Origin of the sequence: Streptomyces sp. NPDC008121, from assembly GCF_042957155.1 — a bacterium.
Taxonomy (GTDB): domain Bacteria; phylum Actinomycetota; class Actinomycetes; order Streptomycetales; family Streptomycetaceae; genus Streptomyces.
The window spans coordinates 98928-211100 of sequence record NZ_JBIBHT010000008.1; the positions used below are offsets into that span (position 1 = coordinate 98928).

104 protein-coding genes, 1 pseudogene and 1 riboswitch are annotated in these 112173 nt (G+C 73.4%); of the genes and pseudogenes, 58 read left to right on the plus strand and 47 right to left on the minus strand.

The annotated features are described in order from the left end of the window. Positions 1–172 precede the first annotated feature (172 nt). Together nagA and ACFZBD_RS25505 are read right to left on the minus strand one after the other, a co-directional pair. Positions 173–1348 carry an N-acetylglucosamine-6-phosphate deacetylase gene (nagA, locus tag ACFZBD_RS25500; protein WP_391143595.1) on the minus strand — a complete coding sequence of 392 codons (1176 nt, stop codon included), beginning with the start codon at positions 1346–1348 and terminating at the stop codon, positions 173–175. Next, entirely contained in the window at positions 1348–2310 is a 963-nt protein-coding gene (locus tag ACFZBD_RS25505) for an ROK family protein (protein WP_391143598.1), read from the minus strand. Before ACFZBD_RS25505 ends, nagA begins: the two co-directional genes overlap by 1 nt. A gap of 239 nt (positions 2311–2549) precedes the next feature. Here ACFZBD_RS25505 and ACFZBD_RS25510 point away from each other — a divergent pair, with 239 nt between their 5' ends. The 3 genes from ACFZBD_RS25510 to otsB all read left to right on the plus strand — a co-directional run bounded on the left by ACFZBD_RS25510 (position 2550) and on the right by otsB (position 5084). Next, positions 2550–3821 (plus strand): extracellular solute-binding protein, encoded by a 1272-nt coding sequence (locus ACFZBD_RS25510; RefSeq protein ID WP_391143600.1) that lies wholly within the window; start codon positions 2550–2552, stop codon positions 3819–3821. A 178-nt stretch (positions 3822–3999) separates the two neighbouring features. Then, complete coding sequence (locus ACFZBD_RS25515; RefSeq protein WP_391144362.1) at positions 4000–4218, plus strand: DUF3263 domain-containing protein; 219 nt, start codon at positions 4000–4002, stop codon at positions 4216–4218. Positions 4219–4241: 23 nt separating this feature from the next. Next, complete coding sequence (gene otsB / locus ACFZBD_RS25520) at positions 4242–5084, plus strand: trehalose-phosphatase (protein ID WP_391143602.1); 843 nt, start codon at positions 4242–4244, stop codon at positions 5082–5084. A 133-nt stretch (positions 5085–5217) separates the two neighbouring features. Here the strand turns inward: otsB and ACFZBD_RS25525 are convergent, their stop codons facing one another. The 3 genes from ACFZBD_RS25525 to ACFZBD_RS25535 all read right to left on the minus strand — a co-directional run bounded on the left by ACFZBD_RS25525 (position 5218) and on the right by ACFZBD_RS25535 (position 8240). Beyond that, positions 5218–6594: a trehalose-6-phosphate synthase gene (locus tag ACFZBD_RS25525; protein WP_391143605.1), complete on the minus strand. Its 1377-nt coding sequence runs from the start codon at positions 6592–6594 to the stop codon at positions 5218–5220. 57 nt (positions 6595–6651) lie between these two features. Then, a complete protein-coding gene (locus tag ACFZBD_RS25530; RefSeq protein WP_391143607.1) occupies positions 6652–7200 on the minus strand; it encodes a hypothetical protein in 549 nt (182 codons plus the stop codon). Positions 7201–7286: 86 nt separating this feature from the next. Next, positions 7287–8240, minus strand: a complete 954-nt coding sequence (locus ACFZBD_RS25535; RefSeq protein WP_391143610.1) for a glucosyl-3-phosphoglycerate synthase — start codon at positions 8238–8240, stop codon at positions 7287–7289. A 121-nt stretch (positions 8241–8361) separates the two neighbouring features. Then, positions 8362–8507: riboswitch (SAM riboswitch) on the plus strand. A 16-nt stretch (positions 8508–8523) separates the two neighbouring features. Here ACFZBD_RS25535 and thrC point away from each other — a divergent pair. The 5 genes from thrC to ACFZBD_RS25560 all read left to right on the plus strand — a co-directional run bounded on the left by thrC (position 8524) and on the right by ACFZBD_RS25560 (position 13361). Next, entirely contained in the window at positions 8524–9813 is a 1290-nt protein-coding gene (gene thrC / locus ACFZBD_RS25540) for a threonine synthase (RefSeq protein WP_391143613.1), read from the plus strand. A 29-nt stretch (positions 9814–9842) separates the two neighbouring features. Beyond that, positions 9843–10121: a MoaD/ThiS family protein gene (locus ACFZBD_RS25545; protein ID WP_361857748.1), complete on the plus strand. Its 279-nt coding sequence runs from the start codon at positions 9843–9845 to the stop codon at positions 10119–10121. 394 nt (positions 10122–10515) lie between these two features. Beyond that, a complete protein-coding gene (locus ACFZBD_RS25550; protein WP_005315736.1) occupies positions 10516–10719 on the plus strand; it encodes a cold-shock protein in 204 nt (67 codons plus the stop codon). 325 nt (positions 10720–11044) lie between these two features. Next, complete coding sequence (groL, locus tag ACFZBD_RS25555; protein ID WP_391143616.1) at positions 11045–12673, plus strand: chaperonin GroEL; 1629 nt, start codon at positions 11045–11047, stop codon at positions 12671–12673. A 220-nt stretch (positions 12674–12893) separates the two neighbouring features. After that, a complete protein-coding gene (locus ACFZBD_RS25560; protein ID WP_391143618.1) occupies positions 12894–13361 on the plus strand; it encodes an SRPBCC domain-containing protein in 468 nt (155 codons plus the stop codon). Positions 13362–13604: 243 nt separating this feature from the next. On the opposite strand, the gene ACFZBD_RS25565 is transcribed toward ACFZBD_RS25560, so the two are convergent. After that, on the minus strand, positions 13605–14042 hold the full coding sequence (locus ACFZBD_RS25565) for a hypothetical protein (RefSeq protein WP_391143621.1): 438 nt from the start codon (positions 14040–14042) through the stop codon (positions 13605–13607). 152 nt (positions 14043–14194) lie between these two features. Between ACFZBD_RS25565 and ACFZBD_RS25570 the strand changes: the two genes are divergently transcribed. Beyond that, positions 14195–15682, plus strand: a complete 1488-nt coding sequence (locus ACFZBD_RS25570; RefSeq protein WP_391143623.1) for an alpha/beta fold hydrolase — start codon at positions 14195–14197, stop codon at positions 15680–15682. Between the two features lie 21 nt (positions 15683–15703). On the opposite strand, the gene ACFZBD_RS25575 is transcribed toward ACFZBD_RS25570, so the two are convergent. The 3 genes from ACFZBD_RS25575 to ACFZBD_RS25585 form a co-directional block, all read right to left on the minus strand. Then, positions 15704–17287, minus strand: a complete 1584-nt coding sequence (locus tag ACFZBD_RS25575) for a PTS transporter subunit EIIC (RefSeq protein ID WP_391143626.1) — start codon at positions 17285–17287, stop codon at positions 15704–15706. Between the two features lie 94 nt (positions 17288–17381). Further along, positions 17382–18305, minus strand: a complete 924-nt coding sequence (gene murQ / locus ACFZBD_RS25580) for an N-acetylmuramic acid 6-phosphate etherase (protein ID WP_391143628.1) — start codon at positions 18303–18305, stop codon at positions 17382–17384. A gap of 94 nt (positions 18306–18399) precedes the next feature. Further along, a complete protein-coding gene (locus ACFZBD_RS25585; RefSeq protein WP_391143631.1) occupies positions 18400–19344 on the minus strand; it encodes an SIS domain-containing protein in 945 nt (314 codons plus the stop codon). Positions 19345–19443: 99 nt separating this feature from the next. On the opposite strand from ACFZBD_RS25585, the gene ACFZBD_RS25590 reads away from it, so the two are divergent. Both ACFZBD_RS25590 and ACFZBD_RS25595 read left to right on the plus strand, forming a co-directional pair. Further along, positions 19444–19800: a hypothetical protein gene (locus ACFZBD_RS25590; protein WP_391143633.1), complete on the plus strand. Its 357-nt coding sequence runs from the start codon at positions 19444–19446 to the stop codon at positions 19798–19800. Between the two features lie 111 nt (positions 19801–19911). Next, the gene (locus ACFZBD_RS25595) at positions 19912–20208 is read left to right on the plus strand and encodes a DUF4031 domain-containing protein (protein ID WP_391144363.1); all 297 of its coding nucleotides are present in this window, start codon (positions 19912–19914) and stop codon (positions 20206–20208) included. On the opposite strand, the gene ACFZBD_RS25600 is transcribed toward ACFZBD_RS25595, so the two are convergent. The 3 genes from ACFZBD_RS25600 to ACFZBD_RS25610 form a co-directional block, all read right to left on the minus strand. Beyond that, positions 20196–23042 carry a hypothetical protein gene (locus ACFZBD_RS25600; protein ID WP_391143635.1) on the minus strand — a complete coding sequence of 949 codons (2847 nt, stop codon included), beginning with the start codon at positions 23040–23042 and terminating at the stop codon, positions 20196–20198. The genes ACFZBD_RS25595 and ACFZBD_RS25600 overlap by 13 nt on opposite strands. A gap of 73 nt (positions 23043–23115) precedes the next feature. Continuing rightward, positions 23116–24330: a Cmx/CmrA family chloramphenicol efflux MFS transporter gene (locus ACFZBD_RS25605; protein WP_391144366.1), complete on the minus strand. Its 1215-nt coding sequence runs from the start codon at positions 24328–24330 to the stop codon at positions 23116–23118. A 185-nt stretch (positions 24331–24515) separates the two neighbouring features. Then, positions 24516–25199 carry a hypothetical protein gene (locus tag ACFZBD_RS25610; RefSeq protein ID WP_391143638.1) on the minus strand — a complete coding sequence of 228 codons (684 nt, stop codon included), beginning with the start codon at positions 25197–25199 and terminating at the stop codon, positions 24516–24518. A gap of 187 nt (positions 25200–25386) precedes the next feature. On the opposite strand from ACFZBD_RS25610, the gene ACFZBD_RS25615 reads away from it, so the two are divergent. The 17 genes from ACFZBD_RS25615 to ACFZBD_RS25695 all read left to right on the plus strand — a co-directional run bounded on the left by ACFZBD_RS25615 (position 25387) and on the right by ACFZBD_RS25695 (position 43149). Further along, a complete protein-coding gene (locus ACFZBD_RS25615) occupies positions 25387–26823 on the plus strand; it encodes an MFS transporter (RefSeq protein WP_391143641.1) in 1437 nt (478 codons plus the stop codon). A 130-nt stretch (positions 26824–26953) separates the two neighbouring features. Further along, the gene (locus ACFZBD_RS25620; RefSeq protein WP_391143642.1) at positions 26954–28177 is read left to right on the plus strand and encodes an aminotransferase class I/II-fold pyridoxal phosphate-dependent enzyme; all 1224 of its coding nucleotides are present in this window, start codon (positions 26954–26956) and stop codon (positions 28175–28177) included. An 82-nt stretch (positions 28178–28259) separates the two neighbouring features. Further along, positions 28260–28796 carry a MaoC/PaaZ C-terminal domain-containing protein gene (locus ACFZBD_RS25625; protein WP_391143646.1) on the plus strand — a complete coding sequence of 179 codons (537 nt, stop codon included), beginning with the start codon at positions 28260–28262 and terminating at the stop codon, positions 28794–28796. Between the two features lie 92 nt (positions 28797–28888). After that, positions 28889–29731, plus strand: a complete 843-nt coding sequence (locus ACFZBD_RS25630) for an SAM-dependent methyltransferase (protein WP_391143649.1) — start codon at positions 28889–28891, stop codon at positions 29729–29731. Next, positions 29728–30771, plus strand: coding sequence for a methyltransferase domain-containing protein (locus ACFZBD_RS25635; RefSeq protein ID WP_391143652.1), 1044 nt, complete (start codon positions 29728–29730; stop codon positions 30769–30771). The genes ACFZBD_RS25630 and ACFZBD_RS25635 overlap by 4 nt, the downstream gene beginning before the upstream one ends. A gap of 198 nt (positions 30772–30969) precedes the next feature. Next, complete coding sequence (locus tag ACFZBD_RS25640) at positions 30970–31863, plus strand: diiron oxygenase (protein ID WP_391143655.1); 894 nt, start codon at positions 30970–30972, stop codon at positions 31861–31863. Between the two features lie 39 nt (positions 31864–31902). Continuing rightward, positions 31903–32790, plus strand: coding sequence for a hypothetical protein (locus tag ACFZBD_RS25645; protein ID WP_391143657.1), 888 nt, complete (start codon positions 31903–31905; stop codon positions 32788–32790). Position 32791: 1 nt separating this feature from the next. Next, positions 32792–33247: a holo-ACP synthase gene (gene acpS, locus ACFZBD_RS25650; RefSeq protein ID WP_391143660.1), complete on the plus strand. Its 456-nt coding sequence runs from the start codon at positions 32792–32794 to the stop codon at positions 33245–33247. 29 nt (positions 33248–33276) lie between these two features. Then, entirely contained in the window at positions 33277–33534 is a 258-nt protein-coding gene (locus ACFZBD_RS25655) for a phosphopantetheine-binding protein (protein ID WP_391143663.1), read from the plus strand. Next, positions 33531–34754 (plus strand): methionine adenosyltransferase, encoded by a 1224-nt coding sequence (gene metK, locus ACFZBD_RS25660; protein WP_391143666.1) that lies wholly within the window; start codon positions 33531–33533, stop codon positions 34752–34754. The genes ACFZBD_RS25655 and metK overlap by 4 nt, the downstream gene beginning before the upstream one ends. A gap of 2 nt (positions 34755–34756) precedes the next feature. Beyond that, positions 34757–35740 (plus strand): PfkB family carbohydrate kinase, encoded by a 984-nt coding sequence (locus ACFZBD_RS25665; protein ID WP_391143668.1) that lies wholly within the window; start codon positions 34757–34759, stop codon positions 35738–35740. Continuing rightward, entirely contained in the window at positions 35737–39198 is a 3462-nt protein-coding gene (gene metH / locus ACFZBD_RS25670) for a methionine synthase (RefSeq protein WP_391143670.1), read from the plus strand. Before ACFZBD_RS25665 ends, metH begins: the two co-directional genes overlap by 4 nt. Beyond that, a complete protein-coding gene (gene metF, locus ACFZBD_RS25675; protein ID WP_391143671.1) occupies positions 39195–40055 on the plus strand; it encodes a methylenetetrahydrofolate reductase [NAD(P)H] in 861 nt (286 codons plus the stop codon). The genes metH and metF overlap by 4 nt, the downstream gene beginning before the upstream one ends. Beyond that, positions 40048–41454 carry an adenosylhomocysteinase gene (gene ahcY, locus ACFZBD_RS25680; RefSeq protein WP_391143674.1) on the plus strand — a complete coding sequence of 469 codons (1407 nt, stop codon included), beginning with the start codon at positions 40048–40050 and terminating at the stop codon, positions 41452–41454. Before metF ends, ahcY begins: the two co-directional genes overlap by 8 nt. Further along, on the plus strand, positions 41454–42116 hold the full coding sequence (locus tag ACFZBD_RS25685) for a maleylpyruvate isomerase family mycothiol-dependent enzyme (protein ID WP_391143675.1): 663 nt from the start codon (positions 41454–41456) through the stop codon (positions 42114–42116). Before ahcY ends, ACFZBD_RS25685 begins: the two co-directional genes overlap by 1 nt. Positions 42117–42214: 98 nt before the next feature. Next, positions 42215–42526 carry a DUF2087 domain-containing protein gene (locus ACFZBD_RS25690; RefSeq protein WP_391143678.1) on the plus strand — a complete coding sequence of 104 codons (312 nt, stop codon included), beginning with the start codon at positions 42215–42217 and terminating at the stop codon, positions 42524–42526. Further along, complete coding sequence (locus ACFZBD_RS25695; protein WP_391143680.1) at positions 42523–43149, plus strand: LysE family transporter; 627 nt, start codon at positions 42523–42525, stop codon at positions 43147–43149. Before ACFZBD_RS25690 ends, ACFZBD_RS25695 begins: the two co-directional genes overlap by 4 nt. A 20-nt stretch (positions 43150–43169) precedes the next feature. Here ACFZBD_RS25695 and ACFZBD_RS25700 read toward each other — a convergent pair whose 3' ends face one another. Both ACFZBD_RS25700 and ACFZBD_RS25705 read right to left on the minus strand, forming a co-directional pair. After that, complete coding sequence (locus tag ACFZBD_RS25700) at positions 43170–43463, minus strand: hypothetical protein (RefSeq protein WP_391143682.1); 294 nt, start codon at positions 43461–43463, stop codon at positions 43170–43172. 49 nt (positions 43464–43512) lie between these two features. Beyond that, positions 43513–44253 (minus strand): PIG-L family deacetylase, encoded by a 741-nt coding sequence (locus tag ACFZBD_RS25705; protein WP_391143684.1) that lies wholly within the window; start codon positions 44251–44253, stop codon positions 43513–43515. Positions 44254–44454: 201 nt separating this feature from the next. Here ACFZBD_RS25705 and asnB point away from each other — a divergent pair, with 201 nt between their 5' ends. The 6 genes from asnB to ACFZBD_RS25735 all read left to right on the plus strand — a co-directional run bounded on the left by asnB (position 44455) and on the right by ACFZBD_RS25735 (position 51573). Next, entirely contained in the window at positions 44455–46287 is a 1833-nt protein-coding gene (gene asnB / locus ACFZBD_RS25710) for an asparagine synthase (glutamine-hydrolyzing) (protein WP_391143685.1), read from the plus strand. Then, positions 46284–47306 carry a PrpF domain-containing protein gene (locus ACFZBD_RS25715; protein WP_391143686.1) on the plus strand — a complete coding sequence of 341 codons (1023 nt, stop codon included), beginning with the start codon at positions 46284–46286 and terminating at the stop codon, positions 47304–47306. Before asnB ends, ACFZBD_RS25715 begins: the two co-directional genes overlap by 4 nt. A gap of 93 nt (positions 47307–47399) precedes the next feature. After that, positions 47400–48137: an SDR family NAD(P)-dependent oxidoreductase gene (locus ACFZBD_RS25720; protein ID WP_391143688.1), complete on the plus strand. Its 738-nt coding sequence runs from the start codon at positions 47400–47402 to the stop codon at positions 48135–48137. A gap of 16 nt (positions 48138–48153) precedes the next feature. Then, the gene (locus ACFZBD_RS25725) at positions 48154–49719 is read left to right on the plus strand and encodes a class I tRNA ligase family protein (protein WP_391143689.1); all 1566 of its coding nucleotides are present in this window, start codon (positions 48154–48156) and stop codon (positions 49717–49719) included. A 146-nt stretch (positions 49720–49865) separates the two neighbouring features. Next, complete coding sequence (gene mshA, locus ACFZBD_RS25730; RefSeq protein WP_391144369.1) at positions 49866–51152, plus strand: D-inositol-3-phosphate glycosyltransferase; 1287 nt, start codon at positions 49866–49868, stop codon at positions 51150–51152. A 217-nt stretch (positions 51153–51369) separates the two neighbouring features. Further along, entirely contained in the window at positions 51370–51573 is a 204-nt protein-coding gene (locus ACFZBD_RS25735; protein WP_391143691.1) for a hypothetical protein, read from the plus strand. A gap of 105 nt (positions 51574–51678) precedes the next feature. Here ACFZBD_RS25735 and ACFZBD_RS25740 read toward each other — a convergent pair whose 3' ends face one another. The 10 genes and pseudogenes from ACFZBD_RS25740 to ACFZBD_RS25785 all read right to left on the minus strand — a co-directional run bounded on the left by ACFZBD_RS25740 (position 51679) and on the right by ACFZBD_RS25785 (position 61496). After that, the gene (locus tag ACFZBD_RS25740; protein WP_391143692.1) at positions 51679–52731 is read right to left on the minus strand and encodes a LuxR C-terminal-related transcriptional regulator; all 1053 of its coding nucleotides are present in this window, start codon (positions 52729–52731) and stop codon (positions 51679–51681) included. A gap of 125 nt (positions 52732–52856) precedes the next feature. Beyond that, a complete protein-coding gene (locus ACFZBD_RS25745; protein ID WP_391143694.1) occupies positions 52857–53891 on the minus strand; it encodes a LuxR C-terminal-related transcriptional regulator in 1035 nt (344 codons plus the stop codon). A 241-nt stretch (positions 53892–54132) separates the two neighbouring features. Beyond that, entirely contained in the window at positions 54133–54564 is a 432-nt protein-coding gene (locus tag ACFZBD_RS25750) for a transcriptional repressor (RefSeq protein ID WP_391143696.1), read from the minus strand. Between the two features lie 71 nt (positions 54565–54635). After that, positions 54636–55532: a methyltransferase domain-containing protein gene (locus ACFZBD_RS25755; protein ID WP_391143698.1), complete on the minus strand. Its 897-nt coding sequence runs from the start codon at positions 55530–55532 to the stop codon at positions 54636–54638. A gap of 292 nt (positions 55533–55824) precedes the next feature. Beyond that, positions 55825–56304 carry a GNAT family N-acetyltransferase gene (locus tag ACFZBD_RS25760; protein ID WP_391143699.1) on the minus strand — a complete coding sequence of 160 codons (480 nt, stop codon included), beginning with the start codon at positions 56302–56304 and terminating at the stop codon, positions 55825–55827. A 126-nt stretch (positions 56305–56430) separates the two neighbouring features. Then, positions 56431–57342 carry a M48 family metalloprotease gene (locus tag ACFZBD_RS25765; RefSeq protein ID WP_391143702.1) on the minus strand — a complete coding sequence of 304 codons (912 nt, stop codon included), beginning with the start codon at positions 57340–57342 and terminating at the stop codon, positions 56431–56433. A 470-nt stretch (positions 57343–57812) separates the two neighbouring features. Continuing rightward, a pseudogene (locus tag ACFZBD_RS25770) lies at positions 57813–58172 on the minus strand (BlaI/MecI/CopY family transcriptional regulator); the annotation flags it as partial. 295 nt (positions 58173–58467) lie between these two features. Next, a complete protein-coding gene (locus ACFZBD_RS25775) occupies positions 58468–58749 on the minus strand; it encodes a metal-sensitive transcriptional regulator (RefSeq protein WP_137994181.1) in 282 nt (93 codons plus the stop codon). Between the two features lie 40 nt (positions 58750–58789). Continuing rightward, positions 58790–61060, minus strand: a complete 2271-nt coding sequence (locus ACFZBD_RS25780; protein WP_391143707.1) for a heavy metal translocating P-type ATPase — start codon at positions 61058–61060, stop codon at positions 58790–58792. 151 nt (positions 61061–61211) lie between these two features. After that, positions 61212–61496, minus strand: a complete 285-nt coding sequence (locus tag ACFZBD_RS25785; RefSeq protein WP_391143709.1) for a cation transporter — start codon at positions 61494–61496, stop codon at positions 61212–61214. A gap of 208 nt (positions 61497–61704) precedes the next feature. On the opposite strand from ACFZBD_RS25785, the gene ACFZBD_RS25790 reads away from it, so the two are divergent. The 5 genes from ACFZBD_RS25790 (at position 61705) to ACFZBD_RS25810 (ending at position 65452) form a co-directional block, all read left to right on the plus strand. Then, on the plus strand, positions 61705–62697 hold the full coding sequence (locus tag ACFZBD_RS25790) for a hypothetical protein (RefSeq protein ID WP_391143712.1): 993 nt from the start codon (positions 61705–61707) through the stop codon (positions 62695–62697). A gap of 51 nt (positions 62698–62748) precedes the next feature. Then, on the plus strand, positions 62749–63438 hold the full coding sequence (locus ACFZBD_RS25795; protein WP_391143715.1) for a copper homeostasis protein CutC: 690 nt from the start codon (positions 62749–62751) through the stop codon (positions 63436–63438). A 166-nt stretch (positions 63439–63604) separates the two neighbouring features. Then, complete coding sequence (locus tag ACFZBD_RS25800; protein ID WP_391143718.1) at positions 63605–63844, plus strand: hypothetical protein; 240 nt, start codon at positions 63605–63607, stop codon at positions 63842–63844. Continuing rightward, positions 63845–64534 carry a phosphotransferase gene (locus ACFZBD_RS25805; RefSeq protein ID WP_391144372.1) on the plus strand — a complete coding sequence of 230 codons (690 nt, stop codon included), beginning with the start codon at positions 63845–63847 and terminating at the stop codon, positions 64532–64534. A 171-nt stretch (positions 64535–64705) separates the two neighbouring features. Further along, positions 64706–65452: an alpha/beta hydrolase gene (locus ACFZBD_RS25810; protein WP_391143721.1), complete on the plus strand. Its 747-nt coding sequence runs from the start codon at positions 64706–64708 to the stop codon at positions 65450–65452. Positions 65453–65468: 16 nt separating this feature from the next. On the opposite strand, the gene ACFZBD_RS25815 is transcribed toward ACFZBD_RS25810, so the two are convergent. Together ACFZBD_RS25815 and ACFZBD_RS25820 are read right to left on the minus strand one after the other, a co-directional pair. Next, positions 65469–67496 carry a UvrD-helicase domain-containing protein gene (locus tag ACFZBD_RS25815; RefSeq protein ID WP_391143724.1) on the minus strand — a complete coding sequence of 676 codons (2028 nt, stop codon included), beginning with the start codon at positions 67494–67496 and terminating at the stop codon, positions 65469–65471. Between the two features lie 276 nt (positions 67497–67772). Continuing rightward, complete coding sequence (locus ACFZBD_RS25820) at positions 67773–69416, minus strand: DNA repair helicase XPB (RefSeq protein WP_391143726.1); 1644 nt, start codon at positions 69414–69416, stop codon at positions 67773–67775. Between the two features lie 138 nt (positions 69417–69554). Here ACFZBD_RS25820 and ACFZBD_RS25825 point away from each other — a divergent pair, with 138 nt between their 5' ends. Further along, positions 69555–70001: a hypothetical protein gene (locus tag ACFZBD_RS25825; RefSeq protein WP_391143729.1), complete on the plus strand. Its 447-nt coding sequence runs from the start codon at positions 69555–69557 to the stop codon at positions 69999–70001. A gap of 32 nt (positions 70002–70033) precedes the next feature. On the opposite strand, the gene ACFZBD_RS25830 is transcribed toward ACFZBD_RS25825, so the two are convergent. Continuing rightward, positions 70034–71158: an amidinotransferase gene (locus ACFZBD_RS25830; protein ID WP_391143732.1), complete on the minus strand. Its 1125-nt coding sequence runs from the start codon at positions 71156–71158 to the stop codon at positions 70034–70036. Positions 71159–71327: 169 nt separating this feature from the next. Further along, positions 71328–73952: a helicase-associated domain-containing protein gene (locus ACFZBD_RS25835; RefSeq protein ID WP_391143735.1), complete on the minus strand. Its 2625-nt coding sequence runs from the start codon at positions 73950–73952 to the stop codon at positions 71328–71330. Positions 73953–74015: 63 nt separating this feature from the next. Between ACFZBD_RS25835 and ACFZBD_RS25840 the strand changes: the two genes are divergently transcribed. Both ACFZBD_RS25840 and ACFZBD_RS25845 read left to right on the plus strand, forming a co-directional pair. Then, the gene (locus tag ACFZBD_RS25840; RefSeq protein ID WP_391143737.1) at positions 74016–75044 is read left to right on the plus strand and encodes a hypothetical protein; all 1029 of its coding nucleotides are present in this window, start codon (positions 74016–74018) and stop codon (positions 75042–75044) included. 59 nt (positions 75045–75103) lie between these two features. Beyond that, entirely contained in the window at positions 75104–75733 is a 630-nt protein-coding gene (locus ACFZBD_RS25845) for an HAD hydrolase-like protein (RefSeq protein WP_391143740.1), read from the plus strand. A 14-nt stretch (positions 75734–75747) separates the two neighbouring features. On the opposite strand, the gene ACFZBD_RS25850 is transcribed toward ACFZBD_RS25845, so the two are convergent. Then, the gene (locus ACFZBD_RS25850) at positions 75748–76017 is read right to left on the minus strand and encodes a hypothetical protein (protein WP_391143743.1); all 270 of its coding nucleotides are present in this window, start codon (positions 76015–76017) and stop codon (positions 75748–75750) included. A 161-nt stretch (positions 76018–76178) separates the two neighbouring features. Here ACFZBD_RS25850 and ACFZBD_RS25855 point away from each other — a divergent pair, with 161 nt between their 5' ends. Next, on the plus strand, positions 76179–76562 hold the full coding sequence (locus ACFZBD_RS25855; RefSeq protein WP_391143746.1) for a cold shock domain-containing protein: 384 nt from the start codon (positions 76179–76181) through the stop codon (positions 76560–76562). Positions 76563–76637: 75 nt separating this feature from the next. On the opposite strand, the gene ACFZBD_RS25860 is transcribed toward ACFZBD_RS25855, so the two are convergent. The 4 genes from ACFZBD_RS25860 to ACFZBD_RS25875 all read right to left on the minus strand — a co-directional run bounded on the left by ACFZBD_RS25860 (position 76638) and on the right by ACFZBD_RS25875 (position 80614). Further along, positions 76638–77495: an MqnA/MqnD/SBP family protein gene (locus ACFZBD_RS25860; RefSeq protein ID WP_391143749.1), complete on the minus strand. Its 858-nt coding sequence runs from the start codon at positions 77493–77495 to the stop codon at positions 76638–76640. Continuing rightward, the gene (locus tag ACFZBD_RS25865; RefSeq protein WP_391144375.1) at positions 77492–78280 is read right to left on the minus strand and encodes a futalosine hydrolase; all 789 of its coding nucleotides are present in this window, start codon (positions 78278–78280) and stop codon (positions 77492–77494) included. Before ACFZBD_RS25865 ends, ACFZBD_RS25860 begins: the two co-directional genes overlap by 4 nt. 214 nt (positions 78281–78494) lie before the next feature. Beyond that, positions 78495–78974 carry a DUF2771 domain-containing protein gene (locus ACFZBD_RS25870; RefSeq protein ID WP_391143752.1) on the minus strand — a complete coding sequence of 160 codons (480 nt, stop codon included), beginning with the start codon at positions 78972–78974 and terminating at the stop codon, positions 78495–78497. A gap of 275 nt (positions 78975–79249) precedes the next feature. Beyond that, entirely contained in the window at positions 79250–80614 is a 1365-nt protein-coding gene (locus tag ACFZBD_RS25875; RefSeq protein WP_391143754.1) for an MFS transporter, read from the minus strand. 390 nt (positions 80615–81004) lie between these two features. Here ACFZBD_RS25875 and ACFZBD_RS25880 point away from each other — a divergent pair, with 390 nt between their 5' ends. Together ACFZBD_RS25880 and ACFZBD_RS25885 are read left to right on the plus strand one after the other, a co-directional pair. Then, positions 81005–81925, plus strand: a complete 921-nt coding sequence (locus ACFZBD_RS25880) for a DUF3027 domain-containing protein (protein ID WP_391143758.1) — start codon at positions 81005–81007, stop codon at positions 81923–81925. Between the two features lie 516 nt (positions 81926–82441). Then, positions 82442–85651 (plus strand): sacsin N-terminal ATP-binding-like domain-containing protein, encoded by a 3210-nt coding sequence (locus ACFZBD_RS25885; protein ID WP_391143761.1) that lies wholly within the window; start codon positions 82442–82444, stop codon positions 85649–85651. A 128-nt stretch (positions 85652–85779) separates the two neighbouring features. Here ACFZBD_RS25885 and ACFZBD_RS25890 read toward each other — a convergent pair whose 3' ends face one another. The 3 genes from ACFZBD_RS25890 to ACFZBD_RS25900 all read right to left on the minus strand — a co-directional run bounded on the left by ACFZBD_RS25890 (position 85780) and on the right by ACFZBD_RS25900 (position 89263). Further along, positions 85780–86316 carry a hypothetical protein gene (locus ACFZBD_RS25890; RefSeq protein ID WP_391143763.1) on the minus strand — a complete coding sequence of 179 codons (537 nt, stop codon included), beginning with the start codon at positions 86314–86316 and terminating at the stop codon, positions 85780–85782. A gap of 107 nt (positions 86317–86423) precedes the next feature. Further along, complete coding sequence (locus ACFZBD_RS25895; RefSeq protein ID WP_391143766.1) at positions 86424–88832, minus strand: HAD-IC family P-type ATPase; 2409 nt, start codon at positions 88830–88832, stop codon at positions 86424–86426. A 140-nt stretch (positions 88833–88972) separates the two neighbouring features. Continuing rightward, complete coding sequence (locus ACFZBD_RS25900) at positions 88973–89263, minus strand: DUF2530 domain-containing protein (protein WP_391143768.1); 291 nt, start codon at positions 89261–89263, stop codon at positions 88973–88975. A 187-nt stretch (positions 89264–89450) separates the two neighbouring features. Here ACFZBD_RS25900 and ACFZBD_RS25905 point away from each other — a divergent pair, with 187 nt between their 5' ends. Continuing rightward, the gene (locus tag ACFZBD_RS25905) at positions 89451–90902 is read left to right on the plus strand and encodes a solute carrier family 23 protein (RefSeq protein ID WP_391143770.1); all 1452 of its coding nucleotides are present in this window, start codon (positions 89451–89453) and stop codon (positions 90900–90902) included. Positions 90903–90962: 60 nt separating this feature from the next. Here ACFZBD_RS25905 and ACFZBD_RS25910 read toward each other — a convergent pair whose 3' ends face one another. Continuing rightward, positions 90963–91154, minus strand: coding sequence for a ribbon-helix-helix protein, CopG family (locus ACFZBD_RS25910; RefSeq protein WP_356891598.1), 192 nt, complete (start codon positions 91152–91154; stop codon positions 90963–90965). A gap of 132 nt (positions 91155–91286) precedes the next feature. Here ACFZBD_RS25910 and ACFZBD_RS25915 point away from each other — a divergent pair, with 132 nt between their 5' ends. Further along, positions 91287–91748 (plus strand): MarR family transcriptional regulator, encoded by a 462-nt coding sequence (locus tag ACFZBD_RS25915; RefSeq protein WP_391143774.1) that lies wholly within the window; start codon positions 91287–91289, stop codon positions 91746–91748. Between the two features lie 195 nt (positions 91749–91943). Continuing rightward, positions 91944–93284 (plus strand): MFS transporter, encoded by a 1341-nt coding sequence (locus tag ACFZBD_RS25920; RefSeq protein WP_391144378.1) that lies wholly within the window; start codon positions 91944–91946, stop codon positions 93282–93284. A gap of 73 nt (positions 93285–93357) precedes the next feature. On the opposite strand, the gene ACFZBD_RS25925 is transcribed toward ACFZBD_RS25920, so the two are convergent. After that, positions 93358–93864, minus strand: coding sequence for a GNAT family N-acetyltransferase (locus tag ACFZBD_RS25925; protein ID WP_391143776.1), 507 nt, complete (start codon positions 93862–93864; stop codon positions 93358–93360). Between the two features lie 79 nt (positions 93865–93943). Between ACFZBD_RS25925 and thpR the strand changes: the two genes are divergently transcribed. Next, positions 93944–94513, plus strand: coding sequence for an RNA 2',3'-cyclic phosphodiesterase (gene thpR, locus ACFZBD_RS25930; protein ID WP_391143778.1), 570 nt, complete (start codon positions 93944–93946; stop codon positions 94511–94513). Between the two features lie 190 nt (positions 94514–94703). Here thpR and ACFZBD_RS25935 read toward each other — a convergent pair whose 3' ends face one another. Continuing rightward, a complete protein-coding gene (locus ACFZBD_RS25935; protein WP_391143782.1) occupies positions 94704–95693 on the minus strand; it encodes an aldo/keto reductase in 990 nt (329 codons plus the stop codon). Positions 95694–95818: 125 nt separating this feature from the next. On the opposite strand from ACFZBD_RS25935, the gene ACFZBD_RS25940 reads away from it, so the two are divergent. Next, positions 95819–96985: an SGNH/GDSL hydrolase family protein gene (locus ACFZBD_RS25940; RefSeq protein ID WP_391143785.1), complete on the plus strand. Its 1167-nt coding sequence runs from the start codon at positions 95819–95821 to the stop codon at positions 96983–96985. A gap of 61 nt (positions 96986–97046) precedes the next feature. Here ACFZBD_RS25940 and ACFZBD_RS25945 read toward each other — a convergent pair whose 3' ends face one another. Continuing rightward, complete coding sequence (locus ACFZBD_RS25945; protein WP_391143788.1) at positions 97047–97565, minus strand: MarR family transcriptional regulator; 519 nt, start codon at positions 97563–97565, stop codon at positions 97047–97049. Here ACFZBD_RS25945 and ACFZBD_RS25950 point away from each other — a divergent pair. Next, positions 97554–98078: a carboxymuconolactone decarboxylase family protein gene (locus ACFZBD_RS25950; RefSeq protein WP_391143791.1), complete on the plus strand. Its 525-nt coding sequence runs from the start codon at positions 97554–97556 to the stop codon at positions 98076–98078. The two genes, ACFZBD_RS25945 and ACFZBD_RS25950, sit on opposite strands and share 12 nt — an antisense overlap. Before the next feature lie 33 nt (positions 98079–98111). Here ACFZBD_RS25950 and ACFZBD_RS25955 read toward each other — a convergent pair whose 3' ends face one another. Then, entirely contained in the window at positions 98112–98477 is a 366-nt protein-coding gene (locus tag ACFZBD_RS25955) for a DUF6083 domain-containing protein (RefSeq protein ID WP_391143794.1), read from the minus strand. Positions 98478–98650: 173 nt separating this feature from the next. Next, the gene (locus ACFZBD_RS25960; RefSeq protein WP_391143796.1) at positions 98651–99169 is read right to left on the minus strand and encodes a helix-turn-helix domain-containing protein; all 519 of its coding nucleotides are present in this window, start codon (positions 99167–99169) and stop codon (positions 98651–98653) included. Positions 99170–99300: 131 nt separating this feature from the next. On the opposite strand from ACFZBD_RS25960, the gene ACFZBD_RS25965 reads away from it, so the two are divergent. Both ACFZBD_RS25965 and ACFZBD_RS25970 read left to right on the plus strand, forming a co-directional pair. After that, complete coding sequence (locus ACFZBD_RS25965; protein WP_391143798.1) at positions 99301–99792, plus strand: YbaK/EbsC family protein; 492 nt, start codon at positions 99301–99303, stop codon at positions 99790–99792. Further along, positions 99789–100568: an SDR family oxidoreductase gene (locus ACFZBD_RS25970; protein WP_391143800.1), complete on the plus strand. Its 780-nt coding sequence runs from the start codon at positions 99789–99791 to the stop codon at positions 100566–100568. The genes ACFZBD_RS25965 and ACFZBD_RS25970 overlap by 4 nt, the downstream gene beginning before the upstream one ends. Positions 100569–100610: 42 nt before the next feature. On the opposite strand, the gene ACFZBD_RS25975 is transcribed toward ACFZBD_RS25970, so the two are convergent. Beyond that, the gene (locus ACFZBD_RS25975; protein ID WP_391143803.1) at positions 100611–101327 is read right to left on the minus strand and encodes a GDSL-type esterase/lipase family protein; all 717 of its coding nucleotides are present in this window, start codon (positions 101325–101327) and stop codon (positions 100611–100613) included. 96 nt (positions 101328–101423) lie between these two features. Here ACFZBD_RS25975 and ACFZBD_RS25980 point away from each other — a divergent pair, with 96 nt between their 5' ends. Next, positions 101424–102428: a WD40 repeat domain-containing protein gene (locus ACFZBD_RS25980; protein WP_391143806.1), complete on the plus strand. Its 1005-nt coding sequence runs from the start codon at positions 101424–101426 to the stop codon at positions 102426–102428. Positions 102429–102600: 172 nt separating this feature from the next. Then, the gene (locus ACFZBD_RS25985) at positions 102601–102966 is read left to right on the plus strand and encodes a hypothetical protein (RefSeq protein WP_391143808.1); all 366 of its coding nucleotides are present in this window, start codon (positions 102601–102603) and stop codon (positions 102964–102966) included. Between the two features lie 99 nt (positions 102967–103065). On the opposite strand, the gene serC is transcribed toward ACFZBD_RS25985, so the two are convergent. Then, a complete protein-coding gene (gene serC, locus ACFZBD_RS25990) occupies positions 103066–104184 on the minus strand; it encodes a phosphoserine transaminase (RefSeq protein ID WP_391143810.1) in 1119 nt (372 codons plus the stop codon). A gap of 172 nt (positions 104185–104356) precedes the next feature. Between serC and ACFZBD_RS25995 the strand changes: the two genes are divergently transcribed. Next, positions 104357–107062, plus strand: a complete 2706-nt coding sequence (locus tag ACFZBD_RS25995; protein WP_391143813.1) for an FAD-linked oxidase C-terminal domain-containing protein — start codon at positions 104357–104359, stop codon at positions 107060–107062. 203 nt (positions 107063–107265) lie between these two features. Here ACFZBD_RS25995 and ACFZBD_RS26000 read toward each other — a convergent pair whose 3' ends face one another. Continuing rightward, entirely contained in the window at positions 107266–108201 is a 936-nt protein-coding gene (locus ACFZBD_RS26000) for a helix-turn-helix domain-containing protein (RefSeq protein ID WP_391144381.1), read from the minus strand. 167 nt (positions 108202–108368) lie between these two features. Here ACFZBD_RS26000 and ACFZBD_RS26005 point away from each other — a divergent pair, with 167 nt between their 5' ends. Then, entirely contained in the window at positions 108369–108962 is a 594-nt protein-coding gene (locus tag ACFZBD_RS26005) for an MBL fold metallo-hydrolase (protein WP_391143816.1), read from the plus strand. A 70-nt stretch (positions 108963–109032) separates the two neighbouring features. On the opposite strand, the gene ACFZBD_RS26010 is transcribed toward ACFZBD_RS26005, so the two are convergent. Next, the gene (locus ACFZBD_RS26010; RefSeq protein ID WP_391143819.1) at positions 109033–109887 is read right to left on the minus strand and encodes a LysR substrate-binding domain-containing protein; all 855 of its coding nucleotides are present in this window, start codon (positions 109885–109887) and stop codon (positions 109033–109035) included. Between the two features lie 123 nt (positions 109888–110010). On the opposite strand from ACFZBD_RS26010, the gene ACFZBD_RS26015 reads away from it, so the two are divergent. Further along, positions 110011–110952, plus strand: coding sequence for an EamA family transporter (locus ACFZBD_RS26015; protein ID WP_391143822.1), 942 nt, complete (start codon positions 110011–110013; stop codon positions 110950–110952). On the opposite strand, the gene ACFZBD_RS26020 is transcribed toward ACFZBD_RS26015, so the two are convergent. Next, positions 110930–112057, minus strand: a complete 1128-nt coding sequence (locus ACFZBD_RS26020; RefSeq protein ID WP_391143823.1) for a hypothetical protein — start codon at positions 112055–112057, stop codon at positions 110930–110932. The genes ACFZBD_RS26015 and ACFZBD_RS26020 overlap by 23 nt on opposite strands. Between the last annotated feature and the right edge of the window lie 116 nt (positions 112058–112173).

Below are 112173 nucleotides of genomic sequence, written 5' to 3' on the forward strand. Positions count from 1 at the left end.
GGGGTTTTATTCTCACCCACCCGGTGGGGGGGGGCGCCCCCCGCCCGCCGGGCGGCCGCCCCCCCCCCGGCCGCCCCCCCGGCCCCCGCCGCCGGGCCCACTTCTCCGTTCCTGCCAGGAGAGGCCGTCGACCGGACCCGACAGCAGGGCGGCGGCGGCGGAGTCGCCGGTCCTACGCCGGCTTCGGCTCCACCACCCAGGCGCCTTTGCGCATCACGCCCACGAGCTCGAACTCCCCGTCCAGGACGACGAGGTCCGCGTCCTTGCCGGTCTCCAGGGAGCCGACCCTGTCGTCGACGCCGAGCAGCCGGGCCGGGTTGACGGAGACGGCGCGGACGACGGACTCGACCGGCAGCCGGTCGACGGTCACCGCCCGCTTGAACGCGCGGTCCAGGGTGAGGGTCGAACCGGCGATGGAGTCGCCCTCGACCAGCCGGGCCACGCTGTCCTTCACCTCGACCTCCAGCGTGCCGAGCATGTAGCGGCCGTCCCCGAAGCCGGCCGCGTCCATCGCGTCCGTGATGAACGCGACCCGGTCCCGGCCCGCGTGACGGAACGCCAACTCCAGGGCGGCCGGGTGCAGGTGCGTCCCGTCGTTGATCAGCTCGACCGTGATCCGCTCGTCCTCCAGGAGCGCGGCGATCGGCCCCGGCGCGCGGTGGCCGAGGGCCGGCATCGCGTTGTAGAGGTGCGTCGCGACGGTGGCGCCCGCGTCGATCGCCTCGACGGTCTGCTCGTACGTGGCGTCCGTGTGGCCGATGGCGGCGATCACACCGTGCTCCGCGAGCAGGCGTACGGAGTCGAGGCCGCCGGGGAGTTCCGTGGCGAGCGTGACCATCTTGGCCTGGCCGCGCCCCGCGTCGATCAGCTTGCGGACCTCGGCCGGGTCGGGATAGCGCAGCAGCGTCTCGTCGTGGGCGCCCTTGCGGCACGGGGAGATGAACGGGCCCTCGAAGTGGAGACCGGCGATCTCGCCCTGTTCGGCCAGTTCGGAGAGGAGGCCCGCGCGGCGGGCGAGGAAGTCCATGTCGCCGGTGACGAAGGACGCGACGACGGTGGTCGCGCCGTGCAGGCGGTGGGTGTGGACGCCCCTGAGGACGTCCTCGACCGTGCCCGCGGTGAAGGAGGCGCCGCCGCCGCCGTGGTTGTGCATGTCGACGAAGCCCGGGACGATCCAGTGGCCGGAGAGGTCGACCGCGGGGGCCTCGCCGGGGCCCGCGTCCTGGGAGGCGCCCCCGGGGGCACCCACCGCCGCGAGGCGGCGGCCCTCGACGACCACGCGTCCGTTCTCGACGATTCCGGTCGGCAGCACGACGCGCGCGCCGGCGAGAACTGTGCGATCGGCCATCAGGCGGATACCTCCGAGTCGGACTCGTTGTCGGTGCGGGTGTCGTGGGAGAGCAGGTCCCAGGCGAGGAGGCCCGCGCCCAGGCATCCGGCGGTGTCCCCGAGGGCCGCCGGGACGATGGCGGGCAGTTTCTGGAAGGTGACCCGTTCCTCCACCGCGGCCCTGAGGGGTGTGAACAAGGTTTCCCCGGCCTCGGCCAGACCGCCACCGATGATGAGCGTGCGGGGGTCCAGCAGGGTGAGTGCGGTGACCAGGCCGTCGGCGAGCGCGTCGACCGCCTCCTGCCACACCCGTACGGCCTTCGGGTCGCCGGACTCGACGGCCTTCGCGCAGTCGGCGGCGTCCGCGTCGGGGTCGCCGGAGGCCTCGGCCCAGGCGAGGGAGACGGCGGAGGCGGAGGCGTACCGCTCCAGGCAGCCGCGCTGGCCGCACCCGCAGTCGGTGCCGCCGGGGCGGACGACGATGTGGCCGATCTCGCCGGCGTAGCCGTGGGCGCCGGCCTCGATCGCGTCGCCGATGCCGATGGCGCCGGCGATGCCGGTGCCGAGGGGCACGAAGAGGAAGCGGTCGGCTCCGTTGCCCGCCCCGATGCGGCCCTCGGCGAGGCCGCCGGTGCGGACGTCGTGGCCGAGGGCGACGGGGATGCCGTCGAGGCGCTCGCTGAGCAAGGCGCGCATCGGGACGTCCCGCCAGCCGAGGTTGGCGGCGTAGACGGCGATGCCGCGGTCGGCGTCGACGATGCCGGGGACGGCGACTCCCGCGGCCGAGGCGGCCTCTCCGTACCGCTCGCGACCGAGGTCCCGCAGCTCGGCGGCGAACCCGAGGATCGTCTCGACGATCGCCTCGGGGCCGCGCTCGCGTCCGGTGGCGCGCCTGGCCTCGTGGAGCAGGGTGCCGTCCGCCCCGACGAGGGCGGCCTTCATGCCGGTGCCGCCCACATCCAGGGCGATGACGTGTCTCACGGGGGACAGTGTCGCGCGTGAACCACAGAAAGGTCTAGTCCACTGAGCGGGATTGTTGCGTGGGCATACAAATGATCGGGCGGGGCGGTCGGCCGTGGTGCGCCGGACCCCCGCCGTGCTCGCGGGTCCGGGAGGCCTGGCCCCGACGATGCCGAAGCGATACCCAAGTGGTGTAGACCTTATGCTTTCTTCCCTGTGAAAATCACAGCTCGACGACGAGCAGAGGGTGGGACAACGCTGTGCAGCGGCGACTCCTTGGACTGACCGCGACCATCGCCGCGCTGGGCCTGACCGTCGCGGTCTCGGGCTGCGGCCTCACCGGCGCGGAAGCCGGCGACGTCACCCTCACGGTGGTCGCCGCCGACTACGACCTCACCGGTGGTGACACCACCAAGAAGTACTGGGACGGCCTCGCCTCGGCCTACGAGTCCGAGCACCCCGGTGTGAAGATCGACGTCCGGATCGAGTCGTGGAACGACGTCGACCGGAAGGTCGCCGAGATGGTCAAGGCCGACCAGGCCCCCGACATCGCCCAGATCGGCGCCTACGCCGACTACGCCGCCGCCGACGAGCTGTACTCCGCCGACGAACTCCTCTCCATACCCGTCCAGGCCAACTTCCTCGCCCCGCTGACCGAGGCGGGCGAGCGGAAGGGCACGCAGTACGGGCTGCCGTTCGCCGCCTCCACCCGGCTGCTCTTCTTCAACGAGGAGCTCTTCGACAAGGCGGGCGTCACCAAGGCCCCGACGACCTGGGCCGAGCTCGCCGCCGCCGCCGGGAAGCTGGAGGACGACGGCGTCCCGTACCCCTTCGCCCTGCCGCTCGGCCCGGAGGAGGCGCAGGCCGAGACGATGATGTGGCTGCTCAGCGGCGGCGACGGATACACCGACGCCACCGACCGCTACAAGATCGACTCCGACGCGAACGTGGCGACCTTCGAGTGGCTGAGGAAGAACCTCGTCGCCAAGGGCCTCACCGGGCCCGTCGCCCCGGGGAAGCTGAACCGGAAGGACGCCTTCGCCGCGTTCTCGCGCGGCGAGGTCGGCATGCTCAACGGCCACCCCTCGCTGATGCAGGAGGCCGAGAAGCGGGGCGTGAAGGTCGGCAAGGTCGCGCTGCCCGGCGTCGACGGCAAGGCCAAGTCGGCCATGGGCGTCGCCGACTGGATCATGGGCTTCAAGCAGAACGGCCACCGCAAGGAGATCGGCGCCTTCCTGGACTTCGTCTTCAGCGACCCCAATGTGCTGAAGTTCGCCGGGGACAACGACCTGCTGCCGCCGACCGTCAGCGCCTACGCCACGATGGAGGCGGAGCCGGAGCACCAGAACCTGCGCGCCTTCCTGAAGGAGCTGCCGAACGCGCAGCTGCCGCCGGTCGGCAAGACCTCCTGGGCGCAGGTCAGCGACGACGTCAAGCGGAACATCGGCAAGGCCGTCGAGCCGGACGCGAAGGTGTCCGAGGTGCTCGGGAAGATCGCACGGGACGCGACGGCGGCCGAGAGCGCGGAATAAGTTGGGTCGTATGACCAACGATGTGAAGCCGGCGGGGCCGGACGAGCCCGCCGCCGGTACGGATGCCTCCGGTACGGATGCCTCCGGTACGGGCGGTGCGAGCGGCGGGGACGCCTCCGGTACAGACGCTTCCGGTGCGGAAGCCGACGGTACGGGCGGCTCCGGTACGGACGGCGGGCTGGGGGAGCGGGAGCGGGCCGTGCTCGCCGTCGAGCGGCGCTCCTGGCCCGGCCCCGGCGCCAAGGAGCGGGCCGTCCGCGAGCGGCTCGGCCTCTCGCCCACCCGCTACTACCAGCTCCTCAACGCCCTCCTCGACGACCCGCGCGCCCTCGCGCACGACCCGGTGACCGTCAACCGGCTGCGCCGGGTCCGTGCCGAGAAGGAGCAGCGCCGCTGAGGCTCCGTCGGTAGGGTCGTCCTATGGTCAGTCTTCCGCATCCGACCACGTCCGCCGGCCGCGACGGCCTGGCCGCGCTCCTCGCGCGGCCCGAGCGCGCCGTCGTCGCCCTCGACTTCGACGGGACGCTCGCCGAGATCGTCCCCGACCCCGAACAGGCGCGCGCCCACCCCGGCGCCGTCGCCGCCCTGGCCGCCCTGGCGCCCCGGATCGCCTCCGTCGTGGTGGTGACCGGACGGCCCGCGGGGGTGGCGGTACGGTACGGCGGCTTCGCCGGCGTCCCCGGCCTCGAACGCCTCGTCGTCCTCGGCCACTACGGCGCCGAACGCTGGGACGCCGTGAGCGGCACGGTCGTGGCCGCCGAACCGCACCCCGGCGTGGCCGCCGTCCGCGCCGAACTCCCCGGCTTCCTGGACCGGGTCGGCGCCTGGCCGGGCACCTGGATCGAGGAGAAGGGCCGCGCGGTCGCCGTCCACACGCGCCGCGCAACCGACCCACAGGGCGCCTTCGAGGCGCTCAAGGGCCCCCTCGGCGACCTCGCGACCCACCACGGCCTCGTCCTCGAACCCGGCCGCATGGTCCTGGAACTGCGCCCGCCGGGCATGGACAAGGGCGTGGCGCTGGCCGAGTACGTACGGGAGTCGGGCGCCGGGTCCGTCCTCTACGCGGGCGACGACCTGGGCGACCTGCCGGCCTACGCGGCCGTGGAGAAGCTCCGCTCGAACGGCACCCCGGGCCTCCTGGTCTGCAGCGGCTCGACGGAGGTCACCGAACTCTCCGACCGCGCCGACCTCTCGGTCCCGGGCCCGGCGGCGGTCGTGGAGTTCCTGACCACCCTGGCGAAGGCGGTCCAGGAGACCGACTGACAGGCCCCCCGCCCCGCACGCCGAGGGCGCCCCGGAACCATCCGGGGCGCCCTCGGCGTACCGCCGCGGTGACGCGGTCGGGTGGTCGGCCCGGCCGGGGCCCTCCAGGCTCGGCCGGGCGGTCTGTGGGAGGTCAGCGGACCTCGCGCAGCGCCTCCAGCTGCTCCAGGAACCAGCGCTGCGGGGGCAGCGCCGTCGCCGCGGCCGCCAGGCGCTTGGAGCGCTCGGCGCGCTCGGCGGCCGGCATCGTCAGGGCCTCGTGCAGTGCCCGTGCCGTGCCCGTCACGTCGTACGGGTTCACCGTGACCGCGTCCTCGCCCAGCTCCTCGAACGCCCCCGCCTCCCGCGACAGGACCAGCGCGCAGCCCTCGTCCGAGACGACCGGGACCTCCTTGGCGACCAGGTTCATGCCGTCCCGGATGGGGTTGACCAGCGCCACGTCCGCCAGGCGGTACGCGGCGAGCGAGCGCGCGAAGTCGTCGTTCACGTGCAGCAGGACCGGGGTCCAGTCCTCCGTGCCGTACTCCGCGTTGATCTCCTCCGCGACCCGCGACACCTCCGCCGTGTAGTCGCGGTAGACCACCAGGTCCTGGCGCGAGGGGTAGGCGAAGGCCACGTGCACCACCCGGCCGCGCCACTCCGGACGCTCCTCCAGCAGGGCCCGGTAGGCGAGGAGGCCCCGCACGATGTTCTTCGACAGCTCCGTCCGGTCCACCCGGACGATCGCCTTCCGGTCCGGCCCGCCGATCTGCTCCCGCAGCGCGGCCAGCCGCTCCTCCACGTCCGGCCGCCGCGACCGCTCCCGCAGGAAGTCCGCGTCGGCGCCGAGGCCGTGCACCCCCAGCTCCGTGCCGCCCGTGCCGCCCACCAGGGCCGTACAGCAGGCGTCGAAGGCGTCCGCCCAGCGCCGGGTCAGGAAGCCGAGCCGGTCCGCGCCGAGCATGCCGCGCAGCACCTGCTCGGCGATGTCGTCGGGCAGCATCCGGAAGTACTCCGGCGGGGCCCACGGGGTGTGCGAGAAGTGTCCGATCCGCAGATCGGGCCGCGCCTCGCGGAGCATGCCCGGGACGAGCGTCAGGTGGTAGTCCTGCACGAGGACCAGGGCGCCCGGGTCCGCCTCGGCCGCGAGGGCCTCCGCGAAGGCGCGGTTGTACGTCTCGTACGACGCCCAGCGGCGGCGGAACTCCGCGTCGAAGACCGGCTCCACGGGCGTCTGGTACAGCATGTGGTGGACGAACCACAGCACCGAGTTCGCGATGCCGTTGTACGCGTCGGCGTGCACGTCCGCGTCGATGTCGAGCATCCGCACGCCCGGCTCGGAGACCCCCCGCCGGACCGCCTGCCGGTCGCCGTCGCCGAGCGCCGCGCACACCCACACACTGTCCTCGGAGGAGACGGCGCTCAGCCCGGAGACCAGCCCGCCACCGCCCCGGCGGGCGTCGAGAGAGCCGTCCTCCGCCACGGCGTACGAGACCGGACCACGGTTGGAAGCCACCAGCACAGAAGCCATGTGGCGAACCTAGCCCGTCCCGTAAACGCTCAAACGTGCGTATACGAACGACGGCGCTCAGTCGCCACGCCGGCCACGCGAGTCCTGCGGGCCCCGCGCGCCGGGAGCGCCGTGCACGGCCCGTGCGGCGCGCAGCGCCGCCGTCGCCACCACACCCGTCGCGGTGAGCGCCAGGGCGAGGCCGCCGAGCAGCCACAGCCGCTCGGTGCGGTGGTCGCCGGCCCGCGCCGTCGAGACGCCGGGGCCGTGCGGCACGGGGACAGGACGCCGCGCCTCCGGCGACGGCAGCCCGGGCGGCCGGGCAGCCTCCCGCACCTGCGCCTCGGCCCCCACCAGCGCCTCGGCCCGCACCTGCGCCTCGGCCCGCACCAGCGCCTCGGCCCGATCCGGCACTTCTGCACGTCCCGGCACTACGGCCCGATCCGGCACCTCCGCACGCCCCGGCGTTTCGGCACGATCCAGCACCTCGGCCGCCGGGACCGGTTCCGGCGCCGCGCCGGAGCCGTGGACGGCCGTGGCGGCCGGGGCGGCCGCCACGAGCGGCAGCGAGCCGGCGAGGAGCCCCGCGGCCCCGAGCAGCGCTCCCTTGCGATGGGTGAACCTCATAGAACGGAAATGTATGCAAAAAGCATCATCATTCGAGGATGCGCCACGCGCCGGAAGGGCCCCGGACACGCCCCGGCCGACACGCCTTAGGCCACCCGGCGGTGCGCGTACTCCGCGATCTCGCGCATCGGAGGCCGCTCCTCGGTGTCCACCGCGTACGTCCGCGGTGTGAAGCCCCCGCCGCCCGCCGTCTCGTCCCGCTCGAACTGGGTCAGCCGGGGCCGCACCAGGTGGCCGCGCGAGAGCCGCAGCTGCGCGGTCCGGTAGATCGCCGCCGCCATCCGCCCCAGCGCCTGGCCGTCCTGGTGCCGGTGCTTGCGGACGCCCACGTCGACCTGGGCGAGCGCGTCCAGGCCCACCGTGTGCAGCGCGTCGACGAGGAGGCCCAGCTCGACTCCGTACCCGACGGGGAACGGCAGCCGCTCCAGGAGCGAGCGGCGGGCCGCGTACTCGCCGCCCAGGGGCTGGACGAAACCGGCCAGCTGCGGCCAGTGCAGATTGAGCAGCGGCCGGGCCACCAGCTCCGTCACCCGGCCGCCCTGGCCGGGCTCGCCGCCCAGCGGGCGGTCGTACATCGCCTTGACGAGGTCGACGCCGGGGTCGGTGAGGAGGGGGCCGACGATCCCGGAGACGAAGTCGGCGGAGAAGTCCCGCAGGTCCGCGTCGACGAAGCAGACGACGTCACCGCGGGTCACCATCAGGGAGCGCCACAGGACCTCGCCCTTGCCGGGCACGGCGGGTATCCGCGGCAGGATCGCGTCCCGCGCCACGACCCGGGCCCCGGCCGCCGACGCGACCTCGGCCGTACGGTCACCGGAACCGGAGTCGATCACCACCAGCTCGTCGACGAGCGGGACCTCGTCCGACATCAGCTCGCGGCGGATCGTGGACACGATCGCGCCGACCGTCGCCTCCTCGTCGAGCGCGGGCAGCACGACGCTGACGGTGGTCCCCCGCTTGGCCGCGAGGATCCGGTCGAGCGGCCGCTCGGCGACGGACCAGGACCGCCGGGCCAGCCAGCGCTCCACTTCATCCAGCAACGTGATCTCCATCTCGCGGGTCGGACGACCATCTCAAGCGTCCATGCCTTCGGTTACAGTCTTGAACAACGCGGATCCCCGACGCATGTCGGGGTGCCACCCGCGTTCTACAACCGAATACCGCTCATCCAGAGGGGCAGAGGGAAACGGCCCGTTGAAGCCCCGGCAACCCTCCAGTCGGTCAGTACGCTCGCCAGCGCGAGGTCCCCGGCTAGGGAAGGTGCCAAATCCGTCTCATGGCGAAATTCGCCATGGGAAAGATGAGGAGAAAGGGCCTCCCTCCATGGCTGTACAGACTGTCGCGAACACCCAGAACTCGGTCGACCTCGGTCCCGCTTCCGGGCTTTCCTGTCGCGAATGCGGCGAAGTCTTCGCCCTCGGTCCGATCTTCGCCTGCGAGCTCTGTTTCGGCCCGCTCGAGGTCGCGTACGACCTCCCCACCGGCGACCCCGAGGCGCTCCGCAAGCGGATCGAGGCCGGCCCCGCCAACATCTGGCGCTACGCCCCGCTGCTGCCGGTCCCCGCCGACGTCGCCGACAAGCCGAACCTGAACCCGGGCTGGACCAAGCTCGTCCAGGCCGACAACCTCGCCCGCGAGCTGGGCGTCGAGCCGGGCAGGCTCTTCGTCAAGGACGACTCCGGCAACCCGACGCACTCCTTCAAGGACCGCGTCGTCGCCCAGGCCCTCGAAGCCGCCCGCGCCTTCGGCTTCACCACCCTCTCCTGCTCCTCCACCGGCAACCTCGCCGGCGCCGTGGGCGCCGCCGCCGCCCGCGCCGGCTTCCGCTCCTGCGTGTTCATCCCGCACGACCTGGAGCAGGGCAAGGTCGTCATGGCCGCCGTCTACGGCGGCGAGCTCGTCGGCATCGAGGGCAACTACGACGACGTCAACCGCTTCTGCTCCGAGCTCATCGGCGACCCGCTCGGCGAGGGCTGGGGCTTCGTCAACGTCAACCTGCGCCCGTACTACGGCGAGGGCTCGAAGACGCTCGCGTACGAGATCTGCGAGCAGCTCGGCTGGGTCCTGCCCGACCAGCTGGTGATCCCGATCGCCTCCGGCTCCCAGCTCACCAAGATCGACAAGGGTCTGCAGGAGCTGATCAAGCTCGGTCTCGTCGAGGACAAGCCGTACAAGATCTTCGGCGCCCAGGCCGAGGGCTGCTCCCCGGTCTCGACGGCCTTCAAGGCCGGCCACGACGTCGTACGGCCCCAGAAGCCGAACACCATCGCCAAGTCCCTGGCGATCGGCAACCCGGCCGACGGCCCCTACGTCCTGGACATCGCCCGGCGCACCGGCGGCGCGGTGGAGGACGTCGACGACGAGCAGGTCGTCGAGGCCATCAAGCTCCTCGCCCGGACCGAGGGCATCTTCGCCGAGACCGCGGGCGGCGTCACCGTCGGCGTGACGAAGAAGCTCGTCGAGGCCGGCCTGCTGGACCCGAGCCTGACGACCGTCGTCCTGAACACCGGCGACGGCCTGAAGACCCTGGACGCGGTGGCCGAGACCTCGCAGGCGACCGCCACCATCCGCCCCAGCCTGGACGCGTTCCGCGACGCCGGCCTGGCCCACTGACCACCCCCGTCACGGAAGGCAGCAACTCCATGAGCGTCAAGGTCCGCATCCCCACCATCCTCCGTACCTACACGGGCGGTCAGGCCGAGGTCCCGGCGGAGGGCGCGACCCTCTCCGAGGTCATCGCCGACCTGGAGAAGAACCACACCGGCATCGCCGCCCGCGTCCTGGACGACCAGGGCAAGCTGCGCCGCTTCGTCAACGTCTACGTCAACGACGACGACGTCCGCTTCGAGCAGGGTCTCGAGACGGCGACGCCCGACGGCGCCGGCGTCTCCATCATCCCGGCCGTCGCCGGCGGCTGCTGAGGCTCCGCATTACCCCGCGTAACCGAATTGCCCTCTCCGCTCCAGAAGCGGAGGGGGCAATTCTGCATGGTTGAGCGGGGTAGAGTTGGGGAAGCCCCCTCCGCTGCCTGTGCCGGACGCATATGAGAATGCGCCCGCACCCGACAAGATGCAGCCAATGTGTTCGAGTGTTGTGTACCTTCTGCGCACTTTGACGGGCCCGACTTGCCCCGTAAATCAGTGAATGCTCCTGAATTCTCCTTTCCGGCGTGCCCAGAATTCTCGTCCGATTGACCTGTTGCAGAGGGCAGTTGGGCAGATACATTCAGCCGCGGTCGACGCGTTCCGGCGCAGGGTCTGACCCGGGGCCGCGAAGTGCGGTCCCGCGCAAGGGCCAGTAATAGGGGAGTTAGGCATGGCTCAGGGCACCGTCAAGTGGTTCAACGCGGAGAAGGGCTACGGCTTCATCGCGGTCGACGGTGGTGCGGATGTTTTCGTCCACTACAGCGCGATCCAGATGGACGGTTACCGCACCCTTGAAGAAGGTCAGCGAGTCGAGTTCGAGATCTCGCAGGGCCAGAAGGGTCCGCAGGCGGACATGGTCAAGCTCGCCGTCTGAGCACGGCGCGAATCGGCCACCACGCACGCACTCATCGCGTTCTCGCGCCGAGGGGTCCGCATCCTGACCGGGATGCGGACCCCTCGTGCGTGTGCCGACACGTTCGCCCGTCGGGTTCCGATCACCGAGAGGCGCTTGCACTCGCATGGGTCGAGTGCTAATCATTGGCGTTAGCACTCTGAAGGTGAGAGTGCTTACGAGGATCGGGCAGACGAGGTCCGTGGCCAGGTGGGGCAAGGAACCGCCGAAGCCGCAGGCCGTCCGTCGCGGGCGTCGGCGCGGTCCTGGAGCGTTATCCACCCCATGTCCGGGAGGACCACTTCACATGGCCAAGATCATCGCGTTCGACGAGGAGGCACGGCGCGGTCTCGAGCGCGGGATGAACCAGCTCGCCGACGCCGTCAAGGTCACCCTTGGCCCCAAGGGCCGGAACGTCGTCCTCGAGAAGAAGTGGGGCGCCCCCACGATCACCAACGATGGTGTGTCCATCGCCAAGGAGATCGAGCTCGAGGACCCGTACGAGAAGATCGGCGCCGAGCTGGTCAAGGAAGTCGCCAAGAAGACGGACGACGTCGCCGGTGACGGTACGACCACCGCGACCGTCCTCGCCCAGGCGCTCGTCCGCGAGGGCCTGCGCAACGTCGCGGCCGGCGCCAACCCGATGGCCCTCAAGCGCGGCATCGAGAAGGCCGTCGAGGCCGTCTCCGGCGCCCTGCTCGAGCAGGCGAAGGATGTCGAGACCAAGGAGCAGATCGCTTCCACGGCCTCCATCTCCGCCGCCGACACCCAGATCGGCGAGCTCATCGCCGAGGCGATGGACAAGGTCGGCAAGGAAGGCGTCATCACCGTCGAGGAGTCCCAGACCTTCGGTCTGGAGCTGGAGCTCACCGAGGGTATGCGCTTCGACAAGGGCTACATCTCGGCGTACTTCGCCACCGACATGGAGCGTATGGAGGCGTCCCTGGACGACCCGTACATCCTGATCGTCAACTCCAAGATCTCCTCCGTGAAGGACCTGCTCCCGCTCCTGGAGAAGGTCATGCAGTCGGGCAAGCCGCTGCTGATCATCGCCGAGGACGTCGAGGGCGAGGCCCTGTCCACGCTGGTCGTCAACAAGATCCGCGGCACCTTCAAGTCCGTCGCCGTCAAGGCCCCGGGCTTCGGCGACCGCCGCAAGGCCATGCTGAACGACATCGCCATCCTCACGGGCGGCACCGTCGTCTCCGAGGAGGTCGGTCTCAAGCTGGAGAACGCCGGCCTGGACCTGCTCGGCCGCGCCCGCAAGGTCGTCATCACCAAGGACGAGACCACGATCGTCGACGGTTCGGGCGAGAGCGACCAGGTCGCCGGTCGCGTGAACCAGATCCGCGCCGAGATCGAGAACTCCGACTCGGACTACGACCGTGAGAAGCTCCAGGAGCGCCTCGCGAAGCTGGCCGGCGGCGTGGCCGTCATCAAGGCCGGTGCCGCGACCGAGGTCGAGCTCAAGGAGCGCAAGCACCGCATCGAGGACGCCGTTCGCAACGCGAAGGCGGCCGTCGAGGAGGGCATCGTCGCCGGTGGTGGCGTGGCCCTGCTCCAGGCCTCCTCGGTCTTCGAGAAGCTCGAGGGCGACCTCACGGGCGACGAGGCCACGGGCGCCGCGATCGTGAAGCTGGCCCTCGAGGCCCCGCTGAAGCAGATCGCCATCAACGCCGGCCTCGAGGGTGGCGTCGTGGCGGAGAAGGTCCGCAACCTGCCCGTCGGCCACGGCCTCAACGCCGCGACCAACGAGTACGTCGACCTCATCGCCGAGGGCATCATCGACCCGGCGAAGGTCACGCGCTCCGCGCTGCAGAACGCGGCCTCCATCGCCGCGCTGTTCCTGACCACCGAGGCCGTCATCGCCGACAAGCCGGAGAAGGCCTCCGCGGCCGCTCCGGGCGGCATGCCGGGCGGTGACATGGACTTCTGATCCTCCCGGATCGGCTGTTCACCGAGGGCGGTACCCCAGCAGGGGTGCCGCCCTCGGGCGTTCCCGGGCCGCCGCGGTCCTCGGGCACGACGGCGGCGGTACGGCGGGGGGTACGGGGGCGGGGGCGGTTCGGGCCGGAGGCGGCCGCCCGGCCTGGGGTGCCGCGGCCGGGCGTTCGGGGTGATGCTGGGGAGAGGACCCCTCACGGCGGGAGCGGACCATGATCACGTTGTTGACGACCCCGACGGACCGCGAGCTGGTCATCACCGGGACCTTCGAGGCCCCGCCCGAACGGGTCTGGGAGGCCTGGACGCGGCCGGAGCACGTGCGCCGGTGGTACGGCGTGGCGGCGCTCACCACGACCGTCTGCGACATCGACCTCCGGGTCGGCGGGGCGTGGCGCTGGGGACAGGAGTCCCCCGACGGGCAGGAGATCGTCTTCTCGGGGGAGTACGAGGAGATCGTCCCGAACGAGCGGCTCGTCTACACCGAGACCTTCGAGCTGATGCCGGGCCCGCCCGTGCACGTCACCCTGGCCTTCGACGCGACGCCGACCGGGGGCACGGCCCTGACGAGCACATCGGTCTGGCCGTCGAAGGAGATCCGGGACCAGGCCCTCGCGACGGGGATGGAGGCGGGGGTCAAGGAGGAGTACGACCGGCTGGCGGAGTACCTCGGCACGATGTGACGCCGCACGGCGACGGCTCCCGACTGATGACTGACCGGCGACGGTTGACGGCTGACGGCTGACCGGCTGGGACCGGCGACGGCTTCCGGCTGACGGCTGACCGGCTGGGACCGCGACGGCTTCCGGCTGACGGCTGACCGGCTGGGACCGGCGACGGCTTCCGGTTGACGGCTGACCGGTGACCGCACGGCGATTCGCGGTTCGTGGCTCCGGGCTCCCCACTCCGGGCTCCCGGCTCCCGGATCACGCCGACGCGGCGCCCCGCCGGCCCCGGAGCGCGAACGCCGACCACAGGACCGCGACCGCCAGGGCCGCTACGGCCATCGCCGTCAGGGCGCCCGCCTCCGGACGCCAGCCGAGGGAGACGCGGGTACCCAGGAAGGCCAGTCCGACGACGATCCGCCCGGTGGCGTAGACGGGGACCCGTGCGGCCGTGGCGCGCAGCACGGCCGCCGAGGCCACCGCCGTCAGGAACCACACGCCCAGGTACGCCCAGACCGGCCCCGGGGCGGCGGGCGGCAGCCCGTACTCCTCCGGACCGAGCCGGAACAGGGAGCCCGACCACCCCAGGCCCACCCCCAGGGCGGCGACGCCCGCCGCCCAGCAGGCGTGGCGCCACAACGGGCCCTCGGCCACATGCTCTTCGGTGGCGGGTTCGTCCGGATCGAGGAAGGCGTTCACGCCTTCAGGGACGTGAGCGGGCGGCCGCGCGTTGCCTCGGCGGGCGGAAATTCAGTCGGCTGCGGCGGCGGCTTCCGACGGGGGGAAACCCCACCCTCCACCCTCCCGGCTGCCGGATGGGACGGTGAGCCGCCGTCAACCAGGCTCTACGCATGACGACTTGGACGCGCAACACCCTCGTGCTCGCCCTCTCCGCCGCCGCCGTGGCCGCCTCCCTCACCGGGGCGCGGGCCGCGCAGCCCGGTGGTGGGCTCGACTGGACGCCCTGTGGGCCCGACGGGCTCGGGCAGGAGTGCGCCACCCTCTCCGTGCCGCTGGACTACGCCGATCCCGGTGGGCGCCGGACGTCGATCGCCGTGTCCCGGATCCTGAGCGACCGGCCGGACGAGCGGCGCGGGACGCTGGTCGTGATCCCCGGCGGCCCCGGCAGTTCCGGAGTGGGCAGGCTGACGGCGAAGGGTGCGGCCCTGCGGGGGGAGTTGGGCGGGACGTACGACCTGGTGGCGATGGACCCGCGCGGGGTGGGCGGCAGTGAGAGGGCGAGCTGCGGCCTCGACGAGGACGACCGCCGACTGGTGAACCTGCGGCCGTGGCCGGCCGCCGACGGGGGGATCGCCGCGAACGTCGCGCGTTCCCGGCGTACCGCGGAGGCCTGCGCACGCGTCGGCGGCGAGGTCCTCGCGAACATGACGACGGCGAACCAGGCGAGGGACCTGGACCGCTTCCGCCAGGCGCTCGGGGAGGAGAAGCTCTCCGCCTGGGGAGTCTCCTACGGGACGTACGTGGGCGCGGTGTACGCGCAGAGGTTCCCGGGGCGCACCGACCGCTGGGTCCTGGACAGCAGCAGCGACCCCGACCCCCGGCGGGTGGCCCGGGGCTGGCTCGCGTTCATGTCGCAGGGTGCCGACGACCGGTTCCCCGACTTCGCCGTCTGGGCGTCGCACCCGGACCGGGCGGCCCAGGGCCTCCGGCTCGCGGAACGCGCCGAGGACGTGCGGCCGATGGTCCTGGCGCTCGCGGACCGGCTCGACCGGGAGCCCAAGGAGTCGACGAAGCCCGGCGTGCCGCTGACCGGCACGATGCTGCGGCAGGCCCTGCAGTCCGCGCTCTACGCCGACGCCGCCTTCCCCGGGTTCGCCCGGCTGGTGCGGGACGCCCGGGACCCGGGCCGTACCCCGGCGCCGACGCCCGACCTCACCGAGGCGCTGTCCCAGGAGGATGCGGCGATCATGATCGGCGTCGTGTGCAACGACGTCGCGTGGCCGCGCTCGATCCCCGCCCACCGGCGCGCCGTTGCGGCCGACCGCGCCCGCCACCCGCTCACGGCGGGCTTTCCCGTGAACATCACGCCTTGCTCCTTCTGGAAGGCCCCGGCTGAGAAGCCGGCCCGGATCACCGACCGGGGCCCGTCGAACATCCTGATGATCCAGAGCCTGCGCGACCCGTCGACCCCGTACGCCGCCGGCCTGCGGATGCGGGCGGCCCTCGGCGAACGGGCCAGGCTGGTCACCGTGGACCAGGGCGGGCACGGGATGTACCTGGGGAACGGCAACGCGTGCGGGGACCGGGCGGTGACGGAGTTCCTCAGGTCGGGCGAACGGCCCGCGCGGGACACGTACTGCGCGAACCGGCCGGGCTGACGGGCGCCGCAGCCGTACGGGTCAGACCTTCGCCGGTTCCGAGGGCTCGGAGGGCTCGGAGGGCTCCGACGACCCTGACGGCCCCGACGGTCCGGGCGCGGCCGACGGCCTCGGGCTGCCGGAGGCGACCACTCCGGCGGCGTCCGTGTCCACGGCGAACTCCTCCAGGAGCGCCTGGCTGAAGCCCCAGAAGTACGTCGCCACGAAGCCCACCACATAGCCGACCAGCAGCCCGCCCGCGTAGATCGCGATCGTCTCGCCCAGGCCCTTGTCCCCGTCGAGGAGCGGGAAGAGGGCCCAGCCGGAGGGGCCGATGGCCGTGGAGCCGACCTCGGCGCCCAGCATGTTGAAGAGCCCGACGAAGCCGCCGCCGAACGCGCCGCCGACGCAGGCCGTGACGAACGGGCGGCCCAGCGGCAGGGAGACGCCGTAGATGAGCGGCTCGCCCACGCCGAGGAAGCCCGCCGGGAGCGCCGACTTGATCGTGCGGCGCAGGGAGCCGTTGCGGGGGAGCTTGACGTACACGGCCATCGCCGCGCCCGCCTGGCCCGCGCCCGCCATCGCGAGGATCGGGAGGAGGACCGTGTAGCCCTGCTGCTCGATCAGCGTGGTGTGGATCGGGATCAGCGCCTGGTGCAGGCCCAGCATCACCAGCGGGAGGAAGAGCCCGCCGAGGACGAACCCGGCCCCGGCGCCCGCGTGGGCGAGCAGCCAGTCGGCGAAGTCGCCGATCGCGGTCGAGATCTCCCCGGCCACGAACATCAGGCCATAGAGGGTGGCGAGGCCGGAGACGAGGACCGTGAGGGTGGGCGTGACCAGCACGTCCAGTGCCTCCGGCACCCAGCGGCGGCACCATTTCTCGACGTACACGGCGAGCACCGCCGCACCCAGCGCGCCCAGGACGCCGCCCTGTCCGGGCGACAGCGTTTGGCCGAACGCGTCGATCTTCGCGACGCCGGGGAAGACGATGATGGCCGCGACCGCGCCGCCGAGGATCGGCGTACCGCCGAACTCCTTCGCCGTGTTGAAGCCGACGAAGACCGCGATCAGCGCCATGAAGCCACTCGCCATCGCCGCGAGCGCGGGTGTGACGGCGGGGAGCAGGCCGAGGTTCACCAGCAGGCCGTTGAGGCCGGCGATGATGCCGCAGCCGATGAGGGCGGGGATCAGCGGGACGAAGATGTTCGCGATCCGGCGGAGGAAAAGCTTGAAGGGGGTGGCGTTGCGCTCCTTCTGCGCCGCCTTGATCGCCGCGCCCTGCGCCGCGAGGCCGTCCGCCGTGCCGGCCGGGGCGGCGCCTCCGCCCTCCATGGTGGCGGGGGCGGGCGCGTCGGAGACCGGGCCCGCCTCGGCGACCAACGCCTCGAACACGGGTGTCACCCGCGCCACCGTGCCGGGCCCGAGGACGATCTGGTACGTGTCGTCCTCCACCACGCCCAGGACGGACGGCAGCGCCCGCAGGGCCTGGTCCTGGACGAGGGAGCGGTCCCGCAGACCGAGCCGCAGCCGGGTCATGCAGTGGGCGACGGAGTCGATGTTCCGTGCGCCGCCGACGAGGGGGAGGATCGCGGCGGCGATGGCGCGGTTCTTGTCGTCAGTGCTCATGGGCCGTGCCTTGCTGTGGGGGGAGTGGGGAGGGGAAGGGGAGGGCGGTGCGGAGAGGGGCCGTGCGTCAGCGGGGAGGGAGCGGGGGCGTGCGTCAGCGGGCGGAGAGGGCCGCGCGCAGATGGCCGGCGGAGTCCGTGAGGCGGCGGGCGGCGGAGGGGGCGTCGATGTCGGCGAGGATCATCAGGATCGCCGTCTTCACCTCGCCGTCCGCGGCGGTGAGCGCGGTCTCGATCTGCTCGTCGGGCGCGCCGGTGGCGAGGGCGACGATCCGCCGCGACCTGGCCCGCAGCTTCTCGTTGGAGGCGCGGACGTCGACCATGAGGTTTCCGTACGTCTTGCCGAGCCGGATCATCGTGATCGTCGAGATCATGTTGAGGACCAGCTTCTGGGCGGTGCCGGCCTTCAACCGTGTCGAGCCGGTGAGGAGTTCGGGCCCGGTGACGACCTCGATGCCGTGTTCGGCGGCGGCCGCCAGCTCGCTGTCGGCGTTGCAGGACAGCCCGATGGTCAGCGCGCCGGCCGCGCGGGCGTGGGCGACCGCGCCGATGGCGTAGGGGGTGCGGCCGGAGGCGGAGACGCCGACCACGGTGTCGCGGGCGGTGAGGCCGAGGGCGTCGAGGTCCTCGGCGGCCAGCTCGCGGGAGTCCTCCGCGCCCTCCACGGCCTTCACCATCGCCGAGGGGCCGCCCGCGATCAGTCCGACGACCTCGGCGGGGTCGGTGTTGAAGGTCGGCGGGCACTCGCTGGCGTCGAGGACGCCCAGCCGGCCCGCGGTCCCCGCTCCGGCGTAGATCAGCCGGCCGCCGTCGGCCATGCGGGCGGCGGTGGCGTCGATGGCGTCGGCGATCCGCGGCAGCTGCGCGGCGACCGCGAGGGGGACGGTCTGGTCCTCCTGGTTCATCAGCGCGGCGATCTCGGCGGTGGGGAGCCGGTCGATCTCCGACAGCTCGGGGCGGAACGCCTCGGTGGCGAGGGTGGCGAGTTGGGCGCGCAGTTCGGAGTACGTAGAGGACACGTGCGGGCTCTTTCGGTGCGTCGTCGTCGTTGACGATCAGCGGGTGCGGGGTGTGGATGGTTCAGCGGGGTGCGGGGTGCGGGGCCGGGGTGGGTCAGCGGGTGCGGGGGGAGTGGCGGTGGGCGAGGGCTTCGTACGAGGCCGCGAGCGCCGGTGCCGCCGTCTCGTAGGTCCGCTGGGTGACGCAGGTGAACAGGCAGTCCACGACGAGGAGCTGGCTCGTACGCGAGGACATGGCGGCGGGGCGCAGTTCGCTCTCGCGGGCGGTGGAGGTCGTGAGTATGTGGTCGGCGTACTGCGTGACGGGCCCGTCCGGGCGGCCGGTGATCGCGACGGTGGTGGCGCCGTGGTCGAAGGCGACGCGGAGGGGTTCGATGACGTCGCCGGTGGAACCGGAGTGGGTGATCGCGAGGGCGACGTCGCCCGAGCGCAGCTGCACGGCGTTGGTGACGGCGAGGTGCGGGTCGCTGTGCGCGTGGGCGAGCAGGCCGATCCGGAGGAGCTTCTGGCCGAGGTCCTGGGCGACGAGGCCGGAGGCGCCGACGCCGTAGATGTCGATGCGGCGGGCGGTGGCGAGGGCGGCGACGGCCGCGCCGAGCTGGACGGTGTCGAGTCCGGCCGCGGTGTCCGCGAGCGTCTGCTGCTCGTCGTAGGCGAGCTTGGCGACGACGTCCGCCACCGGATCGTCGACCGTGATGTCGGCGGTGACGGAGGGCGCGCGTCCGGACTGCTGCTGGGCGGCGAGGCCGGCGAGGGCGAGCCGCAGGTCGCGGTAGCCGGGGTAGCCGAGGAGCCGGGCGGTGCGCACGACGGTGGCCTCGCTGGTGCCGGTGAGCTCGGCGAGGCCGGTGACCGTGAGGGCGGCGCAGCCGGCCGGGTCGCCGGCGACGGCCTCGGCGACCCGCTGCATGGAGCGGGTCATGGACGGCGCGAGGGTCCGCACCTTGGCCGCGAGAGCGGCGGGCGCGGGCGGGGCGTTGCCGGGCGCGGGCGCTGTCCCGGAGCCGCCGCTGAAAATTTCCTTCACGTCATTGGTCACCTCTGAAAGATATTTTCGGTCCGGGGGAGCGTCAAGACCCTGCTCGGTCCGGATGCGGAGGACCTTCGCCGTCGGGGCGTGTGGGGTGACAATGAGTCCATGGACGACATCGACCGCCTGGAGCAGGCGCTGCACACGGCCCGCGCCCTGATTCTCGCCGATCTGGCGGCACGTGAGGTCGCCGCGGCGGAGGTGGTCTCGATGGTCGAGGACGCGGTGACCCACCGGCGGTGGTGGGTGGAGCAGTGGCCCGAGGGCATCACGTACGTCGCCGGGCTCGTCGCCCAGGACGTGCAGGACGCGATCCTGGAGCGGCACGGCCGCTGGCCGATCTGCCCGGTCTGCTCCTCGGGCGACCCGCACGCCCTGGACGTGGAGCCGGAGCTGGGGCCGGACCCGCACTGGGTCTGCGGCAAGGCGGGCGTGGTCGTGGCCCCGGTCGGCGGACTGACGTGAGCGGCGGCCCCGGCGGAACGACGGCGGCCACGATCACCCGCGTCCGCGTCCGCGCCCGTGCGGCGGGGGCCGGGGCCCTCGGCGTGCCGGCTCCGTCGGCGGGTGGCTGAGGTGGCCCTCTACATCGACCCGCCGACCTGGCCTGGCCACGGCCGTATGTGGTCGCACCTCGTCAGCGACGTCTCGCATGACGAGCTGCACGCCTTCGCCGCCTCGATCGGCGCCCCGCCCCGCGCCTTCGAGCGCGACCACTACGACATCCCGTCGGACCGGTACGCCGAGGCGGTGGCGGCGGGCGCCATCGAGGTCGGTTCCAAGGAACTCGTCCGCCGGATCACGGAGGCGGGCCTGCGCCGGCCGAAGGGCCGGCCGGCGCCGGGGGAGGACCTCCCGCGTTACGACGTGTAGTAACCGGCCACGTCGGCGAGGAGGTCGACCGACCCCGCCCGGTTGTAGAAGGCGACCTTTCCGTTGACGACGGGCACGACCACCAGGTTGGGGATCGTCTGGCCCGCGGTGAAGTTGAGGTTCGACGCGCTGGTACGGGTCGTCCCGTCCGGGTACACCGACACGAAGCTCGCCGAGGTCGGGCCGGTGGCCGTGACGTTGAGGACGACGGCGGTGACCCCCGCGGCCGGGATGCCGGGCTTCCCCGCGACCTGGAGGCTCACCGTGCCGCCGGGCCCGACCTTGGCGGCGGGGACGCCGAGCCCGGCGCGGGTGTCCATCAGCCGGGTGGGCGTGACCGCCTTGTACGTGGATCCGGTGCCGTCGGTGGTGTAGTAACCGGCGACGTCGGCCAGCAGGTCCACGGAGCCGGAGTGGTTGTAGAAGCTCACCTTGCCGTTCACGACGGGGACGACCACCAGGTTGGGGATCGTCTTCCCGGCCGTGAAGTTGAGGTTGGACGCGCTCGTGCGGGCGGTGCCGTTCGGGTACACGGAGACGAAGCTCGTCGCCGTAGGGCCGGTGGCCGTGACGTTGAGGACGACGGCGGTGACCCCGGCCGCCGGGATGCCGGAGATCCCCGCGACCTGGAGCGTCACCGTACCGGCCGGGCCGATCCTGGCCTTGGGGACGCCGAGGCCGGCGCGGGTGTCCATCAGCCGGGTGGGCGTGACCGGCCGGTACGTGGAGCCGGTCCCGTCGGTGGTGTAGTAGCCCGCCACGTCCGCGAGGAGGTCGACCGACCCGGCGCGGTTGTAGAAGCTGACCCTGCCGTTCACCACCGGTACGACGACCAGGTTGGGGATGGTCTGGCCGGCCGTGAAGTTGAGGTTCGATGCGCTGGTGCGGGTGGTGCCGTCGGGGTGGACGGAGACGAAGCCGGCGGAGGTGGGGCCGGTGGCCGTGACGTTGAGGACCACGGCGGTGACGCCGGCGGCCGGGATGCCGGCCTTGCCCGTCACCTGGAGGGTGACGGTGGCACCCGGGCCGACCTTGCCCTGGGGGACGCCGAGGCCGCTGCGGGTGTCCATCAGCCGGGTCGGGGTGACCGGCTTGTAGGTGCCGTGCCCGGTGGCGGCCGGTGTCACCGTCAGCGAGCCGCGCGCGTACTCCTTGCCGTACGCCAGGACGCCGAGGGACCAGGTCCCGGCCGGTGCCGTGCGCAGGTCGACCGTCGCCTTCAGGGTCCGCGCGTCCTCGGAGACCGAGACGGTGGTGGCCGTCAGCGGTGCCGGGCCGCCGGTCAGCTTGACCGTGTTGCCCATGCTAAGCGCGGTTCCCTGCACGGTGAGGGTCGCGACCGTACCGCTCGGGACGGTGCCGGGGGTGACCGTGCCGACGGTCGGGTTCTCGGTGCCGCAGGGTGCGTCGACGCAGGTGAGGGCGGCGCGGTAGGCGGTCCGGTCGGTGCCGTCCGGCAGGGAGAGGACGAAGAGGGTCTGGCCGTCGGCCGTGTACTCCGACACGTGGTTGCGCTGCTGGCCTTGACTGCCGTACAGCGTGTGCCGCGCGGGAGACGTCCCGCCGTCGGTGGCCGTGACGCGGGCCGTGAAGCGGTCTCCGGCCACGGTGGGCACCACGACGCACGCCGCGGTGCGCTCCTCCGACAGGGCGCCGGTCACCGGCCCCCAGCCGGCGGCGAAGGCCCCGGCCCGGGGGCACTCGGGAGCCAGACCCGCGGACGAGAAGGTCCGCCAGGCGTCGAGGCGGTACGACTCGGGAAGGGACCAGCCCTCCGGTGCCTGGGTGACGACCTGGTAGCCGGTGGAGCCGGTGGCCACACACGCCTGGGTCTCGAACCAGCACGTGACGCGGCCCTCGGCGTTCATGACAAGGGTGTGGGTGCTGTTCTCCTCGTCGCGCACGTCGATGGAGAGACGGTCCGTCGCGGCGTTCGTCGTGACGCGGTGGCAGCGCAGCGTGCCGTTCTCCCCCGAGGCGGCCTGGACGGCCGGGGCCCCGATGGCGGTCGCTGAGGAGCCGGCGCAGCCCTCCGCCGTGGCGCTCACGTCGCGGTGGACGACGGTGTGTGTGGCGGGCGCGTCCTGGCCTTCCAGCAGCAGGGTGTACGCCTTGCCCGGGTCGAGCGAGCAGCTGCTGAGGACATCGGTGCGGAGCTGCTGGCCCGGCGTCGGGTGTGTGTAGCACTCCGCGCCGTTGCCGTCGGTGTCGATCAGCCGCATCACGTAGTCCGGGAAGAGGTCCCGGTCGTCCGGGAAGGCGTACCGGAACCGGAACAGCTCGGCGGTGGCGTGGGCGTCCGCCGGGATGGTCAGGCAGTGCGAGAACACACCGTCGCCGGTGGCCATCCGTACAGCGGCGGAGTCGTCGGCGAAGGTGCCGGCAGGCAGCACCTGGCAACCGGGCTGGGGGGCGTCCGTACGGACAAAGTGGACGCCGTACGCGCCGGTCTCCGCGGCGTCGACGGCACGGACCTGGGCGCGGAACGGCGCGGTGCCGGTCAGGGCGCACGATCCGGACGAGAGCGCGCTCTCCGTGCACTGGGCGGTGCCGTTGGCGTCGACGACCTGGACCGCGGTACGGACGCCGGCGCCGCCGCGGGAGGTCAGGGCCGCGAGGCGGGCGCCCTGTGGGCTGGGCAGCTCCAGGCAGAGGGCCTGTCCGGCTGTGGTGAACTCGCCCGCGTGCCGGCCCTCGGCGACGGGCACGCACTCTTCGGCCGCCGGCCGCGCGGAGGCGGTCCCGGCCGGCAGGAGAAACGTCCCGAGGACGGCGAGCAGAGAGACGATGACGGCGGAAACGGGGCGTCTCGCGGACGCCGATGCCCTTGGCATGAACCCCCCCATGGGTGTGAACGACGCATGATCGTCGCACACGCCCATGAGCGGGTCGCGGGGTGGTCGGGAGTCAGTCCACCCGGGCCATGGTCGCCTCCGGCCGGGAGGCGGAGGAGGCGACGACGTGGCCGGGGGCCGGGGTGCGGCGGGTCAGGCGCAGGGAGAGGGTGACCGCCGCCAGGGCCACGACGGTCATCGCGGCGCCTGCCCAGGCCGTCGCCGCGAAGCCGAGGTCCGCGTCGATGACGGTGCCGCCGAGCCAGGGGCCGCCGGTGTTGCCGAGGTTGAAGGCGGCGGTGGTCGTGGCGCCCGCGAGGGTGGGGGCGGCGCCGGCCAGGTTGAACATGCGGGCGTTGAGGGCCGGGGCGGTGTAGAAGGCGGAGACGCCCAGCAGGAAGGCGAGCACGATCGTGGCGGCCGGGCTGGAGGCGAAGAGGGCCAGGGCGACCAGGAAGAGCGTGGACGCGGTGATGCCGCTGAGCAGCACCCCGAAGAGGTGCGCGTCGGCGACGCGGCCGCCGATGTACGTGCCGATGAGGGCGCCGATGCCGAAGAGGCCGAGGATCGCGGAGACCCAGCGGGCGTCGATCCCGGCGACGTCCGTGATCACCGGCGCCAGGTACGAGAACGCGCAGAAGACGCCGCCGGCGGCGAGCGCGGTGACCACGACGGAGAGCAGGACCTGGCGGTCGCGGTAGATGACCAGCTCGCCCTTGAGCCGGGGCCGCGTCGCGGGCGGCGGGATGTGCGGGATGCGGGTCACGACGCCGACGAGCGCGATGGCCGAGGCCGCGCCGACCGCCCAGAACGCGGCGCGCCAGCCGAGGTGCTCGCCGAGGAAGGCGCCGGCCGGGACGCCGAGGACGTTGGCAATGGAGAGACCGCCGATCATGACGGCCATCGCCTTGGCGCGGGAGCCGACCGGCACCATCGCGATGGCGACGGCGGCCCCGACGGCCCAGAAGCCGGCGCAGGCGAGGGCGCTCACCACCCGGGAGGCGAAGAGCACGCCGTAACTCGGCGCCAGCGCGCCCGCGACCTGGCCGAGGCCGAAGAGGGTGATCAGGGCGACGAGGGTCGTCTTGCGGGGCAGCCGCAGGGTGGCGACGGCGAGCAGCGGGGCGCCGACGACCATGCCGATGGCGAAGGCGGATATGAGCAGCCCGGCGCGGGGGATGGAGACCCCCATGTCCTCGGCGATGGGCGGCAGCAGCCCGGACAGCATGAACTCGCTCGTCCCGAGCGCGAAGACGGACAGCCCGAGGATGTACACGGCCAGGGGCATCCGCGCGGGGGCGGTGGGGGCGGGGTCGGGATCGGGCGGTGTCGTGGTCTCGGCGGAGGAAGACGGCATGACATGTGTCAACGGGGTGGTTGTGCCTGACATTCCTGGGGCGCGGGGTGTCTTGCCATGTGGACGGGGGCCCGGGGGCGGCGGACGTCGGTCGGGATGTGCCGGCCGCCCCCGCGTCAGGCCTCCGTCAGCTCCTTCAGTTCCGACTCCAGGTTCGCCCGGGCCTTCGACTCCCAGGCCGCCGCGCCGTACGGGGTGCGGAAGAGGCGGGGGAGGGAGAGGAGGTGGCGCAGGACCGCTGCGCGGCCTTCGCGGAAGGCGGGGTCCGGGACGAAGGCGTACTCCGTGCGGACCGCCCTCGCATACCCCGCGTAGGTATCCGGGGCGCTCGCCAGGATCGCGAGGTCGGCGTCGCAGAGGAGTTCGCCGTTGATGTCGCCGTCCGCCGGGTCGTGCGTGATCGTCAGGCGTACCAGGCGGGCCACCTCCGCCACCTCGTGAGCGGTGAGGCCGGCTTCCGTGAGGGCCTTTTCGGCCAGGGCCGCCGAGCGTTCCTCGTTCTCGGAGCGGTCCGGGCGGTAGACCGCGTCGTGGAACCAGGCCGCCAGCCGAACCAGTTCGAGTTCGCCGCCCTCTCCGCCCAGGTCGGCGAGTTCGTCGATGCGGTCGAGGACCGCCCGCAGGTGGTCGACCGTGTGGTACGCGCGCTGCGGCTCGGCCCAACGGGCCAGCAGGTTCAGGCCGTACGGGAGGGGGTCGGGGCCTTCGCGGCCGGCCCGGGCCGCGCGCAGCGTCGAGGTCCAGCGCTGGAGCAGCTCGGGGTCGGGGGCGTGCTCGGCGTGCTCTTCTTCGGCGGTCATACGGGCATTGTGCCGCCTCCCCCTGCCCGCGAGGCCGTCTCGCGCCACCGGCCCGGCGGCTTCGCGCCGCACGGAAGGGCGCCGTCCGACCGCGCTCCCGCAGCGCCCTTACATACCCCCCATGGGTATGCTACGGTGCTCCGCGAAGGTACCCCCTAGGGGTATGTGCGAGCGAAGGAGCAGGGCAATGTCAACCGTCAATCCCCGGCGTTGGTGGGCACTTGTCGTGCTCGCCGCCGCCCAGTTCATGGTCATCATGGACACGTCGATCATCGGCGTCGCCCTCCCCGAGATGCAGAAGGACCTGGGCTTCTCGCAGAGCGAGCTCCAGTGGATCTTCAACGCCTACGTCATCGTCTTCGGCGGACTCCTGCTCCTCGGCGGCCGCCTCTCCGACCTCGTCGGAGCCCGCAGGATCTTCGTCACCGGCTGGGCCGTCATGATCGTCGGCTCGGTCGTCGCCGCCGCCGCGCAGACCGCCTGGGTGGAGATCGTCGGCCGCGCCGTCCAGGGCGTCGGCGGGGCGCTCATCGCGCCCTCCGCCATGACGCTCCTGATGATGCTCTTCATGCACGACCCGAAGGAGCTCGGCAAGGCGATGGCCCTCTACGGTGCCGCCGCCCCCGCCGGCGGCACCGCGGGCGTCTTCCTCGGCGGTGTCTTCACCGAGTGGATGAGCTGGCAGTGGGTCTTCATCATCTACATCCCGATCGGCCTCGCCACCCTCGCCGCGACCAGGCTGCTGCCCGACGTGGCCGCCCGCCGCGGCTCCGTCGACGTCCTCGGCGCCGTCGCCGTCACCGCCGGCCTCGCGCTCGCCGTCTTCGCCGTGGTCCGCGCCCCCGAGACCGGCTGGGGCTCCACCGGCACGGTCCTCCAGCTGGCCGCCGCCGCCGTGCTGCTCGTCCTCTTCTTCGTCATCCAGAAGTCCGTCCGCGAGCCGCTCATGCCGCTCAGCGTGTGGCGGGTCCCGCGCCTGGGCTCGGCCAACCTGGCCATGACGCTGCTCGGCGCCGCCTGGATCCCCATGTGGTACTTCCTCAACCTCTACCTCCAGCAGGTCCTGGGCTACGGCGCCTTCGAGTCCGGTGCCGCCCTGCTCCCCATGACCGTCCTGCTGATGATCTTCATGACGGCCATCACCGCCCGCCTCATGGGCCGGTTCGGCGCCAAGCCGCTCATCGCCGGCGGTCTGCTGGTCCTCGCGGCCGGCCTGGTCTGGCTGGCGGCCGTCCCGCCGACCGGCACCTTCCTCGTCGACGTCCTGCCCGCCTCCCTGGTGGCCGCGCTCGGCATGTCCCTCGCCTACATCCCGGCGATGATCGCCGCCATGTCCGGCGCCCCGCAGGAGCAGGCCGGCCTCGCCTCCGGCATCGTCAACACCACCTACAACGTCGGTTCCGCGCTCGGTCTCGCCGCGCTGACCGCCGTCGCCATGTCCCAGGGTGCCGACAGACTCGGCGACCTGCCCGCCCTCACCGACGGCTTCTCCGCCGCCTTCATCGGCGCCGCGGTCATCGCCGCCGTCGGCGGTGTCGTCACCCTCCTCGTCATGAAGTCCGACACGTCCCTCGCCTCCGCCGCCGCCGCGCCCGCACCGCAGGGCGAGAAGGCTTCCGTGTGACCCACGCGGGGCGTCCGCCCTGCACATCCAGGGGTCGCCCGATGTCCACGACGGACGTCGGGCGACCCCTTTTCCGTCCGCCCGCCGCCGTACGCCCTTACCTCACGTCCGCCCTCCGGGAGGAATGAAGATGGACATCAGCACCCGAGCCGTCCACGTCGTCGACGACCCGCCCGACCCCGGCAGCCGCCCGCTCTCCGTCCCCCTCGTGCAGTCCTCGGCCTTCGCCTTCGACTCGGCCGACGCGCTCGCCGAGGCCATGGCCGGCCCCGACGGCCCGTTTGTCTACGGCAGACGCGGCAACCCGACCGTACGCGCCCTGGAGAAGACCCTCGCCGGTCTCGAAGGCGGCGCGTCCGCCCTCGCCTTCGCGTCCGGGATGGGCGCGATCAGCGGGGTGCTGCTCGCCCTGCTGCGCCCCGGTGACCACGTCGTCGCCCAGCGCTGTCTGTACGGCGGGACGTACGCGGTCCTGTCGGACCTCGCCGAGCGGTACGGGATCGAGGTCACCGCCGTCTCCGGCGACGACGTCGCCGAGTTCGAGGAGGCCGCGCGGCGGCCCCGCACCCGGCTCCTGATGCTGGAGACCATCGCCAACCCCACCGGCCGGGTGCCCGACCTGCCCGGTCTGCTGGCCGCCGCCCGCCGGCTCGGGGTCACCGGCGTGGTCGACAACTCCCTGGCCTCGCCCGTGCTCTGCCGCCCGTTGGAGCTCGGCGCCGACATCGTCGTCCACTCCACCACCAAGTACCTCTCCGGCCACTCGGACGTCCTCGGCGGCGCCGCCGTCTTCGCGGACGACGAGCTGCGTCGCGCGGTCTGGCCGCGCACCGTCGAACTGGGCGCCTGCGCGGACCCGTTCGCCGCCTGGCTGACCCTGCGCGGCCTGGCGACGCTGCCCCTGCGGGTACGGGAGCACTGCGCGAACGCGGCCGTCCTCGCCGAACGGCTCGCCGCCCGTGCGGACGTGGCGGCCGTCCACTACCCCTGGCTGCCCGGCCACCCGTCGTACGCCACCGCGCGCACGGTGCTCTCCGGGGGCGGCGGGATGCTCTCCTTCGAGCTCACCGGCGGCCGGGAGGCGGGCCGGGCGTTCATCGAGCGGGTACGGATCGCCCGGCTCGCGCTCTCCCTCGGCGGGGTGGAGACGCTGGTGACCCACCCGGCGTCCACCTCCCACCGCGAACTGGACGCGGACGCCCTCGCCGCGGCGGGCATAGGGCCCGGCCTGGTGCGGATGTCCGTCGGCATCGAGGGCGTGGAGGACCTCTGGAGCGACGTCGAGCGGGCCCTGTGCGACGACACCGGTGAACGGCCGGGCGGTTGGGGCCACAGAAGTCTTCTTTTGGGTTGACAAAATAAATGAGCGATTCGTAGATTGGGTGATGCCAGGGAACGACTGGGAACGACCACCTTCAGGTCAAGGGGGCCGCACGATGCGCTACTTCGAGGACTTCCGGCCCGGCGACGTCCATGAACTGGGCACCGTCACCGTCACCGCCGAGGAGGTGCTGGAGTTCGGCAGGCGCTTCGATCCGCAGCCCTTCCACACGGACCCCGATCTCGCGGCCCGTTCGCCGTTCGGCGGACTGATCGCGAGCGGTTTCCACACGCAGGCGATGTTCATGCGGCGCTATGTCGACGGGCTGCTCGCCTACAGCGCCTGCACGGGCTCGCCCGGCATCGACGAGGTCCGCTATCTGCGCCCCGTACGCCCGGGGGACGTCCTCACCGCCCGGGTGGAGATCCTCGGCTCCACTCCGTCGCCGTTCAACCCCGCCACCGGCACCGTCAAGCCGCGGTGCACGCTGGTGGCCGCCGACGGGACGGCCGTGTTCAGCATGATCCTGCACAGCATCTTCCGGCGGCGCCCCGCCGACGCCGACGCCGACCATCTGTCGTCGATGCCCGCGGCCGAGGACCCCGTCGCGTGTGCCCGTACGAAGAACTGCGCACCGGTCATGAGCGCCTGACCCGTCCGGCGCCCCTCCCCGGCCGGACACGGCCGTCCGTCTCTCCGCCGGCCGCACGTCTCTTTCGTCAACCGAATGAAGGGGGACCTCCTGTGGAGGCCGTATCCCGCACCGCCCAGTGGACCGCCGCCGCGCGCGCCCTGGAGACCGAGCGCGAGGACCGGCTGTTCGCCGATCCCTACGCGCGCACCGTCGCCGACCGGATCGGCTTCGAGCTGCTGGAGCGCTACGCCGGGGCCGGCACCGTGCCGTTCCTCGCCATCCGCACCACCTATCTGGACCGGGCGATCGTCAAGGCGGTCGAGGAGCGGGGCATCCGCCAGGTCGTCTTCCTCGCCGCCGGCATGGACACCCGCTTCTTCCGCCTCCCCTGGCCCGACGGCGTCACCGTCTACGAACTCGACCGCCCGGCCCTCCTGGAGGCCAAGGCCGCGATGCTGGCCGACGAGGCGCCGCCCGCGGGCCGCACCCGGATCACCGTGCCGGTCGACCTGACCCAGGACTGGACCGGCCCCCTGAAGGAGGCCGGATGGAAGAGCGACGAGCCCGTCCTGTGGGTGGTCGAGGGCCTGCTGTTCTTCCTGCCGGAAGAGGCGGTACGGACCCTGATCTCCACGCTCTCCGCGCACGCCGCGCCCGGCTCCGTGCTGCTCGGCGACGTCATCTCCAAGGCCGCCCTGGAGAACCCGCTGTCCCGCCCGTTCCTCAGCGCGCTGCGCGAGGACGGCAACCCGTGGCTCTTCGGCACCGAGGAGCCCGAGGCGCTGCTCGCCGCCTGCGGCTGGGAGGTGCGCGAGGTCAGGCAGCCCGGTGAGGAGGGCGCCGACTTCGACCGCTGGCCCTACCCCGTCCCGCCCCGGACGGTGCCGCGCGTGCCCCGGTCCTTCCTCTTCACCTGCGATCTCCCCACCCACGGCGAGGAGCGGACCGCATGAGCGCCCACGCGTTCCACCAGCAGGTCATCACCGACGCCGGGGCCGCCGTGCGCGGTCTAACCGTCGCCCTCGGCGAGCGGCTCGGGCTGTACCGGTGCCTCGCCGAGCACGGTCCGCTGACCGCCGGACAGCTCGCCGGGAAGACCGGCACCCACGAGCGGTACATCGAGGAGTGGCTGCACGCCCAGCTCTCCGCCGGCTACGTCGAGCGCCACCCGAGCGCGGCGACGTACACCCTGCCCGCCGACCACGTCGAGGTCCTGGCCGACCCGAAGGCCGTCACCTTCGCCGCCGGGTTCTTCACGGCCCTCAAGGCGCTGTACGCGACCGAGGACCTGCTCGTGGAGGCGTACCGCACGGGGGACGGCGTCGGCTGGGCCGAGCACGACGCGGCCCTGGACACCGGGATGGGCTCCTTCTTCCAGCCCACCTACGAGCACAAGCTGGTCCCGGACTGGCTGCCCGCGCTCCACGGGGTCACCGACAAGCTCGCCGCGGGCGGCACGGTCGCCGACGTCGGCTGCGGTGTCGGGCACACGACACTGCTGATCGCCCAGGCGTTCCCGCGGGCCACCGTCCACGGCTTCGACTACTCCGAGGAGGCCGTCTCCCTCGCCCGGCAGCTCGCCGAGGAGGCCGGCCTCTCCGACCGGGTCGTCTTCGAGGTCGCGTCGGCGGACGACTATCCCGGCACCGGCTACGACCTGGTCACCTTCTTCAACGCCCTGCACGACATGGGCGACCCGGTCGCGGCCGCCCGGCACGTCCGCACGTCCCTGGACGCCGAGGGCACCTGGATGCTGGTGGAGTCGAACGTCTCCCCGGCCGACATCGACACCCGTACGCCGGCCGCGCGCATGTTCATGGCCCTGTCGGCCGTCATGTGCCTGCCCGTCGCGGTGGCCCAGCGCGGCCCGCACGCGCTCGGCAACCACTCCGGCGAGAAGGCGTTCCGCGCCATCGCGGAGGAGGCCGGCTTCACCCGCTGGCGCCGCGCGACGGAGACCCCGGTCAACGCCGTCTACGAGGTCCGTCCCTGACGCACCGGAACCCCGCCCCACGGTTGCCGCCGCCCGCCCCGTACGCCTCGGGCGAGTGAGCCGAAGGGCGCCGCGGGCGTCGAAAGGGAGAACGCGCACAGGCCGCGAGGTACGAGCGGCCGAGCACGATCGACCGTCGACGCACGCACAAAGGCGCCCGGAGGCGAACCGAGCCCCAAAGAAAGAAGGAGACCGAATATGGGCGTCAGTGCCCCCTTGCCCGTCACCGACCGTTTCATGGAAGTCCTGGAGCGGCTGAGCTCCCGCTCCATCGAGGAGTACTACAACCCCTACCAGCAGTTCGACTGGCCCGACCGGCTGGACGAGAAACAGCTGTGGATGACGCCGGAGCTGCTCACCGTCTACGGCACTGAGCACTACGACGAGCTGGGTGAGGAGACGATCCGGAGGCTGTCGAAGTGGGAGTCGATCAACTTCTACAGCCTCAACGTGCACGGCATCCGCGAGCTGCTGATCGAGGTCGTCGGCCGGATCCACATGCCGGGTTTCGAGGTGCCCTCGGACTTCTTCCACCACTTCATCGGTGAGGAGAACGAGCACGTGTGGTTCTTCGCCGAGTTCTGCCGCCGCTACGGCAACAAGATCTACGGCTCGACGGCCATGCGGGCGGATTCCGCGTGGGAGCCGGAGGTGGAGAACTTCCTGGTCTTCGCCCGGATCCTGTTCTTCGAGGAGCTGGTCGACCACTACAACATGCGGATGGCGCAGGACGATTCCCTGTGCCACACCATCCGTGAGGTCAACCGCATCCACCACCAGGACGAGTCCCGTCACATCGCCTTCGGCCGTGAGCTGGTCTCGCTGCTCTTCACCCGGATGCGGGAGGCGGTGCCGGCCGCCCGGGTCGCGGAGGTGGAGGCGTACCTGAAGCGGTACGTCGTCTACAGCATCAACTCGCTCTACAACCCGCACGTGTACCGGGACGCCGGCGTCCCGGATCCGCTGGCCCTGCGGAACGCCCTCGTCGCCGACGAGCGCCGCCGTCCCTTCGAGCGCAAGGCGATCCGCAAGCCGCTCGCCTTCTTCCTGAAGACCGGGATCTTCTCCGACGACACCCTGCCCGTCGTCTGACGGCCGCCGGACCGTCGTACCCCGAGAGGTGAAACCACCATGACCGTGACGACCCCCGCGAGTGCCGGGGAGACGAGGGGCCTGCCGTCCCTCGGTCCCGAGGCGACCGCTCTGCTGCGGCTTCTCGACGACACCTTCGAGGGCTGGGGCGTGGCGGCGGGCGCCCGCCCGATGACCATGCCTCCGCTGCTGCCGACCGCCGATCTGGCCCGGCTCGACTACTACGACAACTTCCCGCACCAGGCCGTCGTCGCCGCCCCGCTCGATCTGGAGCGCCGCGAGACGTCCGCCTTCTGTTCGGACACCGGCTGCTTTCCGTGCGACGCGCTCGAACCCGCCGCGCTCGGGCTGCCCTCGGCGTCCTGTTACGCCGTCTACCTGGACCATCAGGGGCGGAGCGTCGCCGACGACACGCTGGTGACGGTGTGTTCGTGGTGCTTCCGCAAGGAGACGCATTACGAGGGCATGCGCCGGCAGCTGGGTTTCCGTATGCGGGAGATCGTCGCCATCGGCGCCCGTGAGCACGCGGAGACGCATCTGGCGGAGTCCACCGCCCGGATCGAGGCGTTCGCCCGCGCGCTGGGGCTGCCGCTGCGCCGGGAGGCGGCCTGCGATCCGTTCTTCGACAAGGGCGGTTCGAAGGCGCTGCTCCAGCGGCTGACGCCGGTGAAGTACGAGTTCCTCTGCGAGGATCTGGCGATCGCCTCGGTCAACACGCACCGCAACTTCTTCGGCGAACGCTGCGACATCTCGCTCGCGTCGAGCGGCGGGCCGGCGTTCACGAGCTGTGTGGCGTTCGGTCTGGAGCGGTGGCTGTCCGCGCTGACCCGTCGCCACGGCGACTGGGCGGCGGCGACGCAGGCGGTCCTCGACGCGAACGCCCGTACGCGGGCCGACGCGAGCGTGGCGGCCGGGCCGGTGGTCTGACGTGCCGGCCCGACCCGTCGCCCCGCCGGCGGGCGGTCTGGGCTGGGCGAACCTCGGCATGGACATCGTGTCCGTCACCCGTGTCCGCCGGCTCCTCGCCGAGTACGGCGAGCGGTTCTTCGAGCGGATGCTCACCCCCGGCGAACTCGCCGACTGCCGTACCGCCTCCGGGCTCGACGTCATGAGCCTGTGCGGGCGGATCGCGGCCAAGGAGGCGGCTTTCAAGACCCTCCGGGTCCGGGGCAGGTTCCTGCCCTGGCCGGACATCGTCGTACGGCGCTCCGAGGGCGGCTGGCCGCTGGTGGAGCTGCACCGCTCGGCCGCCGAGATGGCCGCCGAGTCCGGGATCACCGAGATCACCGTCTCCATCAGCCACGACGTGGACTACGCGGTCGCGGTGGCCGCCCCGATCATCGTCGCGCCCCCCACACCTTCCGTCCCGAACAGCAGCAGCTGATCAACCAGGCATCGCAAAGGAGAGCAATCATGGCCGACGGCCTGCAGCAGGTGAAGAGCTGGATCCTCGACCGCCACCCGGAGCGCGAGGACATCGCGCCCGACCTGGACCTGATCGAGAACCGGCTCATCGACTCGCTGTCCTTCGTCGAGTTCGTCTTCCTGCTGGAGCAGGAGAGCGGCCGGTCGATCCAGATGGAGACCCTGGAGGTCGACTCCATCCGGACGCTCGCCGCGATCGACGCCCACTTCTTCGCCCCGGTCCGTGCGGAGGTGGGCCGGGCATGAGCAGCCGCCGCCTGTTCACCTCGGAGTCGGTGACCGAGGGACATCCCGACAAGATCGCCGACCGGATCAGCGACACGATCCTCGACGCGCTGCTCGCCGAGGACCCGTCCTCGCGGGTGGCGGTGGAGACCCTGATCACCACGGGCCAGGTGCACGTGGCGGGCGAGGTCACCACCACCGCGTACGCGCCGATCGCGCGGCTGGTGCGCGAGGCGGTCCTCGACATCGGCTACGACTCGTCCGCCAAGGGCTTCGACGGAGCCTCGTGCGGGGTGTCGGTCTCCATCGGCGCCCAGTCCCCGGACATCGCGCAGGGCGTGGACACGGCGTACGAGTCGCGGGTCGAGGGCGGTTCGGACGAGCTGGACGCGCAGGGCGCCGGCGACCAGGGGCTGATGTTCGGCTACGCCTGCGACGACACGGCGGAGCTGATGCCGCTGCCGATCGCCCTGGCCCACCGGCTCGCGCGCCGGCTGACGGAGGTCCGCAGGAACGGGACCGTGCCGTATCTGCGCCCGGACGGCAAGACGCAGGTCACCATCGAGTACGAGGGGGACCGGCCGGTCCGGCTGGACACGGTGGTCGTCTCCTCGCAGCACGCGGCCGACATCAGCGTGGAGGGGCTGCTGACCCCGGACATCCGGGAGTTCGTGGTCGAGGCGGAGCTGAAGGCGCTCGCCGAGGAGGGCGTCAACCTCGAATCGGACGGCTACCGCCTGCTGGTGAACCCGACCGGCCGCTTCGAGGTCGGCGGCCCTATGGGCGATGCCGGACTCACCGGCCGGAAGATCATCATCGATACGTACGGGGGCATGGCCCGGCACGGCGGGGGCGCGTTCTCCGGCAAGGACCCGTCGAAGGTGGACCGCTCGGCCGCCTACGCGATGCGCTGGGTCGCGAAGAACGTCGTCGCGGCCGGCCTCGCCTCGCGCTGCGAGGTCCAGGTCGCGTACGCCATCGGCAAGGCCGAGCCGGTCGGTCTCTTCGTCGAGACCTTCGGCACCGGCACGCTCCCGGACGAGGCCGTCCAGGCGGCCGTGCGCGAGGTCTTCGACCTGCGGCCGGCCGCGATCATCCGCGACCTGGACCTGAAGCGGCCGATCTACGCCCGGACCGCCGCCTACGGCCACTTCGGCCGCGAGCTGCCGGAGTTCACCTGGGAGCGCACGGACCGCGTGGACGCGCTGAAGAGGGCGGCGCGCCGGGACGAAGGGGTCTGAGCATGCGTATCGCTGTCACGGGTTCCATCGCGACCGACCATCTGATGACCTTCCCCGGACGGTTCACCGAGCAGTTGCTGGCGGACCGTCTGGACCGGGTCTCCCTGTCGTTCCTCGCCGACAACCTGGAGGTACGGCGCGGCGGGGTGGCAGCGAACATCGCCTTCGGGCTCGGGACGCTCGGCCTGCGCCCGGTCCTGGTGGGGGCGGTCGGCGCCGACTTCGATCCGTACCGCGTCTGGCTGAAGGACCACGGTGTGGACACCGATGCGGTGCGCGTCAGCGCGTCCCTGCACACCGCCCGGTTCGTGTGCACCACCGACCGGGAGCAGAACCAGATCGCCACCTTCTACGCCGGGGCGATGGCGGAGGCCCGCGCGATCGAGCTGCGGGACGTCGTCGCTCGGGTGGGGCGGCTGGAGCTGGTCCTGGTCTCCCCGGACGACCCCGAGGCCATGCTGCGGCACACCCGCACCTGCCGTGACCTGGGCATTCCATTCGCGGCCGACCCGTCGCAGCAGCTGGCGCGGCTCGGCCGGGACGAGGTGCGGGAGCTGGTGGACGGGGCCCGGTTCCTCTTCACCAACGAGTACGAGACGGCTCTGCTCCAGGAGAGGACGGGGTGGCCGGAGGCGGAGGTGCTGCGCCGCGTCGGCGCCTGGGTCACCACGCACGGCGAGGCCGGGGTCCGCGTCCGGGGCGAGGGCCGCGCCCCGCTGTCGGTGCCGGCGGTCCGGGTGCCCGAGGTCGTCGATCCGACCGGCGTCGGGGACGCGTTCCGGGCCGGATTCCTCGCCGGGACGCTGTGGGGCGTGCCGGAGTGGTGCGCGGCGCGGCTGGGCTGCGCGGTCGCCGCGACGGTCCTCGACTCCGTGGGGACGCAGGAGTACCGGCTGCGCCGGGACCACCTCGTGGAGCGGATCAGGACGACGTACGGCACGGCCTGCACGGCCGAACTCCTCGTCCACCTTGCGGGGTTGTCATGAGACGGTCGCTGCGGGACGAGCTCGCCACCCGGGTCGTGGTGGCCGACGGGGCGATGGGCACGATGCTCCAGGCCGCCGATCCGACGATGGACGACTTCCGGAACCTGGAGGGCTGCAACGAGGTCCTCAACGTCACGCGCCCCGACATCGTCGCCTCCGTCCACGACGCCTACTTCTCCGTCGGCGTGGACTGCGTCGAGACCAACACCTTCGGCGCGAACCTGGCCGCCCTCGCGGAGTACGGCATCGAGGACCAGGTCTACGAGCTGTCCGAGGCCGGCGCCCGGATCGCCCGTACCACCGCCGACGCCCACACGGCCGTCGACGGGCGCCCCCGCTGGGTCCTCGGCTCCATGGGCCCGGGCACAAAGCTGCCGTCGCTGGGCCACATCCGGTACGAGCCGTTGCGGGAGGCGTACCGGCAGAACGCGGAGGGGCTCGTCCGGGGCGGCGCCGACGCGCTGCTCATCGAGACCTCGCAGGACCTGCTGCAGACGAAGGCGGCCGTCGTCGGCGCCCGCCAGGCCCTGGAGTGGTGCGGGTACGACCTGCCGCTGATCGTCCAGGTGACGGTGGAGACGACGGGCACGATGCTGCTCGGCTCGGAGATCGGCGCCGCGCTGACGGCGCTGGAGCCGCTCGGCATCGACGTGATCGGCCTGAACTGCGCGACCGGTCCTGCGGAGATGGCCGAGCACCTGCGCTATCTGGCCCGGCACTCCCGTATTCCGCTGTCCGTCATGCCCAACGCGGGCCTGCCGGTCCTCGGCAAGGACGGCGCGCACTATCCCCTCTCCCCGGCCGAGCTGGCCGACGCGCAGGAGAGCTTCGTCCGGGAGTACGGTCCGTCGCTGGTCGGCGGCTGCTGCGGTACGACTCCGGAGCACCTGCGGGCGGTCGTGGAGCGGGTCCGGGGAGCGGCGGTGACGGCGCGGGCTCCCCAGGCGGAGGCCGGCGCCTCCTCGCTGTACGGCCATGTGCCGTTCCGGCAGGACACGGCGTACCTGGCGATCGGCGAGCGGACGAACGCGAACGGGTCGAGGAAGTTCCGCGAGGCCATGCTGGAGGGCCGCTGGGACGACTGCGTGGAGATGGCGCGCGACCAGATCCGCGAGGGCGCGCACATGCTGGACCTGTGCGTGGACTACGTCGGCCGTGACGGTGTCGCGGACATGGAGGAGCTGGCGGGCCGGTTCGCGACCGCCTCCACGCTGCCGATCGTGCTGGACTCCACGGAGGTGGAGGTGCTGCGGGCGGGCCTGGAGAAGCTCGGCGGCCGCGCGGTGATCAACTCGGTGAACTACGAGGACGGCGACGGACCGGAGTCCCGGTTCGCCAAGGTCGCGGCGCTCGCCCGGGAGCACGGGGCCGCGCTGATGGCGCTCACGATCGACGAGGAGGGCCAGGCCCGCACGGTCGAGGCGAAGGTCGCGATCGCGGAGCGGATCATCACGGATCTGACGGAGCGGTGGGGCATCAGGGAGTCGGACATCCTCATCGACTGCCTGACGTTCACCATCTGCACGGGGCAGGAGGAGTCCCGCAAGGACGGCATCGCCACCATCGAGGCCATCCGGGAGCTGAAGCGGCGCCGCCCGGACGTGCAGACGACGCTGGGGCTGTCGAACATCTCCTTCGGTCTGAACCCGGCCGCCCGGATCGTGCTGAACTCGGTCTTCCTCGACGAGTGCGTGAAGGCCGGGCTCGACTCGGCGATCGTCCACGCGTCGAAGATCCTGCCGATCGCCCGGCTGGAGCCGGAACAGGTCGAGGTGGCGCTCGATCTGATCCACGACCGGCGCAGGGAGGGCTACGACCCGCTCCAGCGCCTCCTCGAACTCTTCGAGGGCGCGACGGCGAAGTCCCTGCGGGCCGGGAAGGTCGACGAGCTGCTCGCGCTGCCGCTGGAGGAGCGGCTCAAGCGGCGGATCGTCGACGGCGAGAAGAACGGCCTGGAGGCCGACCTCGACGAAGCCCTCCAGACCAAGCCGGCCCTCGAGATCGTCAACGAGACGCTGCTCGACGGCATGAAGGTCGTCGGCGAGCTGTTCGGCTCCGGACAGATGCAGCTGCCGTTCGTGCTCCAGTCCGCCGAGGTCATGAAGACCGCGGTGGCCTACCTGGAGCCGCACATGGAGAAGACCGACGCCGACGGCAAGGGCACCATCGTGCTGGCGACGGTACGCGGCGACGTCCACGACATCGGCAAGAACCTCGTCGACATCATCCTCTCCAACAACGGCTACAACGTCGTCAACCTCGGCATCAAGCAGCCCGTCTCCGCGATCCTGGACGCCGCCGGGGAACACCGCGCCGACGTCATCGGCATGTCCGGCCTCCTGGTCAAGTCCACGGTGATCATGAAGGAGAACCTGGAGGAGCTGAACCAGCGCGGCCTGGCCGCCGACTTCCCCGTCATCCTCGGCGGCGCCGCCCTCACCCGCGCCTACGTCGAACAGGACCTCCACGAGATCTACCAGGGCGAGGTCCGCTACGCCCGCGACGCCTTCGAGGGCCTGCGCCTGATGGACGCCCTCATGGCGGTCAAGCGGGGCGTCCCCGGGGCCGTACTGCCGGAGCGGAAGCAGCGCAGGGTGCCGAAGCGGGACACGCCCCTCCTCGACGTACGGGAGCCCGAGCCGGCCGGCCGCTCGGACGTCGCCGCCGACCGCCCCGTCCCCGAACCGCCGTTCCTCGGCACCCGGGTCGTCAAGGGCATCCAGCTCAAGGAGTACGCCTCCTGGCTCGACGAGGGCGCCCTCTTCAAGGGCCAGTGGGGCCTGAAGGACGCCGGGACCGTCCAGTCGGAGGGCCGGCCGCGGCTGCGCGGCTGGCTGGACCGGCTCCAGACGGACCGACTCCTCGAAGCGGCCGTCGTGCACGGCTACTTCCCCTGTGTGTCCAAGGGCGACGACCTGATCGTCCTGGACGAGGACGGAGGCGAGCGGACCCGCTTCACCTTCCCCCGCCAGCGGCGGGGCCGCCGCCTCTGTCTGGCCGACTTCTTCCGCGCCGAGGACTCGGGCGAGGTCGACGTCGTCGCCCTCCAGGTCGTCACCGTCGGATCGCGGATCGGAGAGGAGACCGCGAAGCTCTTCGCCGCGGACCGCTACCGCGACTACCTGGAGCTGCACGGACTGTCGGTGCAGCTCGCCGAGGCCCTCGCGGAGTACTGGCACGCCCGCGTCCGCGCCGAGTGGGGCATCGCGGGCGCCTCGGAGCCCGCGGGCATCGAGGGGATGCTGCGGACGGAGTACCAGGGCTGCCGGTACTCCCTCGGCTACCCGGCCTGCCCCGACCTGGAGGACCGGGCGAAGATCGCCGCGCTGCTGCGGCCGGAGCGGATCGGCGTCGAGCTGTCCGAGGAGTACCAGCTCCACCCCGAACAGTCGACGGACGCGATCGTCGTCCACCACCCCGAGGCGAGCTACTTCAACGCGGGAGGCCGGCGCCCGTGAACCCCACCTTCTCCTTCGAGTTCTTCCCGCCGAAGACGGACCGCGGCGAGCGGACCCTGTGGGAGGCGATCCGCCGCGTCGAGGCCCTGGCCCCGGACTTCGTGTCGGTGACGTACGGCGCGGGCGGGTCCTCCCGCGACCGGACGGTCGAGGTCACGCAGCGGATCGCGGCGGAGACGACCCTGCGGCCGGTCGCCCACCTGACGGCGGTCGGGCATTCGGTGGCGGAGCTGCGGGCCGTCATCGGCGCCTACGCGGACGCCGGGGTACGGGACGTCCTCGTGCTCCGCGGCGACCCTCCCGGCGACCCGCGCGGCCCCTGGACACCGCACCCGCACGGCTTCACGTACGCCTACGAACTGATCGAACTGGTCCGTTCGTTGGGCGACTTCAGGATCGGGGTGGCCGCCTTCCCCGAGGGCCACCCACGGTCCGGGAGCCCGCGGAGCGACCTCGCCCACTTCGTCGCCAAGTGCCGGGCGGGCGCCGACTACGCCATCACGCAGATGTTCTTCGACGTGGCGGACTATCTGCGGCTGCGGGACCGGGTCGCGGCGGCCGGCTGCGACATCCCGATCATCCCGGAGATCATGCCGGCCACGGACGTCCGCCAGATCCGCCGCTTCGCCGAGCTGTCGGACGCCGCCTTCCCCGAGGAGCTGGCCCACCGCCTGGAGGCGGCCCGGGACGACCCGGCGGCCGCGTACCGGATCGGCGTCGAGCACGCGACGGCGATGGGCCTGCGACTGCTCGACGAGGGGGCGCCGGGCCTGCACTACATCACGCTGAACAGGTCGACGGCGGCCCTGGAAATCCACCGGAGCATCATGAACGCAAGGAGCGTTGCCCATGTCTGACGCCTTCACCGACTTCAAGGTCGCCGACCTCTCGCTGGCGGAGTACGGCCGCAAGGAGATCACCCTCGCCGAGCACGAGATGCCCGGCCTGATGTCGATCCGTCGCGAGTACGCCGAGCGGCAGCCCCTCGCCGGCGCCCGGATCACCGGCTCGCTGCACATGACCGTGCAGACCGCCGTCCTCATCGAGACCCTGGTCGCCCTCGGCGCGCGGGTGCGCTGGGTGTCCTGCAACATCTTCTCCACCCAGGACCACGCGGCCGCGGCGATCGCCGCCGCCGGCATTCCGGTCTTCGCCTGGAAGGGCGAGACCCTGGAGGAGTACTGGTGGTGTACGGAGCAGGCGCTGACCTGGCCGGACGCCGTGGGGCCGAACATGATCCTGGACGACGGAGGCGACGCCACCCTCCTCGTCCACCAGGGCGTCGAGTTCGAGAAGGCGGGCGCGGTCCCGGACCCGTCGACGGCCGACAACGACGAACTGCGGGTCGTGCTGGAGCTGTTGGGGCGCTCCACACTGGACTGGACGGCGATGGCCTCGGAGATCCGCGGCGTGACGGAGGAGACGACGACGGGTGTCCACCGTCTGTACGAGATGATGTCCGAGGGCACGCTGTTGTTCCCGGCGATCAATGTGAACGACGCGGTGACGAAGTCGAAGTTCGACAACAAGTACGGTTGCCGTCACTCCCTGATCGACGGCATCAACCGTGCCACCGACGTGCTGATCGGCGGGAAGACCGCGGTCGTGTTCGGGTACGGCGATGTGGGCAAGGGCTGTGCGGAGTCGCTGCGTGGTCAGGGTGCGCGGGTGATCGTGACGGAGATCGACCCGATCTGTGCGCTGCAGGCGGCGATGGACGGCTATCAGGTGGCCACGCTGGACGATGTGGTGGAGACGGCGGACATCTTCATCACGACGACCGGCAACAAGGACATCATCATGGCCTCGGACATGGCCCGGATGAAGCACCAGGCCATCGTGGGGAACATCGGTCACTTCGACAACGAGATCGACATGGCGGGGCTTGCCAAGCTTCCGGGTGTCGTGAAGGACGAGGTCAAGCCGCAGGTCCACACCTGGACGTTCCCCGACGGCAAGGTCCTGATCCTGCTCTCCGAGGGCCGGCTGCTCAATCTGGGCAACGCGACCGGGCATCCGTCGTTCGTGATGTCGAACTCCTTCGCGGACCAGACCCTGGCCCAGATCGAGCTCTTCACCAAGCCGGAGGAGTACCCGACCGAGGTCTACGTCCTGCCCAAGCACCTGGACGAGAAGGTCGCCCGCCTCCACCTCGACGCCCTCGGCGTGAAGCTGACGACCCTGCGCCCCGAGCAGGCCGCCTACATCGGCGTCCGGGTCGAGGGCCCGTACAAGCCGGACCACTACCGCTACTGATGTCGTACGTACGTGATCCCTGGCTCCCGGACCGGTTGTTGCGTACGGAACGGGACGCGCTGATGCCGCTGCTGCGGCGGACCCCGGAGGCGGCGTTCGAACTGCGGACGGCGTGCCCGGGCTGGACGGCCCGGCAGGTGATCGCCCACTGCGGGGCGGCCCTGGTCCGGATCGTCGAGGGCCGGCTGGAGGAGGGCGTCTTCCTGCCGGACGCGAACGCGGCGGACGTCGCCGAGCGCGAGTCCTGGCCGCTCGGCCGGATCCTGGACGAGCTGGAGCGCGGCTTGTCGGAGGCGGGTCCGGTGATCGCGGAGACGACGGACGGACTGCTGGACGCGGTGGCGCTGGGGGAGTGGGTGCACGCGGGCGACGTCCGCGAGGCGTTCGGCGTCCCCGGCGCGTACGGCGGCTCGGCGGGCCTGGACCTGGCGCTCCCGCTGCTCGCGGTGGTCAGCCGCAGGCGCGAGACACCCCGCCTAGTGGCCGCCCTCCACGACCGCGGGACTCCGGTCGTCCTCGGCGACGAGACCCCCGGCCGCCCCCCGGCCCGCTTCACGGGTGACGCGGCGACCCTGATCCGGCTGTACGCGGGCCGCCCTCTGGTGCGGACGCGGTACGAGCTGTGGGGGGCGACGGAGCGGGAGCTGTGCATCTACCGCTAGGGCGTGTCTCCGGGCGGGCCGGCCGCCCGGCCGCCCGGCCCGCGCGGTCCGGGAAAATGCTTTGCCCGGGCCCGGGGCCGCGCGTCACTGTTCGGCGTATGACTCTCCCAGCCGAACCCCGCCCGGTGGCGGACCTCTTCTCGACGGACGGACGCCTGAAGGCGATCCCGCGCAGGCCGGCCCGTCGGGAGCAGCTCCTCGCCCATCTGGCCGCGACGCTCTTCGAGCCCGCCCGCACCTACAGCGAGCGCGAGGTCAACGAAGCGCTGTCGACCGTCCACGACGACTTCCCGGCCCTGCGCCGTTATCTGGTGACCGGCGGCCTGCTCTCCCGTACGAAGGACGGCTCGGCCTACCGCCGACAGCAGCGGCCCGGCTCCCCCGGAGGCGCGATCCCGTCCGTCGCGTGACGGCCGCGCTGCTGGCCGGCCTGCTGGCCGGCTACGGCATCGCGATCCCGGTCGGCGCGGTCGGCGCCTATCTCGTGGCGGTCACGGCCCGCACCGGCTGGCGTACGGGCGCGGGCGCGGCCCTCGGCGTCGCGGCGGCGGACGGGCTCTACGCCCTGCTCGCGGTCGTGGGCGGCTCGGCGCTCGTCCCGCTCCTCGCCCCGGTCATGGGGCCGCTGCGGTGGGTCTCGGCGGTGGTCCTGGTGGGCCTCGCGGCCCGTGCGGCCTGGACGGCGGTACGGGTCTACCGCGCCCGCACCCTCGCGCGGCGGGCCGACGGCGCCGCCCCGCTCACCCCGCGGCGGGCCTTCCTCACGTTCCTGGGCATCACGGTCCTGAACCCGATGACCGTGATCTACTTCGTGGCCCTGATCCTGGCGACCGGTCCTTCCGGGCCCGCGACCCCGCTGGACCGGACCGTCTTCGTCCTCGCCGCCCTCGCCGCCTCCGCGAGCTGGCAACTCCTCCTGGCCACGGGCGGCGCCCTCCTCGGCCGCACCCTGACGGGCCCCCGGGGCCGCCTGGGCACGGCCCTCGTGTCCAGCGCCCTGATCACCGGCCTGGCGGTGCACCTGGTGGCGTAGGGCGCGGGGGCCTCTCGGGGTCATCCCCGTCCCCGGGCCCCCGCGGCGGTCAGGACGGCGGCTGTCGTGAGGGCGGCCGCGAGGGCTCCCGCCGTCATCACGCCCCGGCGGGAGCGCCAGGACATGACCGACCAGCAGGACCGGGCGGAGAGCAGGGAGCCGGCGCTCAGCCAGGATCCGACGGACGCGGCAGAGGCGGCGGAGCCGATCGAGCCGATGGACAGGGCGGAGCCGACCGAGCCGATGGAGAGCACCGAGCCCACGGAGCCGATCGACAGGACCGAGTCCCGTGACCACAGGGAGAGGTTCGACATGGGCCGATCGTAGGCGCCGGCCCCTGCCGGCGCCCTCCGGGAGCGGCCGTCAGTCGATGTGCACGATTTGGAACGCCTCCGCCATGCGGCCGGCCGGCAGGCCTCCCGCCGTGGCGTGCTCGCTCAGCCACTCCCGTAGCAGTCCGGCCAGGTCGTCGAAGTGCGCGGTCTGGGAGGTGTGGATGCGCAGGGCCTCGACCTTGCGGTCGAAGACCTGGGTGACGTCCACGTACTGATCGGGCGTCGGGCCCGTCATCAGCCACAGCTCGTGGACGGTCCAGGGTTCCAGGCCCTCGTCCCGGAGCAGCGAGGGGTGGGCGAAGGGGTTGCGGGCCTCGGGGTAGACGGCGCGCAGGCAGGCGTCGCCGACGGCGCGGTGGTCGGGGTGGAGGTCGGCCGCGCGGGCCCAGTTGATCTCCGGGGAGGGGACGATGGCCCGCTGCGGGCGGACCTCGCGGATGACCCGGCACAGGTCGCGGCGGAGCTCCACCGTCGGTTCCACGAAGCTGTCGGGGTAGCCGAGGAAGCGGACGTCGGCGACGCCGCTGAGCTTGGCCGAGTGGACCTGTTCTGCGCGGCGCAGGTCCGCCATGGCCTGGCGCGGGAGCTTCTCGTCGTATCCGCCGGCGCCGCCGTCCGTGACGATGCAGTAGGTGACGCGGGTCCCGCGTTCGATCCACTGCATCACCGTGCCGCTGACGCAGAACTCGATGTCGTCCGGGTGCGCGGCCACCACCAGCAGGGATGCGGGGGCGCTGCGGTCTTTGCTGTCGGTCGCGAAGTCCTCCATGGGGCAAGCGTGTTGGCCCGTCGGGGGCGTCGCAAGGCCATGTCGTGGCGTGAACCGGACATGGCACTTACGCGCCACCCAAAAAGTTGGTAGATTCAAATCATTGAGTACGTCATGGGATGTGTGACCCGAGTCAGGAAGCGCGCGGCGGCCGCGACGGGCGGCCGGAGCCGCGGCAGACGAACCGGAGGGCGACCGGCAATGTGCAGGATTTTCGGCTCCTTCGCCGCCGGGGCGGCCCGCCCCGAGCCGGCCGAACTCTCGGCGGTCTCGGCCCGCCAGCGACACGGCGGCCCCGACGAGCACCACGTGCTCGGCGGGCCCGGCTGGTCGCTGGGGTGCGACCGCCTCGCCGTCACCGATCCCCGCGGCGGGAGGCAGCCCTACCGGCTGCCGCACCTGCCCGGGATCCTCGCCGTCCTCAACGGCGAGATCTACAACCACGCCGAGCTGCGCCGGCACCTCGCCGCCCGCGGCCACCGGTTCCCCGACCGCTGCGACGGCACCGTCCTGCCCGCGCTCTACGCCGAGTACGGCCCCGCCTTCGCCGACCACCTCGACGGGATGTTCGCCGTCGCCGTCCTCGACCTCAGGGCCGGCACCGGCCACGGGCCCCGACTCCTCCTCGCCGTCGACGACATGGGCATGAAACCGGTCCACCTCCACCACGACCCGGCCGACGGATCGACCCGGTTCGCCTCCGAGATCCCCGCGCTCCTCGCCTTCGACGGCGTACGGATCAGCCCGCGCGAGGACACCCTGGACACCGTCCTCGCCACCCGTACGCCCTTCTCCGCCCGCACCGCCCTCGACGGCATCGACGTCCTGCCGCCCGGCGCGACCGCCGTCGTCAGGCCCGGCCGCCCGCCCCTCGTCCGCCGCCGCGCCCCGCACCGCGCCCCGGCCGGGGACGCCCCCGCGTCGGCCGGCGACGCGCAGGACGTGCTGCGGCGCGAGGTGCGGCGGCTCGTCCGCGCCGAGGTGCCGGTGTGCGCGATCACCAGCGGCGGCCTCGACTCCGGGCTCGTCACCGCGCTCGCCGCCGAGTACGCCCGGGAGACCGACGCGCCGCCGCTCCACACCTTCCACCTCACCTACCGCGGCACATGGCCCGGCTCCGAGTCCGCGTACGCCCGCTCCGTCGCCCGCCGCGCCCGGACCGTGCACCACGAGGTGGCCGTCGACCCCGACGAGCTGGGCTCCCTCCTGACCCGCACGGTCCGCCACCTCGGCCAGCCCAACGCCGACCCCATCGCCCTCTCCACGTACGCCCTGTTCCGCGCCGTACGGCAGAGCGGCTTCACCGTCGCGCTCGCGGGCGACGGCGCCGACGAACTCTTCGGGGGGTACGACCGGATGCGCGCCGCGCTCGACGCGCCGGCGGGCGCCGACTGGGCGGGGGCGTACACGGACGCGCTGTCGGCGGCCCCCCGGATGCTCCGCGAGCACCTGTACACGCCGGGGTACCGCGCGTTCATCGCCGAGCGGGGCTCGGCGGCCGACCGGATCGAGCAGGAGCTGCGCTCGGCCGAGGCGGTCGGGGCCGGCCGGCTGGAGGCGATGACGGCGTTCGAGACCCGGTGGCGGCTGCCCGCGTACCACCTGCGGCGCGTGGACCACCTGTCGATGGCGTGGGCGGTGGAGGCCCGCATGCCGTTCTGCCAGCCCTCGGTCGTCTCCTACGCGCGCTCGCTCCCGCCGGAGGCGCGGCGGGGCAAGCGGGCGCTGTACGAAGCGGGGCGGGAGCTGCTGCCCGCGGCGGTCCTGAACCGGCCCAAGCAGCCGTTCACACTGCCGATCGCCGCCCTGCTCACCCCCGGCAGCCCCCTCCTGGACACGGTCCGCGAACTCCTCTCCCCGGCCCGCCTCGTCCTCGGCGGCAGGCTTCGCGCCGACCGCGTCGGCCGGCTCCTCGCCCGCCAGCTCGAACGCCCCTCGCAGCAGGACGCGCTGGCCCTCTGGGGCATCGCCGTCCACGAACTGTGGAGCGACGTCGTCCAGGGCATGCGGATCCCGGTGGGCTGTGCGGCGTGACACCGGACGGCGGCGGGCGTACGGGCGGGGGTGGTGCGGGCGGGCGTACGGGCGCGAGCGGGCGTACGGGCGCCGGCGGCGCGGGTGGTGCGGGCGGCGGGGTGGCCGCCACCGTCGTCCGCGCCGAGGACGCGCCGGGCCCCACCCTGGTCGTACGCCTCTCCCACCTCCCGGCGGGCGCGCTGGCGCTGCGCGGCGAACTGGTCGCGCTGCGCCGGGCCCTGGCCGCGACCCCCTACGCCGGGCTGAACAAGATCGCCCTGTACGGGCCGTCCGCCCGCCCCGGCCACGACCTCGACTACCGCTTCGTCCAGGCCCTGCCCGGCGGGGGGTTCGACTTCCGCACCGGCTGCGGCCACTCGCTGCTCGCCTGCGTGGTGGCGGCCGCCCGGCCCGGACCCGTCACCGTCCACGCCGTCACGACGGACGACGACCTCCTGTGCACCCCGGAGCCCGCCGGCCCCAACGGCCCGGCCGCCGCCTCCTACACCCTCCGCTTCCTCCGTCCCCCCGACGCCCCCGGAACCCTCCCCACCGGGCGCCCCGTCGACGTCCTCGACGGGCTGCCCGTCTCCCTGGTCCGGTACGGCAATCCGTACGTCTTCGTCGACGCCGCCCACCTCGGCGCCCCCACCGCCGACGCCCTCTTCCGCGCCGGGGACGGCACCCGACGCCGCCTCCTCGCGCTCCGGGCGCACGCCGCCCGCGCCCTCGGGCACCCGCCCGGCTCCGCACTGCCGAAGATCGCCGCGTTCGCCGTGGACGACGCGGGCCGCACGGCCGTCCGCGCCCTCACCGTCGGCGGCTGGCACCCCCGGCTCGCCCTCACCGGAGCCGCCGCGCTCGCCGCCGCCGCGTCCGTCGGGGGGACCGTCGTCCCGCCCCTGCGCGGCACCGTGCGCACCCCCGGCGGGCCCGTCACCGTCTCCTGCGACGACGGCCGCGTCGCCGTCCACCACAAGCGCGCGGCCGTCGTCGACCGCCTCCGGATCCCCTGGCGTATCCACGCAACGGCGTGAACGCGCAGCCCGTACAACGGGGTTGGGCTCCCTTTCCTCTGCCACGCTGAATTCGACCGCATTCGCCCGTCCGGCAGGGGAGAGCAGACGAGCATGACATTCGAGAATCTGCGTGTCGTCGTGACCGGAGCGTCCCGCTATTTCGGCCGCGCGCTCGCCGTCGGATTCGCGCACCTCGGCGCCGAGGTCTATGTCTCGGCCCGCACCGTCGAGGCCGCCGAGCGGACCCGTACCGACGTCATGGGCTCCGCCCGCGACCGCATCCACGCCTTCGGCTGCGACCTGAGCCGGCCCGCCGAGATCCGGGAGTTCGCCGCCCGGGTCGGCGAGCACACCGACCGCGTCGACCTGCTGGTCAACAACGGGGCGCGCTGGCTCGACGGCATGGACCTGGAGGCGGCGAGCGACGACGCGATCGTGGAGACGATCGAGTCGACCGCCGGCGGAACCGTCCTGATGGTGAAGCACTTCCTGCCGCTGCTGCGCGGCTCGCTGCGCCCCGACATCGTCAACATGGTCGCGGTCCGGGACGCCGAGGGCGCCTCGGCCGCCACCGCCCACGAGGCGTTCTGGGCGGCGAAGAGCGCCCAGGCCGGATTCGCCGACATCCTCTCCCGGCGGCTGCGCCCCTCGGGTGTCCGCGTCTTCTCCCTGTACCCTCCCGATTTCTCCACCTCCGATCCGCGCTTCGCCGAATGGGACGGAGTGCGTACGGACGGAATGGCGCCCGACGAGAAGCTCACCACCCAGGCCCTTTTCGAATGCGTCGTCTATGCCGTCGAACAGCCGCGTGACTGCTTCATCCGCAGCTTCCACTTCGAACCTCGCTGACGCTCAGGAGGTCCCCATGAGCACCCCCGTCTGGATCACCGCCACCCCTCCTGCCACCCACGGCGAACTGCACATCGGCCACCTCGCGGGGCCGTACGTCGCCGCCGACGTCCTCACCCGCTATCTGCGCGCCGAGGGCGAGGCCGTCCGTTTCACTACCGGCACCGCCGACCACGCCAGCTCCGTCGAGGTCAGGGCGCTGCGCCACCACCGCAAGCCCGAGGAGGTCGCCGAGGGCTACCGCGCGGCGATCACCGCCGACTGGCTGCGCTCCGGCGTGGAGTTCGACCACATCGTCCGCCCCCGCCGCGACCGCGGCTACACCCGCTGGGTCCAGGAGCTGTTCAGCCGCCTCTACGCCCAGGGCGTCATCGCCCCGCGCACCCGGCTGCTGCCCTACTGCGAGCCCTGCGAGCGCTGGCTGTACGGCGCCCACGTCACCGGCGTCTGCCCGCACTGCGGCGCGGCGAGCGACGGCGGGATGTGCCACGAGTGCGCCCGCCCCAACGACGGCGGCGACCTGATCACCCCGCGCTGCTCGCTGTGCGACACCCCGGCGCTGCCCAAGCGCTGTCGCCGGCTGTACGTACCGCTGGAGCCGTTCCGGGAGACGCTGGCCGACTACTGGGCGACCGCCGGGCTGCCGCCGCGGCTCGCCGCGCTGTGCGAGTCGCTCGTCGAGGACGGGCTGCCGGACATCGCGGTCGGCAACCCGGCCGACTGGGGTCTGGAGGTGCCGGTCGAGGGCTTCCCCGACCACCGCATCGACGGCTGCTTCGAAGCCGCGGCGATGCACCTGTTCGGCTACGACACCAAGGGCCCGCTGCCCGCCCGCGCCATCCACTTCTGCGGCTTCGGGCACGCCTTCTGCCACGCGGTGCTGCTGCCGGTGCTGCTCCTCGCCCAGGACGTCAAGCTGCCGCAGGACTTCTGCGTCAACGAGTCGTACGTCATCGAGGAGGGCGTCCAGGAGGGCAACGTCTGGGCGCTCGACCTGCTCACCGAGTACGGCTCCGACACGCTGCGGCGGCATGTGCTCCAGGCCCGCCCCACCGGTCGCCGCACCGTCTTCTCCCGCGACCGGCTCGCCACCGCCCGGCAGGAGCTGGACGAGTCCTGGAACAGCTGGCTGGCGCGGCTCTTCGCCTCCGTGCGCGAGGAATGCGCGGGTCTCGCCCCGCAGGCGCTGCCCGGCGGAACCGGCTGGGCGGTCCTGGAGCGGCGGCTGCACCGGGCCGTGGACGACCTGCGGGACGCCTACGGGACCGACGCCTTCGACCCGCGCCGCGCGGTCGCGGTCCTCGACGAGATGGTCCGGTCGGTCGCCGACTTCGGCCATGTCAACGCCCACGAGCGCTGCCGGCCGACCACTGCCTGCCGTCACCTGCCGGCGCTCGCCGGCCAGTTGGCGTTCGCGTCGGCGCTGTCCGCGTGGGCGCGGCCGGTGATGCCGGAGGGCGCCGACCGGCTCGCGGCGGCGCTCCAGGCGGCGCCGGGCAGGCCGGTCGACTGGCACGCCCTGACCGCCCCGCTGCCGGGGACCCGGCTCGCCCCGCCCTCGGGCCCGGTCTTCGGCTTCTGACCGGCCGGTTCCGCCGCCCGTACCCGTTCCGCATCCCCGTTTCCGCCTCCGCCTCCGTTCCACCCACTCGCCGCGTGGCCGTGCGCGCGACGCAGGGACACGTGGCCCGCCCCTCACAGGAGCCCCACGTGTCCCTGCGCGTCGCCATGCTCAGCGTCCACACCTCGCCGCTCCACCAGCCCGGGACCGGCGATGCCGGCGGGATGAACGTCTACATGGTCGAGCTGTCCCGGGCGCTCGCCGAACAGGGCGCCGAGGTCGACCTGTTCACCCGCTGCCGCGGCGAGGCCGTCCCCGCCTCGGTCGAGCTGGCCCCGGGCGTGCGGGTCCGCCATCTGCACGCGGGCCCCCGCCGGGCCCTGCCCAAGGAGGCGATGCCCGACCTGGTCGTGCCGTTCTCGCTGGCCCTGCTCAAGGAGGAGCGCCGCTACGACCTGGTCCACTCCCACTACTGGCTCTCCGGCCAGGCCGGCCGCATCGCCTCCGCCGGCTGGCGGATACCGCTGGTGCACACCGCCCACACCCTGGCCCGGGTGAAGAACGCGGCCCTGGCGGCGGGCGACACCCCCGAGCCCGAGCTGCGCGTCCGCGGCGAGCACCAGGTGGTCGGCGCCGCCGACCGGCTGATCGCCAACACGGCCGACGAGGCCGAGGCGCTGCGGTCGCTGTACGGGGCGCGGGCGCCGCGCACGGAGGTGGTGCGGCCGGGGGTGGACCTGCGGACCTTCGGGCCGGGGGACGGCAGGGCGGCGGCGCGGGCCCGGCTCGGGCTGCCCGCCGACGCCTTCGTCCCGCTGTACGCCGGGCGCATCCAGCCCCTCAAGGGCCCCGACGTCCTGGTCCGGTCGGTCGCCGAACTCCTGCTGATGGCACCCGAGCTGCGCCGGCGTCTGATCGTTCCGGTGATCGGCGGTCATTCGGGGGCGAGCCGGGAGGGCACGGCCTGGCGGCTGGCGCGCGAGCGGGGCGTGACGGACGTGCTGCGGCCGTGTCCTCCCGTACCGCAGGACCGGCTCGCGGACTGGTACCGGGCGGCCGACGTGCTGGTGGTGCCGTCGCGCAGCGAGTCCTTCGGTCTGGTGGCGCTGGAGGCGCAGGCGTGCGGGACGCCGGTGCTGGCGGCCGCGGTCGGCGGGCTGCCGACGGCGGTGTGGGACGGGGTGACGGGACTGCTGGTGCGCGGCCACGACCCGGTGGAGTACGCGCGCCGGCTGCTGTGGCTGGCCGGGAATCCGGCGGCGCGGGTGACGATGGGGGAGGCGGCGGTCCGGCACGCCCGAGGAATGAGCTGGCACGCCTCCGCCGCGCGCACGATCGAGGTCTACGAGGCCGCGCGGGCGGACGCCGTCGTGGTGGGGCAAGGGCGGCGGCACGCCCCTGCCCCGGCGGCCCCTCTCTCCTGGAGGAACGAGAAGGCCGTCGTGCGAGTCTAGCATCACTTTTGGTTCGACCAAAAGTATGAGCGGTCCCGGACTCGGCAATTCCGTTGCCGTGATGGCGTAATGACGCATCCACGCCATGGCGGGTCCACGCAGAGGGAATCTATGGATCGCATTCCGGGGGCGGTCCAGAATGGAGATGTCTTCAGGGAGCGCCCGGCGGCACGGGCCCCCGGAGGACGGAATTCGCATTCCAACTCCTGGAGGAATCATGTCTGCTGCGCATGGCGCGGATATTCGCACGGCCGCCCGCCGGTTCGCCGTCGCCCTGACCGCGTGTCTGGCCGTCGGCGGTGGCGCCGCCCTGGTCGCCGCTCCCGACTCCGCCCTGGCCCCGGTCTCGCAGAACGCCGGCGGCCAGGAGGACAACGGCTGGCCGGTCCCGCCGCCGTCGCCCGCGCCCTCGATCGACTGAGGCGACGCGCCTCCGCGTCCCGCAGGACGCAGGATGCAGGACGCAGGACGCAGGAAATCGTCAGGCCCCGCAATCGCATCGGGATTGCGGGGCCTGACGGTTTTCTCAGTCCAGCCAGCCGAGCTGGACGGCGCGCACTCCGGCCTCGAATCGGCTCGACGCGCCCAATTCCTGCATGAGTTCGGAGATCATGCGGCTCACCGTCCGCAAGGACACCCCGAGCGTCCGCGCGATCTTCTCGTCCTTCATTCCCGACGCGAGCATCTGCAGCGCCGCCCGCTGCTGCTCGGACAGTCCGTCGCCGCCCCGCTCGGGCGCGACCTCGGTGCCGTACGGCGTGGCCGTGTGCCAGCAGTGCTCGTACAGGCTGAGGTACGGCCGGACCAGCGCGGAGCCCCGCGCCAGGATCGCTCCCTCGCGGGGGTCCTCGGGCCGGATGGGGACCAGGGCGAACTGCCGGTCCGCGATGATCATGTTCATGGGGACGGCCGGTGCGAGCCGGATCTCGACCCCCAGCGCGGCGCGGCGGCCCAGGAACGCGGCCATCTCCGGCTCGGCGGCCTCCTGCCGGCCGTAGATGGCGCGCACCCGCACGCCGTTGGCGATCTGGCGCCGGTCGCGGTCCAGCATGCTGTCCGGGTTCTGCCGGCCCGGCGTGCCGGGGTGGAGGGAGGCCGAGCTCTCCTGCATCACGTCGGTGATGTCCTCGATGGCCTGCTGAATGCGGCGGTAGTCGGTCAGCGCCTCGACGGCCGCCTCGGAGCGGGTCAGCGCGCTCGCCCGCAGGAAGGTGCCGGCCAGCGTCTCCAGCGTGCTGTACGCCCTGTCGGCCTCGGCGAGGTGCTCGCGCAGCCGTTCCCGCTCCCGTTCGAGCAGCCGCAGCAGGGCGATCTCGGGGTCGATCGCGGCGACCATGTCCGTCTCGCGGCGCCAGCTGCCGTCGGCGAGCGCGGCGACGGTGGCGTGGGCGGGGCCCGTCGGCACGATCAGGCCCAGGGAGGTCAGTTCGTCACGACATCGCTCGTACTCCTCCGGCGCCAGTCTCAGCTCGCTGTACGCCTCGCCGAAGCTGGATATCCCCCGCCTGCGCAGCTCTTGATAGAGGGTCAGGACGGGACCGGTCACGTGCTCTCCGATGCCGTCGCCTGTCGAGACCATGGCGAAGTGACCCCCCTCGTAGATCCAAGTCGCCCCGCCTCACCTTGTCATACGGCTCGTTGGGTGTCCGTCCTGCCGATCTTTGATGTGTCGTGGGTCACTCCCCTCCCCTTCCGGGGCCGGGGTCACGCCTCCCGGTCGCGCGCCTCGCCGTCCAGGAGGCCGAGCCGGGCCGCCTTCACCCCGGCCTCGAAGCGGCTCGCCGCGCCCAGTTCGTGCATCACCTCGGAGAGCAGCCGGCTGACGGTCCGCAGGGATACTCCGAGGTTCTTCGCGATCTGTTCGTCCTTGATGCCGGAGGCGAGCATGTGGAGGGCGGCCCGCTGCTGTTCGGAGAGCCCGTCGCCGCCGCGTTCGGGGGCCTCCTCGTCGCCGTAGCGGGTGGCCGCGTGCCAGCAGTAGTCGTACAGGGCGAGATAGGACCGGACCAGGCCCGGCCCGCGGGCGAGGATGGTGGCGGAGTCCGGCGCGTGCGGGTCGGTGGGCAGCATCGCGAAGTTCTCGTCGGCGAGGACCATGTTCATCGGGACGACGGGCGAGAGCCGGATCTCCACGCCGAGGGCGCTGCGGACCTCCAAATGCTGGATCATCTCGGGCACGGAGCTGATCCGGCGGCTGTACATGGCGCGGACGCGCACCCCGCGGGCGAGGCGGTGGCGGTCGCGCTCCAGCTCGTCGCCCATGTCCTCGCGCCGCACGGAACCGGTGTGCATGGAGTGGACGGCGTACCGCACGGTGTCGGTGAGGCCCGCCAGCTCGTGTCGGACGCGGTCGGGGTCGGCGATGATCTCGACCTCGACCTCGGAGTCGGGGGCGGTCCCGGCGCGCAGGAAGGGGCCGGCGAGGGTCGCCAGGGTGCTCTGGGCGCGGCTGGTCTCGGCGAGCCGGTTCTCCAGCCGTTCGCGCTCGCACTGCAGGAGGCGGACGAGGGCGATGTCGGGGTCGACGACGGCGGGCGTGTGGGGGCCGGCCGTGGTGGGGGGCTGTTCGATCAGGCCGAGGGTGGCGAGTTCGCCACGACATCGCTCCCGGTCCTCGGCGGAGAGTGCGAGTCCGTCCGCGATCTCGTCGAAGGCGGCGGCGGGGCGGGTTCGGAGTTCCAGGTAGACGGCGAGGGCCTGATCGCTTCCCGTACGCGTCCCGGTGGCGTTTTTCGACACAGCGCAGCAGACTCCCCTCGGACCCTTCGCGGGTCCCGCTGAATCGCCCCGCTAGACCCTGCCACAGAATCGAACGCGACGCACGGTCTTCCCCCGGCCTCACTCGGCCGGGGCCGCCCCGGCGCGTGAGCCGAACCCGGGTGCCCTCTGGCGAGTGAGCCGAAGGGGCCGTCGGGGGAACACGGCCGAGCACGTACGGCCGTGTGAGTCCGACTCATAGGCCCCGGAGGCGAACCGAGCCCTAAGAAGAAAGCACGCAGTCGGGGCAGAGGCCCTTGAAGACGATCTCGGCGTCGTCCGTGCGCCACCGGGGGAGGGCTCCCCGGGGCGGGCGCGGCGCGGGGGTGTCGACGTTCTCGACGCGGCCGCAGTGCACGCAGAGGGCGTGCTGGTGCGGGGCGGCCGCGATCTCGAACACGGCCGGCATGCCGGGCCGGTCGAATTTCGCGACCAGGCCGGTCTCCTGGAAGTGGCGCAGCATTTCGTACACGGCCTGGCTGGTGAGCGTGCCGAGGCGCTCGCGGGCGGTGGCGGTGATCGCCTCGACGTCCAGATGGCCGCCCGCGGCGAGCACCGTGAGCACCTCCAGGCGGGGGCCCGTGACCCGCAGGCCGACGTCGCGCAGGCGCTGGATCACCGCCTCGCGTCCCGTCAGCTCTTCCGCGACTGCCATTTTCTCCGCCCGCCCGCTGCCTGGTCGGCTCAAACTTTTGTAGGCATCGTACCTCTTGCCTGCTCACGCCGTCAGTCGTCCGGGCGACAGACCAGGAGGACGCTCTCGGTGCGGTCGTCGATGCGGTGGCGCCGCCGGCCTTCGATGTGCAGGCCCGCGGAGTGGAGTTCGGCGGCGAGGCGCTCGGGGTCGACGATCCACTTGTCGGTGGTGAGGACGGCCCGTTCGGTGGAGAGCTTGCCGGTGCGGGAGGCGTAGTAGGTGATCCGCTCGCTCATGGCGGCCGTGTCGAAGACCTGCCGGGCCACCACCCATTCGTCGATCCCGTCGAACCGGGGGACCTGGAAGGCCCAGGTGCGCCGGGGTTCGGCGATCAGCCCGGGCAGCAGGTGGGAGGTGTAGTCCAGGGCGAGGGCGCCGCCGGTGTCCAGGTGCGAGGCGATCTCGCGCAGCAGACCGGGGCGGGCCCTCGGGGGGACGGCGGACACCATGGCGCCGGCGAGCAGGGCGAGCCGGTAACTCCCGTGCAGGCGGAGCGTGGTGAGGTCGGCGCGGGTGGTGACGATCAGCCCGGCGACCTGGGGGCCGATGCGCCGTGCCCAGGTCCCGAGGCGGGCGAGCGCGGAGGCGTCCCGGTCGACGGCCTCGACGGCGAAGCCGTGCCGGGCGAAGGGGACGGCGAGCCGGCCGGCGCCGGATCCGAGGTCGAGGACGGGACCGCCGGTGGACCGGGCGAGGGCGAGGTAGCGGACGATGTCGGCGCTGTGCGGGCCGAGCAGGGCGTCGTACAGCCAGACCGCGTCCTCGTCGGCGGGGGCCACGGATTCCAGGCCGGGCAGGGTGTCGGCGGTGACGCGGAGGCCGGCGCCGGGGGCGGGGATGTCCGTGGCCGGGTCGTATCGGGACGGCAGGACCGAGGCGAGCGCCGCGGGCACGACGGGCAGGGAAGTGCCGCTCGGTGTGTGCATCGCTCCTCCAGGGGCTCGCTCGGTCCGTGCCGTCCGGGCGGGGCGCCCGTGCCGCCGGGCCCGCGCCGCTGGATCAATCCTGCGGGGGCGGGGGGTACCGGATCCAGCGGATCGGGCGGCGTGAACACGCGATGGCGTACTTCGGCCAACGGCCGAGCGCGCGTGGGGCCCTTGGGGGAGCGGGGGGCAGAGGTCGCTGGGGACCTTGGGGGAGCAGGGGCTCAGAGGCGCGTGGGCTTTTAGGGAGCGGGGGGCTCACGGACGCGCGTGGGGCTTTTGGGCGAGCGGGGGCTCAGAGGGCGCGGACCCAGCGGGTGGGGGAAAGGGCGCCGAAGCCCTGGTGCTCGTAGAACGGCAGGGCCGGGTCCTCGGCCGCGGGCAGCGTCACGCGCATCTCGCGGGCGCCGAAGCCGCGCATCCGGTCGGCCGCCGCGGCGAGGAGGGCGGTGCCCGCTCCCCGCCGTCGCGCGTCCTGCGCGACGCACAGCGCGTACAGCTCGCCCTCGCCCGGCACCGGGACCCCGCCGGCGACCGCGCCGACGACCGTTCCGTCCGGGCCGGCGGCGACCAGCCAGCCGAGCCAGCCCGGCGCGCCACCCGGAATTTCAATTTCCGCGCGGATACGGGGAAGTGCGCATTGCGTGGAGACCAGGCGGCGCGCGGGGATTTCGCCGAGTATTCCGTCGTAGCTGCTCCGAATGACGTCCGCCAGCAGCCTGGATATCGTCGTCGCGTCGGCGGCCGCAGCCATCCGCACGTCAGCCAGCTGCATTGGTCCGTACCCTTCGACGTGCCCGGCCTGAACGCCAACGTACCCACGATAGCCGGGAATTCCGAGTGGTGTGACCGATGCCAAATCTACGAATTCACTTAGTAATTACGTAGTGAACCGAGTCAATTAAGCGGGGAAGGAACAGCACGCGACGATCAGCGGAGCCACCGCGAGACCGCCCGCGGCGATCGTCAGCAGCCCGCGCAGCACCGGATGTCCGGCGCGGTACGGGGTGAGGATGCGCCGCATCCGCAGCGCCGCCGACGGCCCGCCCGCCGCGAACGCCTCGCGGGGTGCCTGGCCGGAGGCGAGCGCGTAGAGGGCCGTGGCCAGCGCGTCGGGGGTGCAGCGGCGCAACGCCCGGTCGTCGGCGGTCATTTCGAGCAGCAGGGGGACGGCGGTGCCGCCGTACCGGGTGAGCGGGAGGCGCGGGAACACCGCCGCGAACGCCTCGGCCGCCGCCACGAGCAGATGGTGGCGCCCGGCGATGTGCGCCCGCTCGTGGGCGAGCGCCGCCGCCAGTTGGGGCGTGGTGAGCGTGGCCACGGCCCCCGAGGAGACGACGACCCGGCGCGAGCGCCCCGGCAGGCAGTAGACGGCCGGCCGCGCGTGGTCCAGGACGGTCGCGCCCAGCGCGGGGTCGTACCGCCCGACCAGCCGCAGCACGTCCGCGTGCCGCCGCCGTGCCCGCCGGGCCCGCAGCAGCTGCCGGACGAACCCGGCGGCGGGCAGGGCGAGCGCGGCAAGGCCCAGGAGGAGGGCGAGGTACTCCCGCCCGGAGAGGGTGAGGAGGGAGCCGGGGGGCGGGAGGCGGAGGGAGAGGTAGAGGTCGCCCAGCCGGTGGCTGCTCGCGGCCGGCAGGACGAGGTGGGCGGGGAGCAGGGCGGCCGAGGCGGCGAACACCGCGCCGCACGCGGCCCACACCGCCAGGGCGAGGCGGGGCACCTGCTGGACCCAGCGGGCGCGCACGAGCAGCCAGGGGACCAGCAGCCCGGAGGAGAGGGCGAGCCCGAGCGGCGGCAGGAGGTGGTGGTTCATGCGGCGTCCCCGTCCGGACAGGGGCCGGTGACCCGGCCGCGTCGGCGTGCGGCGGGACCGGCTGCCGCGGGGGGCGCGGCAGGCGGGGGAGGCGGGGTGGGGGCCGTCGGTCCGGCCGTACCGCCCCGCGCAGGGGAGGCCGGTGCCGGGAAGGCCGCCGCCGACGCTCCGGAGGCGGGGCCGGGCGCGCCGCCCGGGCTGCCCGGGCTCTGCGGGGCAGGACCGGAGGGCCCGGGCGTAAGGGTCGAGGGCCCGGGCGCCCCGCCCTCCGCTCCGGCGCCGGCGGCCCCCGGCCCTACGGTGTCAGGCCCGCTGGTCCCCGGTCCGGTGGTCTCCGGTGCGGTGCGGTGCGGTCCGGTGAGGTGCGGGCGGGCGCTGTCAGTCCCGCTGGTTCCCGGTCCGACGGTGTCCGTACCGGCGGTGTGCGGTCCGGCCGCGCCCGGACCCAAGGGTGGCGTCCCGTCGCCGGGGCCCGCGCCCCGGGCGGCCCGCAGGGCCGCGTCCAGAGCCGCCATGTCCTCGTCGGAGATGGTCTCCACGAAACGCAGGAGCGCGGCCGGCCGGTCCGCGCTGCCGCCGAGGGCGTCCTGCATCAGGGCCGCGGTGTACTCCTCGCGGCTGCGCACCGGTTCGTACAGCCAGGCCCGGCCGGCCTTCTCGCGGCGGAGCCAGCCCTTGCGGTGGAGGATGTCCGCCACCGTCATCACCGTCGTGTAGGCGACCCGGCGCCCCAGATTTATGTCGTCCACGATCTCGCGGACCGTGGCGGGCCGTTGCCAGGCCCACAGCCGGTCCATGATCTCGGCCTCCAGCTCTCCCAGCCGGCGCACGCGCATCCCCTCCCCGTCGGGCGGCTCATCGTACGGGCCGCTCACCCCGCGTCGATATACCCCCGGGGGGTAGGATGGCGGGATGTCGACCCTCATGAGGAACCGCCCCTGCGCGACGGTCTGCGGCCGTGGACTGCCCGGTTCGGCGGAGCTGGTGCTGCTCCGCCGAGTGCTCGGAGTCTGTTTCCGTCTGAGCCTTCGGCTGTCCGCCGACTGCCCCTCGCGCAAGGGAGGTTGAGCGCCACGCGCGAGCGGCCGGGCGTCGGTCGGGAGGCTCCCCTGAGCCTCCCGACCGCTACGTCCTGATCAGCCGGGCGATCGCCTTCGACGCCTCGCCCACCTTCACCTTCGCCTGGTCACCGCCCTGGGCGATCGCCTCGGTGACACAGCAGCTGAGGTGCTCGTCCAGCAGGGCCACGGCACAGGACTGGAGCGCCGCGTTGATCGCGGAGACCTGGGTCAGTACGTCGATGCAGTAGACGTCCTCGTCGACCATCCGCTGCACCCCCCTGACCTGCCCCTCGATACGCCTCAGACGCCTGATGATGTCTTCCTTGTGCTGTACGTAACCGGCCACGGCGGCCTCCTCGTCGGACGGTTGCGGGCGGTGGCGCGGGTCACTGGTCGGCGGCCCGGAAGCCGCGCAGGCGCAGGCTGTTGCCGACCACGAAGACCGAGGAGAAGGCCATGGCCGCGCCCGCGATCATCGGGTTGAGCAGTCCGGCCGCGGCGAGCGGCAGGGCGGCGACGTTGTAGGCGAAGGCCCAGAAGAGGTTGGAGCGGATGGTGCCCAGGGTCCTGCGGGAGAGCCGGATGGCGTCGGCGGCGGCCCGCAGGTCCCCGCGGACGAGGGTCAGGTCGCCGGCCTCGATGGCGGCGTCCGTGCCGGTGCCCATCGCCAGACCGAGGTCGGCCTGGGCGAGGGCGGCGGCGTCGTTGACACCGTCGCCGACCATGGCGACCGAACGCCCCTCGCCCTGCAGGCGCTTGACCACGTCGACCTTGTCCTGCGGCATGACCTCCGCGATGACCTCGTCGATGCCGACCTCGGCGGCGACGGACCGGGCGACGGCCTTGTTGTCACCGGTCAGCAGGATCGGGGTGAGCCCGAGGGCGCGCAGCCGCCGGATGGCCTCGGCGCTGGTCTCCTTGACGGCGTCGGCGACCTCCAGGACCGCCCGGGCCTCGCCGTCCCAGGCCACCGCGATGGCGGTCCTCCCGGCGTCCTCCGCGTCCTCCTTGGCGGCCTTCAGCGCCTGCGGCAGCTCCATGGCCCACTCGGTGAGCAGCTTCTCGCGTCCGACGAGCACGGCGTGGCCCTCGACGACGCCCTGGACGCCGAGACCGGGGACGTTGGCGAAGTCCTCGGGCGTGGGGAGCGTGCCGACGCGGGCGGCGGCGCCGGCGGCGACGGCCTGGGCGATCGGGTGCTCCGAGGAGTGCTCGAGGGCCCCGGCCAGGCGCAGGACGTCGGTCTCGTCGGTGCCGTCCGCGGTGTGTACGGCGAGGAGGGTCATCCGGCCGGTGGTGACGGTGCCGGTCTTGTCGAGGACGATGGTGTCGACGCGGCGGGTGGTCTCCAGGACTTCCGGGCCCTTGATGAGGATGCCGAGCTGGGCGCCGCGGCCGGTGCCGACCATGAGGGCGGTCGGGGTGGCCAAGCCGAGGGCGCAGGGGCAGGCGATGATCAGGACGGCGACGGCGGCGGTGAAGGCGGCGGTCAGTCCGGAGCCGGAGCCGAGCCAGAAGCCGAGCGTGCCGAGGGCCAGGGCGATGACGACCGGCACGAAGACGGCGGAGATCCGGTCGGCCAGGCGCTGGGCGGCGGCCTTGCCGTTCTGCGCGTCCTCCACCAGCTTCGCCATCCGGGCGAGCTGGGTGTCGGCGCCGACGCGGGTGGCCTCCACGACCAGTCGGCCGCCGGCGTTCAGGGTCGCGCCGGTGACGGCGTCGCCGACCCCGACCTCGACCGGTACGGACTCGCCGGTGAGCATGGAGGCGTCCACGGCGGAGGAGCCCTCGACGACGGTGCCGTCGGTGGCGATCTTCTCGCCGGGGCGGACCAGGAAGCGGTCCCCGGCCCGCAGCTCCGCGGTGGGCACGGTGACCTCCGCGCCGCCGCGCAGCACCGTGACCTCCTTGGCGCCCAGCTGCATCAGCGCCTTGAGCGCGGCGCCCGCCTTGCGCTTGGAGCGGGCCTCGAAGTAGCGGCCGGCCAGGATGAAGGCGGTGACGCCGGCAGCGGCCTCCAGATAGATGTTCCCGGCGCCGTCGGTGCGGGCGATCGTGAACGCGAAGGGATGGGTCATGCCGGGTGTACCGGCCGTCCCGAAGAACAAGGCCCACAGCGACCAGAGGAACGCGGCGATCGTGCCGACCGAGATCAGCGTGTCCATCGTGGCCGCGCCGTGCCGGGCGTTGGTCCAGGCGGCGCGGTGGAACGGCCAGGCGGCGTAGACCACGACCGGGGCGGCGAGCGTCAGGCTCAGCCACTGCCAGTACTCGATCTGCAGCGCCGGGATCATCGCCATCGCGACGACGGGGACGGCGAGCGCGACGGAGGTGATCAGCCGCTGCCGCAGGGGCCGCAGCTCCTCGTCGGCCCGCTCCTCGTCGGAGGGGCCGCCGTCCGCGGCCGACGCGGACCGGGGCGGGGCGGGCTCCTCGGCGGTGTAGCCGGTGGCCTCGACCGTCGCGATCAGATCGGCGACCGAGATGGCGGCGTCCGCGTCGAAGGTGACCTTCGCCTTCTCGGTGGCGTAGTTGACGGTGGCCTCGACCCCGTCCATGCGGTTGAGCTTCTTCTCGATGCGGGCCGCGCACGAGGCGCAGGTCATGCCGCCGATGGCGAGCTCGACCTGGGCGGCGCCCGGAGTGGTCGTGGTCATGGCTCCTCTTTCTTGGGGCTCGGTTCACCGGCGGCGGCGCCGGGGCGGGTGTCCGCCCCCAGCCGGGCGGGACCTTCCGGGCAGGGCCTCGGGAGCCGGGGCCCATGGACGGACGGGCCCCGGCGGCCGTGGTGGCGCTGGGTGCTGCCGGTCAGGCGCGGCCGGTGAGCTCGTAGCCGGCGTCGTCGACCGCGGCGGCGATCGCGGCGTCGTCCGGCGCGCCGCCCGTGGTGACGGTCACCCGGCCGCCGGCGACGTCGACGTCCACGGACAGGACGCCGTCCAGCGCGCCGACGGAGGTCGTGATGGCGGTCCTGCAGTGACCGCAGGTCATGCCGGTCACGGCGTAGACCGTGGTCGTGGCGTCGGCGACGGCGGTGGTCGCCTCGCCGGCGTTCGTCGAGCAGCTGCCGTCCGGAGTACAGCAGGAAGACATCGGTTCCTCCTCGTTCGGTGAAGCGGACTTCGGTCGCCTCGGATACCCTCTGGGGGTATCGGACTCTCGCTCCATATATACCCCCCGGTGGTATTCGGCGCAAGCGGTCTCCCCGGCTTGACTCGATACCCCCTAGGGGTATCGTGAAGTGCGTAGCGCCAAGAGAGAAGCGGACCGGCGACGGTCACCCACGTACGGGAGAGCTGCCATGAACACCGGAGTGAAGATCACCGCCTATGCCGCCGCGCTCGCCGCGACCTTCGGGACCGCCTACGGCGTCGGCGTGGGTGTCGGACCCGTGGACGAGCCGCCGAAGGCCGCCCATGGCGAGCACGCGTCCGCCACGCCCGGGGAGGGGGAGGAGACGGCGGGGGACGGGCACGCCGGACACGGCGAGGGCTCCGCCGACACCCCGGCGGCCGCTTCCGCGGCCGGCGGGCTCCAGGTCTCGGAGGGCGGCTACACCCTCGCGCTGGAGACGCCGAGGCCGGCCGCCGGCAAGAGCGTGCTGCGGTTCTCGGTCAAGGACGGGAACGGCCGGAAGGTCACCGCGTACAAGACCGAGCACGGCAAGGAGCTGCACTTCATCGTCGCCTCGCGCGATCTGACGGTCTATCGCCACCTGCACCCGGTGCGGGCGGCCGACGGGACCTGGTCGACCCCGGTCGACCTGCCCGCGGCGGGCGGCTACAAGGCCTTCGCCGACTTCAAGCCGGCCACCGCGGGCGCGAAGAACGTGACGCTGGGCGTCGACCTGTCCGTCCCCGGCGCGTACGCACCCCGACCGCTGCCGGCCGCCGCCCCGACGGCGACCGTCGACGGCTATCAGGTCGCCCTGGGCGGAACGCTCACCCCCGGAAAGGCCGGCGAGCTGAAGCTCACCGTCACCCGGGGCGGAAAGCCCGTCACCGACCTCGAGCCCTACCTCGGCGCCTACGGCCACCTCGTCGCCCTCCGCGACGGCGACCTCGCCTACCTGCACGTCCACCCCAACGAAGGCGGCCCCGGCCCGGACGTCTCCTTCACGGCGACCGCCCCGAGCCCGGGCACGTACCGGCTCTTCCTCGACTTCCAGCATGGCGGGAAGGTGCGCACGGCGGCCTTCACGGTGCATGCGGGCGCCGGGCACGGGCAGCCGGAGAAGGCGCCGGCGCCGACGGGCGGCGCGGCGCACGATGCGGGAGAGCACCCGCACGGCTAGGCTGATCATTGGACTAGACCTATAGCCGTCATGCGTGGAGGATGGGGCTCTATGAGCAACCGAGCAGTCCTTGAGGTGATCGCCCTCGACGAAGGGGACGCGGTCGCGGCCCAGGCCGGCGGGGCGGACCGCCTCGAACTGGTCACCGACATGGCGGCGGACGGGCTGACCCCGACCCTGGCCGGCTTCACCGCGATCCGCGCCGCGGTCGACATCCCGCTGCGCGTGATGCTCCGCTCGGCGGACGGCTTCGCGGCGGGCGACGTGGACGCGCTGGTCGCCCGGGCGTCGGAGCTGCGGGAGGCCGGGGCGGAGGAGTTCGTCCTGGGCTTCCTGACGCCGGACGGCGAGGTGGACCTGGTGGCCGTCGAGCGGCTGATCACCGTCCTGGACGGCTGCCGCTGGACCTTCCACCGCGCCATCGACCGGGCGGCCGACCGCGACGGTCTGCGCAAGCAGTTGGCGGACCTGCCCGGCCTCGACACCTACCTCACCGCGGGCGCGTCGACGGGCGTCGACGACGGCCTCCGGGTCCTCACCGCCGAGGCGTCCCACGCGGGCCGCCCGGGCTACGAACCCCGCATCCTCGTCGGCGGCGGCCTCCGCCTCGACCACCTCCCCACCCTCCGCGCCGCCGGCCTCGACGCCTTCCACATCGGCGGCGCGGCCCGCCCCCACGGCTGGACCCACCCGGTCTCCTCGGACGCGGTCCGGGTGTGGCGGGAGGCGATCGACGGGTAGGCAGACGCGGGCCCGGTCGGCCCCGGCGCTCGCGCCCCGCCGACTGGAGCCGCCGACCGGATCCGCCGGTCGCGTGCGCGCACGCGCGGCGCGACCACGTGCCTTCGTGCCGCCGCCGGCGAAATCCCGTGTCCTACGTACGGGTTCGGTCGCTAGCCTGCCGGGCATGCCGGCACCCGCTCCCCGTACGCCTTCCGACCCCCGCCCCGACGCGGCGGCCGTCCTCGACACCGAGGCCGTCGCCCGCCTGGTCGGGACGCGGTTTCCCCAGTGGGGCGGGCTGGAGGTCAGGGCGGTGCCGTCCGCCGGGACCGACAACGTGATGTTCCGGCTCGGGGACGACAAGGTGGTGCGGCTGCCCAGGAGCGCCGAGACCGCCGCGGCCGTCGTCACCGAGCAGCGGTGACTGCCCTACCTCGCCCCGCTTCTTCCGCTGCCCGTGCCCGTGCCGGTCGGCAAGGGGGCGCCCGGAGAGGACTTCGGGCTGCCGTGGTCGGTGTACGCATGGCTCGACGGCGCCGACGCCTTCGACGAGCCGGTCGTCGACCTCGCCCACGCGGCCGTCGAGTTGGGCCGGTTCGGGGTGGCCCTGCGCGGTGTGGACGCCACCGGCGGCCCCCGGTCCTTCCGCGGCGGGCACATCACCGAGTGGACGGGCGGCCACCTCGCCACCGCCCTGCGCGACCTCGGCGCCGACGGAACCGTCGACGGCCCCGCCGCGGCCGCGGCCTGGGAATCGGTGCTGCGGCTGCCCCAGTGGGAGGGCCCGCCCGTCTGGGTCCACGGCGACCTGCTGCCCGGCAACCTGCTGACCCGGGGCGGACGGCTCGGCGCCGTCATCGACTTCGGCGGCGTCGGCACCGGCGACCCGGCCGTCGACATGATGGCCGCCTGGACGCTCCTCACCGCCGAGACCCGCCCACTCCTCCGCGAGGCGGCCCGGGTCGACGACGCGACCTGGGCCCGGGGACGGGGCTGGGCCCTCGCCTGGGGCCTGGTGACGGAGCACCACTACCGGCACACCAACCCCATCCTCGCCACCGTCGCCCACCGCGCGTGGGCCGAGGCGCTCCCCGAGTTCACCTCCCCCGCCTGAGGCCCGGCCCGCGAGCTCCCGGTCCGCGAGCTCCCGGGGCCCGTGAGGTCCCGGCCCGTGACGGCCCTGCACGCGGACCCACGGGAGGTTCGTGCACGAGGCTGGTCATCACCGCCCGCAGGCCCCACCATGCCCCTGACTACTCGTGCGTAACACCTCGTAGGAGGCAGCGTGTTGAGGCTCCCCGTCAGGCGCGTCCCGCTCATCCCGCCCGTCCCCCGCGCCCTGCTCATCCCGCTCCTCGCGGTCGTGGCGGTCCTCGCGTCGCTCCTGCTCCCCGCCACGATCGCGCGCGCCGACGGGGCGGAGGCCGCCGCCGTCACCCGTACTCCCGTCGTCCTCGTCCACGGCTACAACGCCGACCCCGGCGTCTGGGGCGGCCTGCGCGCGGACCTCACGGCCGACGGGTACACCGATGCCGAGCTGTTCTCCTTCGGCTACGACACCCACCGCTCCGTGAACGAGTCCGTCGCCGGAGAACTCGCCGCCTACGTCGAGGACGTCAGACGGCGGACCGGCGCCGCCCGCGTCGACCTCGTCTCCCACTCCTTCGGCAGCCTCGTCACCCGCTGGTACGTGAAGTTCGACCCCGCCGGCGCCTCCTCCGTCGCCCACTGGGTCTCGCTCGCCGGCCCCAACCACGGCACCACCACCGCCTGGGCCTGCGCCCTGTGGGACCAGGCCTGCCGCGACATGACCCCGGGCTCCTACGTCCAGAAGAAGCTCGCCGAGGGCGACGAGACCCCCGGCACCGTCCGCTACGCCACCTGGTGGTCGAACTGCGACGAGGTCGTCAACCCCGACAACAGCGTCCCGCTCACCGGAGCCGCCAACCACGCCGCCGGCTGCCTCGACCACAACGCCCTGCTCGGCGACGACGGCGTCTCCCAGGGGGTACGCGCCTTCCTCCGGTCCTGACGCGCCCCCCGGGACGCTACGGGTTCAACTGCTCCGGCAGCGGCGACGCGTGGACCACCGCGAGCCCCGAGACCGCACGCGTCAGCGCCACGTACAGCCGCCGCAGCCCCGTCCGCTCGTCCGGTTCGCCGTCCACCACCGCCGCCGGGTCGTCCAGGACCACGTAGTCGTACTCCAGGCCCTTCGCCAGCGAGGCCGGGACCAGCGTCAGCCGGGACTCGGCCGTCGTCTCCTCGCCCGGGGAGAGGTACGCCAGACCGGCGGCGGTCAGCGCCCGCGCCAGCGGGGCGATCCGCGCGTCGGCGGCGATCAGGCCGGTCGAACCCTCGTGCCCGAGGGAGGCGACGCACGCCGCGACCACCTCCGCGTCCAGCGCCCCGGTGTCGACGCGCCGGATCGTCAGCGAGCCGGGGTTCTCCCGGACCGACTCCACGGCCGCCAGCCCCGGCGACATGTGGGGCAGCAGCCGGGAGGCGTACGCGATGACCTCGCGCGGCACCCGGAAGCCCGCCGTCAGCTCCTCCACCACGGCCTCCGGCTTGCCCAGGTGCCCCAGCGCCTGCGCCCAGCTCGCCGTTGCCCACGGCGTCGTCCCCTGCGCGAGGTCGCCCAGGATCGTCGCCGACCCGGTCGAACACCGCCGCCCCACCGCCCGGTACTGCATCGGCGACAGGTCCTGGGCCTCGTCGAGGACCACGTGACCGAGCGAATGGGTCCGCTCCACCAGGTCCCTCGCCTCGTCGATCAGGACCGCGTCCGCCGGCGACCACTTCGCCGACTTCACCGACCGGGCGGGCTTCGCCCAGAGCAGCAGCTTCTGCTCGTCGGCGGTCAGCAGGCCCTCCGCGTGCTCGGCGAGGAAGTCGGCGTCGCTCAGCAGCCGCAGGACCAGCTTCGCCGGATCGACCGCAGGCCAGACCGCCTTCACGACCGCCTTCACCGCCGCGTCGCGCGCCACCGCGTCCTGCACCCGGTCGTCCGGGGCCTCGCCCGCCTGCTCCATGCGGACCAGCACCGCGTGGGCGATGCGCTGCGGCAGCGCGTCACGGGCCGCGCCGTAACGGATGTCCCGCTCGCGCAACTCCTGGACGATCTCCTCCAGTTCGTATGCCGGTACCCGCCACCGGCGCGAACCGCGCACCACCATCAGCGGCTCCGTCGGCAGCGTGACGTGCGCCCTCAGCGCCCGCCCGAGGACCTCCGCCATCCGGGCGTCGCCCTTGACGACCGCCGTCGCCGCCTCGTCCGTCCCCCGGACCTCGACGTGCCCGACGAGGTCGTCCACCGTCGCCTGCCGCACCTCCAGCTCGCCGAGGGCGGGCAGCACCTGCTCGATGTAGTGGAGGAAGGACCGGTTGGGCCCGATGACCAGCGTGCCGGTACGGGCCAGCCGCTCGCGGTGCGCGTAGAGGAGGTACGCGACGCGGTGCAGGCCCACGGCGGTCTTGCCGGTGCCCGGGCCGCCCTGCACGCAGACGGTGCCGGCCAGGCCGGACCGTACGATCTCGTCCTGCTCGGGCTGGATGGTGGCGACGATGTCCCGCATCGGCCCCACGCGGGGCCGCTCGATCTCCGCCTGGAGCAGCCTGCTGGTGCGCTCCAGCTCGTCGGGGTCGGAGAGGTGTTCGTCCTCGTACGCGGTGAGGTCGCCGCCGGTGTAGCCGAACCGGCGCCGCAGCCCGACGTCCTGCGGGTCCTTCTTCGAGGCGCGGTAGAACGGCTGGGAGACGGGGGCGCGCCAGTCGATCACCATCGGGTCGCCGCCGGCGTCGTGGACGTGCCGGCGGCCGATGTAGAAGCGCTGGCCCTCCTGCGTGGTGTGCAGGTAGTCGAGCCGGCCGAAGAAGAGCGGGGTGTGGGCGAGGTCGGCGAGCGCCTTGATCCGATCCTCGATCTGCGCCTGCAGGACGACGGCGTTCACCCAGTTCGCGGTGACGTCCTTGATGTCCAGGGACTCGGCGTCCTCGCGCATCGCGCGGAGCGCGGCGCGGGACGCGGTCAGATGGGCGCGCTCCCGCGCGAGCGGATCGTCCGCAACGGACATGGCGGTGCCTCCAGGAGATGCGGGCATGACGGGGCGGCCGCCGGTTTCCGGCCGGACGGCGGCACTCCACTCAGGGAGGCGGGGAAGTCGGCGATTGTAGCCCCGGGCGCGAGGCGACGGCGAACGGTTTTTCACCCGCCCGCGCACCCGCCCGCGCACCCGCCCGCGCGCCCGCCCGCTGTCCACCACGCTCCGGGCGATGCGCGCCTTCGGCGGGGGCGCGCCCCCGTCTCCGCCACGAGTCGGAGACGGGGGCGCAGCCCCCCGCCACGCGTGTCAGCCGCCCGCGAGCAGCTCGTCCGCGTCCACGATCCGGTAGGCGTACCCCTGCTCCGCCAGGAACCGCTGCCGGTGCGCCGCGAAGTCCTGGTCGATCGTGTCCCGCGCGACCACCGAGTAGAAGTGCGCCTGGTGCCCGTCGGCCTTCGGTCGCAGCACCCGGCCCAGGCGCTGCGCCTCCTCCTGCCGGGAGCCGAAGGTGCCCGACACCTGGATCGCGACGGTCGCCTCGGGCAGGTCGATGGAGAAGTTCGCCACCTTCGACACCACCAGCACGCTGATCTCGCCCTGCCGGAACGCCTCGAACAGCTTCTCGCGCTGCGCGTTGGACGTCTCGCCCTTGATGACCGGCGCGTCGAGGTGCTCGCCCAGCTCGTCCAGCTGGTCGATGTACTGGCCGATGACCAGGGTCTGCTGGCCCGCGAACTTCCTGACCAGCGCCTCCGTCACCTTCCGCTTCGTCGCCGTCGTGGCGCAGAACCGGTACTTCTCCTCCGTCTCGGCGGTCGCGTACGCGAGCCGCTCCGCGTCCGTGAGGTTGACCCGGACCTCGACGCAGTCGGCGGGCGCGATGTACCCCTGCGCCTCGATCTCCTTCCACGGCGCGTCGAACCGCTTCGGTCCGATGAGCGAGAAGACGTCGGACTCGCGCCCGTCCTCGCGCACCAGCGTGGCCGTGAGTCCGAGCCGCCGCCGGGCCTGGAGGTCGGCGGTGAACTTGAAGACGGGCGCGGGCAGCAGGTGCACCTCGTCGTAGACGATCAGGCCCCAGTCCCGGGAGTCGAAGAGCTCCAGGTGCGGATAGACGCCCTTCCGCTTGGTCGTGAGGACCTGGTACGTGGCGATGGTGACCGGCCGGATCTCCTTGCGCGTCCCGCTGTACTCGCCGATCTCGTCCTCGGTCAGCGAGGTCCGCTTCACCAGCTCGTGCTTCCACTGCCGGGCGGAGACGGTGTTGGTGACCAGGATCAGCGTCGTCGCCTTCGCCTGCGCCATCGCACCGGCTCCGACCAGCGTCTTACCCGCGCCGCAGGGCAGCACGACGACACCGGAGCCGCCGTGCCAGAAACCCTCGACGGCCTGCTTCTGGTACGGGCGCAGGGCCCAGCCGTCCTCGGCCAGATCGATCCGGTGCGCCTCGCCGTCCACGTACCCGGCGAGGTCCTCGGCGGGCCAGCCCAGCCTCAGCAGCGTCTGCTTGATCTGCCCGCGCTCGGAGGGGTGCACGGCGACCGTGTCGGGGTCGATCCGCGTCCCGACCAGCGGCTGCACCTTCTTCGAGCGGAGGATCTCCTCCAGGACGGGCCGGTCGGTGGTGGTCAGCACGAGCCCGTGCGTGGGGTGCTTGGAGAGGGTGAGCCGGCCGTAGCGGGCCATCGTCTCGGCGATGTCCACGAGCAGGGCGTGCGGGACGGGATAGCGGGAGAACTCCACCAGCGCGTCGACGACCTGCTCGGCGTCGTGACCGGCGGCGCGGGCGTTCCACAGCCCGAGCGGGGTCACCCGGTAGGTGTGGATGTGCTCGGGCGCCCGCTCCAGCTCGGCGAAGGGTGCGATGGCACGGCGGCAGGCGTCCGCCTGCTCGTGGTCGACCTCCAGGAGGAGCGTCTTGTCGCTCTGGACGATCAGAGGTCCGTTCACGCTTGATCAGGTCCTTCCCGTGCCGTTCCGGTGACGGCCAAACACCCAGTGTCCCGCATCGCGGATGAGTACGGGGGTCGCGCCGGATGAGTACGTGCGCGGTGCCCGCCGCGGGGCCCGGGCGGTGGACTGGGCGGTATGACGAACGACACGTGGACGCGCCCGACGCCGCCCGCCGCCCCCCGCTCCTCGGCGCCCTTCCCGGGGGGCGCCCGGAGCGGCTCGTGGGGCGGCCGCTGGGGTGGTCTCCCGACCGGCCCTGGCGTCGGCGGTGACGTGGCGGACCCGCGGTGGTGGGTGGCGCCGCTGTGCGCGACGGTGGCGGCGCCGCCCCTCGCGGCCCTGGCGGCGGCGGAGGACAACCTCTTCGCCCCCGGCCCCTTCCTGTTCGGCGGAAGCCTGGTCGCGGCCCTGGCGCTGATCCTCCCGGCCTGGTTCCTCGCCCGTACCCGCGGCCGGCGCCGGTCCCGGATCGGTCTCAGCGTCTCGGGGGCCGCGCTCGCGCTCGCCTTCCCTGTCCTGCTCACCGTCGTGGGCTGGGCCGTGCTGGTCGTCCTGCTGCTGACGGGGAACTGGACCGCGTAGCCGGCGAGGCCCCCGGCGGGGCCCCGCCCGGCTCAGGAGAGATAGGAGTCGAGTCCGCCGCGGCGCCGGACGTCGAGCGTCGCGCAGTGGAAGGAGCCGCCGAAGGGCGCGTAGTGGAGCAGGTCGCAGGGGATCGGCTCGAACCCCCACTTCTCCAGGGCGCGCAGCGTCCCGGTGTGGTGCCGCTCCGCGATCACCCGCTTCTCGTCGAGCATGAGGACGTTCATGCTGAGCCACTTCCCGCACATCGAGGTCAGCTTGAGCATGCGCTCGTCGATCGGGTCGGGGTCGGGGGCGGGCAGCACGTCCCAGGAGCGCAGGACGTCCGGCAGGCGGTCGACGTCGATGTACTCGGGGTTGACCATGACCTTGCCCGGCGCCAGGAGCACGAACGTCGTGTCGATGTGCATGGGCGTACGGCAGCGGCTCTCGATCTCGTGGATGCGGTACCCCGGCCCCAGGTGCCGGCGCAGCCACTCGATGCCCATGCGGTTGGTGACGTTGCTCCGGGTGACGAACAGGTCGCGTCCGGCGCGCATGAAGTCGGCCGCGTCGAAGACCGGCTCGTATTCGGTGAGGATGTACCGCATGGGTTCGCCGGCCGCCGGGATGCGGAAGTCCCCGTCGAACAGCTCGTCGGTGAGCTGCGGTCTCGGCGCGGACGTCCAGCGCGCGCCGCGCCGGAAGTAGTCCTTGAGGATCCCCCGGTAGGAGTGGGTCTCGAAGTAGCGGCACGGCCAGGCCATCGGGGTCTCGATGACCTCGTCGCCGATGACGAGCATGCTGTCGCGGGGGCAGGTGTTGCAGAAGCCGCGCGAGGACCAGTGCGGGGTGCCGAAGCGCCGCTTGTAGTCGACCGCGTCCGGGCGGGTGACCGTGACGCCGAGCGACTCCAGCAGGGCGATGAACCCGTCGAGCTCCTGCTGCGCCGCCTCGATCATCGCGCGCGGATACCGCCGGCCGGACGCCAGGCGCTGCAACCGCGCCGCCCAGGGCGGGATGTTGCAGGTCACCACCGGGTGGCTCTGGGGGATGACCGCGCCCTCCAGGCGGCCGACCACGACCTCTTCCAGCGGGTCCCACTCGTTGTGCGAGTTGACCGGCGAAACGAGGGGTTCCGCAGCGTTCTCCGTTGTGACCGCCGGCGCCGACACCAATGCTCGACCGCTTTCCCTCGCAGGGACAGTGAGGCACCCACTTTACCGAGCGTTGGGGGAAATGCGGCGGTATGTCCGCCCGGTCGGGGGGCGCGACGGGTGGCGCGGGCGGGTCGGTCGAGGGGTGCGACAGGTGGCGCGGGCCGCTGCCCCGGCCCCGGCACACGGCCTACACCTGGTCCTCCGCCAGCTCCGCGACCCCCGTGATCCGGTGCAGCGGGTACGTGCGGACTTCGTCCGCCGTGTGGTCGTACCCCGTCACGAAGCCGCCCTCCACCCGGACCGGGGCGATGACCCGCTGGCTGGCGGCGCCCTCCGCGTTGACGTAGCCGATCCAGACCGCCGAGCCGGTCATGGCCGCGGCCTGCACGGTGGCCAGGGTCTCGGCGGGCGAGGTGCGGGGCAGTTCGCCGCCGGTGGGCGCCGGGCGGCCGGGGGCGCCCTCGGGCCGTTCCCTGCGCACCGCCGTGGAGGCGAGATCCCCGGCCCTGATCGCCCGGACCGCCGCGCCCAGCAGGGTCGCGTCGGGCACCGGCGGGCCGTCCGGCACCGGGACGGGCGCGGTCCTGGCGGGGGTGCGGTGGGCGTCGGCGCGGGTGATCAGGACATCGCCCTCCGCGGACTCCGCGGCGGGGGCGTACCCCATCGACCGCAGCCCGTCGAGCAGCGCCGCCGGGTCCGTCTGGGCGGCCAGGACGGTCGGCGCGAGCCGCCGCAGCCGCAGGGACGCCGACCGCTTGTCGGCCATGATCTCGCCCAGGAGCGCGTCGTCGTCGCAGCGTACGTACGCCGACGCGGACCCGACGCGGAGATGGCCGTGCCGGCGCGCCACGTCGTCGATCAGGTACGCCAGGGGCTGCGGGACCGGCGTACGGGAGTGGGCGGTCAGGAAGTCGTGCAGGTCGGACGCGCTGCGGCCGGCGTCGAGGGCGCGCCGGACCGAGGCGGGGGTGAACCGGAAGACCGTCGCGCCACCCTTCGACTCCACGTCCGCGAGGACCGAGAGCATGTCGGCGAGCGGGCGCCGGAGGGGGCCGGGGGCGACGGCGGTGAGGTCGGCCTGGAGCAGGACGTGGTCGACGGCCTCGGGGAGCAGCGGCGCGAGCAGGGTCGCCGCGCGGGAGGCGGCCACCGACAGCTCGACCCCGCCGCCGCTCGCCGGCTCGTGCGCCGCCTCCGCGAGGGGGAGGTTGAGCAGCGCCCGGGCGGGCGAGGAGAGCGCCCCCCGGCCGGTGATCCCGAGCATCTCGGCCTCTTCGAGGGTCCACAGCGCGATCCGGGACCGGAGGTCGGGGGTGTGGGCGGCCCGGCCGGGGCCCGCGGGCGACCCCGAGCCCTGACCCGTAAGGGACCCGGACCCGGACCCGGAACCCGCGCCGGACCCCGGCCCCGCGCCCGCCGACCGCAGCGGACGCTCCCACCGCAGCCTGGCCAGCAGCGTCTCCGGGTCGGCGGCCGACCCGGGCTCCACGGTGGCCTGGAGGGCGAGGACCCGTCGGCGCACGTCCGGCGCCGCCCCGCGGTCCAGGTCGGGACCGAGCGCGGAGAGGGCGCGGCCCTTCGCGTCCTGGCCGCCGACCAGCCCGGACGTACGGGTCGCGGTCAGCCACACCGACACGAGCCGGGCCCAGCGCTCGGCCGCCGGCAGGTCCAGCCAGTCGTCGTAGGCGGGCGTGGGCGCGTACCGCTCGTCCGCCTCGCCGTCCGAGGCCAGCAGCCCCGCGCCGTAGCAGAGCTCCAGCCAGAAGGCCGCGGCCTGCTCCGTGACCTCCAGCGCGGCGGCGGTCCGCTTCAGGTCACGCACCGAAAGACCGCCCGCCCGCAGCACGGCCGGACCGCCCTGGTCCCAGCTCTTCAGCAGCTCCTCGACCGTCGCCAGCGCGGTGTACGCCTGGCCGGCCGCGGCGCTGTCCACCACCTGGGGACGGTACTCGCGCGCCACCGACACCGCCGGAGGGTGCGGCTCCGGCACCCGGTGCGCCCGACCGCCCCGCAGGTGCAGCGCCGCCTCCCGGGGCAGCACGACCGTCCGCGTCGACACCGGCAGCAGCAGGCCCCGGTCCCGCAGCCAGCGCACCGGCGGCGCCGGGTTCGCCGACACCTCGCCGTACGGCGGGCCCCACACCAGCCGGTCCAGGACCGCCAGCGCGTCCGACGGCGCCGTGTCGAGCAGCGCGCCCATCCGGTCCCGGTCGGTGAACAGCCCCGTCAGCGCGGCCACCGCCGACACCGCGTCGTGCGTCGCCGGCAGCCCGGCCGCCGCGATGATCTCCTGGACCCGGCCCGGCGACATCCCGGACGTGGCCTCGGCGACCGTCGGCCCCAGCCCCGTCGGCGACGGGTGCTGCGGCGACGGGGCCAGCAACTCGCGGGCGGTCCGCACCAGCCGCAGCCGCTCGTCCTCACCCCAGACCAGCGCCTGCTCGCGCAGCACCCCGACCGCGCGCGGCAGCGCCGCCTCGATCTCCGCGTCCCCGTCGTCCCCGCTGAGCAGGGCGAGCAGCACGGAACAGGGCGCCGGATCCGGCGCCACCGCCAGCGCCTCGGCGGTCTGCAGCGCGAACCGGTCCAGCCGCTCCAGCGCCCGGACGACGGAGGCGCGGGTCCCGGCCCGGGTGGCGAGCTGCGTCAGATCGTTGGGCACCGGGGAGAGCAGGTCAGGGCGCGCGCGCAACAGCGCCGCGAGCCCTTCGTCCCCCCGGGCGCGCAGCGCCTCCGCGAGCGTGCGCGGCGCAGCGGCGGCACTGGATTCTGCGGGCACGTGCGCCTCCCGATCGAGCTCACCGATCCCCATCCGCCCCACGTTAGCCCCTGCGCAGGCGCTAACGTCGGGGCCTACGGGCTGCGGAGGGGCATTGTGGGGATCGAGAGCGACCAGCTGGTCTTCGACTATCTGAGCCGGGTCGGCGATCTGGCACAGCAACGGCAGCTTCCGTCCGCGTCACGGATGCGGCTCGTGTCATCCCTCAGGAACGAGATCGACCGTCGGCGCGCCACGGGCGGCGAGGGCGACCCCGGGGCGGTCCGTGGAATCCTCGCCGCGCTGGGCACACCGGACGAGATCGTGGACCGGGCGACCGGAAGCGCGCCGGGGCCGCCGGGGACCGAGCCGGCCGGGACGACCGAGGACGCGCCAGGGGCGCGGAAGGCCGCGCCTTCCGGCAAGGCACGGGCGGTGCCGAAGCCGCGCGGCGAGGAGCGGTGGCCGACCCCGCCCCATCTGGCCGGCACGGACGAGGTCGGGAGCTCCGACACCGAACCGGACTGGTGGAGCACCGAGGCCCCGACGGCCCTGCCCGGCGACGAACTGGTGCCCGGGTTCCGGGGCGGGGTGGAGATCCCGGAGCTCCTGAAACCGCCGGTCGACGACGAGGCGGACGAGGACGCGGGAACGGACGGCACCGAGGCGCCGGCCGCGGCCCCGTCCGGCCGCCGCCGTCTCCTCCTCCCGGCCCGGCCCTGGCGCCGGGCTCCCGTGGCACCCGTCGTGGAAGCCGCCGACCCGGCCGCCGAGGCCACCGGTCCGGCGCTCGCGGGCGGCCGCCTCCGCCTGGGCAGCCCGGTGCTCGTCCTGGCCGCACTGCTGCTCCTCGGCGGCGCCGTCTTCGGCTCCCTGGTCGCCCTCGCGGGCGGCTGGCTCCTCGCCTACGCCTCCCGCCGCCTCTCCCGTGCCGAGACCCAGTGGGCCGTCGTCGTCCTCCCGGCCCTCGCGCTCACCGCGGGCGCGGTGTGGATCTGGGGCCGGGTCGAGGGCCGCTGGGGCGTCCCGATCGCCCAGGGCGGCGAGGCGATGGGCGCGGCGCTCTCGGAGACCTGGCCCTGGGTCCTGCGCGGGGCGGCGATCGCCTCGTGCCTCTTCCTCCTCTGGCGCGCCCGCCGCCACTGAGGCCGGCCTGCGCACCGCCTCCGCCCGCCCCCGCCGACCGATTCGAACGTCTGGGCACAATGGGCCGCATGACGCAGTCACGACTCCCGCTCACCGTCGGCTTCGACCTCGACATGACGCTCATCGACTCCCGCCCCGGCATCAAGGCCGCGTACGAGGCCTTCTCCGCCGAATCCGGTGTCGCCATCGACGCCGACCTCGCGGTCTCCCGGCTCGGACCACCGCTCCAGCACGAGCTGGCGCACTGGTTCCCCGAGGAGGAGATCGAACAGCGGGTCGAGCAGTACCGCGCGCTCTACCCCACGTACGCCATCGAGCCGACGCTCCCGCTCCCCGGCGCGAGGGATGCAATTCAAGCCGTTCACGACGCGGGCGGCCGGGCGATCGTCGTCACCGCCAAGAACGAGGCCCACGCCAAGCTCCACCTCACCCACCTCGGCATCGACCCGGACGCCGTCATCGGCGGCCTGTGGGCCGAGGGCAAGGCGGAGGCGCTGCGCGAGCACGGCGCGAGCGTGTACGTCGGCGACCACATCGGCGACGTCCGGGGCGCCGCGACCGCGGGCGCCCTGTCGGTGGCCGTGGCGACGGGCCCGTGCGACGAGACGGAGCTCCGCGCGGCGGGCGCGGACGTCGTCCTGCCCGCCCTGACGGACTTCCGCGCCTGGCTGAGCACCTACCGCCCCTGACGCATGGCCGCGCGCTACCGGCCCGCGGCCGCCGCCCCCCGCGCCTGCCGCCGCTGCGCCGCGATCGACCGCAGCACCCCGGCTCCGGCGATCAGGAACCCGACGCCCATCAGCATGCACACGGCGTACGCGACGGGCGGGAACGGTTCGGTGCCCAGGAACAGCGGCGCGACCGTGACGAGCGTGGCCACCGCACCGACGATGAACACGATCGCCCCGGCCCGGACGAGTCCGTCACCGGGAGCACTGTCGCCCGAGGGGGCCGCAGGGGTTTCACTACGCATTCGGCCAGGGTAGTTCCCCGGCCGGAGGAACAGACCGGCGACGTCTTGTCACCGGCCGGATGCCTATTAGCCTTGGAGTCGGCGGGTCGGGTGACCCGCTGTCTTGCTATCCAGAGCCGGAATTCCCGGCGCACCCATCGAGTACGAGGACGAGGACAGACGTGCCTACCGGCAAGGTCAAGTGGTTCAACAGCGAGAAGGGCTTCGGCTTTCTCTCCCGCGACGACGGCGGCGACGTCTTCGTCCACTCGTCGGTGCTCCCTGCCGGAGTCGACGCCCTGAAGCCCGGGCAGCGCGTGGAGTTCGGTGTCGTGGCCGGGCAGCGCGGCGACCAGGCGCTCTCCGTGACCGTTCTCGACCCGACTCCGTCCGTCGCCGCGGCGCAGCGCCGTAAGCCCGACGAACTGGCGTCCATCGTCCAGGACCTGACGACGCTCCTGGAGAACATCACCCCGATGCTGGAGCGGGGCCGCTACCCCGACAAGGTTCAGGGCAAGAAGATCGCCGGCCTGCTGCGGGCGGTGGCGGACCAGCTCGACGTGTGAGACGCGGAGGCGGACCCGTGGGGTCGGGCGGCCAGGGGATGTCCTGTCGACCCCGCAGGGTCGGCACGACGCCCCCTAGGGGAACGCCAGCGCGTCCGGGCCCAGCGGCGGGACCAGGCCCTCGGCCGCCGCGCGGGTGAGGAGGCCGCGGACCGCGGCGTAGCCCGGCTCGCCGAGGTCCGCGGTGAACTCGTTGACGTACAGGCCGATGTGCTGGTCGGCCACCGCCGGGTCCATCTCCTGCGCGTGCTCCAGGACGTACGCGCGGGAGGCGACCGGGTCGTCCCAGGCCATGCGCACCGACGCGCGGGCCGCGTCCGCCAGCCGTCGCAGCGTCTCCGCGCCCAGGGCCCGCTTGGCGATGATCGCGCCGAGCGGGATGGGCAGGCCGGTGGTGTCCTCCCAGTGCGCGCCCATGTCGGCGAGGGCGTGCAGGCCGTAGTTCCGGTAGGTGAACCGCGCCTCGTGGATGACGAGCCCCGCGTCGACCTTCCCGTCCCGTACGGCCGGCATGATCTCGTGGAACGGCATCACGACGACGTTCCCGACGCCACCCGGGACGACGTCGGCCGCCCACAGCCGGAAGAGCAGGTACGCCGTCGAGCGCTCGCTCGGCACCGCCACCGTCTTCCCCGCCAGGTCGGCGCCCGCGCCCGGCTCCCGGGTGAGGACCAGCGGCCCGCAGCCGCGGCCCAGGGCGCCGCCGCAGGGCAGCAGCGCGTACTCCTCGAGGACCCACGGCAGCACCGCGTACGAGACCTTCAGGACGTCGTACGGGGACGAGCCGCTCTCCGCCCACCCGTTGGTGAGGTCGATGTCGGCGAAGGTCACGTCGAGCCGCGGCGCGTCAGGGACGCGGCCGTGGGCCCAGGCGTCGAAGACGAACGTGTCGTTCGGGCAGGGCGAGTACGCGATCTTGAGCTTGGGGGTCATGGGGCGGGCTCCACGAGGACGGAGTGGCTGAGCAGCTGGAAGGTGGTCCGCAGCGCGTCCAGGGCCTCGCCGATCCGCCAGGCGGCCCGGTCGCGGGGGCCGACGGCGTTGGAGACCGCCCGGATCTCGGCTACGGGCACGCCGTACGCGGCGGCGGCCTCGGCCACCCCGAAACCCTCCATCGCCTCGGCGGCGGCGCCCGGGTGACGCTCCGCCAGCTCGGCGGCGCGTGCGGCGGTGCCGGTGACGGTGGAGACGGTGAGGACGGGCGCGACGGTGTGGTGCTGCCCGCCGCGGGCGAGCGCGGCGGAGATCCGCCGGGCGGTCGCCTCCGGCACGCGGTGCGCGGACCGGCCGAAGCCGAGCGCGTCGACCGGCAGGAACCCCTCCGGCGTCCCGGCCCCGAGATCGGCCGCCACGATCGCGTCGGCGACGACGACGGAACCGAGCGGGGCGCCCGGCTGGAAGCCGCCCCCGATGCCGGCCGAGACGACGAGGTCGTACGGGAGGGAGGAGGCGGGCGCGGGCCGCTCGGCGTTCTCCAGCGAGGCCCAGGCGAGGGCGGTCGCGGTGGCGGCGGCGGCCGCCGCCGGCCCCACGCCGCCGACGAGGACGTCGAAGAGGACGGGGGCGGAGGGGCCGGGGGCAGAGGGGCCGGGAAGGCCGTCGGCCGGGGAGGTGGTCTGGGCCTGGGGCCGGGGCGGCCCGGCGGGGGCGTCGGCCCAGGAGGTGGTCTGGGCCTGGGCGCGAGGGTCGTCGAGGCCGTCGGCCTTGGGTTCGGTCAGGGTCTGGGGCCGGGGGGCGGTGAGGCCGTCGGGCCGGGGCGGCCCGGCGGGGGCGTCGGGGCGCGGCGCCGTTCCCGTGTGGCGGCGCAGCACGAAGCCGCCCGGGAGCGGGTGCTCACCCGGGCCCGGACCGCCGAAGGCGAGGCCGTCGGCGACGGAGTCCGCCTCCGCCGCCACGGCCGTCACGATCAGGATCCGCGGGACCACCGGCGGATCAGGCGTCCTTCTTCAGCTCGAAGTGCCAGATGCCGGTCAGCTTCTTGCCGTCGGTCTCGACGATCGTGACCTGCGACTTGTTCGTGGTCTCGCCGGTCTGGCTGGAGAAGAAGGCGCTGGCCGGAATGGTCCGGTACGTCTTCTTGTACGGCTCCGGCTCGGCCTGCTGGCCGCCCAGGAAGATCGTCCAGCCCTTTTCCGCGACCTCGGGGTCGACGCCGAACCGGATCTTGTCGTCCATGGCGACCGTGAGGGTCTTCTCGGGCTTCTTGTTGAGGCACTGCTGGACTTGCGACTCCTTGATGGCGTCGCCGTTGTTGTAGCAGGCGGCCTCGGAGTGGACGGAGTCGGTTCCGACCGTCAGGGTCGCGAGCGGAGTCGGCTTGTCGCAGGCGGAGAGGGAGAGGAGCCCGGCGGAGACGGCCCCGAGGGCGACGGCGGCCCGGCGGCGCGAGGCGGTGAAGAACGCAACGGTCATGGCCCGAAGGCTATCGGGCGTGTCGAGCTGCGCCACGCGGGGGTGCGGCGCGCCGCGTTTTCGGCCCCACCCGGCCCCGGCCCGTATCCGCGCGCTGCTCGTTCCCGCGACCCGGCCCGCATCCGCGCGCTGCTCGTTCCCGCGGCTCGGGAGCCCTCCCGCGGGGCAGCCGTTCCCGCGACCCGGAGCCGTACCTGCGCGGTACTCGTTCCCGCGACCCGGAGTCGTACCCGTGAAGACCCCGGCCCCGGCCCCCTCGCGGCGGCTGGTGGCCCTCAGGCGGGCCGTTGGCGGGGCAGGGGGCGGCGGGCCGCCCGGAGGAGGCCGCGGACCGCGAGGAGGGCGCCCAGGGCCAGGATGGCCGCCGCGACCGACATGCCCAGCGTGCCGTTGAGCGGCAGCGCGATGCCGATCGCGCCGCCCACCACCCACGCCATCTGCAGCAGCGTCTCCGACCGGGCGAACGCCGACGTCCGCACCACCTCCGGCACGTCCCGCTGGATCAGGGCGTCGAGCGACAGCTTCGACAGCGCCTGCGTCAGCCCCGCCACCGCCCCCAGGACCGCCACCATCACCCCGCCGAAGAAGACCGCCGTGCAGATCGCCGCCGTCAGCACGATCGTGATCATCGTGGCGATGATCACCTCCGGCCCGTGCCCGCGTTCGCGCAGCAGCGAGCCGACGGCCGTGCCGCAGGCGTTCCCCACGCCCGCCGCCACGCCCACGATCGCCAGGGAGACCGCCGCGCTCTGGTCCCCCAGCGGGTGCTCGCGCAGCAGGAAGGCCAGGAAGAAGATGAGGAACCCGGAGAGCACGCGCTGGGCCGCGTTCGCCTGGAGGCCGTGCAGTACCGCAGGGCCGACGGTCCGGAGGCTCGGCTTCTCCTCGCCGTGCGTCAGCAGGTGCGCCCGGCGCTCGCCCTTCGCCGAGTCGACCTTGTGCGGCATCCGGAAGGCCCAGTACGCCCCCAGCAGGAACAGCGCGCACGCGCCGTACAGCGGCCAGGGCGGGCCGATCTGCTGGAGCCCCGCCCCGATCGGCGCGGCGACGCCGGTGGCGAGGAGGCCCGCGAGGGTGACCCGGGAGTTGGCTCTGACCAGGGAGAAGTCCGGTGGGAGCAGGCGCGGCACGACCGCGCTGCGGACCACTCCGTACGCCTTGGAGGCTACGAGGACGCCCAGCGCCGCCGGGTACAGCTCGATGCCGCCGGTGGCCACCGCCGCGGACATGGTGACGGCCAGGACCGCGCGGGTGAGCATCGCCCCGGCCATCGCGGCGCGCCGCCCGTGCGGAATGCGGTCGAGGAGCGGGCCGATGACGGGGGCCAGCAGGGTGAACGGGGCCATCGTGATCGCCAGGTAGAGCGCGACCCGGCCGCGCGCCTCGTCGGTCGGCACGGAGAAGAAGACCGTGGACGCGAGCGCCACGGTGATCATCACGTCGCCGGCGCCGTTCACGGCGTGCAGCTCGATCAGCTTGCCGAGGCCGGATTCGCCGGCCCCGTGCGCGTGGGTCGCCTTTCTGATCCCTCGCGCCGTGCCGGTGAACGGCAGGTGGAGGGCGCGCCCGACCGACCGGCCCGCTCTGCGGAGCGGCCCGGCATGATCGTGGGATCGTGCGGACGACCGTGCGGCTGCCACCCCGTCATAGTGCCCCACGCCCCTGCCGTACGAACCGAAGCGCGGCCCTACGGCCGTACTTCGGCGATCTTCCGGGGCCGTCCGCGTGCCTCCCGGCCCCTCCTCGGACGCTTCGTGGCGTCCGCGATACGGGCCACTTGGGACGGGCAGGTGGGCGGCGGGCGGCGGAGGGGGTAGCGTGCGTAGCGCGCCACCGGCGGAAGTTCTCGGCCGCGCGCCTCTTCGGCATCCCGCAGAATGGATGACGATAGGTGTGCCCGAGACACGCGAGACATGTCGGGTGCGGACGTCGATGCGGCCCTCTGGTCCGCTCCGCCCGCCGCCCGGTGATTTCGCTCCCGCTCCTCGGCCGGCGCACCCGTGAGACGGCGTAGGAGAGAAGCGAGACCTGTGAGTGCTGCGACGACGCGAAGCCGTACCCCGCGTACCCCGCGTATCCCCGACCGCCTGTGCGCCGATGCGGTAGGCCTCGCGAGGGAGGCCGCCGAGGAGGCCGCCGCCCCCGGAATCGTCGGGGAGCATGTGGAGGTCGTCGCCGAGGGCGACCGGGTCGTCACGCACTTCTTCGAGTGCAAGGAACCCGGCTACCGCGGCTGGCGCTGGGCGGTGACGGTCGCCCGGGCTTCCCGGGCCAAGAACGTCACCCTGGACGAGACCGTCCTGCTGCCGGGCGGCGACGCCCTCCTCGCGCCCGAGTGGGTGCCGTGGAGCGAGCGGCTCCGCCCGGGCGACATGGGCCCCGGCGACCTGCTGCCGACGGAGCAGGACGACCTGCGCCTGGAGCCCGGGTACACCGGCGAGGACGCCCCGCCGCCGAACTCCCCGCTCTCGGAGGAGATGGCGGACCACCTCGACGCCGAGGACGCGGAGATCGTCTCCCGCACGCCGTCGCGCGGTGCGATCGCCGCCGTCGCCGACGAGCTGGGCGTGCGCAGGGCGCGGGTCCTGTCGCGGTACGGGCTGCACGTGGCGGCGGACCGCTGGGACGAGGCGTTCGGCGCGAAGACGCCGATGGCGCAGGCCGCGCCGGCGTCCTGCGAGTCCTGCGCGTTCCTGGTCCCGCTGGCGGGGTCGCTGAAGCAGGCCTTCGGGGTGTGCGCCAACGAGTTCTCCCCGGCGGACGGCCGGGTCGTCTCGTTCGCGTACGGCTGTGGTGGCCACTCCGAGGCCGCGATCATGCCGAAGCCGCCGCGACCGGCGGAGCCGGTCCACGACTCGATGGCGTTGGACGAGTTCCCGCTCCGGCCCGCGAAGGACTCGGGGTCGGTGACGGAGCCGGACGGCACGTCGGAGGACCTGGGCCACTCCTAGCCACTCCTAGGGCCTTCCCGCCCGCACCTTTCCCGCCCGCACCCCGCCCCCGTGTGGGCGATCGTCCCGCCGGGCGGGACGGGTGGGCACACGGGACGGCGCCGCTGCGGGCGCGTCCGCTCCGAGTTCCGTCCCGCGCCCCGGGCCACGGCACCGTACGTCCACGCTCCGGCCCCGGGCCACGGCACCGTACGTCCACGCTCCGGCCCCGGGCCACGGCACCGTACGGACCGTGGGGCCGAGGGTGCCGGGCCGGAAGTGAAGGCGGGCGCGGTCCACGTCGTCCCGTACGCAGCCGGCCGCATACGGGCACGGCTCGGGCGCTCCGGGCCGTGGAGCCGTCCGGGCCCGCGCCGGCCGGCCGCATACGTGCGCGGCGGCGGCCCGTGGCCTGCGCGGGCGGGCGGTGGGGGGAGTACCGGGTGTGGCGCGACGGGGTGACCCGTGGGCGTGAGAGGGGGGTGGGGCGCGGTACCTTCGGGCCCCTGCCCCATCCCTTTCATCCCGCCCCGCAGAGTGGAGTCAGACGTGAGCGTCAGCGTCAGGACGACGACCGACGGAGCCGACCCCTTCGGCACCGCCCGGCTGCGGCGGGGCGTGCTCGATGCCTGGGGGGCCGGGCCCGCCCGGTTCCGGGAGGACGCCAACGCCGAGGAGGACCTCGCCCTCGGCGGCTACCGCGACCGGCTCGTCGTCGAACTCGCCCAGAACGCCGCCGACGCCGCCGGCCGCGCCGGAGTCACCGGCCGCCTCCGCCTCACCCTGCACCCCGCCGGCCCCGACGCCCCCGCGCTCCTGGCCGCCGCCAACACCGGCGCCCCGCTCGACGCGACCGGTGTCGAGTCCCTGTCGACGCTGCGCGCCTCCGCCAAGCGGGAGAACGACACCGCCGCCGTCGGCCGCTTCGGCGTCGGCTTCGCCGCCGTCCTCGCCGTCAGCGACGAACCCGCCGTCCTGGGCCGTCACGGCGGAGTCCGCTGGTCCCTCGCCGAGGCCCGCGAGCTGGCCGCCGACGCCGCCCGGCACAGCCCGGGCCTCGGGGACGAACTGCGCCGCCGCGACGGCCATGTGCCGCTGTTGCGCCTCCCGCTGCCCGCCGAGGGCACCGCGCCCGACGGCTACGACACCGTCGTCGTGCTCCCGCTGCGCGACTCCGCCGCCGTCGACCTCGCCGAGCGGCTCCTCGGCTCCATCGACGACGCCCTGCTCCTCACCCTGCCCGGCCTCGCCGAGATCGTCGTGGAGACCCCCGAGGGGGTACGGGTGCTCACGCGTTCCGAGCACGAGGGGTACGTCCACATCGAGGACAGCGCCGCCGGGGAGACCCGTCGCTGGCGGACCGTCGGCCACGGCGGGCCGCTGGAGCCCGCCCTCCTCAAGGACCGGCCGGTCGAGGAACGGCTGCGTCCGCACTGGTCGGTGACCTGGGCGGTCCCGGTGGACGCGGAAGGGGCGCCGAGGTTCCCCCGTACCGCGCCCGTGGTCCACGCGCCGACGCCCACCGACGAACCGCTCGGCCTGCCCGCCCTGCTGATCGCGTCGCTGCCGCTGGACACCGCCCGCCGCCACCCGGCGCCCGGGCCGCTCACCGACTTCCTGGTCGAGCGGGCGGCGGACGCGTACGCCGAACTCCTCGCCGCATGGCGGCCGGTGACGGTCGCCGCGATCGACCTCGTGCCGGGGCCGCTCGGCAAGGGCGCCCTCGACGGGGAGCTGCGGGCGGCGATCCTGCGGCGGCTGCCGCGCGTGGCGTTCCTGGCGCCCGCGGCGCCCACGGAGGAGCTGCCCGCGCTGCGGCCGCTGGAGGCCGAGGTCGTGGAGGGCGCGGGGGCGGAGACGGTCGCCGTGCTCGCGGAGGTCTTCCCGGCGCTGCTGCCGGCCGGTCTGGAGCGGCGGCCCGAGCTGCGGACCCTCGGGGTCGGCCGGGTGCCGCTCACCGAGGCGATCGACCGGCTGGCGGGGGTGGACAGGGCGCCGTCGTGGTGGTGGCGGCTGTACGACTCCCTCGCGGGCGTGGACCCGGACCGGCTGACCGGCCTCCCGGTCCCGCTGGCGGGAGCATCGGGCGGCGGGGAGCCGTTCGGCGGTCGAGGGCCGTTCGGCGGTGACCCGGAGGACGAGTCGGAGGGGGCGGCGGCGGGCCGGACGCGTACGACGATCGGGCCCCGGCACGTCCTGCTGCCGCAGGACGGCACGCCCGCCGACCTCACCCGGCTCGGCCTGAAGGTGGCCCATCCGGAGGCGGCGCACCCGCTTCTGGAGAAGCTGGGGGCCCTGCCCGCGACGCCGCGGGCGGTTCTGACGACCCCGCAGGTCAGGGCGGCGGTCGCCGCGTCCCTGGACGCCGGGGAGATCTGGGACGAGGACGCCCTGGACGCGGAGGAGTTGGCGGAGACCGTCCTCGCGCTGGTCAGGGACGCGGAGCTGGAGCCCGGTGACGAGCCGTGGCTGGGCGCGCTGGCGCTGCCGGACGAGGACGGGGAGCCGTCGCCCGCCGGTGAACTGGTGCTGCCGGGCAGTCCGTTCGCCGCGGTGATGCGGGAGGACGAACTGGCCCTGTGCGACCCGGAGCTGGCGGAACGCTGGGGCGAACAGCCGCTGGCCGCCTGCGGGGTGCTGGCGAACTTCACGCTGGTCCGCGCCACCGATCTGGTGCTGGACCCGGACGAACTGGAGCCGCGCGAGGGCGATTTCGCGGAGCCGGACGACGCCGGGCTGCTGGACGCGGTCGACGTGTGGTGCGAGGACGTCCTGGACCGGCTCCCGGAGTCCCCGGTGCCGCCGGTGGCGACCGAGATCGTCGCCGTACGGGATCTCGACCTGGTCGACGACGACGCGTGGCCCCGGGCGCTGACGCTGCTCGCGCGCCCGCCGCTGCGGGACGCGCTCACCCAGCCCGTACGGGTGCTGCTGCCGGACGGTACGACGGAGACGGTCCGGTCGTACACGGCGTGGTGGCTGCGCGACCACCCCGTCCTGGACGGCCGACGGCCGGCCGGGCTGCGGGCGGCGGGCACCGATCCGCTGCTCGCCGGTCTGTACGACTCCGCCGACGCGACGGGCTTCGACGACGAGCAGGTCCTGCGGGCGCTGGGGGTCCGGACGTCGGTCGCCGCACTCTTGGACGAGCCGGGCGGTGCGGCGGAGCTGCTGGCGCGGCTGGCGGATCCGGAGCGGGAGGTGACGGGCGAGCAACTGCACGCGCTGTACACGGCGCTCGCCGACCTGGACCCCGACCAGGTGACGCTTCCGGACGAGCTGCGTGCGGTGGTGGACGGCGAACTGGTGGTGGTGGACGCGGCGGAGGCCCTGGTCGCCGACGCGCCCGACCTGCTGCCGCTGGTCGGGGAGCTGCCGCTGCTGCCGGTCTCGCCGTCGCGGGCGGCGGACCTGGCGGAGCTGTTCCAGGTCCGGCGGCTGAGCGAGACGGTGGAGGCGGAGGTCACCTCGGTCGGCGAGGAGCACGACGTCCCGCCGTCGGTGCACGCCCTTCTCGGTCCGGCGACCCCGGAGTCGTACGTCGAGCACGAGGAGCTGCTGGCCGGGGGCGTGGAGCTGGACTGGCGCCGCACCCCGGACGGCGTCATCCACGCCGCGACCCTGGAGGGCGTCGCCGCGGGTCTCGCCTGGGCGGCGGGCCAGTGGCCCCGCCGCTTCGAGGTGGCGGCCCTCCTGGAGGACCCGTCGCGCACGGCGGAGCTGGCGCGGGACCGCTGGTTCGACTGAGCCTTCCGGGCCGCGCGCCGCGCCGGGGGCTTCACCTCTGCCCGGCGCGCGGCCGGAACGCCGCGTGGTGGACCCCCGCCCCCTCGCGGGCCCCCGTCCCCTCGTGGACCCCCGTCCCCTCGTCGCCGTTACGGCGCGGCGGCCGTCGCGCCGTCGCACGGGACGAGGCGGTCGAGTTCCTGGGCCGTGCGGACGCCGTCGGGGGTCCAGTAGGACCCGGCGGGCATCCGGGCGGCCTGGACGGCCGCGGTGTCGAAGACGGCGCCGATGCCGCCGTCGGAGTAGTCGACGAGCACGTCGAGTCGCCGGGGCAGCTCAGCGGGCCGCGGTCCGGCGGCGGGCTTCTCGTAGTCGTCCGCCTTCCACAGGGCCAGCAGTCCGCCGCGGCCCTGTGCGGTCCGCGGGCCCTCGGCGTTCCAGACGAGCCGTTCGGACGCGTCGTCCCGGACCTCGACCCGCAGCACCCGCTCGTGGGGGCACTGGGCGGCCCTGACGGTGACCTCGCCGCCGTCGATCCGCATCCCCACCCGGCTGGGCGCGATCTGCTCGGACATGGAGTGGGCGACGAAGAACCAGAAGCCCGCCGCCGCGAGGACCACCGCCCCCACCGCGACCAGCCCCCCGCCCACCGGCCCGAAACGTCCCGCTCTGCGCACCTCGTGCACCCCCCGTTTTCCTTTTGTGCGCCCCGCGTCCGGCGGGGCGAGTCGGTGACCTTGTGTTCGTTCGTCGACAGCCCCGGCGCCAGGCCGGGAACGTGAGGTCCAGCCGGCTAGGCCGGGAACTTGCGGTCCACCCAGCGCCATGCGAACTCCAGGACCGCCGCGCCGGTCGCCGCCACCGCGACCGCTGTCCACGGCATCGTCACGCCCACGAGTTTCAGGGCGAAGAAGTCCTGGAGCCAGGGGATGACGAGGACCAGGAGGAAGCCGCCGCCCATCGTGGCGACCAGGCAGAGGCGCCACCAGGTGTAGGGGCGGGCGATGATCGCGAGAACCCACATGGAGACCAGGAAGAGGGTCAGGGTCGCGGCGCTCGTCTCGGCGTCCAGGGCGTTCGGGCCGGAGTAGTGGGAGCGGGCGAGGAGGTACGTCGTGAAGGTGGCCGCCGCCGCGATGATGCCGGCCGGGATCGCGTACCGCATCACCCGTTTCACGAAGTGCGGCTTGGCGCGCTCCTTGTTGGGGGCGAGGGCGAGGAAGAAGGCCGGGACGCCGATGGTGAGGGTGGACAGGAGGGTCAGGTGCCGCGGCAGGAAGGGGTACTCGACCTGGGAGCAGACGACCAGGATGGCGAGGAGGACGGAGTAGACGGTCTTCGTCAGGAAGAGGGTCGCCACGCGCGTGATGTTGCCGATGACGCGGCGGCCCTCGGCCACCACCGACGGCAGGGTGGCGAAGGAGTTGTTCAGGAGCACGATCTGGGCGACGGCCCGGGTCGCCTCCGAGCCCGAGCCCATGGAGACGCCGATGTCGGCGTCCTTGAGCGCGAGGACGTCGTTGACGCCGTCGCCGGTCATGGCGACGGTGTGTCCGTGTGACTGGAGGGCGCCGACCATGTCCCGTTTCTGCTGCGGCGTGACCCGGCCGAAGACGGCGCCCTCGTCGAGGGCCTTCGCCATCTCCTCGCGCTCGGCGGGGAGCCGGCGGGCGTCGACGGTGTGCGCGGCGCCGGGCAGGCCGAGTTTTCCGGCGACGGCGCCGACGGAGACCGCGTTGTCGCCGGAGATGACCTTGGCGGCGACGTCCTGGTCGGCGAAGTAGGCGAGGGTCTCGGCCGCGTCGGGCCGCAGCCGCTGTTCGAGGACGACCAGGGCGGTGGGCCGGGCCTCGCGGGCGACGTCGGGTCCGTCGAGCTCCCGGGCCGTGCGCGCCAGGAGCAGGACGCGCAGCCCCTCTTCGTTGAGCCGGTCGATGTCGGCGAGCACCGGGTCCTCGGCCGGCAGGAGCACGTCGGGCGCCCCGAGCAGCCAGGCGGAGTGCTCGCCGTCGCCCTCGCTGAAGGCGGCTCCGCTGTACTTGCGGGCGGAGGAGAAGGGCAGCGCCTGGGTGCAGCGCCACTCCTCGGTGTCCGGATAGGCGTCGATGACGGCCTGGAGGGAGGCGTTCGGGCGCGGGTCTGACTCGCCGAAGGCGCCGAGGACCTTCCGTACGTACGTCTCGTCGGCGCCGCCCAGCGGGCGCAGCTCGGTGACGTCCATGCCGCCCTCGGTGAGGGTGCCGGTCTTGTCGAGGCAGACGACGTCGACGCGGGCGAGGCCTTCGATGGCGGGCAGTTCCTGCACGAGGCACTGCTTGCGGCCGAGCCGGATCACCCCGATCGCGAAGGCGACGGAGGTGAGCAGGACGAGCCCCTCGGGGATCATCGGGACGATGCCGCCGACGGTCCGGGCGACGGAGTCCTTGACGTTGGTGTCCTTGACGACGAGCTGGCTGATGACGAGCCCGATCGCGGTCGGGACCATCATCCAGGTGACGTACTTGAGGATGGTGGAGATCCCGGAGCGCAGCTCGGAGTGGACGAGGGTGAAGCGGGACGCCTCCTCGGCGAGCTGGGCGGCGTACGCCTCGCGCCCCACCTTGGTGGCGGTGAACGCGCCGCCGCCCGCGACGACGAACGAGCCGGACATCACCGGATCGCCGGGCTTCTTCACGACCGGGTCGGCCTCGCCGGTCAGCAGGGACTCGTCGATCTCCAGGCTGTCGGCCTCCGCGACCTCCCCGTCGACGACGACCTTGTCGCCGGGCCCGAGTTCGATGAGGTCGCCCAGGACGATCGCGGAGGTGGAGACGGCGGCGGTGACACCGTCGCGCCGGACGGTGGGTTTCGCCTCGCCGATGACGGCGAGCCCGTCGAGGGTCTTCTTGGCGCGCAGCTCCTGGATGATGCCGATGCCCGTGTTGGCGATGATCACGAAGCCGAAGAGGCTGTCCTGGATCGGCGCGACGAAGAGCATGATCACCCACAGCACGCCGATGATCGCGTTGAAGCGGGTGAAGACGTTGCCGCGGATGATGTCGGCGGTGGAGCGGCTGGAGCGGACGGGTACGTCGTTGACCTCGCCGCGGGCGACGCGTTCGGCGACCTCGGCGGAGGTCAGTCCGGCGATGCGGTGGACGACGGGTGGCTCGGTCGCCGTGTTCTCGACGCCGTCCGTATCGATCTTCGCCCGCTGAGTCATGTTTTCGACGTTACGACCGGAAGGGGTCGTTCACCCGTCGAGGCGACCGAAGATCAGACCGGGGGAGGAGGGGAATGGTCCCGGGGTACTACGGGGCCGGCATCTCCGGGTTACGGGTACGACGCGTCGGCCGCTGCGGGTTACGGCCCGTCCGGTCGGTCGCCTGCGCCTGCGGCCGCCGCCTCCGCCGCCTCCGAGCGCTTGATCGCCGCGTCGCGCTTGCGGACGTACCAGATGCCGATCAGGCCGAGCCCCGCGCCGGCCAGGCAGGTCCACACCCACCAGGCGGCGTCCCGGTCGTCGAACCAGCCGTAGAAGGGGACCTGCACCAGGAAGAGGACGAACCACAGGATCGTGCCGCCGGTGATGGTGGCGACGACCGGCCCCTCCAGGGGGTCGGGTGCCTCGTGCTTGGGGATCCACTTCGCCATGCCGTCAGTCTAGGCGGCGGCCGTGTGAGGCCCGTCGGGGCCGGTGCCTCGGCCGCTCCGCCGTTCCGCCCCAAGGTTCTACGCGCGGAGATGGACGGTGTCTCGCTCATGTGTTCATACTGAAACGGTTTGCCTCTGGCGGGTTTCTCTCGTATGAACCGCCAAATCGCCCCCGTAGAGGAACCCCATGAGCACCACGGCCGCCGCCCAGGCCGGCGCCCCCGAGCCCGGCACCCCTCGGGGTCCCCGCTCCGGCCTCGACCGCTACTTCAAGATCTCCGAGCGCGGCTCGACCGTCGCCCGCGAGATCCGTGGCGGCTTCGCCACCTTCTTCGCGATGGCCTACATCATCGTGCTGAACCCGATCATCCTCGGCAGCGCCAAGGACATGTACGGGCACCAGCTCGACGGCGGCCAGCTCGTCACCGCGACCGTCCTCACGGCCGCCCTGTCGACCCTGCTCATGGGCGTCATCGGCAACGTCCCGATCGCCCTCGCCGCCGGTCTCGGCGTCAACACGGTCGTCGCCCTCCAGCTCGCGCCCCGGATGTCCTGGCCCGACGCCATGGGCATGGTCGTCCTCGCCGGCATCGTCGTGATGCTGCTGGTGGCGACCGGTCTGCGCGAGCGCGTGATGAACGCGGTCCCGGTGGGTCTGCGCAAGGGCATCGCGATCGGCATCGGCCTCTTCATCATGCTGATCGGCCTCGTCGACGCGGGCTTCGTCTCCCGCATCCCCGACGCCGCCCACACCACCGTCCCGCTCCAGCTCGGCGGCGACGGTCACCTCACGGGCTGGCCGGTGCTGGTCTTCGTCCTCGGCACGCTGCTGACCCTCGCGCTGATCATCCGCAAGGTCCCCGGCGCCATCCTGATCTCCATCGTCGTCATGACGCTCGTCGCGATGGTGATCAACGCCGTGGCCACCGTCCCGTCCTGGGGCCTCACCACCCCGACGTGGCCCGGGAACCCGGTCGCCTCGCCCGACTTCGGTCTGGTCGGCCAGGTGAGCCTCTTCGGCGGTTTCGACAAGGTCGGCATGCTGACGGGCGTCCTCTTCGTCTTCACCGTCCTGCTCTCCTGCTTCTTCGACGCCATGGGCACCATCCTCGGCGTCGGCGACGAGGCCAAGCTGATGGACGAGGACGGCAACTTCCCCGGCATCAACAAGGTGCTGCTCGTGGACGGCCTGGCGGTCGCCTCCGGCGGCGCCACCTCGTCCTCCGCCACCACCTGCTTCGTGGAGTCCACGGCCGGTGTCGGCGAGGGCGCCCGGACGGGTCTCGCGTCGGTGGTCACCGGCGGACTGTTCTCGGTGGCGCTGTTCCTCACGCCGCTGGCGACGATGGTCCCGTCCCAGGCGGCCACGCCGGCGCTGCTCGCGGTCGGCTTCCTGATCCTCGCCGGGTCGGTCAAGGAGATCGACTGGAGCGACTTCACGATCGCCGTCCCGGCGTTCCTGGCCATGGTGATGATGCCGTTCACGTACTCCATCACGAACGGCATCGGCATCGGCTTCATCGCCTTCAGCGTGCTGCGTCTCGCGGCCGGCCGGGGCCGCGAGGTCCCGGTGGCGATGTACGTCGTGTCGGCGGTCTTCGTCTTCTACTACGCGATGCCGGCGCTCGGCCTCACGTGACCGTCGGCGGCCCCGGCGCCCTGCGGCTCGCGGGGACGCGGGTCGCAGGCGGTGGCGGCCTCAGGTGGGCCGCGTGACCCCGTAGAACTTCTCCGTCTCGTCGACGGCGGTCTGGAACCGCTCGTCGAAGTCGTCGCGAATGAGCGTCCGGACCACATAGTCCTGGACGCTCATTCCGCGTTTGGCCGCATGCCCCTTGAGCCGGTCGAGCAGCTCACCGTCGATGCGCAGGCTGAGCACTGTCGATCCCATGCCCGCCAGGGTCGCGGCACGGACGGGCCCCCTGCGTCACTTTCCGGATGCATCTCACTCGTTCGGGTGAGCAATGTGAGACTCGGCATTCCCATTGGTACTTAGCCAGGGTAATGAGTTAGTCTAAAGAACATGCCTGACCTGTCCCACGGCACCGCAGACGACGTCGCGGCCGTGAACGCGCTCCGCTCCTCCGTCATGCGGCTGAGCCGACGCCTCAAGCACCAGCGCGTCGACGAGTCGCTGAGCCCGACCGAGATGTCGGTGCTCGGCACGCTCTCGCTCTGCGGCTCCGCCACCCCCGGCGAGCTGGCCCGCAAGGAACACGTCCAGCCGCCGTCGATGACCAGGATCGTCGCGCTGCTCGAAGCCAAGGGTCTGGTCAGGCTCGAGCCGCACCCCGACGACCGTCGGCAGAAGGTCGTCAGCCAGACCGAGCGGGCCGAGGCCATGCTCGAGGAGTCCCGCCGCAAGCGGAACGCCTGGCTGGCCACCCTCGCCGAGGGCCTGGACGAGGACGAGTGGGCCCGGCTGCGCGCCGCCGCCCCCGTGCTGGAGAAGCTCGCCCACATGACGCCCCTTCCCCGGGGGTAGTCGCCCGACCGCCCACCACCGACGCCGAGGAGGCGACGCGCTTTGAGTACGGGACCCGGAGCAGACTCCGCACCCGTCCACCCCACCCACACCGATACCCCCCGGGGGCCCCGGAACCCCGTCGGCCCCAGCGCCGGCGACGACCGCGACCGCGACCGTGACGGCGTCGAGAGCGTCGACCGCGACGGCGACAGCATCGACCGCGACGGCGTCAAGAGCGTCGACCGCGACGGCGACCGCGTCGCGCGCGGAGGCCGCGGGACGTTCTCCTCCCTCAGGATCCGGAACTACCGGCTCTTCTTCACCGGCGCCATCGTCTCCAACACCGGCACGTGGATGGCCCGGATCACCCAGGACTGGCTGGTGCTCAGCCTCACCGGCTCCGCCGCCGCCGTCGGCATCACCACGGCGCTGCAGTTCCTGCCGATGCTGCTCTTCGGCCTGTACGGCGGCGTCATCGCCGACCGGTACTCGAAGCGGCTCATCCTCCTCTTCAGCCAGGCCGCCCTCGGCCTCTGCGGACTCGCGCTCGCCGTCCTGACCCTCTCCGGCCACGTGCAGGTCTGGCACGTCTACCTCGTCGCCTTCCTGCTCGGCATGGTCACCGTCGTCGACAACCCGACCCGGCAGTCCTTCGTCTCCGAGATGGTCGGCCCGGACCAGCTGCGCAACGCCGTCTCGCTGAACTCCGCCAACTTCCAGTCCGCCCGGCTGATCGGCCCCGCCGTCGCCGGTGTGCTCATCGCCACCGTCGGCAGCGGCTGGTCGTTCCTGCTCAACGGACTCTTCTTCCTCGGCCCGCTCACCGGCCTGCTGCTGATGCGCCCGAGCGAGTTCCACAAGGTCGAGCGCGTGCCCCGCGGCAAGGGACAGCTGCGCGAAGGGCTGCGGTACGTCGCCGGGCGGCCGGACCTGATGTGGCCGATCGTCCTCGTGGGCTTCGTCGGCACCTTCGGCTTCAACTTCCCGATCTGGCTGACCGCCTTCGCCGACGACGTCTACCACGTGGGCGCGGGGACGTACGGCTTCCTCAATACGCTGATGGCGGCCGGCTCCCTCGCGGGCGCCCTGCTCGCCGCCCGGCGCGGCAGCTCACGGCTCCGGATGGTGGTCGTCGCGGCGGTGGCCTTCGGACTCCTGGAGATCGCGGCAGCCCTCTCGCCCTCCTTCTGGCTCTTCGCGCTGCTGCTCGTCCCGATCGGCATGGTCGGCCTGACCATCAACGTCACCGCGAACTCGGCCGTCCAGATGGCCACCGACCCCGTCATGCGGGGCCGGGTGATGAGCCTCTACCTGATGGTCTTCGTCGGCGGCACCCCCATCGGGGCCCCGCTGCTCGGCTGGATCACCGACACCTACGGCGCCCGCGTCGGCTTCGCCACCGGCGGCCTGGTCAGCCTGACGGCGGCCGGAGTCATCGGCCTGGTCCTCGCGAAGGTCGGGGGCCTGCGGATGGCGTTCGCCTGGCACCACGGCCACCCGCAGGTCCGCTTCGTGGCCCGCGAGAGCCGCGAGCGGCTCGCCACGGCGGCCTAGGGCGGATCCTCCGTGCGACCCGGCGGCACGGAGGACCCCCTCCGCGCCCCGGGCACACCCCCTGGGGACCCCCTTAGAACCGGCGTTCCAGGATCTGCCCCCGCCAGTCACCGACCGTGAACGTGTCCGTCGGGGTGAAGCCCTGGCCCTCGTAGTACGCCACCAGCCGGCCCCCGCTGCCCGCGAAGCAGTCGACCCGCAGCAGCGACAGGCCCTGCCGGCGCGTCTCCTCCGCCGCGTGCGCCAGGAGCGCCGCGCCCACGCCGCGGCCGTGGAAGCGGCCGTCGATCGTCAGCAGCCGGACGTACAGCTCCGGCTCCTCCACCCGCGGGACGTGTGGGCCGGGATGCGGGGTCAGCGTGAGCGTGCCCGCCGGGACCCCGTCGATCTCGGCGATCCACGGGTTGCCCTCGATCACGGTCTCCTCGACCTGGCGCACCGCCTTCGGCCGCGCCGACCACGGCTCGGTGCCCCACTGGTCGGTGATCCCCTTGCCGTTCAGCCAGGCGACCGCGCTGTCGAGCATCCCGAGTATCGCGGGGATGTCGTCCGCCCCGCCCTTCCTGATGATGATCTCCATCGGGCCGAGGCTACAGGGGCGCCCGGCCGGCCCCGCCGGGGTCGCGACGTCCCGTCCCCGCCACTGCCAGACTTCTCCCATGAGGCTCTTCGCTGCCGTACTGCCGCCCGGGAGAGAGGCCGACGAACTCGCCGGGGAGGTCGACCGCCTGACCCGGCTGCCCGGCGCCGACGACCTGCGCTGGACCTTCCGGCCCGGCTGGCACTTCACGCTCGCCTTCATGGGCGAGGTCGACGAGGAGCTGCTCCCCGACCTCCACGACCGCCTCGCCCGCGCCGCCCACCGCACCGCGCCCTTTCCCCTCCGCCTCCACGGCGGCGGCCGCTTCGGCCGGCGCGCCCTGTGGGTCGGGGCCGCGGGAGGCCTCGACCAGCTCCGGCTGCTCGCCGAGCGCGCCGACGCCGCCGCCCGCCGGGCGGGCGTGGCGATGGACGAGCACCGCCGCTACCAGGCCCATCTGACGATCGCCCGCGCCCGCGTGGACACGGACCTGCGCCCGTTCGTCGCGGCGCTCGCCCCCTTCGAGGGCAGTCGCTGGCAGGTCACCGAGCTGGCCCTCGTCCGCAGCCGCCTCCCGGGCGGCGGAGTCCCGGGAGAACGGCCGCGGTACGAGACGGTCGGCGCCTGGCCGCTGGGCGGCGCGGGTTAACCTCGAAGGGTGGACCCCAAAACCCGTAACCGGATCATGGCCGGCGTACTTGTCCTGATGTTCGCGATCATCGCGGTGGCGTCCGTCGTGTGAGGCACCCGGCCGCACGCCACGGCCGCACGTGAGGACGCCCGCCACGGCCGCCCCCGACGGACGCCCGCGACTCACCGCGCGGGGCCCGTGCGCCCGATCACCAGGCGAAGGCCTCGGGGGACGGCCCCGGCCCCGGGAAGATCTCGTCGAGACCGGCCAGTACCTCCTCCGACAGCTCCAGCTCCACGGCCCGCAGCGCGCTCGCCAGCTGCTCGGCCGTGCGCGGGCCGACGATCGGCCCGGTCACCCCGGGGCGGGTGAGCAGCCAGGCCAGGGCCGCCTCGCCGGGCTCGATCCCGTGCTTGTCGAGCAGATCCTCGTACGCCTGCACCTGCGCGCGTACGGAGGTGCTGGCCAGCGCGTCCGCAGACCGCCCGGAGGCCCGCCGCCTGCCCTCGCTCTCCTTCTTGAGGACGCCGCCGAGCAGACCGCCGTGCAGCGGCGACCAGGGGATGACCCCGAGGCCGTACTCCTGCGCGGCCGGGATGACCTCCATCTCGGCACGCCGCTCGGCGAGGTTGTACAGGCACTGCTCGCTGACGAGCCCGAGCGTGCCGCGCCGGGCCGCGGCCTCGTTGGCCTGGGCGATCTTGTAGCCGGGGAAGTTGGAGGAGCCGGCGTAGAGGATCTTGCCCTGCTGGACGAGTACGTCGACGGCCTGCCAGATCTCCTCGAAGGGGGTCCGGCGGTCGATGTGGTGGAACTGGTAGACGTCGATGTGGTCGGTCCGCAGCCGCCTGAGGCTGGCCTCGACGGCGCGGCGGATGTTCACGGCGGAGAGCCGGTCGTGGTTGGGCCACACCTCTCCGTCGGCGGCCATGTTGCCGTACACCTTGGTGGCGAGGACGGTCCGGTCGCGGCGGTCGCCGCCCTGGTCGAACCAGCTCCCGATGATCTCCTCGGTGCGGCCCTTGTTCTCACCCCAGCCGTAGACGTTGGCGGTGTCGACGTAGTTGATGCCCGCGTCGAGCGCGGCGTCCATGATCGCGTGGCTGTCGGCCTCGTCCGTCTGCGGGCCGAAGTTCATCGTGCCGAGGACGAGTCGGCTGACCTTGAGTCCGGTGCGTCCGAGCTGCGTGTACTTCATGGACGTACAGCCAAGGCGTTGGAGTGCGCTCGAAGCAAGGGTTTGATTCCGGTCGTATCGCTCCTCCGGGTGAGGCGGGGGCCCGGCGCGGTGAGTCGGTCCGGCCGGGGCGCTTCAATGCGGGCATGGGGCTGAGGAGCGCGGTGGGCGCGGCGGTGGCGTTGCTGGTGGCGGCGGCGGGGGGAGGTGCGGCGGCTCCCGGGCCGGGGGTGCCGGGGCCCGGAGGGTCGGGGGCGGTGGCGCCGGGACTCGCCGAGCGGGTGCCGACGGTCTTCCTGGGGGACGAGTCGATCGGGAGCTACGGCATCGCGCCCGTCGAGGACGGCGCGCTGCTGTGCGTACGGGCCCGGGAGAACCTGCCCGATGTGATCGAGGACCAGCTCGCCGACCAGTCGATCCTGCTCGACATCACGGCGGACGTGTCCTGCGCGGGCGCGCGGCTGAACCATGTCTGGGAGGAGCAGGACCTCGGTGGCGGGTTGGCGGCCGTTCCCCAGAAGCGGGCCCTGACGAAGGAGACGCGGCTGGTCGTGGTCGGGCTCGGCGCCGCGACGGCGGGGGTCGGGCAGGTGCTCGAGCAGTGCTCGGCGCGGCTGCGCGGCACGGAGGGCGCGCTGCACCCGGGCGCGCCCGTGGACGCCTCGTCCCCGGCGGGCGACTGCGCCGCGTACTTCGCGCGGGGCGCGGGCGCCGCCTGGCTGGAGGCGCGCTTCACGGAGACCGGCAAGGACCTGGACAAGCTGTTCTCGGAGATCTCCAGCGAGTCCCCGGCGGCCGACGTCGTGCTGGTGGGCTATCCGCGGCTGGTCCCGGAGGACCGCGGGAGGTGCCGTGAGCCGAAGGGCGCGCGGCTGTCGAAAGGGAGAACGCGCGCAGGCCGCGAGGTACGAGCGGGCGAGCACGATCGACCGTCGACAGCCGCACAGAGCGCCCGGAGGCGGACCGAGCCCCAAAAAGTACTGACGGGCGCGGCGGGCAGGCCGTTGGCGGACATCCCGGAGGCGGCCTGGCCGCTGCTCGACGGCTTGGTCCAGGCCCGTCTGAACACGCTGATGGCGGCGAAGGCGAAGCAGCACAAGGCCCGCTTCGTCGACCTGTACGCGGCGACGGGCGCGTCGACGGCGTGCGACGGGACGGACCGGGGGACGGGCGGCCTGCTGGAGCCGTCCCAGGTGACCCTGCATCACCAGACGTTCCCCTGGTTCCTGTGGGCGAACGAGACGGGCCGCGACGGGAACGGTGACGCCGTGGCGCAGTCGATCGCGGCGATGTACGGGAGGGGTCCGGCGTAGGGGGTGTCTTGCCGGGGTCGTCAGGGCACCTCCTGCGGGGTGCCCTGTGGCGCGTCCCCGGTCAGGAGCCGCCGAGCCAGCTCGTGGCATCGAGGCGGTACGCCGTCTCCGTCGGTACGACGGTCCGCAGGGCGGTCTCCATGTCCCGTACGCGCTCGAGGCCGAGGGTGTCGGTCCATTCCGTGCGCAGCCGGTCGAAGACCGCGGCCGAGCGGGCGAGGGCGTCGAAGCCGCGCGGGGTGAGCCGGACGAGCTTGCGGCGGGCGTCGGCGGGGTCGTCGGTGCGCTGGGCGTAGCCGAGGTCGACGAGCCGGTCGACGGTCTTGCCCGCCGCCTGTTTGGAGACGCCGAGCCGCCGCCCGATCTCGCTGGCGGTCGCTCCGTGGGCGCCGACGGCCTGCAGGGCGAAGCCGTACGCCGGGCGGAGGCCGGGGTGGCCCTGGCGGGCCAGCTCGGCGTGGAGGCGGTCGATGAGCGTGCGGAAGCCGGCGAAGAGGAGGAGGGGCAGCTCGAACCCCGGAACTCCCTTGCCCTCTTCGACAACCTGGTTTACGTTTCTCTCCTCGTCATGGTCAACCATGTTGTCGATTCTACTCCCGCCCTCTCTGCCTCAGGAGTCGCCTTGTTCACCGACCACACCCTGGAGACCGCCCCCGCCGCAGCCCGCCCCGCCATGGAGTCCGTGATCGCCGCATGGGGTCACCTTCCGCAGGCGGTCGCCCGGATGGCCGAGTCCCCGCACGCTCTCGACGGCTTCCTCAAGCTGAGCGCGCTCTTCGAGTCCACGACCCTGGACCCGCACGCGCGCGAGACGGTCATCCTCACGGTCGCCACCCGCAACCAGTGCCACCTCTGCATCGCGCTGCACGAGAAGAAGCTGGCCGCCCTCGGCCCGGCCGAGGAGCCCGAACGGCTGGAGGCCATACGGCAGTTCACCCATGCGGTGCTCGCCTCGTCGGGCGCGGTGAGCTACGACGAGCTGGACCTGTTCCTCCGGCACGGCTACGACCGGCAGAACGCCCTGGAGGTCGTCCTCGGCATCGGTGCCTACACCCTGTCGACGCTGGCGAACCGCCTCACGGGCGCGACGTGAGCCACCCCGCGCCGACGGGACGGCGGCGGCCGGTCAGCGGGCGGCGCGGCGGGCGTGGTCGCGCCGACGGGCCAGCAGGGCGAGGGAGTCGGTGGGGGCCGGTCGGTCCGGACAGACGTCGAAGTGGCTGATCCGGCAGGTGTCGGAGGGCTGGGCGTGACCCAGGTCGACGGCCGTGCCGTCACCGGCGACGCGCCAGCGCCTTCCGGCCGGGACGGAACCGATCGGCCACTCGCCGGGCTCCATGAGGATCCACCGGCCGTGCGTCGTTCGGTGCCAGGCGGCGCGCGCGCCGCACCCGGAGCACGCGGCGGTGCCGGGCTTCCGCTGGTCCGGGATGCCCCCGGCCATCGGGGCAAGCCCCGCCAGGACCTCCCCCACGAGCACCGGATCGCTCATCGCCCGCGCCCGTCGCCGTCGGCCGGCACGGTCAAGGCCGCGACAGTCTCCATGGTGCCTCCCCCCGCGCGCGGACCCTTCGGGCACGCGCGAACTCCCCATCGATGGACAGAGTGAACCCCGCGGGACAATCCCCCGTTTTCGACACCGGAAAACCTCCTCCGGGCGGGCGGTCACCGCGGGTGGCGCACGATCAGCAGGGCCTCCACGGCCCCCTCCGATGCCTGGTACACGTGAGGGACGTCGGCGGCCCAACTGCCGTGCTGCCCAGGGCCGATCAGGACGGGGTCCCCGAGCCCGCCGACGCGCGCGATGCCGGCGAGGACGACGAGGTGCTCCGTGGTGCCGGGGGAGTGGGCGGCGGACTCCTGCGTCGCCCCGGAGCGGATGCGGATGCGGTAGGTCTCCGTCACCGAGTCATCGGCCTCGAACCGCTCGACGAGGACGGCGTCCACGGCCTCGCCGGAGATCTCGGCGGGGGACGGGAGGCCCTGCAGGGCGGTGCTCAGGGGCACCTTGAGCGCCGTCGTCAGGGCGTAGAGCGTCTCCAGGGTCGGATTGCGCCGCCCGCTCTCCAGCTCGGACAGCGTCCCCTTGCCGACCCCGGACCGGCGCGCCAGCTCGGACAGCGACATGCCCCGCGCCTCGCGCAACTCCCGTACGCGCAGGCCCGCTTCGGCGGCCAGGTCCATGGTGCCCCTTCTCGTCCGGGGCCGGTTGATCCCCGCCTCCGAGAGGTCTATCGTTCCACAAACAGAACGTTCCGTATACGGAACGCAGGTGGGCGCCGGTAGCGCCGGTCGGCACAGTACGAAGGAGTGGCATGGAGTCCCGGGAACACGCGTCCCTCCCCGCGCGCAGCAGGGAGGTGGCACGCGCCCTCGCCGAGGCCGGCGTCGAAGGCCGCGTGCGCGAGCTGACGGAGTCCGCCCGCACGGCCGCGGAGGCCGCCGCGGCTCTCGGGTGCGAGGTGGGCGCCATCGCCAACAGCCTCGTCTTCCTCTCCGACGACGAGCCCGTCCTGGTGCTGACCAGCGGCCGGCACCAGGTGGACACCACGGCCCTCGCCGCCCGGTGGGGGCGTGGCGGGCTCCGGCGCGCCACCCCGGAACAGGTGCGCGAGGCCACCGGGCAGGCGATCGGGGGCGTGGCGCCGGTCGGTCACCCCCGGACGCTTCCCACCGTGGTCGACACGGCCCTGACCGAACACCCCCGGATCTGGGCCGCCGCCGGGACTCCCCGTACGGTCTTCCCCACCACCGCCGGTGAACTCCTCCGGCTCACGGGCGGGCTCCTGCTCCCCGTCGGACGGTGACCGGGGGCCCGGTCGGCCCGGGGACGGATCTGACCGGGCAGGTGGCGCTGGTCACCGGGGGGTCGAGCGGGCTCGGCCGGGCCATCGCGCTCGGTCTGGCGTCCGCCGGAGCCGCGGTGGTGGTGGCAGGCCGGCGCCCGGAGGCGTGCGCGCGGGCCGCGGCCGGCATCGCCGCGCGGACCGGCGGTACGGCCGAGGGGGTCTCCTGCGACGTGACGGAGGACGGATCGGTCCACGACCTCGCCCGGCACGTCGTCGGCCGGTACGGCCGCCTGGACGTGCTCGTCACCAGCGCCGGGATCCAGGCCCGGGGCGCCCTCGACACGCTCGACGCCGCCACGCTGCGGCGCTGTCTGGACGTCAACGTCGTCGGAACGTTCCTCGCCTGCCAGGCCGTCGTGCCCGCGATGCGCCGGGCCGGGTACGGCCGCATCGTCACCCTCGCCAGCGCTCTGGGGCTCGTCGGCGGCGCGGGCCGCGCGGGCTACGCGGCCGCCAAGGGCGCGGTGGTCCAGCTCACTCGCAGCCTCGGGGTCGAACTCGCGGGCACCGGCGTCTGCGTCAACGCGCTGGCCCCTGGCCCCTTCCGCACGCCGTTGAACGAGGGCGTCGACGACGACCCGCGCGTCCGGGACTTCCTCGACCACCAGGTCCCGATGGGGCGTTGGGCCGAACCGGGCGAACTCGTCGGCGCCGCGCTGCTGTTGGCGAGCCCGGCGGCGTCCTATCTCACCGGTGCGGTCCTGCCGGTGGACGGTGGCTGGACCGCCCACTGACAACCCGGCACGCCCGGCGCACGGCCCGTCGGACGGCTCCGCTCAGAGCGCGGCGGCCGTCGCCTCGCGGGGGCCGTGGACGTGGCGGTACGGCGAGCCGAGCCCCCATGCCTGGTGCATCGCGTCCGCGAAGGCCCCCGCCAGCTTGTGCTCGCCGGTCGGGCCGGGGTGGGTGCCGTCGTAGGTGTCCGTGCCGAGGTCGTACGACTCCGGGGTGGTGGCGAGCAGCAGCGGCGAGGCCGCCGTGTCCAGGTCGGCGACGGCCTTGGCGAGCAGCTCGTTGAAGCGGGCGCACTCGGCGGCGAAGGGCGCGTCGTATGTGGCGCGGACGTTGGGGATGACGGGCATCAGGACGGCCCGGACGTGCGGGTTCGCCGCGCGGGCGGCGGCGACGAAGGCGCGGACGTTGTCGGCCGTCTGGTCGCTGTTCGTGTAGAAGCCGAGGTCTATCAGGCCGAGGAAGACCAGCAGGACGTCCGCCCGCGTGGCGGTCACCGCCTCGCCGATCAGCGGCGCCATGTGCAGCCAGCCCTCGCCCCAGCCCGCCAGATGGCGCCGGGCGGCGGCGGGGAAGGCCGGGTCGGCGTAGGCGTGCGAGAGGGGCCCGCCGGCGTCCTTGTCGTACAGCTCGGTGCGCGGTCCGACGATCTCGTACGGACCGCCCGGGCCGGACTCCAGGTGCTGCCACATCCGGTAGCGCCATGTGCAGTCGCCGGCACTGCCGATCGTGCAACTGTCACCGACGAACATGAAACGCATGGTCACCATCATCACCGACGGTGGCGACGGCCTGCGACGTGATCCCGGACACGGCACCGGGCCGGCTCCGCGGCCGCACGTGGCACGCTTGGGTCCATGCGCTCGCTCCTGTACGCCTCCGGTGCCGCGGCCCTCCTCCTGCTCGCCGCGGCCGGCCCGGCCGGGGCCGCCGAGGCCGACCGGGACTTCACCATCAAGGACGCCCGGATCGCCGAGTCCAGCGGCCTGGCCGCCAGCCGGGCCCACCCGGGGATCTACTGGACGCACAACGACCAGGACGCGCCGCTGATCTACGGCATCGACTCGCGTACCGGCGAGATCGTCGCCACGCTCACCATGAAGGGCGTCGGCACCCCCCGCGACATGGAGGCCGTCTCCGTCGGCCCCGACGGGGACATCTACGTCGGCGACATCGGTGACAACCTGGACGGCTCCTGGGACCACGTGTGGATCTACCGCTTCCCGGAGCCGAAGGTCCTCGAGGACCAGACCGTGCGGGCGAGGCAGTACGACGTGACGTACGCCGACGGCGCCCGCAACGCCGAGGCGCTGATGGTCCATCCGAAGACCGGCCGGGTCTACATCGCCAGCAAGCACGAGGACGGCGGCGGGCTCTACGCCGGCCCCGAGCGGCTCTCGTCGTCCGGCACGAACGTCTTCCGGCGGATCGGCGAGGTGCCGTGGGTGACGGACGGCGCCTTCTCGCCGGACGGCGGAACGCTCGTCCTGCGCGGCTACTTCTCCGCCCGCGCCTACGCCTGGAAGGACGGCAGGCTCTCCGGGGAGGGCGTCTCCGCGGGCGCGCCGTTCCAGGGGCAGGCGGAGTCGGTCACGTACACGAAGGACGGGTCGGCGCTGATGTTCGGCTCGGAGGGGAAGGAGAGCCGGGTCGTCCGGGTGGAGGCGCCGGGCGGCGGCCGGAGCCCCTCGGCGTCCGGGGGCCCGTCGACCCCGTCGGACGGCGGCAAGGGCGGCGGGGGTGACGGGAACGCCGGGAACGACAAGGAGGGCGGGGAAGGCGACTTCACGACGGGCGTGATCGTCCTCGGTCTCGCCACCGCCCTGGTCCTCGGCGGAAAGCGCCTCCTGCGGCGGGGCTGACCGCCCCCGGCCCACGGCTGGGCCGACCGCCGAAGGACCGGCGGCGAAGAGCCGCCGAGGCGCCCGCGTCGACCCGGCGCGCCCCCGGGTCGAGACTGGAAGGAGACCGGTCGTCGGAGACCGGAGGACCCGACGCCGGGACCGGGCCGGTCGTGAGAGGCGTGGAGGAACCATGACCGGATTCACTCGCGAGGACACCCCCGTCGCCATGGAGGGCGGGGGACTGGACTTCCGTATGCGTGAGGCCGGAGGCGACATGACCGTCGCCTTCATCCACCTTCCCCAGGGCACCGACATGGGACCGGCGCTCAAGGGGCTGGAAGACGACCTCTGCCAGTGCCCCCACTGGGGCTATCTGCTCAAGGGCCGGATCAGGATGCGGACCGCCTCGGGCGAGGAGACCTACGAGGCGGGACAGGCCTACTACTGGGGTCCCGGGCACGCGCCCGAGGCGCTGGAGGACGTCGACGTCGTGGAGTTCTCGCCGACCGTCGAGTTCAACGAGGTGATCGACCACGTGAAGGCCCAGTCGGGCTGAGCGGACCGGGTGAGGGACGACGGGGGACGGGGTACGGCGAGGGCCCGGCGGTGACACACCGCCGGGCCCTCGTCGTCGTCTTCGGTTGCTTCGGTACGACTACAGCTTCTCGATCACATAGTCGACGCACGCCGTCAGGGCCTGCACGTCGGCTGGGTCGACCGCCGGGAACATCGCCACGCGCAGCTGGTTGCGGCCCAGCTTGCGGTACGGCTCGGTGTCCACGATGCCGTTGGCGCGCAGCGCCTTGGCGACCGCCGCCGCGTCGATGTCGTCGGCGAAGTCGATCGTGCCGATGACCTGCGAGCGCTTGGCCGGGTCCGTGACGAACGGCGTCGCGTACTTGGACTCCTCGGCCCAGCCGTACAGAGCCTGCGACGACTGCTTCGTACGGGCCACGGCCCAGTCGAGGCCACCCTGGCCGTTGATCCACTTCAGCTGCTCGTTCAGCAGGAAGAGGGTCGAGAGGGCCGGGGTGTTGTACGTCTGGTTCTTCAGCGAGTTGTCGATCGCCGTCGGGAGGGAGAAGAACTCCGGGATGTGGCGGCCGGACTCGTGGATCTTCTTCGCGCGCTCCAGGGCGGCCGGGGAGAACGCCGCCAGCCACAGGCCGCCGTCGGCGGCGAAGGACTTCTGCGGGGCGAAGTAGTAGACGTCCGACTCGGTGATGTCGACCGGCAGGCCGCCCGCGCCGGAGGTCGCGTCGACCAGGACGAGCGCGCCCTCGTCGGCGCCCGCGACCCGCTTGACCGGGGCCGCGACACCGGTGGAGGTCTCGTTGTGGGTGTACGCGTAGACGTCGACGCCCGCCTCGGCCCGCGGCTCCGGGTGGGTGCCCGGGTCGGAGGAGATCACGGTCGGCTCGGCCAGCCAGGGGGCCAGCTTGGCGGCCTTCGCGAACTTGGAGGAGAACTCGCCGAAGGTGAGGTGCTGCGACTTCGACTCGATCAGCCCGTGGGTCGCGATGTCCCAGAAGGCGGTCGAGCCGCCGTTGCCCAGGATCACCTCGTAGCCCTCGGGCAGCGAGAAGAGGTCACGCACTCCGGCACGTACCTCGCCGACCAGGTTCTTGACCGGGGCCTGGCGGTGGGACGTGCCGAGGAGGGAGGTGCCGGTGGCGGCCAGGGCGTCCAGCGCCTCCGTACGCACCTTGGAGGGGCCCGCGCCGAAACGGCCGTCGGCGGGCTTGATGTCAGCGGGAATCCGGATCTCAGCCACGAGACGGAGCGTATCCGGTCGGAAGGGCCGCGTCAGACGATGTCCGCCGGATGAGACGGCCGCCGGGACGCCGGTGAGACGTCGCCAAGGCGCCGGTGGGGACGGTCGCGGCGGCTCGCGGGGACGGTCGCCGGGACGGCGGCGGGGGCGCCCGGTGGGCCATCCTGGCCGGGTGGGAGAAGACGAGCGACACGAGGGACTGGAAGAGGCGCTCCGCGCCGCCGTGGCCGGGGACGTCGACTTCGGGACCACCGCACGGGCCCTGATGACCATGGACGCGTCCAACTACCGCCGGGTGCCGCTCGGCGTGGTCGCCCCGCGTGACGCGGCGGACGTGGCGGCGGCCCTGTCGGTGTGCCGGGAGTTCGCGGTGCCGGTGGTGGCGCGCGGCGGCGGGACCTCGATCGCCGGGCAGGCGACCGGCACCGGCGTCGTCCTCGACTTCACCCGCCACATGCGGGCGCTGCTCTCCCTGGACCCCGAGGCGCGGACGGCCGTCGTCCAGCCCGGGCTCGTCCTGGACCGGCTGCGGGAGGCTGCCCGCCCGCACGGGCTGACCTTCGGACCCGACCCGTCCACGCACAGCCGCTGCACGCTCGGCGGCATGATCGGCAACAACGCGTGCGGGGCGCACTCGGTCGCCTGGGGGACCACCGCCGACAACGTCATGGGGCTCGACGTCCTCACCTACGGCGGGACGCGGCTGCGCCCCGGCCGGGACTGGCAGGGCGCGCCGGACGGGCTGCGGAGGCTGGTCGACGGGCATCTGGCGGAGCTGCGGACCGGGTACCCCGACGGCCTGCCCCGCCGGATCTCCGGCTACGCGCTGGACGCCCTGCTGCCGGAGCGGGGCGCGGACGTGGCCCGGTCGTTCTGCGGGAGCGAGGGCACGCTGGGGGTGCTGACGGAGGCGACCGTACGGCTCGTGGCGGCGCCGGCCTCGCCCGTCCTCGCCGTCCTCGGGTACCCGGACGAGGGCGCGGCCGCCGACGCGGCGGTGGGGCTCCTCGCGCACGGGCCGCTGACGGTGGAGGGGATGGCCGCCGATCTGGTGCGGGGCGCGGTGGGGCTGCCGCGCGGCGGTGCGTGGCTGTTCGTCGAGATGGACGGCGAGCCGGCGGCGCGGGCGCTGGTCCGGGCGGCGGACGCCCTGGACGCGGCGGTGGTGACCGATCCGGCCGGCCGGCGGGCGCTGTGGCGGATCCGCGAGGACGCGGCAGGGACGGCGACCCGGATGCCCGACGGGACGGAGGCCTGGCCGGGGTGGGAGGACTGCGCGGTGCCGCCCGCGCGCCTCGGCTCGTATCTGCGCGCGTTCCGGGCGCTGCTCGCGGAGTACGGGCTGCGCGGGACGCCGTACGGGCACTTCGGTGACGGCTGTGTGCACGTCCGCATCGACTTCGACCTGTGGACGGAGCGGGGTGTGGGGCGGTTCCGGGAGTTCTCGGAGGCGGTGGCGGGCCTCGTGGTCGGGCACGGCGGCTCGCTGTCGGGGGAGCACGGGGACGGGCAGGCGCGGGCCGAACTGCTGCCGAGGATGTACGGCCCCGGTCTGGTCCGCCTCTTCGGCGAGGTCAAGGACCTGTGGGATCCGGACGGCGGCCTGAACCCGGGCACGCTGGTGCGGCCGACCCGGCTGGACGAGAACCTGCGCTTCACCGGGCTGCCGGTGGTCGTCCCGGAGGCGGTCCGGTGCGTCGGCGTCGCCAAGTGCCGGGTGGCGGGGCCGAGCGCCGGGCCGGGCGTGATGTGTCCGTCGTACCGCGCGACGGGGGAGGAGCGGCACTCGACCCGGGGCCGGGCGAGGCTGCTGCACGAGATGGCCCTGGGCGAGGTGGTCACGGACGGCTGGCGTTCGGAGGAGGTCCTGGAGGCCCTCGACCTGTGCCTGTCGTGCAAGGGGTGCCGGAGCGACTGCCCGGTGGGCATCGACATGGCGGCGTACAAGGCGGAGTTCCTCCACCGTCACTACGAGGGCAGGCGGCGGCCGTGGTCGCACGTCACGATGGGCCGGCTTCCGCAGTGGCTGCGCTGGTTCGGTCCGGCCCTGAACCTCGGCGCCGCGCTGCCCTTCGCCGCCCGTCTCGCCGGCACCACCCCGGAGCGCGCCTTCCCGCGCGTCGCGTCCCGGACGTTCGTCTCCTGGTTCGGCACGCGCCTGGAGACCCCCTCCGACGCCCTGTTGTGGCCGGACACCTTCACCAACCACCTCGCCCCCCAGGTGGGCCGCGCGGCGGTACGGGTCCTGGAGGCGGCGGGCGTCCGCGTCGGGCTGCCCCCGGGCCGGGTGTGCTGCGGGCTCACCTACGTCTCCACGGGCCAGCTCGACCGGGCGCGCACGGTCATGCGCCGGACGCTCGACGTCATGGAGGCCGCGACGGGCCCGGTCGTGGTCCTCGAACCGTCCTGCGCGGCCACCCTGACGACCGATCTGCCGGAGCTCCTGCCCGACGACCCCCGGGCCCGCCGCCTGGCCTCCTCCGTACGGACCTTCGCCCAGGGCCTGGAGGAGCTGGCGCCCGGGTGGCGGCCGCCGCGCCTGGACCGCGAGACGGTGGGGCAGACGCACTGCCACCAGCACGCCGTCCTCGGCGACGCGGCCGAGCGCCGGCTGCGGGAACGCGCGGATCTGCGCGGCCCGCTGAGCGGCGGCTGCTGCGGCCTGGCGGGCAACTTCGGTTTTGAACCCGGGCACTACGACGTGTCGGTGGCCTGTGCGCAGGACCAGCTCCTGCCCGCGCTCGGCGCGGCGGGCGAGGAGGCGGTCGTCCTCGCCGACGGCTTCTCCTGCCGCACGCAGATCGAGCACCTGACGGAGCGCCGGGGGCGGCACCTGGCGGAGGTCCTCGCGGAGGCGATCCACGGCCGGGAGGCCTGAGCCGGCCGGGGTCGGACCTTCCCGGTTGGCCGGGGCCTTACGGGCCCAGCCCAGGGCGGGGGAGGCCCGACCAGGCCGGGACCGCCGAATCACGCCCTCGGGGCGTCCGTCGCCGCCTCGCGGCGCCCGGGTGCCCCCGCGCCTGCTCGACACCCCGTTCGCCCGCCCGCTCCGGGGCCTCGCGCGCCGCCGTGCCGGCCGGCTCAGGCGCCGCCGCCGGGGAGCCCGGCCGCCTCCATCCTGCTGAACGTACGGCGGTAGGTGCGGGGCGGGACGCCGCGGCGGCGGACGAACTGTTCGCGCAGGACCGCCGCGCTGCCGTAGCCGACGCGCCGGGCGATCTCCTCGACCGGCAGCTCCGTGGTCTCCAGCAGCTCCTCGGCCCGCGCCAGCCGCAGGCCCAGCACCCACGCGTGCGGGGTGGTGCCCGTCGCGGCCGTGAAGCGGCGGGCGAAGGAGCGGCGGCTCATCAGCGCGCGCCGGGCCAACTCCGCCACCGGCAGCGGCTCGTGGAGGTGCGCGCGGGCCCAGGCCAGCACGTCGGCAAGCCGCTCGTCCTCGCCGTCCTCGGGGACGGGCGCGGCCAGGTACTGCGCCTGACCGCCGTCGCGGTGCGGCGGCAGGACGAGGTCGCGGGCGACGGCGTTGGCGGCGGCGGCGCCGTACTCGCGGCGCAGCAGGTGCAGGCAGAGGTCGAATCCGGCGGCGGCCCCCGCGCCGGTGAGGATCCGGCCCTCGTCGACGTAGAGGGCGTCCGGCTCGACGGTGAGCGACGGGTGGCGGCGGGCGAGGAGTTCGGCGAACCGCCAGTGCGTGGTGGCCCGCAGGCCGTCGAGCAGCCCCGCGGCGGCCAGCGCGAACGTCCCCACGCAGTGCGCCCCGACCAGCGCGCCGCGCGCGTGGGCGGCCCGCAGCGCGTCGAGCACGGCATCGGGCGGCGGGGTGCGGAAGTCGGCCCAGGGCAGGGCGAGTACGAGATCGGCGGAGGCGATCCGGTCGAGGCCGTGCGTCACGGCGAGCGGCACCCCGACGTCGGTGGGGACCTGCCCGGGCCGTTCGGCGCAGAGCGCGAAGTCGAAGAGAGGCAGGCCCGGGGCCCGGGCGGCGAACACCTCGGCGACGAGGCCGGCGGCGAGCATGCCGACGCGCGGCGGGGCGTAGGCGGCGACCTTCACGCGGCGACCTTCACGCGGCGACCTTCATGCGGCGAGTGTGGCACGCGGTGCGCCCCTCGTGGCAGGAATCCCGCGATCGGTGGCAGTACGGCCACTCGTGGCGGTCCGGGGGGCCGACGAGAGTAGGGGGCATGACAGAGAACCCGCTCGGCACCAGCGCCCGCTACACCGTTCTGACCACCGGTTACACCACCTCCACCGGCCCCGGCGTCGCCGCCACCGTGTCGTACGTCCGGGACGGCGACCGGCACGTGATCGTCGATCCGGGCATGGTGGCGCACCGGGACCGGATCCTCGGTCCGCTCGCCGGACTGGGCCTGGGACCGGACGACATCACCGACGTCGTGCTCAGCCACCACCACCCCGACAACACCATGAACGTCGGCCTCTTCGGCCGGGCCCGCGTCCACGACCACAAGGCGGAGTACCTCGACGACCAGTGGACCGACCGGGACGCGGAGGGCCACGAACTCACCGGCTCCCTGCGCCTGATCCGCACCCCCGGCCACAGCGCCGAGGACATCACCCTCCTCGCGGGCACGGCGGACGGGGTGGTGGCCTTCGTCGGAGACCTGTGGTGGCGCCCGGACGGCCCGGCGGACGACCCGGTGGCCCCGGACCGCGACGTGCTGCGCACCTCGCGCCTGCGGGTCATGGCGGCGTCGGACGTGATCGTGCCGGGCCACGGGGCGCCGTTCGCGACGGTGGACCAAGTGCCGGTCTAGGGAGGGTCGTTCCGGCCTGGTGAGCCGGTCCTGGGCGTACGGCCCCGGGGCTCGCGGCCCGGTGGCGGGCTCAGGTGCGGGTGATCTCGCGGGCGAGGGCGACCAGCGCCCCGGTCGCCGGGTGCGGGGCCGCGTCGCGCCAGGCCAGGACGGTGTGGACGGCGGGCGCGTCGGTGAGGGGGCGGTAGGCGACGCCCGGGTGCGGGTGCATGTCCGCGGTGGAGGCGGCCGAGACGCCGACGCCCCGGCCCGCGGCGATCGCGGTGAGCCAGTCGTCGGTGTTGGCGACGGTGAGCGTGCCGGCCGGCCGGGGGGAGGCGGGCCAGAGGTCGAGGGTCGTCGTGCCGGAGACGGTGTTGAGGACGACCGTCTCGGTCGCGAGGTCCGCGAGGAGCACCGTCGTCCGGTCCGCCAGCGGGCTGTCCGCCGGGAGGGCGGCGATCCGGGTCTCCGTGATCAGCTCCTCCGTGGCGAGGCCCGGCGCGTCCACCGGTCCGCGCAGCAGGGCCGCGTCCACCTCGCCGCGTACGAGACCGGCCGTGCGGTCGTCGACGCGGAGGAGTTCGAGCGGGGTCTCGGGGTGTTCGTGCTGCCAGCGCCGGAGCAGCGGGGTGGTGTACGGACCGAAGGCCGCCCAGGCGTGGCCGAGGCGCAGCGGCCGGTGGCGCAGGCGCTCCGGGTCGAGGGCGGTGTCGAAGGCGGCGACGGCCGCGGCGGCCCGGTCGTGGAAGGCGCGGCCCTCGGCGGTGAGGGAGAGGTGGTGGGTGGAGCGGTCGACGAGGCGGACGCCGAGGTGGCGTTCCAGGGCGGCGAGCGTGCGGGAGACGGCCGGTTGGGTGAGGTGGAGCCGGGCGGCGGCCCTCGTCACGTTGCCCTCTTCGGCGATGGCGAGGAAGGAGCGGAGATGACGCAGCTCGATGCCCATGTCCTTCGAGCATAACCGCAGCCCAATCGGCATTTCCGGTGCGGCGCGGGGGTTCGTACGGTGACAGTCGGAGTCCGGGAGGCGAGTGCACTATCCTGGACTGGAAGTACAGCGCGTTGGACCATGCAAGGGAGTGAGCCGGTGGACAGCCCGGTCAAGGACATCGCCGCCGTCTCCGTGCCGGAGGCCGCGGCCGCCTCCGCGGGGACCGGGCGCGCGAACCGCCTCGGCCCCGTGGCGCTGGTCGTCACCGGCGGTCTGTCCGTGCAGTTCGGATCGGCCCTGGCGGTCCTGCTGATGCCCCGGGCCGGCGCGCTCGGTGTGGTCACGCTGCGCCTGGTCCTGGCCGCCGTGGTCCTTCTGGTCGTCTGCCGCCCGAAGGTCCGCGGCTACGGCCGCGCGGACTGGGGCACGGTCGTCGCCTTCGGCACCGCCATGGCGGGCATGAACGTCCTCTTCTACCAGGCGGCCGACCGGATCCCGCTCGGCGCCGCCGTCACCCTGGAGGTCCTCGGCCCGCTGGTCCTGTCCGTGGTGGCCTCCCGACGGCTGGTGAACCTGCTGTGGGCCGGGCTCGCTCTCGGCGGCGTCGTCCTGCTCGGGGGCGGCGGGTTCGACCGGCTCGATCCGGTGGGCGCGGCGTTCGCGCTCGCCGCCGGGGCGATGTGGGCGACCTACATCGTCTTCAGCGCCCGTACCGGCCGCCGCTTCCCGCAAGCGGACGGTCTCGCGCTCGCGATGGCCTTCGGCGCGGTCCTCAGCCTGCCCCTCGGGATCGTGGAGGCGGGTGACCGGCTCCTCGTGCCGTCGACGATCGGCCTGGGCCTCGCCGTCGCCCTGCTCTCCTCGGTCCTGCCGTACACCCTCGAACTGCTGGCGCTGCGCCGTCTGCCCGCGCCCACCTTCGCGATCCTGATGAGTCTGGAGCCGGCGATCGCGGCGACCGCCGGTTTCCTCGTGCTGAGTCAGGCGCTGTCCCCGACGGACGCGCTGGCCATCGCGCTCGTCATCGCGGCCAGCATGGGCGCGGTCCGCACCCAGGTCAGGCGCGCGGCCGACCGCTGACCTTGCGGGGCCGCACGAGCAACGCGAGCCCTCCGGCGAGGATCAGCGCCCCGGCCAGGCCGGCGGCCGCGGCCGTCGACCCGCTGCCCGTGTCGGCCAGCTCGCCCCCGGTACCGGAACCGGAGCCGCCCGTCGGGGTGGCGGACGGGGCCGGGGCCGTGGTGGACGCGGTCGGCGTCGGGGTCGCGGTGGGCTTCGGGCTCGGCGGTCCGGTCGTCGGGGTGGGGGTCGGGGTGGGCTTCGGCCCCTTCGCGATCCGGAGCACCAGGTCGTCCCCGTCGTTGGCGGTCTCGGGGTCGAGGATGTCGGCCGGGTAGAGCCCGGCCGGGACGCGGAAGGTCGTCCCCGCGGCCTTCTGCGGGAAGGTCCAGGTGAAGGGGAGGGCGTAGCTCTCGCCCGGGGCCAGGCCGTCGTACAGATCGCAGACGAGGGAGCCGGGGTCGGCCCAGCACGCCTTGTCGTAACCCCCCGGCCAGTAGTCGCCGTAGTCGCCGTAGAGGGACAGGTGCACGACGAAGCTCTCGATCCGTCCGGGTCCGTGGTTGGTCACCACCAGCTCGGTCCGGACCTTCTCGCCCGGCCGCACGGAACCGGTCGGCGCCTTCCACTCCACGCCCACGTCATTGCCCGTGCGGACGTCGACCGTCGCGGTCGCGGTGTTGTCCTCGGGCCTGGTGTCGACCGCGTCGCCGAGGTCCGCGGTGGCCGTGAAGGCGAGCGTGGTGCCCGCCGGCACGTCCTTGCCGAGCTTCAGGCGCACCTGCTCCCCGACCTGCTGCTCGGAGTCCCGGGTCCGGCAGGCGAGGGTGCGCCCGTCCGGGGTCGGCGTGCAGCGCGCCGGGTGGCTGAGGGATTCCACGTACGTGACCCCGCGCGGCAGGGGGATCGTCACGCCCAGTGCGGGCAGGCTCCCCGACACGACGTCGGCCCCGACGGCGACGATCACCGTCCGTCCCGGGGCCAGGGCCTTGACGTCCGTCGTCAGGGTCGTCTTCACGTCGACACCGCCCGGCGCGTCCGCGGCCCGTGCCGTCGCTGTGAGCGAACCCAGCAGCAGGGCCGCCGCCCCGATGGCCGTCGCCGTCCGTATCGGACCACGCCTCATGCGTCCGTCCCCCCGCTCGTCACCCACGCTTTACCGACAGTTGGACGGCCCGACCGCTCCAAAGGTTGTACACGAATAAACCAAGCAAGCATGCTTGATTGTTTCTCTGCCCGCTG

Excerpts from the sequence above, each read along its gene's own strand:
- ACFZBD_RS25940 (WP_391143785.1), top strand. The coding sequence starts at position 95,819 with ATGGGGCTGAGGAGCGCGGTGGGCGCGGCGGTGGCGTTGCTGGTGGCG.
- ACFZBD_RS25835 (WP_391143735.1), bottom strand. The coding sequence starts at position 73,952 with ATGGGGATCGGTGAGCTCGATCGGGAGGCGCACGTGCCCGCAGAATCC.
- thrC (WP_391143613.1), top strand. The coding sequence starts at position 8,524 with ATGGCTGTACAGACTGTCGCGAACACCCAGAACTCGGTCGACCTCGGT.
- ACFZBD_RS25975 (WP_391143803.1), bottom strand. The coding sequence starts at position 101,327 with ATGCGTTTCATGTTCGTCGGTGACAGTTGCACGATCGGCAGTGCCGGC.
- asnB (WP_391143685.1), top strand. The coding sequence starts at position 44,455 with ATGTGCAGGATTTTCGGCTCCTTCGCCGCCGGGGCGGCCCGCCCCGAG.
- ACFZBD_RS25750 (WP_391143696.1), bottom strand. The coding sequence starts at position 54,564 with ATGGCAGTCGCGGAAGAGCTGACGGGACGCGAGGCGGTGATCCAGCGC.
- ACFZBD_RS25640 (WP_391143655.1), top strand. The coding sequence starts at position 30,970 with ATGGGCGTCAGTGCCCCCTTGCCCGTCACCGACCGTTTCATGGAAGTC.
- ACFZBD_RS25960 (WP_391143796.1), bottom strand. The coding sequence starts at position 99,169 with ATGGACCTGGCCGCCGAAGCGGGCCTGCGCGTACGGGAGTTGCGCGAG.
- ACFZBD_RS25795 (WP_391143715.1), top strand. The coding sequence starts at position 62,749 with ATGAGCAACCGAGCAGTCCTTGAGGTGATCGCCCTCGACGAAGGGGAC.
- ACFZBD_RS25850 (WP_391143743.1), bottom strand. The coding sequence starts at position 76,017 with ATGCGTAGTGAAACCCCTGCGGCCCCCTCGGGCGACAGTGCTCCCGGT.
- ACFZBD_RS25905 (WP_391143770.1), top strand. The coding sequence starts at position 89,451 with ATGAGCACCACGGCCGCCGCCCAGGCCGGCGCCCCCGAGCCCGGCACC.
- mshA (WP_391144369.1), top strand. The coding sequence starts at position 49,866 with ATGCTCAGCGTCCACACCTCGCCGCTCCACCAGCCCGGGACCGGCGAT.
- ACFZBD_RS25780 (WP_391143707.1), bottom strand. The coding sequence starts at position 61,060 with ATGACCACGACCACTCCGGGCGCCGCCCAGGTCGAGCTCGCCATCGGC.
- ACFZBD_RS26010 (WP_391143819.1), bottom strand. The coding sequence starts at position 109,887 with ATGGGCATCGAGCTGCGTCATCTCCGCTCCTTCCTCGCCATCGCCGAA.
- ACFZBD_RS25955 (WP_391143794.1), bottom strand. The coding sequence starts at position 98,477 with ATGAGCGATCCGGTGCTCGTGGGGGAGGTCCTGGCGGGGCTTGCCCCG.
- ACFZBD_RS26015 (WP_391143822.1), top strand. The coding sequence starts at position 110,011 with ATGCAAGGGAGTGAGCCGGTGGACAGCCCGGTCAAGGACATCGCCGCC.
- ACFZBD_RS25825 (WP_391143729.1), top strand. The coding sequence starts at position 69,555 with ATGACGAACGACACGTGGACGCGCCCGACGCCGCCCGCCGCCCCCCGC.
- ACFZBD_RS25720 (WP_391143688.1), top strand. The coding sequence starts at position 47,400 with ATGACATTCGAGAATCTGCGTGTCGTCGTGACCGGAGCGTCCCGCTAT.
- ACFZBD_RS25530 (WP_391143607.1), bottom strand. The coding sequence starts at position 7,200 with ATGAGGTTCACCCATCGCAAGGGAGCGCTGCTCGGGGCCGCGGGGCTC.
- ACFZBD_RS25965 (WP_391143798.1), top strand. The coding sequence starts at position 99,301 with ATGGAGTCCCGGGAACACGCGTCCCTCCCCGCGCGCAGCAGGGAGGTG.
- ACFZBD_RS25615 (WP_391143641.1), top strand. The coding sequence starts at position 25,387 with ATGTCAACCGTCAATCCCCGGCGTTGGTGGGCACTTGTCGTGCTCGCC.
- ACFZBD_RS25560 (WP_391143618.1), top strand. The coding sequence starts at position 12,894 with ATGATCACGTTGTTGACGACCCCGACGGACCGCGAGCTGGTCATCACC.
- ACFZBD_RS25625 (WP_391143646.1), top strand. The coding sequence starts at position 28,260 with ATGCGCTACTTCGAGGACTTCCGGCCCGGCGACGTCCATGAACTGGGC.
- ACFZBD_RS25645 (WP_391143657.1), top strand. The coding sequence starts at position 31,903 with ATGACCGTGACGACCCCCGCGAGTGCCGGGGAGACGAGGGGCCTGCCG.
- ACFZBD_RS26020 (WP_391143823.1), bottom strand. The coding sequence starts at position 112,057 with ATGAGGCGTGGTCCGATACGGACGGCGACGGCCATCGGGGCGGCGGCC.
- ACFZBD_RS25655 (WP_391143663.1), top strand. The coding sequence starts at position 33,277 with ATGGCCGACGGCCTGCAGCAGGTGAAGAGCTGGATCCTCGACCGCCAC.
- ACFZBD_RS25870 (WP_391143752.1), bottom strand. The coding sequence starts at position 78,974 with ATGACCGTTGCGTTCTTCACCGCCTCGCGCCGCCGGGCCGCCGTCGCC.
- ACFZBD_RS25665 (WP_391143668.1), top strand. The coding sequence starts at position 34,757 with ATGCGTATCGCTGTCACGGGTTCCATCGCGACCGACCATCTGATGACC.
- ACFZBD_RS25945 (WP_391143788.1), bottom strand. The coding sequence starts at position 97,565 with ATGGTTGACCATGACGAGGAGAGAAACGTAAACCAGGTTGTCGAAGAG.
- metH (WP_391143670.1), top strand. The coding sequence starts at position 35,737 with ATGAGACGGTCGCTGCGGGACGAGCTCGCCACCCGGGTCGTGGTGGCC.
- ACFZBD_RS25590 (WP_391143633.1), top strand. The coding sequence starts at position 19,444 with ATGGACGACATCGACCGCCTGGAGCAGGCGCTGCACACGGCCCGCGCC.
- ACFZBD_RS25700 (WP_391143682.1), bottom strand. The coding sequence starts at position 43,463 with ATGTCGAACCTCTCCCTGTGGTCACGGGACTCGGTCCTGTCGATCGGC.
- ACFZBD_RS25705 (WP_391143684.1), bottom strand. The coding sequence starts at position 44,253 with ATGGAGGACTTCGCGACCGACAGCAAAGACCGCAGCGCCCCCGCATCC.
- ACFZBD_RS25935 (WP_391143782.1), bottom strand. The coding sequence starts at position 95,693 with ATGAAGTACACGCAGCTCGGACGCACCGGACTCAAGGTCAGCCGACTC.
- ACFZBD_RS26000 (WP_391144381.1), bottom strand. The coding sequence starts at position 108,201 with ATGCTCGCCGCCGGCCTCGTCGCCGAGGTGTTCGCCGCCCGGGCCCCG.
- nagA (WP_391143595.1), bottom strand. The coding sequence starts at position 1,348 with ATGGCCGATCGCACAGTTCTCGCCGGCGCGCGCGTCGTGCTGCCGACC.
- ACFZBD_RS25755 (WP_391143698.1), bottom strand. The coding sequence starts at position 55,532 with ATGCACACACCGAGCGGCACTTCCCTGCCCGTCGTGCCCGCGGCGCTC.
- ACFZBD_RS25760 (WP_391143699.1), bottom strand. The coding sequence starts at position 56,304 with ATGCAGCTGGCTGACGTGCGGATGGCTGCGGCCGCCGACGCGACGACG.
- ACFZBD_RS25910 (WP_356891598.1), bottom strand. The coding sequence starts at position 91,154 with ATGGGATCGACAGTGCTCAGCCTGCGCATCGACGGTGAGCTGCTCGAC.
- otsB (WP_391143602.1), top strand. The coding sequence starts at position 4,242 with ATGGTCAGTCTTCCGCATCCGACCACGTCCGCCGGCCGCGACGGCCTG.
- ACFZBD_RS25900 (WP_391143768.1), bottom strand. The coding sequence starts at position 89,263 with ATGGCGAAGTGGATCCCCAAGCACGAGGCACCCGACCCCCTGGAGGGG.
- ACFZBD_RS25600 (WP_391143635.1), bottom strand. The coding sequence starts at position 23,042 with ATGCCAAGGGCATCGGCGTCCGCGAGACGCCCCGTTTCCGCCGTCATC.
- ACFZBD_RS25605 (WP_391144366.1), bottom strand. The coding sequence starts at position 24,330 with ATGCCCCTGGCCGTGTACATCCTCGGGCTGTCCGTCTTCGCGCTCGGG.
- ACFZBD_RS25550 (WP_005315736.1), top strand. The coding sequence starts at position 10,516 with ATGGCTCAGGGCACCGTCAAGTGGTTCAACGCGGAGAAGGGCTACGGC.
- ACFZBD_RS25790 (WP_391143712.1), top strand. The coding sequence starts at position 61,705 with ATGAACACCGGAGTGAAGATCACCGCCTATGCCGCCGCGCTCGCCGCG.
- ACFZBD_RS25740 (WP_391143692.1), bottom strand. The coding sequence starts at position 52,731 with ATGGTCTCGACAGGCGACGGCATCGGAGAGCACGTGACCGGTCCCGTC.
- ACFZBD_RS25635 (WP_391143652.1), top strand. The coding sequence starts at position 29,728 with ATGAGCGCCCACGCGTTCCACCAGCAGGTCATCACCGACGCCGGGGCC.
- ACFZBD_RS25690 (WP_391143678.1), top strand. The coding sequence starts at position 42,215 with ATGACTCTCCCAGCCGAACCCCGCCCGGTGGCGGACCTCTTCTCGACG.
- ACFZBD_RS25765 (WP_391143702.1), bottom strand. The coding sequence starts at position 57,342 with ATGAACCACCACCTCCTGCCGCCGCTCGGGCTCGCCCTCTCCTCCGGG.
- ACFZBD_RS25980 (WP_391143806.1), top strand. The coding sequence starts at position 101,424 with ATGCGCTCGCTCCTGTACGCCTCCGGTGCCGCGGCCCTCCTCCTGCTC.
- groL (WP_391143616.1), top strand. The coding sequence starts at position 11,045 with ATGGCCAAGATCATCGCGTTCGACGAGGAGGCACGGCGCGGTCTCGAG.
- ACFZBD_RS25570 (WP_391143623.1), top strand. The coding sequence starts at position 14,195 with ATGACGACTTGGACGCGCAACACCCTCGTGCTCGCCCTCTCCGCCGCC.
- ACFZBD_RS25785 (WP_391143709.1), bottom strand. The coding sequence starts at position 61,496 with ATGTCTTCCTGCTGTACTCCGGACGGCAGCTGCTCGACGAACGCCGGC.
- ACFZBD_RS25950 (WP_391143791.1), top strand. The coding sequence starts at position 97,554 with ATGGTCAACCATGTTGTCGATTCTACTCCCGCCCTCTCTGCCTCAGGA.
- ACFZBD_RS25815 (WP_391143724.1), bottom strand. The coding sequence starts at position 67,496 with ATGTCCGTTGCGGACGATCCGCTCGCGCGGGAGCGCGCCCATCTGACC.
- ACFZBD_RS25725 (WP_391143689.1), top strand. The coding sequence starts at position 48,154 with ATGAGCACCCCCGTCTGGATCACCGCCACCCCTCCTGCCACCCACGGC.
- ACFZBD_RS25525 (WP_391143605.1), bottom strand. The coding sequence starts at position 6,594 with ATGGCTTCTGTGCTGGTGGCTTCCAACCGTGGTCCGGTCTCGTACGCC.
- thpR (WP_391143778.1), top strand. The coding sequence starts at position 93,944 with ATGAGGCTCTTCGCTGCCGTACTGCCGCCCGGGAGAGAGGCCGACGAA.
- metK (WP_391143666.1), top strand. The coding sequence starts at position 33,531 with ATGAGCAGCCGCCGCCTGTTCACCTCGGAGTCGGTGACCGAGGGACAT.
- ACFZBD_RS25985 (WP_391143808.1), top strand. The coding sequence starts at position 102,601 with ATGACCGGATTCACTCGCGAGGACACCCCCGTCGCCATGGAGGGCGGG.
- ACFZBD_RS25925 (WP_391143776.1), bottom strand. The coding sequence starts at position 93,864 with ATGGAGATCATCATCAGGAAGGGCGGGGCGGACGACATCCCCGCGATA.
- ACFZBD_RS25895 (WP_391143766.1), bottom strand. The coding sequence starts at position 88,832 with ATGACTCAGCGGGCGAAGATCGATACGGACGGCGTCGAGAACACGGCG.
- ACFZBD_RS25735 (WP_391143691.1), top strand. The coding sequence starts at position 51,370 with ATGTCTGCTGCGCATGGCGCGGATATTCGCACGGCCGCCCGCCGGTTC.
- ACFZBD_RS25800 (WP_391143718.1), top strand. The coding sequence starts at position 63,605 with ATGCCGGCACCCGCTCCCCGTACGCCTTCCGACCCCCGCCCCGACGCG.
- ACFZBD_RS25575 (WP_391143626.1), bottom strand. The coding sequence starts at position 17,287 with ATGAGCACTGACGACAAGAACCGCGCCATCGCCGCCGCGATCCTCCCC.
- ACFZBD_RS25845 (WP_391143740.1), top strand. The coding sequence starts at position 75,104 with ATGGGCCGCATGACGCAGTCACGACTCCCGCTCACCGTCGGCTTCGAC.
- ACFZBD_RS25620 (WP_391143642.1), top strand. The coding sequence starts at position 26,954 with ATGGACATCAGCACCCGAGCCGTCCACGTCGTCGACGACCCGCCCGAC.
- ACFZBD_RS25610 (WP_391143638.1), bottom strand. The coding sequence starts at position 25,199 with ATGACCGCCGAAGAAGAGCACGCCGAGCACGCCCCCGACCCCGAGCTG.
- ACFZBD_RS26005 (WP_391143816.1), top strand. The coding sequence starts at position 108,369 with ATGACAGAGAACCCGCTCGGCACCAGCGCCCGCTACACCGTTCTGACC.
- ACFZBD_RS25860 (WP_391143749.1), bottom strand. The coding sequence starts at position 77,495 with ATGACCCCCAAGCTCAAGATCGCGTACTCGCCCTGCCCGAACGACACG.
- ACFZBD_RS25685 (WP_391143675.1), top strand. The coding sequence starts at position 41,454 with ATGTCGTACGTACGTGATCCCTGGCTCCCGGACCGGTTGTTGCGTACG.
- ACFZBD_RS25545 (WP_361857748.1), top strand. The coding sequence starts at position 9,843 with ATGAGCGTCAAGGTCCGCATCCCCACCATCCTCCGTACCTACACGGGC.
- ACFZBD_RS25915 (WP_391143774.1), top strand. The coding sequence starts at position 91,287 with ATGCCTGACCTGTCCCACGGCACCGCAGACGACGTCGCGGCCGTGAAC.
- ahcY (WP_391143674.1), top strand. The coding sequence starts at position 40,048 with ATGTCTGACGCCTTCACCGACTTCAAGGTCGCCGACCTCTCGCTGGCG.